The sequence below is a fragment of the Streptomyces sp. NBC_00490 genome (assembly GCF_036013645.1).
GTDB lineage: Bacteria > Actinomycetota > Actinomycetes > Streptomycetales > Streptomycetaceae > Streptomyces > Streptomyces canus_F.
Genome location: NZ_CP107869.1, coordinates 9280253 through 9392697 on the forward strand (window position 1 = coordinate 9280253; position 112445 = coordinate 9392697).

Here is a 112445-nt window from a genome sequence, read left to right on the forward strand (position 1 = left end):
CCGCAGGCGCTCACGGCGATCATCGACACGGTGGCAAGAGCGCCGAGAAGTGCGGCTCTGCGAGTTCTCATGGCTCATCTCTTTCGCTCGGGCTGGTCCGGCGCCATGATTGTGCGGATTCTCGAACAGCCCGTCTGCCTTGTGTGACCATTGAAGGTTGAGTTCATAGTGGTCGTGAGATCGCGCCGCCCCACGCTCGCCGGTGAGCTGCTGGTGCTTCAGCTCGCCATCGTGGTGGTCGTGCTGGTCGCGGTGGCGGCCGTCTCGCTCGCACAGTCCGAGGCCACGTTCGACCGGGTCGAGGGCCGCCGGGTGACCGCCCTCGCCGAGGAGATGGCCGGCAACCCCCTGCTGCGCACCCAGCTCGTGCTGCCCGCGCCCGGTGAGGTCCTGGCACCCCTGCTGCAGACCACGCGGACCCGGTCGAACGTCACCTCGGTCACCGTCGCCGACGCGGACGGCGAGATCGTGGCCGCCACCAACCCCACCCTGGTCGGCACCCGGCTCCCGGTCGAAGGGGCGAACGTGGCGCGGGCCCGCGGCTGGTCGGGAGAGCTCGCGGTGGCCGGGGGCCGGGAACTGGTCGCCCAGGCGCCGGTGCTCGCCGAGCACGTCGACCACGTCGGCGAGCACATCGGCACGGTCATGATCGGACGGGCCTCACCGTCGGTCTGGCAGCGCCTGAGCGGGGCGTCCTCCTATCTGCTCGCTTACCTCGGCACCGCGAGCGTGCTCGGCGTGGCCGGATCCTGGCTGCTGGCCCGCCGCATCAAACGGCAGACCCTCGGCCTGGAACCCCGCGAGATCGCCGGTCTCGCTGAGCACCGTGAGGCCATGCTGTTCGGGCTCGCCGAAGGAGTGGTCGCCCTCGACCCGCGGCTGCGGCTCACGCTGGTCAACGAGGTCGGCCGGGCCCTGCTGGACCTGCCCGAGAGCTGTGTCGGGATGAGCCTGGCCGACCTGGGGATCGAGGGCAGGCTGTACGACGTCCTGGCCGGGACCGGTGGTGACCGCGGCGCCGGGCAGCGCGACGAGGTGGTCGTGCGCCGGGGCAGGGTGCTGGTGATGAACCGTATGGAGGTCACCAAGGACGGCCGACGTCTCGGCTCGGTGACGACGCTCCGCGACCGCACCGAACTGGCCCGAATGGAGCGGGAGTTGGGGTCCTTCCGCAGCAGCACCGAGCTGTTGCGCGCCCAGGCGCACGAGTTCTCCAACCAGCTGCACACCATCTCCGGGCTGATCCAGATCGGCGAGCACGACGAGGTCGTACGGTATGTCCGCGCCCTGCGCAAGCACCGTGAGTCGCTCGACCTGACCCTCACCAGCCGGGTCCGCGACCGGGCCGTCGCCGCGCTGCTGATGGCCAAGTCCGCGCTGGCGGCGGAGCGCCGGGTGCAGCTGCGGATCTCCGAACGCACGGCCCTGGACCGGCTGGAGCCGATGGACTCCGCGGACGTGGCCACTGTGCTCGGCAACCTCGTCGACAACGCCCTCGACGCGGCGGCGGCCTCGGAACGTGCCGACGGCGCCTGGGTGGAGGTCGAGCTGAGCCAGGACGCCTCCTGCGTGGAGATCGTGGTCCGCGACTCGGGCCCGGGGGTGGCTCCCGAGCTCGCCCAGGAGGTCTTCTCCCACGGCTTCACCACGAAGGCCGCGCAGGGCGGTGTCCGCGGGATCGGCCTGGCCCTGACCCGGCTGGTCTGTACGCGCAGGGGCGGCGAGGTGTCGGTGACCAACACGGAGACGGGCGCGGTGTTCACGGCCCGGATGTCCGTGGGCCGGCCGGCCGAGCGGGAGACGGAGGAGGTCCGGTGATCGACGTACTCGTGGTCGAGGACGACTTCATGGTGGCGCGCATCCACCGTGGATTCGTCGACAGCGTCGATGGCTTCCGGGTCGTCGGCACGGCGAACTGCGGGGAACAGGCCCTCACCGCCGTCGCCGACCTGGAGCCCGACCTGGTGCTGCTCGACCTCTATCTGCCCGACATCTTCGGCCTGGACGTCGTCCCCCGGCTGCGGACCGCCGGTCACGACTGCGACGTGATGGTGATCAGCGCCGCCCGCGAGGCGGAGGCGGTGCGCCGGGCCGTACGCCAGGGTGTCGTGGACTATCTGCTGAAACCCTTTGACGCCGAGGAGCTCAAGGACCGGCTGGAGCGCTACAGCGCCCGGCGCGGCGACCTGTGCGCCGGGACGGTGAGCGGCCAGGCCGACGTCGACCGGGCGCTCGGTCGGGTCGCCGCGCCGACGGTGGCGCCCACGCTGCCGAAGGGCATGAGCGTGGAGACCTCGGAGCTGGTCGAACGTGCGCTGCGCGCGGTCGACGGAACCCTGTCCGCCGCGGAGTGCGCGGAACGGGTCGGTATCTCCCGGGTCAGCGCCCGCCGCTACCTCGAACACCTCACCGTCACAGGCCGAGCAGCGGTAACCCTGCGCTACGGCCACGCGGGCCGCCCCGAACGCCGGTACCACTGGCACGGCGGGTGAGCGAACGGGCGGACGGGCGACGGTGGTTGACGACGGGCGGGCGACGGTGGTTGGCGATGGGCGGGCGGTGCCGGTGGGGGCGACGCCGGTTGGGTGACGGCCAGTGGTGATGGCGGGTGGGTGTCGACCGGTGTGTGGGGCCGGGGGTGTGCCGGGGGTCGGTGATGCCGGTCTGGTGGCGGCTGGTGGGGAGGGCCTTGTGGTGACGACGTGTGGGTGACGGCCGGTCGCCACGGCGGGTTGGCGATGGCGGACCGTGCAGAGGGTCGGTGGCGGCGGTCAGGTGACGGGTGGTGGTGATGGCGGTCTGGTGACGGGTGGTGGTGGCACTGGGCCGTGCCAGGGGTCGGTGCTGCCGGGCTGGTGCCGATGGCGGGGGGCAAGCTCGCCGGTTGTGACGGCCGGTGTGTGGGGCCGGGGGTGTGCCGGGGGTCGGTGATGCCGGTCTGGTGGCGGCTGGTGGGGAGGGCCTTGTGGTGACGACGTGTGGGTGACGGCCGGTGGTCACGGCGGGTTGGCGATGGCGGACCGTGCAGAGGGTCGGTGGCGGCGGTCAGGTGGCGGCTGGTGGTGATGGCGGGTGGCAAGCTCGCCGGTTGTGACGGCCGGTGTGTGGGGCCGGGGGTCGGTGATGCCGGTCGGGTGTCGCTGGGTGGAGGCAGGCCGGAGGTGGCGCCGGGCCGTGCCAGGGGTCGGTGACGGCGGTTGGGTGACGCCGGGCGGGGGCGGCTCGGACGCCTTCGGACTGCGCCCGCGCCTCAAGGGCATGGCGGAGCGGCTGGCCTCGGCGGGCTACACCGTCCTCGTCCCCAACGTCTTCCACCGCTCCGGCCGGGGGCACCCCTGGTGGAGTTGCCCGACTTCATCGACCCGGCGGAACGCCCGGAGATCATCGCGAGCCTCCGCCCGGCCGACCTGTCTCGACTGGCTCGCCCGGTCCCCGCCGGCCACCGACGGCAAGGTGGGCGTGACCGGCTACTGCGTGGGCGCGGGGCTCGCCCTGCGCACCGCCGGCACCCACCCCGACCCCGTCGCCGCGGCGGCCGGCTTCCACGGCGCGTTCCTCGCCACCGACGCCCCCGGACAGCCCCCACCTCCTCGCCGACCGCATCACCGCCGAGCTCCACTTCGGCCACGCCGACCAGGACTCCACCGACCCGGCCGACCAGATAGCCCGCCTCGACCAGGCCCTCACCACGGCGGGCGTCCGCCACCGCGCCGAGGCGACGGACTGCTGGAGCTGCTGGGCCGCACGCTCTGACCCGGACAGCTACCGGAAGGGCGTGTCGCGCTCGCGGAATATATCGGGAGCCGATATATTCAGTTACATGGCATCGAGGAACATGACACAGGCGGCGTTCTTCGTCCTCACCGCCCTGGCGGACGAACCGCGGCACGGTTACGGCATCCTGCGCGAGGTCGAGGAACTCTCCGCCGGAGCGGTGCAGATGCGGGTCGGCACGCTGTACGGCGTGCTGGACCGGCTCACCGCGGACGCTCTGATCGTGCTGGACCGCGAGGAGGTCCACGACGGCCGCCTCCGGCGCTACTACCGCCTCACCGACGAGGGCATGCGAGCCCTCGACGCCGAGGCGGAGCGGATGGCCGCGGGCGCCAGCGCCGCCAAGCAGCGGATCGCCGACGGCCGCAAGGCCACCGGCACCCCACCCGTCACCGGACCGGGACTCGCGGGAGGCCTCGCATGACGACCCTGCTCGAAGCGCGCTACCGCACCGTGCTGCGCCTGCTCCCCGCCTACTACCGCAGGGACCGGGAGGAGGAAATGGTCGAGGTCTATCTGTGGGACGTCGACCGCGACACCCAGGACCAGAGCAGGCCCACGCTCGGGGAGGTGGCCAGCATCGCCGCCCTCGCCGTGCGCAGCAGGCTGGCCACCGTCGGCGCGCCTCGCCGCTACGCCCTGCTCGGCTCCGCCGTCCGGCGTTTCGCGCTGTACGCCGTACTGCTCCAGGCGGCCGCCGTCGTCTCCGACGAGATCCTGCGGGTGACCTGGTCGGCCTCCCGCGGCGCGCGTGAATGGGACATGTTCCTGACGGGCTTCGCCGGTGGCGGCCCGACGGAGACCGTCGTCACCGTCGCCGGCTGGGTGCTGCCGTTGCTGTGGACGGTCGGGTTCTTCGCTCTCGTCCACGACCGCCGGCGCCTCGCCCGGGCCGCCGTTCTGCTGGCCGCGCTGCCCTCACTGTGGCCGCTGATCGCGCCGCTGGTGAGCGACTGGTCGGCGTCCGACCCGTGGTTCGCCACCGCCAACGCACTGTTCGCCTGGCTGCCGGCCCTCGCCGTGTGCGCCGCGTACCACCGTGACGCGCCGCAGGCCACGCTGCCCGGCGATGCCCCCGGCCTCGCCTTCCTGGCCTGCTGCGTCGTCACGGGCGCCTCCGTCGCCGTCCTGCCCGCCATGGCGGACATCGCCTGGGCGCCCGCGACCTGCTTCGTGCTCGCCGTCCTGGGCTGGCTGCTGCTGGGTGCCCGCCGCGCGGAACCGGGCGCCGGGAGCAGTGCCCTGGCCCTGGCCGTACTGGGCCTGCTGATCCTCGCGGTGCGGGTGGCGGCCCTGTTCCCGTGGCTCGGCTTCCCGCTGCCCGCCGTGTTCCTCGTCGGGGCGGTCGCCCAGGCGGCCGCCCTCGCTCTGCTGGTCGTGGTGCTGGGAGTGCTGGCCAGGCGCGACCTCAGCTGTGGAACTTGATGTAACCGTTCCCGTCCGGGTCGGAGCCGCTCTTGGTGTACGAGTGCACGTCGGCCCGGCTGCCGGAGGGCTTGTAGAGGTAGATCGTGTCCTTGTCGTTGTTCCATATGAAGTTGCAGTTGTCGCGGTAGACGACGTTCTTGGCGTCGGAGTCGGAGCCGTTGCCGCCCCGGAGCTTCACGTAGTCACCGGGCTGGAGGTAGTGGTTCGCCGGGAACTCGAAGTAGTTGCCGACCGCGTCCTCGACGACGTAGCCCTTCAGGTTCACGGTCTTGCTCGACGAGTAGTTCTTGACGGTCAGATACTCGTCCTTGGTGTTCCCCGTGGAGCAGCTGTTGGAGTCGCTGCCGGGCGCGTCGTACTGGACGCCGCGGAGCTTCAGCGCGGACGTGTACTCGGCGGCCTGGGCCGGTACGGCCGTGAGCGCGAGCAGTGTGCCCGCGGCGGCGGCGGTCGTGGCGGCAAGGCGTATACGCATGACAAGGCCCCCCTTGTGAAGGTTCAGTGAAGAAGAACCTGGAGCGTATACAGCCTTGCCGTGCGATCACGGCGGATTCCCCGAAACGTGACCTTCAGTGCGGGTACGCGCGTGGTGGCCGCTGCCGTGGCAGTTCGTCACGGAAGTCCGCGATGACGGAACTGATCTGGCGCATCAGCGCGGTGTCCTCGAGCCGGTCCAGGTAGAGGTTGCGACGGGCGAGGGCCGGGGCGTCGACGCAGAAGTACAGGGCCATGAGCGGATTGATGAACAGCTCGCTGTCGCGGGTGCGTTCGGTGAAGCGGACGTCCCCGAAGTCGCCGCGCACGGCCGCGGCGATGGAGCCGTTGACGATGCTCGGGTGCTCCGGGGTGCACTCCTGGGCATGGGCCACCGCGTCGAGGTAGAGGGCGCCTTCGCGGCTTTCGCGCGGCAGGGAGAACGCGCCCAGATAGCCGCCCTCGCGGTCCAGCGCGGCCAGGTTCTCCAGGACCAGGGAGTGGTTGACGCCGTGGTAGGCGTCCACCCCGAACCCGAGGCACGCCACGAGTCGTTCGGGTATGTCCGCCAGCCCCGCCACCGCGGCCAGGCTCGCCATGTCCTCCTCCGGGGTGCCGAGTCCGTGCTCGTCGCCCCGCAGCAGGATGTCGGTCCCGCCGTCCACCAGCACGATCGCGTCCACCGGGCCGAGGTGGTCGAGGAGCGTGCGGTAGGCGGCCCGCAGCGGCTGTACGCCGGTGCGCGGGAAGGCGTAGACCGTCGCGGGCAGACCCTGGTGGTCCAGCCACTGGGCCAGGGAGCGCTCGGGGAAGTAGTCACCGCGGGCGGCGGTGTCGGGGCGCACGGCCGCGACGTCCATGTCCAGCCACACGTCCGTGTCGAGGCCGTACAGATCCGAGAACGACAGGTTGGCCAGATGTACTTCCTTTCCGGCCGCCCTCAGCGCGAGGGCCAGCGGAAGACCGGCGTAGATGTCGAAACCGCCGCCCGCGCCGGCGACGAGTACCCGTCGCGCGGTACGAAGGCGAGTGAAGAGGGCAGGCTCATGGAGGGAGAACACCGCAGGACGCTAACAGGTGATCTTCCGTCCATGGGGTTGTGGGAGCGCTCCCAAGTATGCAGGATGCTGCGATGACTTCGTCAGCCGTGATCCGCTCGTACCGTCCCGAGGACCGAGCCGCCCTCGAGGACATCTGCATCCGCACCGCACACAACGGCCTGGACAGCCGCCCCGTGTACGCGGACCCCGGAATCCTTCCGGTGATCTTCGCGACTCCCTACGCCGAACTGGAACCGGACCTCGTGTTCGTGCTGGACGACGGGCAAGGGCAGGCGGTCGGCTACGTCCTCGGCACCGCCGACACGGCCCGCTTCGCCGACGACTTCCGCGAGAAGTGGCTCCCGCTGGTCGCCGACCGTTACCCGGAACGCAGCGGCCCGCCCGCCACCCCCGACGAGGCGATGATCCCGCTGCTGCATCACCCCGAGCGCATGGTCGTCCCCGAACTCGCCGCCTACCCCGCCCACTTGCACATCGACCTGCTCCCCGAGTGGCAGGGCCGCGGTCACGGCCGGGAGTTGATGCGGACCTTCCTGCGGGCCCTGCGGGATCGCGGGGTGCCGGCCGTGCATCTGGTGATGGCGACGGCCAACGTCCCGGCCCGCGCCTTCTACGACCGCCTCGGCTTCCATGAGATCGACGTTCCGGACCTGGGCGGCCCGGTCGCCTGCCTGGGGCGTACGACGGGAGAACTCGACCGTCTCTAGGGGCTATTGAAGTACGGTGACTGTCGAACTACGGTAGTCATCGAACTTCAGGCTTCAGGGGGATGCGTCATGACCACAACCGTGCGGTTCCATGAACTCGGCGGGCCCGAGGTGCTGCGGCTGGAGAACGTGCCGGTCGGCGAACCCGGCGCCGGCGAGCTGCTGATCCGCGTGGACGCCATCGGTCTCAACCGGGCCGAAGTGCTGTTCCGCAGCGGCCAGTACATCGAACCCGCACGGCTCCCCGCCCGGCTCGGCATCGAGGCCGCGGGCATCGTCGAGGCGGTCGGCGCGGACGTGACGGGGTTCGCGACCGGCCAACAGGTCAGCGTGGTACCGGCGTTCTCCATGAACGACTACGGGGTCTACGCCGAGCGCGCCCTCGTCCCCGCCAGGGCGGTACTGCGCCGCCCCGACGGGCTAGACGCCATCGCCGGGGCCGCGGTGTGGATGCCGTACATGACGGCCTACGGCGCGCTGGTCGAGGTCGGCGGGATGCGGGCCGGGGACACCGTCGTCCTGACGGCCGCGTCCAGCAGCGTGGGCCTGGCCGCCATCCAGGTCGCCCGCAGCGTCGGCGCGGTCCCCGTCGCCACCACCCGCACCCGCGCCAAGAGGGAGGCGCTGCTGAAGGCGGGCGCGGCCGAGGTGATCGTGACCGCGGAGGACGACGTCGTCGGCCGGGTGCTGGAGCTGACGGCGGGGCGCGGCGCCGAGTTCGTCTTCGACGCCGTCGCCGGTCCAGGGGTGGTGGACCTGGCCCGGGTGGTCGCCCCCGGCGGCACACTGTTCCTGTACGGCGCGTTGAGCGGGGAGCCGACCCCGTACCCCGGGTTCGACCTCGGCATGCCCGCGCTGAACATGCGTACCTACACCCTCCCCGAGACGACACGGGACCCCGAACGGCTGCGCCGCGCCGAGGCGTTCGTCACCGCCGGTCTGAGCACAGGTGTGTTCGCACCTGTCGTGGACCGCGTCTTCGCCCTGGAGGAGATCGCCGAGGCGCACCGGTACATGGAGGCGGGCTCGCAGGTCGGGAAGATCGTCGTCACCGTGGAGCACTGAGACGCGTGACGGGGCCGGGGGCGCACCCCCGGCCCCGTCACGTCGTACGGAACAACTCGCTTACGCGCCGCTCGCCTTGAGCATGTCCTCACGCTCGACGAGCTTCACGCGCTCGCGGCCCTGCGGCTCGCCCAGCGCCTTCTCGGCGGCGTCCAGCTTGTACCAGCCCTCCCAGGTGGTGACGCGGAGCTCGCGCTCGGCGAGGAACGCCTGCACGGCCTCCGGCTCGGGAGAGGCCGGCGTCTGCAGACGGTCGTTCGCGAAGTCGTCCAGCAGGTTCGCCACGGTCTCGTTGGCGTCGCCCTTGGTGTGGCCGATGAGGCCCACCGGACCGCGCCGGATCCAGCCGGTGACGTACACGGACGCAAGGTGCGCGCCGCTCTCCTGGATGACGCGGCCGCCCTCGTCCGGGACGGTGCCCGAGCCGATGTCCCAGGGCAGCTTGGGGAGCTTGTCGGAGAGGTAACCGACCGCGCGGTAGACCGCGTTGACGTCCCAGTCGGTGAACTGCCCGGTGCCCTTGACGTTGCCGGTGCCGTCCAGCTCGGTGCGCTCGGTGCGCAGACCGACGACCTTGCCGTCCTCGCCGAGTATCTCCGTCGGAGACTCGAAGAAGTGCAGGTAGAGCTTGTGCGGACGGTCGCCGATGTCGCGGATGGCCCAGTTCTCCAGGGTCTTGGCGACCATGTCGACCTGCTTGTTACCCCGCCGCTCGGCGATCGAGCCCTCGTCGTAGTCGATGTCCTCGGGGTTGACGATGACCTCGATGTTGGGGGAGTGGTCCAGCTCGCGCAGCTCCATCGGGCTGAACTTCGCCTGCGCCGGGCCACGGCGGCCGAAGACGTGGATCTCGACGGCCTTGTTCGCCTTGAGGCCCTCGTAGACGTTCGGCGGGATCTCGGTCGGCAGCAGCTCGTCGGCCGTCTTTGCGAGGATGCGGGAGATGTCGAGCGCCACGTTGCCCACGCCCAGGACGGCGACCTTCTCGGCCTCCAGCGGCCAGGTGCGCGGCACGTCCGGGTGGCCGTCGTACCAGGAGGCGAAGTCGGCGGCGCCGTAGGAGCCGTCGAGCTCGACACCGGGGATCTTCAGCTCGCGGTCCGCCATGGCACCGGTCGAGAAGATCACGCCGTCGTAGAACGCGCGCAGGTCGTCCAGGTGGATGTCGGTGCCGTAGTCCACGTTGCCGAAGAGACGGACCTGCGGCTTGTCGAGGACCTGGTGCAGGGCCTTGATGATGCCCTTGATGCGGGGATGGTCAGGAGCGACGCCGTACCGGATCAGCCCGAACGGGGCGGGCATCCGCTCGAAGATGTCGATGGACACACCGGGCTCGGTGGCCACGTCGGACTTGAGCAGAGCGTCGGCGGCGTAGATGCCGGCCGGGCCGGCGCCGACGATGGCTACCCGCAGGGGGCGGGGCATGATCAGGTTCCCTTCGAGTGGCGACAAAGCGATCTCGTCGGGAAGCCTAAACTAAGGCAAGCCTAAGCTGGTACGCGGGTCCGATCTATGAGCTCATAAGGCTACTTTATGACCTCGACGGGCTGTGCGGGCACTCTCCCATGCCGGACGGGAACTCGATCGCGGGCATCGGCCAACAGCAGTCGACCATGCCCATGACTTGAGGGAACCGCATGCAATCGACAGGCGATCCGAGCGTCGCAGACCTTCCCGACGTCGTCCCACGCGACGGCGTCGAGTCCGACGCCTCGGTCGTCGAGCGTTCGCGGGAGGAGCCCGATGCCTTCGAGATCCTCTTCCACCGCTACGCCGACGACATCCACCGCTACGCGGCCCGACGGCTCGGCGCCGAGGCGGCCGACGACCTGATGGCCGAGACCTTCGTCATCGCGTTCCAGCAGCGCCACCGCTACGACCTGTCCCGGCCACACGCCCGCCCGTGGCTCTACGGGATCGTCACCAACCTCGTCGGCCAGCACCGGCGCGCCGAGGCGCGACGGTTGAGGGCGTTCTCGCGCGTCGCCTCGACGGGGGCCGGTGACGGCGGCGAGGCGCTGGCCGACCGGGTCGTGGCGAAGGTCGGCGCCGAGCACTCCCGCGCCCAACTGGCAGGTGCGCTCGCCAAGTTGCCCGCACGCTACCGGGACGTGCTGCTGGTGATCGCCTGGGGCGATCTCGACTACGCCGAGGCCGCGGAGGCCCTCGGCATCCCCGTGGGCACCGTGCGCTCACGGCTCAACCGGGCGCGGACCAGGCTGCGCGACGCACTGGGCGGGGCGGACCCCACAGCCCTTCACGAGGAGAACGAGGAGACCGACCGTGGATGACCTCACTGTGGTGCGCGAGTTCGAGGCCGACGTGGCCCCGCTCACCGACGACGCCCGTTTCGCCGCCCGCGCCCGGCTGCGGCGTGAAATCGTCCGGGACGGCCGCTCGGGCGCGCTGTCCCGGCGGCTGATGCTCAGGGTCGCGGTGGTGGGGACCGCCACGGCGGCCGTCGCCGGTGGCGTGGTCGTGGCCGCCCGGCACGACGGAGACGGGGGCGCGGACACCTCGCGGATGGCGACGATGAGCGCGGCCGAGCTGCTGCACAAGGCCGCGGCGCGATCCCGTGCCGACAGCGCCGGGACGCCGGTCCCGCGCGACGACCAGTACGTCTACACCAAGATGTTCATCACCCGGACCTTTGTGAAGGGCGGGAAGCACCGGACCTGGACGGACGAGAGCTGGATGTCCGTGGACGGCTCCAAGCCCTCCCGGCGCCAGGAGTACGGCAAGGTCCACCGCGATCCGCCGCTCGGCAGGAACGAGGTGATGTGGCCGCCGACCCAGTACGCCAAGCTGGCGGAGTGGCCGACGGACCCGGACAAGCTCCTGGACAGGCTGCGGATGGGCTTGAGCACCGACGACAAGCGGGTGAATGCGTCGGTGGGATCGGACAAGGCCCGGGAGGCGCCGATGAGCCAGGCCGACATCGACGCCATGGCGTTCGCCAACGCCGTCCAGTTCTTCGTGGTTCCGCGGATCATGCCGCCCGGGCTGGAGGCGGCCACGTTCGAGGCGGTCGCCCGGATCCCCGGCATCCGGATCGACCGCGAGGCGGTGGACGGCCTCGGCCGCAAGGGAGTGGCCGTCTCCTACCCGAAGTTCGACTTCGCGTTCATCTTCGACGCGACGGACTACGCGTACCTGGGGCTGCGTCTGAAGGGGAGCACCGCGGTCGTCGTCGACGGGAAGTTCCAGCATCGCGACCGGTACCACGAGATGCGTGCCCGGGAGGAGTTGGGCGTCGTGGACCGCATCGGTCAGCGTCCGTAGCCGGGACCGCGGTGCTCCGGGACGGTCAGCCGATGTGGTAACTGTCCCCGTACACCTTCCAGTCCAGCGGCGGGTTCAGGTCGAGGTTGCCCGCGCGCAGGAAGACCCGCTGGGCGGTGTCGACGCGGCTGGTGTCGCTGTGGGCCTCCTCCTGCTTCATGGCCCACACCCGCGCGTCCAGGAAGGCATGCAGGTAGGTGACCTCGTCGCCGCCCTGGGCCGGGGGCCTGGCCTGGTTCAGGGCGCGCTTTCGGATGTTGCGGAAGCTGGTCGGGTCGCTGCCGTCGCCGTGCATCACGATGGCGTCGTAGTAGGCGAACTGGCCCAGCACGCGCAGCCCGTCGGCCTTGCCCTGGCGCACGGCCGGGGTGAAGTACACGCGGTCGCGCTCGTCGTTCTGCGCCTGCCGGAACGCCTGGTCCTGGGCGGCCCGGCGCCAGTCCCGGGGGAAGTCCGGGTCGAGTCCGGCGTGCGAGTCGGTGCCGTCGACCCGGCGGAGCGCCGGCAGGTAGCGGGCGAGGACATTGCCGGGGCGGCGGTCGGCGTACAGCTCGACGAGGTCGAGCATGTCGCCGGTGCCGGAGCAGAAGCCGATGATGCCGGCGGTGTAGCCGCGGCCGTCGCCGATGTCCTCGATGTACCGGTACTGCGCCTTCCAGTCGAGCGAGGAGTTCTCCGCGCTCGACACCAGCTGCATGGCGATCTCCTTCTTCGCCGGGTCGTCGAGTCCCGTCGCGGTCGTGCGGGCCGCGGCGGCTGGGGAGGTGAGCAGGGGTGCTGTGGCGAGGGACGCGCCGATCAGGGTGAGGACGGTGCGGCGCGAGGCGTGCGTGGGGTGTTTCACGGCGGCTCCAAAGGGAGGTGGGGGGTGGGGAGTTGGCCGTACGTGAACTGATAGGAAGGTTTACTATCAGAGCCACGACACAATGAGAACCCGTCGCGTCAAAGGTTCGTACCTATGAACAAGGTGTGCCGGTTACGGCAGCGGCTGCTCCGCCCAGATGACCTTGCCCTCGGGTGTGTACCGCGTGCCCCAGCGCTCGGCGAGCTGCGCGACGAGGAACAGGCCGCGGCCGCCCTCGTCCGTCATCGCCGCGTACCGCAGATGGGGCGAGGTGCTGCTGCTGTCGAAGACCTCGCAGATCAGGCTGCGGTCGCGCAGCACCCGCACGCGGATGGGCTCGCCGCCGTACCGGATCGCGTTGGTCACCAGCTCGCTCAGGATCAGCTCGGTGGCGAACTCCAGCTCCTCCAGCCCCCATCGGGACAGCTGCCGGGTGACGTCGGCGCGCACCTGTGCGACGGCCGCCGGGTCGGACGGCACGTCCCACTCGGCGACCTGGTCCGCGCCGAGCGCCCGGGTGCGGGCCACGATCAGGGCGATGTCGTCGACGGCCCGGGAGGTGAGCCGGGAGTCGAGCACGGTCCGGCAGGTGTCCTCCGGCGACTCACCGGCCCGCTCCAGGGCGGTCCGCAGGAGTTCCAGACCTACGTCGATGTCCCGCTCCCGGTCCTCGACCAGCCCGTCCGTGTAGAGCACGAGACGGCTGCCCTCGGCCAGTTCGAGGTCGGCCGTCTCGAACGGCAGCCCGCCGAGACCCAGCGGGGGACCCGCGGGCACGTCCGGGAACTCCACGCTGCCGTCCGGGTGGATCAGGGCGGGCGGCGGGTGTCCGGCGCGGGCGACGGTGCAGATCCGGGAGACCGGGTCGTAGACGGCGTACAGACAGGTCGCTCCGGTGACCGGGGCGCTGTCGCCGTCCTGGGTCTCGTCCTGGTCGATGCGGCTGACCAGTTCGTCCAGCAGGACCAGCAGTTCGTCGGGCGGCAGGTCGAGGGCGGAGAAGTTGTGGACCGCGGTACGCAGCCGGCCCATCGTCGCCGCCGCGTACAGTCCGTGGCCGACGACGTCCCCGACGATCAGCGCCACGCGCGCGCCGGACAGCGGCAGGACGTCGAACCAGTCGCCGCCCACCCCCGCCTGCGCGGGCAGGTAGCGATAGGCGATGTCGAGGGCGTTCTGCTCGGGCAGGTTGCGCGGCAGCAGACTGCGTTGCAGCGTCACCGCCATGGTGTGCTCGCGGGTGTAGCGGCGGGCGTTGTCGATGGAGACCGCGGCCCGGGCCACCAGCTCCTCCGCCAGGGCGAGTTCGTCGGTGTCGAAGGGCTCGGGCTTCTCCGAGCGCCAGAAGTTGACCACACCCAGGACCAGGGCGCCCGCGCGCAGCGGCACCGCGATCAGCGAGTGGATGCCGAACTCCAGGACCTGCGCGGTCCGTTCGAGGTCCTGGGCCCGCCAGCCGGGGGACTCGGCCAGACGCGCTTCGAGGACAGCCTGCCCGGAGTGCAGCGCGCGGATCTGCGGCGAGGACGCGACCAGCCGCATCCGGTCGCCCACCGAGTGGAGCGGCGCGTCCTTGCGGATCCCGCTGAACGCCGTGCGGCGCAGATCGGTGCCCGAGTCCGGCTGCCCGCCGCTCAGTACGGCGTCGAACAGGTCCACGGTGACGAAGTCCGCGAACCGGGGCACGGCCAGCTCGGCCAGTTCCTCGGCGGTCCGGGTCACGTCCAGGCTGGTGCCGATGCCCACCCCGGCGTCGTACAGCATGTTCAGGCGCTCCCGTGCCGTCTCGGCCCGGCCGGACAGGGCCCGCAGTTCCGTCGAGTCGCGCAGCGTCGCCACGCTGCCGGCCGGGCCGCCCTCCAGGTCCGTGAGCCGCTGGTTGACGGCCAGCAGCCGGTCGCCGACCAGGTGCACCTCGTCCGTGGCGACCCGCCCCGAGGCCAGCAGGTCGGCGGTGTCCGCCGGAAGGCCGAGTTCGAGGACGTGGCGGCCCTCGGCGTCGGCGGGCAGATGGAGCAGCCGCTCGGCCTCGTCGTTGGCGAGCAACAGCACCCCCTCGCCGCTCACGATGAGCACGCCCTCGCGCACGGCGTGCAGCACCGCGTCGTGATGCTCGTACATCTTGGTCATCTCGTGCGGTCCCAGACCGTGCGTCTGGCGCCGCAGCCGCCTGCTGACCAGGGCCGTGCCCGCCGTGGCCAGGGCGAGGCCGCCCGCCGCGGCGCCCAGCAGGAGCGGCATCTGCTCGTCCGCGGTGCCGCCCACGTGCTCGGTGGTGATGCCGGCCGACACCATCCCCACGACCTTCCCGTCGGGCGCCTTGATCGGTACGACGGCCTGCACCAGCCGGCCGATGGTCCCGTCGACCTCCTCGGTCACGACCTTCCCCGCCAGTGCGGGCGCCAGGGTGCCGACGAACTTCTTCCCGATGCGGTCCGGCTTGGGATGCGTGTAGCGGATCCCGTCGGTGTTCAGGACCACGATGAAGTCCACGCCGGTGGCCTTGCGCGCCGCTTCGGCCCGCGGCTGCAGGACCGCCGTGGGATCGGGGGCGTCGAGGGCTTCGCGGGTGCCCGGCGCGTTGGCGAACGCCTCGGCGACCGCGACCGAACGGTTGCGGGCCTCGATCGTGCTGTCGTGCCGCACCTGCAGCACCAGCGCCACCACCGCGGCCACGACCAGCAGCAGCACGATCGCGACCTGCGATACGAACACCTGTCCGGCTACGCTGCGTCCACCCAGCGCCGACCGGGCTTCGGCGACTCGCCCGCGCCGCGACCGGCCTGCGTCACGCTGCGAGAGTCGGGCCATGTGCCATGTCTACACTGCACGGCCCCATGAGGCGAGAGGCGTCACACACCGTCACAGAACAGCCACCGTTCCTCACCGCTGCCGCCTGCGGGTGGCGAGCAACAGCGCGATGTCGTCGGGTCGCTCGACGGCCTGCCGGGCCGCCGCGGTGAGCCAGTCCGCCACACCCGCCAGACGTGCCGTGGGAGCCCCGGCCCGGGCCAGGGCCACGCGCAGCGCGCTGATGCCGTCGTCGATGTCGATGCCCGGCCGCTCGACCAGACCGTCGGTGTAGAGCGCCAGGACGGCACCCGGCTCGATCCGCAACTCCGTGACCGGGTAACGGGCGCCCGGGTCCACACCGAGCACGACGCCGCCGGGCAGGTCCAGGACGCGGGTGCTGCCGTCGGCGTTGCGCAGGAGGGGCGGCGGGTGTCCGGCGCGGGCCACCCGGGCGAGCCCGGTGACCGGGTCGAGGCGGATGTAGCAGCAACTGGCGAACTGGCCGGGGTCGAGGTCGATGAGGAGATGGTTCGTACCGCTCATCACCTCGTCGGGCGGCCGGTCGCCGAGCGCGAACGCCCTTACCGCGCTGCGCAGTTGGCCCATCGTCGCGGCGGCCTGCACACCGTGTCCCTGGACGTCCCCGATGACCAGGGCCAGACCGTCGCCCGCCTCCACGACGTCGTACCAGTCCCCGCCCACCTCCATGCCCTGGGTGCCCGGCAGATAGCGGCCCGCCGTCTCCACCAGCGGATGGTCCGTCAGACGGCGGGGGAGCAGGGCCTGTTGGAGACCACGGGCGAGCGCGGCCTCGCTCTCGTAGCGCTGTGCCTTGTCCATGGCGTGGGCGATCAGCCCGGCGAGCGCGGTGAGGACCGAGCGTTCCTCGCCGGTGAAGGTGCGGGGGCGGTCGAAGCCCAGGATGCAGGAGCCGACCGGACGCCCCGAGGCGATCAGCGGCAGGAAGGCACGGGCGCCCTCCGTCGCGTCCAGCGGGATGCCGGGGTAGGCGTCGGTGAGTTGCTGCATCGAGTCGAAGAACAGCGGCTTGCCGCTGGTGAGCGTCTCGACGCCGGGCAGATGCTCGTCGAGCCCCACGCCGTCGAACGGGGCGAGGAACCCCGGCGGGAATCCGGACTCCCACGCCAGGTACAGATGCCGGTCCTGGAGGAGGTAGATCGCCAGCCGGCGGCCCCCGAACACGGGCAGCAGCTCCTTCATGACCACGGCCGACACCTGACGGGCGGTGACCGCCTCGGTCAGCGCGATGGCCAGCACGATCGGGCGGTACAGCGGCGCCAGCGACGACGTACCGGTCTGGGCGGCCTCCGAGGAGTCGGCGGCCTCCGGCATCCGGCTCGTCGGCTGAACCGTGCAGGTCAGCACGTCCGGGCCGGGGTAGACGGACAGCGCGAGCCGGTCGCCCTCGTAGGCGGTGTCCGCGTCGGGCGGCCGCCGCACATGCAGATGCACCGGCTCGGGCGACAGCAGGGCGCCGCGCAGATGGTCCTCGAAGTCGGGCTGGGCCAGCCAGGGCACGCCGTCCCACAGCGGGCGGCCCAGGAGTACGTCCCGCGGCCGGTGCAGGAGCTGTGCGGCGCGGGGATTGGCGTAGGTGACCAGCCCCAGCCGGTCCAGGCAGAAGACGCCCTCCGGCAGCAGATCGGCGGCGTCGGCCGTGGAACCGGGCCCGGGATCGAGGACGAAACCCCGGACGGGCCGTGCGCCGGACGCGGCGGTGGAGGCGTCGGGGGTCCAGAACTCGATGAGCCGCAGCCCGCCGTCCGCGGCCCGCAGATACAGCGGCAGCGACGGTGTGCTCGCGGCGGCCTCCCGCAGTGCCGCGAGGACACGCCGGGTGTCGTCGGGGGCCACGGCCCGGGCCAGCGCCTCGATCGTGCCGCCGAACTCCGTGGGGGCCACCCCCAGCAGGGCATGCAGATGCGCGTCCGCGGTGACCACGCCGGTCTCCGGATCCCAGGCGAACCGTCCGAGCCGTCCCGCCGACACCTGCGCGGTCGGCGGCCGCACGCACAGGGGTTCACCGTCCCAGGCGACCGGCTCGGTGTCCCCCAGCTCCTCGAGGCGGCGGGCCAGATCCTCCGCCACCCGCGCCACCCGTTCCCGCTCGGCCGGCACCTCGGTGGCGTCCGCGACGGAAGGACGCAGCACGGTCAGCACGCCGTAGGTCGCGGACCTCCCCACAACCGGTACGTACAACGACCCGAACTGGAACGGCAGACCGGCCGCGAACTGCGGGTAGCGGCGCATGGTCTCCGTGGCGTTCGGCAGCACGACCTGCACCCCGAGCCGGTAGGCGTCGGCGACGGGGAACGGACGGTCGGCGTGCAGCCGCCACCACGGCCGGAACAATGGTCCCGGGAGCCCGGCGAGCACCGCCAGACGCAGCGTTCCGGGGGTGCTCGAACGCAGGTAGACGCCGCCGGCGTGACCACCGCCCGCGCCGATCGCCTCCGTCGAGGCGTCGATCAGCAGCGCGGCCAGCCGTCCCGGCGCCCGGTGCGCGTCCTCGCCGCTCCCAGTCATCGGCCTGCCTTGTCCTTGCACCGTCCCACGGGCGACACACAGCAAGAATGCGCCACGAGGGGCCTGCGGCGCATCCGCGTGGCACAGATGCGAGGGAAGTCGGGCGGGGCGTCCGGTGCCCCGCGGCCCGAAGCCCCGGGTGCGGGGCGCGGGGCGCGGGCCCCTCCGGCGGGGCGGCCTCCACGACAGGGGCCCGCGCGCAGGACACTTGCCGGCCCCCGGTGCCCGGCCTCGTACCCGTGCGCGCTTCCGCGCTGCCCCTCCCACCCCCAGGCTCAGCCCGCGAGCCCCTGCAGTCCCTCGTAGGCCGCCATGACCAGTTCCAGGCCGCGCTGGTCCGACCCCGGCTGGCGCATCTGGTTCGTCACGTATGCCACCGTCAGCCGGGCGTCCGGGTCGATCATGACGAGTGAGCCGCCCCAGCCGCCCCAGCCGTATGTGGTGCCGAAGCGGCCGTAGCCGAGGCCCCAGCTCATCGGCATGCCCAGGATGCGGTCCTCGCCGGTGTACTGCTCCTCCCAGGCCCGTGCGCAGCCGGCCGGGGACAGCAGCCGGACCTCGCCCACCGTGCCCGCGCAGGCCATCGCCGACTGGACGAGGGCGACCGAGCGGGCGTTGCCGAAGCCGCTCGCCGCGGGGATCTGGGCCCGGCGCCAGGCCACGCTGTTGCCGTCCCGGAGCCGGATCCCGGTGGCCGTGGAGGGGGTCGGGTCCTGGCCCGCGGCCCCGGCGACGTAGTCCTCGTCCTGGCCGGTCGGCGGAACGGCGAGCGCGACGCGGTGGTCGTGCTCGGCGGACAGCCCCATCCGGAAGTCGGCGCCGAGCGGCCCGGCCACCTCCTCGGCGAAGTACGCGCCCGGCGTCCGGCCCGTGATCCGGCGGAGGACCTCGCCGACGAGGAACCCCTGCGTCAGCGAGTGGTACCCGGCCGCGGTCCCGGGCTCCCACTGCGGCGCCAGCGCGGCCAGCCGGGCGGTGACCGCCGCCCAGTCGTACAGCTCCGCCACCGGCCCGTCGTAGTCCGGCAGCCCGGCGGTGTGCGAGAGGAGATGCCGTACCAGCACCTTCTCCTTGCCCGCCGCGGCGAACTCCGGCCAGTACCGGGCGACCGGCGCGTCCACGTCGAGATCACCCCGGTCCGCCAGCACCAGCGCGGACAGTGCCGTCATCGTCTTGGTGACCGACCAGACGTTGGTGACGGTGTCCCGCTCCCACGGCACCGTGCGGCCGGCGTCCGCGAAGCCGCCCCAGACGTCCACCACGGGCTCACCGTCCACGAAGACCGCGGCCGAGCCGCCGACGTCCCCGGCGTCGAGGAAACCGGCCAGCGCGTTCGGCACGGCGGTGAACAGATCGTCGTACGAGCCCCGAATGTCTGCCATGCGCGGAATCTAGCCCGTGGGGACAGGGCCGGGGCAACCGAATTACGGGCGCCCGTGATCTGCGAGAAGCGCCCGCGGGACACCGTCGACTCATATCGTGGGAAGTGATGCAATATCGGCAGTGAGGCGGCAGTGCCATGGTGGACACGGGGATCGACTACGCAGCGGTGTTCCAGGCCCTGCCCGGCATGGTGGCGGTCCTGACCCCCGGTCTGGTGTACGTGGACGCCAACGAGGAGTTCGTCCGTATGTCCGGCCGCAGCCGGGAGCAGCTGGTCGGTCACTACCTCTTCGACGTCTTCCCGGACAACCCGGAGGACCCGGGCGCCTCCGGCATGCGCAATCTGGCCGCCTCCTTGCAGCGGGTCCTGACCACCGGCGAGCGCGACACCATGGCCGTGCAGCGCTACGACGTCCGGTCCCTGGAGCTGCCGGGGCGCTGGGAGGAGCACTACTGGAGCCCGGTCAACGCCCCCGTGCTGGGCCCCGACGGCGAGGTCGCGCTGCTGGTGCACCGGGTGGAGGAGGTCACCGAGTTCATCCGCGACCGCGGCGGGCCCGTCGGCACCCGAGCCCGGGCGCTGGAGGCCGAACTGTACATCCGTGCCCGGGAGTTGCAGGAGGTCAACGAGCGCCTGAGAAAGGCCCACGCCCGTGAGCGGGAGGTCGCGCTGGCGCTCCAGGAGGCCATGCTGCCGACACCCCGGCTGAAGGGGGACCACCGGGTGGCCGTCCGCTACCGGCCCGCGGTCGGCGCGCTGAACGTGTGCGGCGACTGGTACGACCTCGTGGATCTGGTCGGCGGCGACCGTATCGGTGTCGCGGTCGGCGACGTCGTCGGCCACGGGCTGGCGGCGGCCTGCGCGATGGGTCAGCTGCGCAGCGCGCTGAGCGCCGCCTCGCGGGTGGCCGAGGGTCCCGCGCAGGCCCTGGACGTCCTGGGGCGCTACGCGCACGTGGTGGCCGGTGCGGAGTCCGCCACGGTGGTCATCACGTTCATCGACTTCGACGCCCGCACCGTCACCTACAGCAGTGCGGGGCATCCTCCGCCGGCCCTGGTCCACGCCGACGGCAAGGTCGAGTTCCTCGAAGCGGCCACGGACCCGCCGCTGGATGCCAGCCCCGACCCGGTCCCGCGCCCGCAGGCGACGACCTCCTTCACCGCCGGCGCCACCCTGGTGCTCTACACCGACGGCCTGGTGGAACGCCGCCGTGAGGACATCGAGATCGGTCTGGGGCGCCTTGCGGACTCCCTGACCCGCCACCGGGACGCCGATCCGGAGACGCTGGCGGACGCGGTCCTGGAGGAACTCCTCCCGCCGGAGGGCGCCACGGACGACACGGCCCTGATCGTCGTACGGCTGTGAGGAGCAGGCCCCGGGGAAGGGCCGGGGTAGCGCCCGCGCTCCGGAGGTGATCCGCTGCCGCTTCAGGCCGACGGCAGCGCGCGCCTGCCGAGCAGGAGCGGCGTGGCCAGGAGGAGGACTCCGGCCACGGCGATGGCGGTGCGGGTGGTGGTGAGGACGGCCAGCAGGCCCCACAGCGCGGTCAGGGCGGCGATGGTCAGTTTGGCGCTGATGGACCAGGCGGAGAGTGTGCGGGCGACACGGTCGGGCGGGGTGTGTTCGAGCCGGTAGGTGGCCAGGACCGGGTTGAAGACGCCGATGCAGGTGATGAGCCCGAGTTCGACGACCATGACCAGCAGGAGCCCGGGTACACCGGGACCGACGAAGGCCAGCCCCAGTGGCCAGCACACCCGCAGGGTTCCGGCGGTGACGAGGACCTCGCGCCGGCCGAACCGTGCGACGAGCCGCCGGGAGATCCGTGCGCCGATCAGTCCGCCGACGCACGGCACCGCGAAGGCGAGGCTGTACTGCCAGGGCGCGAAATGGAGGCCGCCGAGCATGAGGACGGAGAGCAGCGGGGCGGCCACCATGATCAGCCCGTTGACGAGGACGGCGTTGAGGAACAGCGGGCGCAGCACCGGATCGGTGAGGATGAAGCGCCAGCCGTCGAGCAGGTCACGGCCCCTGAGCCGGTTTCCCGTCTCGGGCCGTATCGGGCGGACCTCCTTCTTCCCGCCCATGGCGCGGATCCCGACCGCCGAGAGCAGATAGCTGACGGCGTCGGCGACGACGGTCACCACGGGGCCGAGCAGCCCGATCGCCGCGCCGCCGAGGGGCGGCCCGATCATGGTGGTGGTCCACATCGTGGCCTCGAACCGTCCGTTGGCGGTCAGTAGATCCTCCGGCGGCACCAACGCTTTGAGGCAGGCGCCGGAAGCGGCCGTGAAGGTGATGTCGGCCGCGGCGACGAGCACCGACACAACCAGAAGTTGTGCGAAGCTGAGGCGATCGAAGGCGTACGCCACGGGGACGCTCAGCAGCAGCGCGCACCGGGCCAGATCCATGGCCATCATCACCGGCCGCTTACGGCGGAACTCCACCCACGGCCCGAGCGGCACCGCCACCACCGCCCCGACCGCGAGCCCCGCCGCTGCCAGCGCCGACACCTGGGCCGGACCTGCGTGCAACACGAGGATCGCGATCAGCGGAAAGGCATGGAGGGCCAGCGCGGTGCCGAGCGCACTGACGCCGTACGCCGCCCACAACCACCCGAACGCCCGCCCCATGCCGCCGCCTCTCTCCCTGGTCCACGGACATCCAAGCGGTCGACGGATCCGGAGATCAAACAACCCCCGAGCGGCTCGGACACAACCAGAAGTTGTGCCTCTACGATGGCGGCCATGGACCTCGAAGCCGTGCGGACGTTCGTGACAGCCGCGGAGACGGGACGCCTCCAGGACGCCGCCACGACCCTGTCGGTCACCCAGCAGGCGGTCTCCAAGCGTGTCGCCGCGCTCGAGAAGGAGCTCGCCGTACGCCTGTTCACGCGCACCCCGCGCGGAGTGCGGCTCACCATCGACGGTCAGGCGTTCCTGCCGCACGCCCGGGCGCTGCTCGACACCGCGGAGCGGGCCATGGCCTCCGTACGGCCCGGCTCCCGTGCTCTGCGCGTGGACGTGATCGGTCGCCGGCTGGGCCCGGCCGCACTGCTGCGCGGCTTCCACCGCGCGTGCCCCGAGGTCGAACTCGACGTGGTGACCCTCTTCGACGCCAAGGAGGCACTGGCCGCCATCCGGTCCGGCACGATCGACGCCTCCTTCCGTGCCGTCACCGTCCCCGCTCGCCGCCTCCCCGACGGCATCGACGCGGCGCGGGTCCACGACGAGCCCGTCCAGTTGCTGACCGGGCCGCGGCACGCCCTGGCCACGGCCCGCGCGGTCACCCCGGCCCAGCTCGCCGGGCACCGGATCTGGATGCCGGGCCTGGTCGCCGGTACCGAATGGGCGTCGTACTACGACGAGTTCGCCACGGAGTTCGGTCTCACCATCGAGGCGACCGGACCCGACTTCGGCACCGATCCGCTCCTGGACACGATCGCCGACACCCCGCTGCTGGCCACCCTGGTCGGCGAACAGACCCGCATGGTCTGGCCCACCGACCAGGACCTGCGCCGCATCACGCTGCGCGACCCGGTGCCGGTCTACCCGCACTCACTGATCTGGCGGTCCGACAACCCCCACCCCGCCCTCGCGAGGCTCCGTACCTACCTCGACAGCGCGGACCCAGGTCTCCGTGTCGACGCGGAGACCTGGGTGCCGCACTGGGCGCGCTGAACCGGCGCTGGTGGCGCCGACCTTCGTGCGCGGGCGGTGCGTCGGGCAGTCACCCGAAGGTGCGCAACATCTGCCCCATCGCGGCGACCACGGACGGCTCGACCCGGTAGTACACCCAGGTGCCGCGCCGCTCGGAGGTGAGCAGGCCGGCCTCCTTGAGCTTCTTCAGGTGGTGGGAGACGGTCGGCTGGGAGACGCCGACGTCGGAGATGTCGCACACACACGCCTCGCCGCCCGCGTGCGAGGCGATCAGCGAGAACAGCCGCAGCCGCACCGGGTCGCCGAGGGCCTTGAACATCGTGGCGGTCCGCTCGGCCTCCTCCGCGGTCAGGGGCCGCTCGGTCAGGGGCGGGCAGCACGGTGCCACGGTGGCGGAGGTCTCGGGCTCGAGCAGAGGCAGCGCCTCGGTGTTCGACATGCGTCTATGTTGACACTTGTCGAATCAGGGGCCAAGCTGACTTCTATATCGATGAACATCGATGCAGAGAAGTGAAGGGGATCGCTCGTGAACGCCACCACCATCGACCGTCTGCCCGTCGTGGTCATCGGCGCCGGACCGATCGGTCTGGCCGCCGCCGCCCACCTGGTCGAGCGCGGCCTCGACCCCCTGGTCCTGGAGGCCGGCCCCACCGCGGGCAGCGCTGTCCGGGAGTGGTCGCACGTCCGCCTGTTCTCCACGTGGGCCGAGCTCGTCGACCCGGCCGCGGAGAAGCTGCTGGCCCCGACCGGCTGGGTCCGCCCCGACGCCGCCGCCTACCCGACCGGCGGCGACTGGGCCGAGCGGTACCTCCAGCCGCTCGCCGACGTCCTCGGCGACACGGTCCGCTACGGCGCCCGGGTGACCGGCGTGGCCCGCGCCGGCCGTGACCGCATCGTCGACGCGGGCCGGGACGAGCAGCCCTTCACCGTGCACATCGAGACCGCGGACGGCCGCGAGGAACGCCTCACCGCCCGCGCCGTCATCGACGCGTCCGGTACCTGGTCGACGCCGAGCCCGATGGGCGCGGACGGCCTGGCCGCGCTCGGCGAGAAGGCGGCCGCCGACCGCGTCTCCTACCGCGTCCCCGACTTCGACGACCCGGCCGTACGCGCCCGTTACGCGGGTCGGCGCACCGCCGTGATCGGCTCCGGAGCCTCCGCGTTCACCGCCCTCGCCCTCCTCGCCGACCTGGCCGCCGAAGCCCCCGGCACGCACGCGGTGTGGGTCCTGCGCCGGGGCATCGGCGCGACCACGTACGGCGGCGGCGAGGCCGACCAACTCCCGGCGCGCGGAGCCCTGGGGCTGCGCGCCAAGGCGGCCGTCGAGGCCGGTCACGCGAGCGCGATCACCGGATTCCGCACGCGGGCCGTCTCCTACGACGGCGACCGACTGGTTCTCGAGTCCGACGACGGCCGCCGCACGGACCCCATCGACGAGGTCATCGCCCTCACCGGATTCCGTCCCGACCTCTCCTTCCTCTCCGAGCTCCGCCTCGGCCTCGACGAACGCCTCCAGGCCCCGACGGCCCTGGCCCCGTTGATCGACCCCAACGTCCACTCCTGCGGCACGGTCTACCCGCACGGCGTCAACGAGCTCTCCCACCCCGAGAAGGACGTCTACCTGGTCGGCATGAAGTCCTACGGCCGCGCCCCCACCTTCCTCGCCATGACCGGCTACGAGCAGGTCCGCTCCGTCACCGCCGCGATCGCCGGGGACCAGGAGGCCGCCGAACGCGTCGAGTTGACCCTCCCGGAGACCGGAGTCTGCGGCGGCGCGGGCCTGTTCGACGAGCCGCAGAGCGCCGAACAGTCCGGCGGCGGATGCTGCGCCACCCCCACCACACTCCAGATCGGCACCGCCGCACCCGCCGCCACGTCCGGCTGCTGAACCCCGCACCCACTCCAGGAGGTTCGCCATGACATCCCGCGTACAACTCGCCCTGCGCGTCCCGGATCTCGACGCGTCCATCGCCTTCTACAGCAAGCTCTTCGGCACCGAACCCGCCAAACTCCGCGACGGCTACGCCAACTTCGCCATCGCCGAGCCACCGCTCAAGCTCGTCCTCATCGAAGGCACCACAGACGAGGCGACCCGCATGGACCACCTCGGCGTCGAGGTCGACAGCACCGAGGCGGTCCACGCGGCCACCGCGCGGCTGAGCGGAGAAGGCCTGGCCACCGACGTCGAGATCGACACCACCTGCTGCTACGCCCTCCAGGACAAGGTCTGGGTGCACGGCCCCGGCCAGGAGCCCTGGGAGGTGTACGTCGTCAAGGCCGACGCCGACTCCCTGGCCAAGCAGCAGGGCAGCACCTGTTGCGCCGATCCGGCCGAGACGGCCACCGCGACGCCGCGGTAATCGGGTGTCGCCGGGCCCGGCCCCCTGCGATCGTGGTTCGCGACCCCCGTGCACCCGGATCAGCAAGGAATCGCCACCATGCCCGTACCCGCCGACCCCACGGTCCTTCATCCGATGCCCGAGCAGCCGCGCGTGGTGCTGCTCAAGCCGTTGGTGAAGTCGCCGCTCATCGAGGTGGGGGAGTTCTCGTACTACGACGACCCGGAGGACCCGACCGCCTTCGAGACGCGGAACGTGCTCTACCACTACGGGCCGGAGAGGCTGGTGATCGGCAGGTTCTGTGCGCTGGGCACGGGGGTGCGGTTCATCATGAACGGTGCCAACCACCGTATGGACGGCCCCTCGACGTTCCCCTTCCCGACCATGGGCGGCTCCTGGTCCGAGCACTTCGACCTGCTCACCGGACTGCCGAACAGGGGTGACACGGTCGTGGGCAACGACGTCTGGTTCGGCCACGGCACGACGGTGATGCCCGGCGTACGGATCGGTCACGGCGCCGTCATCGGTACCGGCGCCGTGGTCACCTCCGACGTCCCCGACTACGGGATCGTCGGCGGCAACCCGGCCCGTCTCATCCGCACCCGCTACAGCGACGAGGACATCGCCCGGTTGCTGGCGGTGGCCTGGTGGGACTGGCCGCTGGAGCACATCACCGAACACGTCCGGACGATCATGTCGGGCACCGTCGCCGACCTGGAGGCGGCGGCCCCCTAGACCCGGCCCCTCCATGGGCTGCGATCATCCTCGGATGCGGGAGATCGACGAACTCACACAGGTGGACGACCCGGCCTGGCCGGAACTCCAGGAGGCGTTCACGGCCGGTGCCGTCCCGGTGCGGGTGCTCGCCGCCGACCCGGCCGAGGGGCGGCGCAGCGTGCTGCAGATGCAGGTCACCGCGCGCTCCACGCTCGGCGCCCTGGCCTGGAACTGCGGGGGACTGGTCCTCGACGACGGCTGGGTACGGGTCTTCGGCGGCGGCTCCGGGGCGAGCGGCGGCCTGCCGAGCCTGGCCCAGGTCAACCGCTTCCCCGACGTGTTCGACCCGGACTGGTTTCCCGAGGCCGGACTCGTCGTGGGCCAGGACGCGCTGGGCGGCGTGTTCGCCCTGAACGGCCATGACCCCGCCGCGTCCGGACGCCCTGGTTCCCCGGGGCGGATGACCTATTTCGCGCCCGACACCCTGGCCTGGGAGGCGATGGACATGGGCCACTCCTCATGGGTGCACTGGCTGTTGTCCGGCCGCCTGGAGACGTTCTACGACGGGCTGCGCCGGCCGGGCTGGCGCGAGGAGGCCGCCGCGCTGGACCTCTCGCAGGGCATCAGCGTGTTCCCGTTCCTGTGGACCGAGGAGGCCCACGCCGATCTCGCCGCGAACAGCTGGCGGGCCGTGCCGATGCGCGAAGTCCTCGGAGTGGCCGCCGACTTCGCGCGGCAGCTGGGCCCGGCCGACCCGGGGTTCCTCGGCGACGTATGAGCAGGACCGCGCGTATGAGTGAGACCGCTCAGTCCCCGACGAACACGAGGTAGCTGCCGGGAGTCGTGGCGCAGGCCTCCAGGAACGCGGCGAGGTCCCGGACCGCCGCGGTCCGTGCGTCGTCCGTGCAGCGGCTCAGCAGATCAGGGATCTCCCGGAGGGCGGCCTCGGCCACCTGCTCGTTGAAGAGAGTGTCGTCGTACGGGTCGACCATCCAGAGCTTGCCGGAGGTGTTGGCGGGCAGCTCGGAGATCAGCCCGGCCAGTGCCTCGCCATGCTCGGAGGACCGACGGATCAGCGTCGGCTTCTGCCGGTGCGGCCGCCCGTTGTGCAACTCCAGATCGATCCCCATGGCGCGTCTCCGTTCAGTCCTCGCCCACCACGGTCAGGTCGTCCCCCGGGGTTGGGGTGCTCATCCTTCGTCGTCCTCGACGCCACCTCTCAGGCCCCACTCGTCGAGGCCGGAGTAGATCAACGCCGCACGGCTTTGGGGAGCCGAGAGGCAGTCGGCCTCACCGTTGTAGATCGCCACCAGCGAGTCGGCGCCCCGCCACCAGGTGTCCGCCAGCCCTCTGACCTCGCGCACCGGCTGGTAGCCGTCCAGCGCGATGGCCTCGACCTCGTCGCCGGTCACCTTGGTGATGCACTTGGCCCACAAGGCCGCGTGATGAGCCAGGGCGAGGGACTCCATCCACCCCTCGATCGTCTCGTGCAGCGGGGTCCAGCGGTGCGAGTGGAGGCCGAACTCCCCGCCGGGTCCGATCATGAACGAGAAGGGCACCGAGCACCGTTGGTCCCCCGCCGCGAACCACCAGCCTTCGTCCTCGTCCCCGGAGCGCACCGGGACATCGGGATTCAGATAACTGGGCCCACCCTCGTAGCGCGGATACGGTGGCAGTACGAGGCCGCCCCATCGGCGCTGAAACGCCACGACGCGGTCTATCTCCTCCGCGGGGATGCCGAACTCGAGCCACGCCTGCCGGCGTTGCTCCCTCGGTCGGACCTCGACCTTGACGCAGTGGGTGCCGATGAAATCGCGGGCCCGCAGGGTCAGTCCTTTGGGTACCTTGCCGGAGAGGTTCAGATTCATCTGGCGGACACTAGCGGGCGCTGTCAGTGATCCTGCTTACGCCCCCGCACTGCCCACGCGCGGGCCCTCAGCGCGATCGTGCCGTCGGCCCCCGCCGGCACCCGGTCGCGGAGCGTCTGCCGCAGCCGTTCCCGGGTGGCCGGTGAGAGGGTGGCGACGTAACCGGGGGCGGGGCCCTGGCCGGAGAGGAACGGGGACCACAGGTCGTCGAAGTGGGGGAAGTGGGTGGTGATGTCGATCGGTGCGACCGTCACCCCGGTCAGCCCGGCCTCGTCCCACAGGTCGCGCAGTGCGGTCGGATCGCAGAGCGGGAAGCGGCGGCTCTCGTCGTGGGCGGACGCCGATGGGTCCACGGTCGTCGCGGCGGCCCAGAAGTGGCGCAGGAACTCCATGCCCTCGGCGTAGTCCCACACATAGGCGGCGACCAGGCCGCCGGGCCGCACCGCGCGCACCGCCTCGGCGACCGCGACGCCGGGCGTGGGGAGGAAGTTGAGGACCAGTCCGCTGACGGCCACGTCGAAGTCCGCGTCCCGCACCGGCAGGGCCCGGGCGTCCGCCACCGCGAAGCGGGCCGGTGCGGGGGTCGAGGCGCGGGCCGTGGTGAGGAACCCGGCGGACCCGTCAAGGCCGAGCAGCGTCCGGGGCCGGCAGCGGGCGGCCACCGTGGAGGTCAGGGCGCCCGAGCCGCATCCGATGTCCAGCCACCGTGCGCCGGGCGGGCAGGGGAGCCACGCCACGAACTCGTCGGCCACGAGCCGGCTCCAGCGGCCCATGTACCGCTCGTACGCGTCCCCGGCCGCCCATACGTCGAAGCGTCGTTCGGTCACCCCTCCACCTTGCACCGGTCTCACCGGCGATCGCAGGCGGAGGGCTCAGGTGCGGGAGGCGTGAGGGCTCGCGGACGGGAGTCCCGTGGAGCCGGGCGCGCGGGCCTGCCGAGGACCACGCCGATCAGCACGAGCGCCAGCCCGCACAGTTGCCGGCCCGTCATCGCCTCGCCCGCGACGGCCGTGCCGAGCAGCACACCGGTCACCGGGTTGAGCAGCCCGATCAGACCCACGGTCGCCGCGGGCAGATGGCGCAGTCCGGCGAACCAGACGGTGAAGGCCAGCGCGGTGGCGACCAGGGAGACATAGCCGAAGGCGAGGAGCGCCGACCAGGAGAGCGCGGGTGGCGGGCCCTCCACGGCCGCGGCGACCGGCAGCAGGAACACCGCTCCGGCGGTCAGCTGCCAGGCGGTGGAGGCGAGCACGTCCGTACCGGCGTTCCACCGCTTGGTCAGGATGTGACCGAAGGCCGAGACCAGCATCGCCCCCGCCGAGGCGAGGACGCCCGGCACGTTCACCCCGCCGTCCCCGGTGAGCAGCATCAGGCACACCCCGCCCAGCCCGACCGCCGCGCCGGTCAGGTGCGCGAGGCCGGGCCGTTCGGCGACCAGGGGCCAGGCGATGAGCATCATCGTCAGCGGGGACATCGCCATGACGGTCGAGGCGATGCTCGTCGGAAGCAGCTGGGAAGCGACGTAGACGAGCACGAAGAACACGCTCACATTGAGCAGCCCCAGCACCGCCGACCGCCACCACCACGCGCCGCGCGGCAGCTTCCGGCACAGCGCGAGCAGGACGAGCCCGGCGGGCAGCGCCCGCAGGGCGGCCCCGTACAGCGGACTGTCGGCGGGGAGGTACTCGTGCGTGACGAAGTAGTTGGTGCCCCAGGCCACCGGCGCGACCGCGGTCAGGGCCACCCAGCGTGCATTAGCTTCCATGGAAGCCAATATAGCTTCCCGGGAAGGTATTGTGACCCCATGGAAGAACTCGACCGCGTGGCCCGCATCCAGGCCGACTGGCGTCGTGAACGACCCGACGTCGACGTCACCCCGCAGGGAGTGATCGGCCGACTGCACCGCCTGGCCGACCGGCTCACCGAGGAGCTCTGCCTCGTCTACGGCGACTACGGCCTGAGCGAGGGGGAGTTCGACGTCCTGTGCGCCCTGCGCCGCGCGGGCGAGCCCTATGAACGGGCGCCCGGCGAGCTCGCCGCCCACACCATGGTCACCACCGGCGCGATGACGAAGCGGATCGACCGCCTGGAGCGTGCCGGACTGGTCACCCGTCGACGCGCCGCCGACGACCAGAGGGGCCGGATCGTCGCCCTCACCAGGCCCGGCCGCGAACTGATCGACCGGGCCTTCACCGACCACATGCGCAACGAACGCCGACTCCTGGACCTGCTGACACCCGGCGAGGCCGAGACCCTCGAAACGCTTCTCACGACCTGGCTCGCCCGGGTGGATTCCCCCGGCGGCCAGCAGGACGCGCGCACCGACTGATGCCCCAGCGGCCGCACGCCGCCTCAGACCGTGACGACCAGCTTGCCCCGCGGATGCCCCTTCTCCAGGTGGCGTACGGCGTCGGCCGCCTCGGCCAGGGGATAGGCGCGGTCGATGACCGGGGTGATCGCGCCCGACTCGACGAGGGCCTTGAGCGTGAGGAGGTCCTGCTGCCGGGTGACCGCGAACACCGGTCGCAGACGCTGGCCCACGAACGCGGAGACGACCAGTCCGCGGACCCACCGGTCCAGGCCGCCGAGCACGGGGCCCGCGTCCTCGCCGCCGACGAGGACGGCGGTGCCGCGCGGGGCGAGGACACGGCGCAGCCGGGTCAGGGAGCGGTTGCCGGCGGCGTCGACGATCAGGTCGTAGCGGACGGGCCGGTCGGTGATGTCCTCGTGGGTGTAGTCGATGACGTCGGTGGCGCCGAGCGAACGGACCAGGTCGCCCGCGGTGGGGCCGCAGACGCCGGTGACCTGGGCGCCGTAGTGCGTCGCGAGCTGGACGGCGTACGTTCCCACCCCGCCCGACGCGCCGATGACGAGGGCCTTCTGCCCCGGCCGGGGCAGCGCCAGGGCGAGGGCCTGGAGGGCGGTGACGCCGGAGACGGGCAGGGCGGCGGCCTGCTCGAAGGAGAGGCTCGCGGGCTTGGCGGCGAGCTGTCCGGCCTTGCCGCGCGCGTACTCGGCGAAGGAGCCGTCGCACTGGCCGAAGACCTCGTCGCCGGGCTTGAACCCGGTCACCTCGGCGCCCACGGCCTCGACACGTCCGGCGGCGTCCCAGCCGCGCACGGTGTGGGCGGGGCGGCGCAGCCCGAGCTGTGGACTGAGCCGGGCGATGTAGGGCCGTCCGGTCATCAGGTGCCAGACGCTCGGGTCGACGCCGGCGGCCCGCACCTCGACGAGCACCTCGTCGGCGCGGGGGACGGGACGGTCGATGTCCCGTAGGCACAGTGTGTCGGTGGAGCCGTAGGCGTTCTGGACGATGGCCTTCACAAGGGCTCTCCTTGACCGCCGATTGGTCGGGATTCCCTCGGATCGTCGCGGTGAACCGTGCCGTCGGCCAGTGCCCGGGGTAGGACTGCGTCAGGAGTCGAGGAGAGGGCGGACGCGATGCGCAGGATTCCTGTCCGGGCCGTCCAGGTGGTCGGAGTGCTCGCGGTGGTGGTGGTCGCGTTGTGGCTGGCGACCTTGCTCGTCAAGAACTTCTGATGCCGGGCCCCCGCACCGCGAACCGCCGTGGGTGCGAGGGCCCTTGGAGCGTGCTGCCGGACTACTGCTGAGCGCCGCCGCGGCGCCGTACGACGAGAACGACCGCCCCGGCCACGAGCAGGACCGCCGCCGCGATACCGATCCACGCGCCCGTGGACAGACCGCTGTCCTCGTCCTGCTCGGTGTCGGCGGCCTGCGGGGTGGGGGAGACGCCGGTCTGCGTGGTGGTGGGCGTCGGCGTCGGGGTCGGCGACGCGCTGGGGGTGGGGCTCACCGTGGTCGCGCCCGGCGCGGCCGCCTTCAGTTCGAGGACCGGGGCCTCGTTGCCGTGACCGTGACCGTGCCCGTCGTCGGACTCACCCAGTTCGATCCAGCGGTCGACCTTGCCGTCGCTGTAGGTCTGGAGCGTCTTGAACACCAGCTCCTTCGCGTCGGGCAACTGCCGTACGACGACCGAGTGCTCGGCGTCGCCACCGACCTTCACGGCCGGGCCCTTGACGGTGTAACCGTCGTCCGTGGTGGCGAACTTCCAGCCCTCGGGGCCGTCCTTGTACGTCACGTCGGACGGGGCGATGCCCTTGGGCAGGATCACCCGGAGCTGGGTGATGCCGGCGGACGCCGACTCCGACTCGGCGGTGAAGGTGAGTTCGACGTCCTGGGCGAGGGCCTGGGCGCCGTCGGCCTCGACCTCCACATGGGCGGCGGCCGGAACGGCGCTGAGCAGGACGGCGGTTGCCGCGGCCGCGGCGGCGACGGCGAGGCGGCGAGTGGTGCGGGACATGGGTGTCTCCAGGCAGGGGGGTGCGCCGGGGCGGCGTGAACAGGCCTCCCGGCTGGGTCAGTTGGCTTCGGCCGACCCGGACGCGGGAGGACCGCGCCGTACCACCGCATACGCGAGCACCGGACCGGTGGCCGCGGACCATCCGGTCTCCATCGGCACGAGCACCGGCGGCCAAAGCCGCACCGCCGTCCGGGGCCGTGTGAACAACGCGCGCGCCGCGGCGACATGGGCACGCGCCGCGTCGAACACCGCGGCCACGCCACGCGCGACGGTCCAGCACGCCGCGTCCGCGCGGTGCAGCAGCACCGCGACGAGCACGGCGGCCACGGCGTGGGCCGCCGCCATCGCCACGGAGTCGTACGAGGCCGAGTGGGCGTCCCGCATGTGGTGACCGTGCTGGTGAGCGGGCGGCTGCGCGTGCGCGCCGAGGGTCAGCCACAGGTGCAGCCCGGACTGGCCTACGACACTGCAGGCCACGACCGTTCCCATGCGCCGGGGACGCCGTATGCCGACCAGCCCCAGACCGAAGAGCGCGGCGGCCACGGCCGAGCCCTGCGCCCACGGCACGGCGCCCTCGGCGGCCAGATGATGCGCGCTGACCCCCAGCACCGTGCCGACGACGGCGAACACCGCGGCCCGCAGAACGGGCAGGGGCGCTGGACGGTGTGTGGCGGGTTGGGGCATGACCTGCTCATCTTGGGCCATGGGTCGCCCGGCGCGCAGGCCGGTCGGTAAATGAGACGGACGCCTCGGCCCGGTCAGCGCGTCACAGCTTGAAGACCACGCCGCGCCACGTCCATCCCGCGCCGAGGACCGCCGCGCGCAGTGGGTCCTTGAGTTCCGCGGGGTCGAAGCGGAACACCTCCGTCCTGTGCCTCCGGCCGTCCTCCCCGCGCTCGTACGTCCATTGCCGGCTGACCGCGGAGACCTGCCCGCGCGAGTACTCGCGCGAGATGGCCAGCCGGGGCGTCTCCCCGACCCAGGTGACCTGCCACTGCTCGTCGACCGCCCGCACCTCCTGGTCGTCCGGGACCAGGCGCATCCGCGTCCGGAGCGTCGACGTGAGCTGGGTGCGGGCGAAGAAGGTGTGCCAGGCGGGTTCCTCGATCCGCCACTCCGCGACCAGGTCGGCGCGCTCGTCGGGCCGGGCGTTGCGCACGACGCACGGCGCGTCGGGCCTGTTGACGGCGAGCAGCGCGGCCCGGACCTCCTCGGCGGAACGCGAGGCGATGCCGCGGTCGGGGTGGCGAGTGCCGGTCAGCTTGTCGAAAAGGCCCATCGGGTCAAAGTACGGAACCAGAACGTACGGCGCCGCCTTGATTTCGCTACAAGTTCCGAAATTATTCGCGACGGCTCCGTGCATATGGCCGAAATGCATGCCTCGTAGCTTCGTCATCGGGTCCGCCGGACCGAAAACGCTACTTCCCCCTGAAATTCCAGGAGCCCAAGGTGCCCAACCTCTCCAGACGCGGTGCCCTGAAGCTGACCGCCGGCATGGCCGTCCTCGGCACCCTCGGCCTCACCGGCTGCGGACGCGAGGACGGCGCCGCCGCCGCGAAGTCCTCCGCCTCGCCCGTCGGGGACTCGCCGGCCACCGGAACCGTCACGGTGTGGGCCGCGCAGGGCGACGCCGATGTGCTCGACAAGGTCATCAAGCCGTTCAAGAGCGCCAACCCCGACGTCACCGTGAAGTTCACGCTGATCCCGAACGCCGACTACTACACCAAGCTGCAGTCGGCGGTCGCGGCGGGCAAGGGGCCCGACATCGCCCAGTTCTTCCCCGAGTCGCAGGCCCAGTTCCTCGACCCGTCGATCCTCCAGCCGGTGCCGGACGGCCTCGTCGACCCGAACAGCTTCTTCAAGAGCCTCTGGGACGCGGGCGTCGTCGACGACGTGGCCTACACGGTGCCCTGGTACGCCTACACGTACGCCCTCGTGTACCGCTCCGATCTGGCCAAGAAGGCGGGCGTCGAGGCGCCGGCCACATGGGACGAGATGGTGCCGTTCTTCAGGGCCCTCCAGAGCGCCGGCGCCAGGCACGGTCTCGCGGCCGACATCGGGTGGGACATCTTCAACGGCCAGGACGTCGCGATGTACGCATGGCAGGCGGGCGGCTCGCTGCTCTCCTCCGGCGGGAAGTGGACCCTCGACACCCCGGCGATGATCGACGCGCTCAAGTACAACGCGTCGTTCTTCACCTCGGGCGTCGCCGACACCGCCACGCCCACCTTCCTCGACGCGCAGCCGTACTTCGTCAGCGGGAAGACCGCCACGATGATCACCGGCCCATGGGTGGTCGGCCAGCTCGACACCGCCGCGAAGAAGGACGGCTGGACCGCGTCCCACGTCGCCACCGCACCCCTGCCGGCAGGCTCCTCGGGCAGCGTCTCCTTCTCCGCCGGCGGCAGCTGGGGCGTCCTCGCGGACAGCGGCAACGCCGACGCCTCGTGGAAGCTCGTCCGGCACATAGCGCAGCCGAGCACCCAGGTCGCGCAGTACAAGGCGTACAGCTCGCTGCCCGCGGTGGTCTCCGCCTGGGACGACCCCGCGATCAAGGGGCAGCCGCTCCTCGGCGCCTTCCTCACGCAGCTCAAGAACACCCGGACGTTCCCGCAGGTCAGCACCTGGCAGCAGGTCGCGACCCGGATCGGCAAGGAGATGGAGGCCGTCGCCAGGGGTACGTCGACCGCGGAGAAGGCCGCCGCGGGCATCCAGTCGTACGCCGACAGCCTCGGCACGGGCGCGAAGTGAGCCGCCCATGACCACCACCTCTGTCGCCCGGCCCCGGCGGCGCGCCCGTCGTACCGCCGTCGCCTGGCTGTTCCTCGCGCCGTTCGCCGTGGTGTTCCTGGTCTACACGGCCATCCCCACCGTCGCCGCGCTCGGCTTCAGCCTCACCGATCTGCGGGGCACCGACCTCAAGCATCCGTTCGCGGTCGACTTCACCGGCCTGGACAACTTCGTCCGGCTGTTCCAGGACGACAGCTTCCTGCGCGACATCCTGAACACCGCCCTGTTCGTGGCCGTCGGCGTGCCGCTGACCATGGCCATCGGCTTCGCCCTGGCCGTGGCGCTGAACTCCGGCATCCGCCGACTGCGCGGCACCTTCCGCACGCTGTTCTTCGCGCCGGTCGTCACCAACGTCGTGGCGGTCGCCCTGATCTGGCAGTACGCCTTCTACGCCGACGGCACCGTCAACAGAGGGCTCGACGCGGTCGGGCTCGCCGGACCGAACTGGCTGGACGACCCGAACCTCGCCATGCCCGTGGTCATCCTGCTCGGCGTCTGGCGCAACTTCGGCACCGCGATGGTGCTGTTCCTCGCCGGTCTGCAGGCCATACCGGACGACGTGTACGAGGCCGCCTCCCTCGACGGGGCGGGAAAGTGGCGGCAGCTGAGGCACATCACCCTGCCGCTGCTGCTGCCCACCACTCTGATGGTGTCGGTGCTGCTGACCGTCTTCTACCTCCAGGTCTTCGACGAGCCCTATCTGCTCACGGACGGCGGCCCGCTCGGCTCCACCGAGTCCGTGGCGCTGTACACCTACCACCAGTTCGGGGCAGGCGAGTTCGGGATGTCCTCGGCCGCGTCCTTCGTGATGCTCGTCCTGGTGGCCCTGGTGAGTCTTGTCCAGTTCCGACTGCTGAGGCCCCGCACATGACCGCTCTCGCCGCGTTGCGGAACACGTCCACCACCACCGACCTCCTCGCGCCACGCCGCCGGCCCGTGGCCCGGCCACTGCTGTACGGCGCCCTGGTGCTGTGCGCGCTCCTCACGACGCTGCCCTTCTTCTGGGTGCTCAGCGGCTCGCTGCGCAGCCTCGACGAGATCCGCTCCGACCCCGGCGCCTGGCTCCCGCACCACGTCACCTTCGACAACTTCCTGCGGCTGTTCCGCACCGAGGGTTTCGGCCAGTTCATGGTCAACAGCGTGGTGGTCGCGGCCATCGTCGTGGCCGGCAACATCGTCGCGGCGTCGGCCGCCGGATACGCCCTCGCCAAGCTCGACTTCGCGGGCAAGAGGCTCGCGTTCGGCGCGGTCATGGCGGCGATGATGGTGCCGTTCACCGCGGTGTTCGTCACCCAGTTCGTGATCACCGTCGACCTCGGTCTCGCGGACACCCTCACCGGGATCGCGCTGCCCGGCGTGGCGATGCCGCTGTCCGTCTTCATCATGCGGCAGTACGCGATGTCGATCCCCGACGAACTCCTCGAAGCGGCCCGGATCGACGGCGCGGGCGAGTTCCGGATCTTCTTCAGGATCTTCCTGCCGCTGTCCGGCCCCGCTGTCGCGACGATCACGATCATGTCGTTCCTCGCCTCGTGGAACAACTTCATCTGGCCGCTCATCGTCGCCCAGAGCATGGACACCTACACCCTGCCGGTGGGCCTCGCCGCCACCAGTCAGGCGGCCGCCAACGTCAAGGACTACGGTCTGCTCCTCGCCGGTGCGATCGTCGTGATGCTGCCGGTGCTCCTGCTCTTCCTGTTCCTCCAGCGCTACTTCGTGCAGGGCATCTCGGGAACGGGAATGCGGTGAGCGTGATGAACTCCCTTGCCGCGCCGGGCGAGCCGGTCACCGTGCACGCTCCCGCCGGCAGGATCACCGGTCGCCGCCACCGTCAGGTACGCCGCTTCCTCGGCATCCCCTACGCCCAACCACCCACGGGCGCACGCCGGTTCGCCGCGCCCGTCCCACGCGGCCGGTTCCCGGAGCCGTACGACGCCTCCCGGCACGGCCCGACCGCCCAGCGCGTGCCGCTGTTCGCCACGACCACCGTGCCCGAGCCGTCGGTGCCGGGGGACGACGTGCTGAACCTCGGCGTCGTCGCCCCGGCCGCGGACGACGACCGCGGGCCCTTCCCGGTCATGGTGTGGATCCACGGAGGCGGGTTCCTCGCGGGGAGTCCGGCCAGCCCCTGGTACGACGGCCGGGCCTTCGCCCGCGACGGCGTCGTCTGCGTCACCGTCGGCTACCGGCTCGGTGTCGACGGATTCGCCGTCCTGGACGACGTCCCCACCAACCTGGGGCTGCGGGACCTGCTGCTCGCCCTCGACTGGGTGCGGGAGAACATCGCCGCCTTCGGGGGCGATCCGGACCGGGTGACCGTCGCCGGGCAGTCGGCCGGGGGCGCGGCGGTGCTCGCGCTGCTCTCGTCGCCGGCCGGCCGCGGCCGCTTCCAGCGGGCGGTCAGTATGTCCGGCGGGTTCTTCGAACCACGCGCGGTACGCGCGTTCCTGGGGCGGCTGGGGGAGCGGCTCGGTGTGCCCGCGACGCGAGCCGGATTCGGCACCCGCGGCGTGGCGGACCTCCAGCGGGCCGTCCTCGACCTGCGGGACGAGGGAGACGACGACGGGCCCGTGCTGGGCCCGTTCGTCGGCGACGACATCCTGCCGGTACCGGTCGCCCAGGGGCTCGGCGTGCACGGGCACGACGTGCCCTTGCTGCTCGGCGCGACGGGGGACGAGTTCGACAGCGGCCCGGGTCCCGTGCGCGGAGCCCGCGCGGCAGGCACCCGCCGCACCGACACCCTGTTCCGCGCCGCATGCCCGCGCGCCGCGGCAGCCCGTCGCGCCGCCCGCGCCGGCACCTGGTTGTACTCCTTCGAATGGCCCTCGCCCGTGCTCGGCGGTGCCGCGCACTGCGTCGACATCCCGTACTTCTTCGACGTACTCGACGCGGGCGGGACCGCCGAGGCCCTCGGCACCGAACCGCCCCGGGAGCTGGCCACTTCGATGCACGCCGACCTGGTCGCGTTCCTCCACGGCGAGGAACCGGACTGGGGGCGTGCGACCGGGGTGCCCGGCGACCCGGCGCGCGAGTACGGCCGTAGCGGTGCACCGCTGGTGGCCGACACCACGGGCGTGTTCGATCCCGTCGTACGGCCGCTGCCCGAGGCGGCGGGGACGTGCTGATGTCGGGGATGAACCAGAGCGCCGTCCGGCGCGTCAACACCTCGGTCGTCCTGCGTGCGCTGGCGGTGTCGGCCGGGCCGACGACGCTGACCGCGCTGGCCGGTCAGGCCGGGCTGTCCCGCCGTACCATCGAACTCATCCTGGACTCGCTCGTCGAGGCCGGCTGGGTGGCGGAGTTGGACCGGCTGCCGATCAGCGGCTCCGCGGGGCGCCCCGCCCGGCGGTACGAACTACGCGCCGAACACGCCTTGTTGGCGGCCGTCTGCATCACCACCTCGGGCGCGTCCGCGGTCGTCGCCGATGTGCGCGGACGCATTCTCGGCCGGGCCGAGGGGCCACTGCGCGCCTACCAGGACCCGCAGGTCACCCTCGACGACGCGGCGGCGTTGGTCCTTCGGGCACTCGACGACGCGGGCGGGTCGGTGGACCGGCTGCGTGCCGGAGCGGTCGCGGGCGGTGGTGCCATCGACGACGAGGGAGTCGTACGGCGGCTGGTGCACACGAAGCTCTGGGAAGGCGTGCGCCTGCCCGAGGAGCTCCAACGGCGCATCCCGATGCCGTGGTTCGCGGACAACGACACCAACCTCGGTGCGCTCGCGGAGCGTTGGCGGGGTGTGGCCGGAGACCACGACAACGTCGTCTGGGCGATCCTCGGCAATCGCACCGGTCTCGGCATCCTGATACGGGGCGCCGTGCACCGCGGTCTCGACGGTGCGGCGGGTGAGATCGTCGAGGCGCGGTCGATACCGACGGCCTCGGTCGAGAACCACCCGGTGGCCTGGCTGAGTTCACCCGAACCGGCACAGCGGGCGGTCGCCCTGGCCCGCTGCGAGGCCGCCAGGGCGGGTGATGCGTCCGCGCTCGCGGAGGTCGACGAGTTCGTGGAGAACATGGCGTCGATCCTCACCATCCTGTCGTGGACGGTCGCCCCCTCGCTCATCGTGCTCGGCGGCGGTCTGGAGGACGCGGCCGACGTGCTGCTGCCCCGGGTGCGGGAGGCGATGCGCGACGCCCGCGCCCCCGAGATCGAACTGCGCGCCACCGTCCTGGGCCGTGACGCGGCCCTGGTCGGCGCCGTGAAACTGGCCCTCGACCGCATGGACACCGAACTGTTCGGCCCGCTCGTCCCGCGCGCCTGACCCGCCCCCCCCCACAGCTCGCCCCCCACCCGCACCCGTGGCACAACACATGGAGTCTCACCTTGACCGACACCCCCCGCACCGACGTCCTCGTCGTGGGCAGCGGCATCATGGGATCCGTCGTGGCCCGACAGCTGCGCGACAGCGATCCGGCGCTGCGCATCACCATGGTGGACGGCGGCAGCACGATCGGCGCGGCTCCCGGCCTGCACCTGCACGACCTCGACGACCCGGACCTGTGGGCCCGCTACAACGAACGCGTCGCCACCGGCATCCAGGGCATGTACACCGGCGCCGAGGTGGTGCGCGAGATCGCGGGCAGCCTCGCCGGTCTGACGCCCGGCATGTTCCACGCCCTGGCCTTCGGCGAGGACGCCGAGGCGATGCCCCAGGCGGCGCTCGCCTGGAACGCGGGCGGCATGGGCGTCCACTGGACCGCCGCGACCCCCTGGCCCGCCGGGGACGAGGTGTTCGACTACGGTGACCCGGCCTGCTGGGCGACGGACCTGGACACCGCGCGCCGGCTCCTCGCCGTCACGCCCGCCGCGATCGGCCCGACCCAGGTCGGCAGCAGGGTCCTCGACATCCTGCGCCGACGCTTCGACGGCGTGGGACCGCACGACCGGCGACCGCAGCCCATGCCCATGGCCGTCACCCCGACCGCGTCGGGCCCCATGCCCCGCACGGCTCCGGGGACGATCTTCCCCGCCCTCGCGACCGGCGGCGACCGCGCCTTCACCCTGCTGACCGGCACGCTCGCGACCTCCCTCCTCATCACGGACGGCCGGGTCACCGGCGCCCGGCTGCGCCGCGTCGCCGACGGCGCCGAGTCCGAACTCCACGCCGACACCGTGGTGGTGTGCGCCGATGCCCTGCGCACCCCGCAACTGCTGTTCGCCTCGGGCATCCGGCCCCCCGCGCTCGGCCGCCGCCTCAACGAGCACGCGTTCATCACCGCCCGCGTCCTGCTCGACCTCGACCGGTTCGGCATCGACCTCGACACCCTGCCCCTGCCGCGTCCCGGCGAGTTCAGCACCGACTCGCTCTGGCTGCCGCACAACGGCTCGGCCCAGCCGTTCCACGGCCAGATCATGAACCGCACCTACGTCGACGACGGCGGCCGCCCCCTCGCCCACTCCGTGGGCCTGTCCCTGTACGCCCCCGTCGAGTCCCGCCCCGAGAACCGGCTCGTGTTCTCCGACACCGAGACCGACCTCGCCGGAATGCCCCGGATCACCGTCGAGTTCGGCTACTCCGACACCGACCGCACCCTGATCGACCGGGCCCTGGCCGAAGTCCGTTCGCTGGCCGGGGAGTTCGGCGCCTTCGACCCGGCGACCGAGAGCTCGCTGCTCCCGCCCGGCTCGTCCCTGCACCAGACCGGCACCGTCCGCTCCGGCACGGCCGACGACGGCACCAGCGTGTGCGACCCGGACGGCAGGGTGTGGGGCTACGACAACCTGTACCTCGCCGGAAACGGCGTCATCCCCACCGCGATGGCCGCCAACGTCACCCTGACCGGCGCGGTGACCGCCATCCGGGCCGCCCGCGCCGTGACCGTACGCAACTCCGCACTCGCCGCCCACTGACAGGAAGCCCCACCGTGATCGACATCGCCAAGCAGTTCCACCTGGCCCTGCCGGCCTGGATCGACGACGAACTGGCCGACGTGCCCGCCGTCGTCCCCGGCCGCGACGAGCGGATGCGCCTCGTCCACCGGCTGGCCGACCGCAACTGGCGCGAGGGCAACGGCGGCCCGTTCGCCGCCCTGGTCGCCGAACGGGACACCGGCCGGATCGTCTCCGTCGGTGTGAACGTCGTCCTCGCCTCCGGCGTCTCCAGCGCCCACGCCGAGGTCCTCGCGCTCGGCCTCGCCCAGACGGCGACCGGCGGCTGGGACCTCGGCGGCGACGGGCTCCCCGCCCATGAGCTGGTCGTCAACTGGCGTCCCTGCATCCAGTGTTACGGCGCCACCATGTGGTCCGGCGTGCGCGGACTCGTCGTCGCCGGCGAGGGCCCGGAACTGGAGGTGATCACCACCTTCGACGAGGGCCCGCTCGGCGCGGACTGGGCGCAGCAGTTCGCGGCACGCGGCATCGAGGTCGTGGGCGATGTGCTCCGGGACGAGGCTCTCGCCGTGTTCCGCGCCTATCGCAAGGCCGTCGACGAGGGCGACGGCGTCGTCTACAACGCCCGCGGAGGTGCCGAATGACGGCGCCGCGTTTCGCGACCGACATCATCACCTTCTACCACCCCGACTTCTGGGGTCTCGCCTCGGCGGACGCCGTACGCGAATGGGCCCTGGCACACCCGGGGCTCTTCTGGGCCCGGGTCATGGACGCCCTGGCCGACGCCGGTGTCACCGGCATCGAGCTGACCTTCGCCCCCGGCGACATCGACTCCGCCCTGCGCGCCTTCGGCAGTGCCCCCGCGTTCCGCGGCGAGCTCGCGGCCCGGGGCCTGTCCGTCGTGAGCGCGTTCATCGCGGGCAGCGACGCGCCCGACTGGCGGCACGGCGACAACCTGCCCGCGATCGTCGCCGACGCCGAACGCCGGGCGGCCTTCCTCGCCGAGACCGGCGGTGAACTCCTCGTCGCCGGGCTGCCGATGCGGACGACGTACGGGACCCGGCCGCCGTTCTTCGTCGACGCCGTCTACATGACCCGCATGGCCGACATCGCGCATGCCGTCGGCGAGGCCGTAGCCCGGCACGGCGTGAAGCTCGCCTTCCACACCGAGTCCCACAGCACGCTCTGGTACGAGCGGGACATCGACCTGTTCATGGCTCTGACCGACCCGCGCTACGTGTGGCTGTGCCCCGACTCCTGCCACATCGCCCTCGGCGGCGGCGACCCGGTGGCCGTCGCCCACCGCCACGCCCCGCGGATCGCGCTGGCCCACTGGAAGGACGCGGTACGCCCGATCGACGTCCACCTCACCGTCGACGACACCATCTACGCGCAACAGCAGCCGTACATGACCGAACTCGGCGACGGCATCGTGGACTGGCCGGGCTGGGCCGCGGCGATGTCCCGCACGCCGGGCGCCGGCACCGTACTGATCGAGTTGGACGAGGCGGCCGATCCCGTGGCCGCGCTCCGGGCGGGAACGGCTGTGGCGAGGGCCGCGTGGAGCGCGAACGCCTAACATGGGCGGATGTCCCTCGACCTCTTCGCAGGCATTGCGGTCAGCGACTACACAGCGGCCCTGGCCTGGTACGAACAACTCCTCGGCACCCCACCGGCGTTCTTCCCGAACGACACGGAGGCCGTCTGGGAGCTGGCGGAACACCGCTACATCTACATCGAGCACCTCCCCGCCCGCGCCGGCAACGCCCTGAACACCCTCTTCGTCGACGACCTCGACACCCGCGTCGCCGCCATCGCCGACCGGGGCCTGGAACCCACGAAGCGCGAGACGTACTCCAACGGCGTCCGCAAGATCACCTACCACGACCCGGACGGCAACGAGATCGGGCTCGGGGGCGGCCCCGCACCGACGTAGTGCGCGGGGAAGCCCCGAGTAAGAGCTCTACGTGAACCCCCAGCAGGCCCTGCCGCCCCTCTGGATCTTGTGTGTAGCGTCCAGCCTTGTGTCGAGCGGCGGTCGCGCAACCGCCGTTCTACGCGCGCAGATTCGGCGCCCGCACCGCCTCCCGCTCCCCCCACCCCGGAGGTTCACCGCATGCTCGGCCTCGGCAACTCCCCCCGCAGATTCACCACCGCCGTCACCGTGTTCGGACTGCTCGCCACCGGCGCCGCGGTCCAGGCTTCCACCGCCGGTCCGGCGGCAGCCGCCACCACGCACCGCGTCCTGTTCGACAACGCGCACGCCGAGACGGCCGGCAACGCCGACTGGATCGTCTCCACCAGCCAGCCCGACCCGACCGGCGAGGACTCCTCGCCCTCCGGCGAGACGGACTGGACGGGCGCGCTGTCTTCTTGGGGCGTGGCACTCCAGAAGACCGGCGACTACGCGCTCGACACCCTGCCGTCGGGCGCCGCCCTCACCTACGGCGGCTCCTCGGCGACCGACCTGTCGAACTTCGACACCCTCGTCCTGCCGGAGCCCAACACGCTGTTCACGACCGCCGAGAAGACGGCGATCATGAACTTCGTGAAGAACGGCGGCGGCCTGTTCATGATCTCCGACCACACCGGCGCCGACCGCAACAACGACGGCGAGGACGCGGTCGAGATCCTCAACGACCTGATGACGAACAACAGCGTCGACTCCACCGACCCGTTCGGCCTGTCCATCGACTCGCTCAGCATCAGCTCCGGCTACCCCGCGGCGATCAGCGACAGCACCGACCCGGTGCTGCACGGCTCCTTCGGCACCGTCACCAAGAGCCTGATCGCCAGCGGTACGACGGCCACCCTCAAGCCCGCCGACAACTCGGCCGTCAAGGGGCTGCTCTACCGCAGCGGTTACTCCGGCACCACCGGAGCCTTCTTCGCGACCAGCACCTTCGGCAGTGGAAAGATCGCCTTCTGGGGCGACAGCTCCCCGATCGACGACGGCACCGGCCAGTCCGGCAACACGCTCTACGACGGCTGGAACGACACCGGCGCCACCAACGCGGCGCTGGCGCTGAACGCCACCGCGTGGCTGTCCTCGTGACACCGGCCCGCTGAGCTCGCACAGCTGAGCTCGCACAAGCGGGATGGCGGGTGCGGTCCCGGAAGCCTTCCCGGGACCGCACCCGCCATCGGCTCACTCGGTTCAGGAGAGGCGGTGCACGAGCTGGGTGGTCAGCTCGTAACGGGCCCCTACGACGGCCAGTTCACCGGCGGCCACCTTCGCGGCCAGGTCGGGCTCCGCGGCGATGCGGGAGCGGACGGCTCGGACGTTGGCGTCGATGGTCGCGTCGACGCGGGCCGCCCCGTCCTTGGTGCGGTCTATGTTCGGTCGTATCTGGTCGGCCAAGTACTGGATGTGGGCGGGCAGTTGCGCGCCGGAGACGTCGGTCTCGACGGCGGCCTTCACGGCGCCGCAGGACTGGTGCCCCAGGACCAGCACCAGCGGGATGCCGAGTTCGAGCACGCCGTAGGCGACACTGCCGAGCACGGCCTCGTCCAGCACCTCACCACCGCTGCGCACCGTCATCAGATCGCCGAGGCCCTGGTCGAAGACGAGCTCCGGGGGGACGCGGGAGTCGATGCACCCGAGGACGAGGGCGAAGGGGTGCTGCGCCGTCGCCAGGGCCTGACGGACGGCGGGTGATTCGTCGGGGTGCCGCTCGCGGTAGGTGCGCCAGCGCAGATTGCCCGCCGCCAGTTCCCGCAGCGCCTCGTCGGGGGTGCCGGGCCGAGGACGGGTGCCGGCGGGGGTCGCCGAGGCGGGGGTCGCGCCGAGCGTGAGGCCGGCGCCGAGAGCCGCGGCACCGGTGAGCCCGGCACGCAGAAGTGCGCGGCGCCCGGCTCTGTGGGGAGTGTCTTGAGAGTTCACGGCGACGAACGTATGTCCGAGTCCGGGGCTGGTCCGTCGCGTTGCCAAACCATGGTGAAGCGCGGGGAAAGCGTGACGTGATCTTGGGTGGATCTTGGTCTTCCCTGGTGCCGTCCTTGGTTCGGCGGTCTCGGCAACTGCCTTGCTGTGCACTGCATTTGAGACAACCTGGCTCGAGAGAAGGTGCAGACCTGATCCCAGGAGAGCCCTTTCCGCAGGCTGTGCGGGAGTCGTCGCGGACACCGGAGCGTGGAATGAGTCAGGGCGGGAACCGCCCTTGTTCGGCCCGTTGATAGTTCAACGTGCCCGCTGCGAGAATCCCCGTCCCGACCCCGTAGTGACCATTCGCGTCACGCGAATTTCCGGTGCACGAATTCCCCACGAAGTCCGCACAGAGCGTGGCTCTGGCCTGCCTCCGCGCAAAGCAGCGAAGAAGGTGCATTGTGTCACGGCACTCCCTGCCGTTCGGCGTGCCGCCGCCGAACTCCGAAACTCCCCGTGAATCCACGGGGCGATCGACGGTGGCGCACGATCCCGCCTATCGGACACTCCGCCACACCCACCGCCGGTTCGGAGTGCGGGCCACGGCCGTCGCCGTCGGCGGATTCCTGGCGTACGTCCTGCTGTCCAGCTTCGTTCCCGCTCTGATGAACCGCACCCTCGGCGGCCACCTCACCGTGGGACTGGCCCTGGGGCTCGGGCAGTTCGTGCTGATGGGCGTCATCGTGCGGCGCTACCTCGTGCACCACCGCACCCACATCACCCCCGTCGTCCGAGGTCTGCGCAGGCTCGCCCGCCACCAGGAGGCCGCGGGGCGGGCGCGAGTGAGCGCCGCTCCCCGGGAGGGGGACCACCGCCGATGGTGACGACCGGCGCCGCGGTCGCGGACCGCTTCAGCCTGCAACTGACGCTCGTGCTCTTCCTGTCCGTGGTCGTGGTCACGCTCTTCACCGCGTTGCTGACCGCACCGCAGGGCGACGAGATCAGCGAGTTCTACCTCGGCAACCGCATGATGTCGCCGCTGCGCAATGGGCTGGCCATGTGCGGCGACTACCTGTCGGCCGCGACCCTCCTGGGCAGCACCGGCCTGGTCGCCCTGACCGGCTACGACGGACTGCTGTATCTGTGCGGCACCGCCGTCGCCTGGATGATGGTCCTGCTGCTCATCGCCGAACCCCTGCGCAACGCCGGCAGGTTCACCCTGGGCGACACCCTGGCCTACCGCCTGCCCCGCATGCAGCGACCGGTACGCCTGGCTCTCGCCCTGTGCACCCTCGCCGTCGCCACCCTCTATCTGGTCGCCCAACTTGTCGGCAGCGTGGCGCTGTTGACGCAGTTCACCGGCGAGCCCAGCGCCACCACCCGCACCCTGTGCGTGGTCGTCATCGGCACCATCGTCATCGTGTACGCCGCCATCGGCGGCATGCCGGGCGCCACCTTCATCCAGGTCGTCAAGGCCGTGATGCTGATCTGCGGGGTCACCGTGACCGCCGTGATGGTGCTGCACCGCTTCGACTGGAACATCGACGCCCTGCTGGCCGCCGCCGCGGACAACAGCGGCCGGGGCCAGCGGTTCCTCGAACCCGGGCTGCGCTACGGCGGCAGCACCACCAGCAAACTGGACTTCTTCAGCCTCCAGTTGGCCATCGTGCTCGGCCTCGCCGCGCTTCCGCACGTGATGATGCGGCTCCTCGCCCCGAAGCAGGTCAGTGTGCTGCGTTCCTCGGTGGTGTGGGCCATGGGCCTGGTCAGCCTCGTCTGTCTGGCCGCGGGCATCCTCGGCCTGGGCGCCACCGCCATCGTGGGCCGCGACACCATCGCGCGGACCGACCGCAAGGGCGACGCCGCCGTCCTGCTGCTGGCCCAGGACCTCGGCGGGGGCATCCTGACCGCCCTGCTGTCCTGTCTGGCTTTCGTCACCCTCCTCGCCGTCGCCGCCGGCCTCACCCTGGCCGCGGCCTCCTCCCTCGCCCACGACCTCTACGGCGAGGTGATCCGCAAGGGCCGGGCGAAGCAGACCGAGGAACTGGCCGTGGCCCGACTCGCGGCGGCCGTCATCGGTGTCCTGGGCATGCTGCTCGCGCTGATCTCCTGGGGCGCGAACACGGCGACCCTGGCATTCCTCGCCTTCGCGATCGCCGCCTCCGCCCTCTTGCCGACACTCGTCTACACCCTGTTCTGGCGGCGGTTCACGGCTCAGGGCGCCCTCCTCAGTCTCTGCGGCGGCCTGTTGACCTCCGTCCTGCTCGTCGTCTTCTCGCCAGTGGTCTCCTCCACTCCCTCCTCGCTCTACCCGTCCGCCGATTTCGCCCTGTTTCCCCTGCAGAATCCCGGCATTGTCTCCATTCCGGCCGGATTCCTCCTCGGCTGGCTGGGCTCGGTGCTGAGCAGACCGCAATCGCCCGAAAGCTACGAGGAGTTCGAGGTCCGCACCCTCGTCGGAGCCGACCAGGAGTGAACTGGACGATGACATGGGGAATTTGTGGAGCTTTTGTTCATCGATGGTCAGGGCTTGCGGCGACAACTCCCGTGCAGTAACTAGGTGAATCATGAAATTGTTCAGCCGTGACACCCCGTTCCGCCGCACGGAGCACACCGTCACACCCCAGCCCCCCACCATGTCACCGGCTGCCGGCACCGCGCTTCTCCCGGACCCGGCGCTGGCGCCCCTGACCGGCGAATGGGTCATCGACCCCGCCCACAGCAGGATCGGCTTCTCCGTACGGCACGCGATGGTGACCACGGTCCGCGGATCCTTCGCGGAGTACCAGAGCCGCCTGTACTTCGACGGCCGCGATCCGTCCCGCTCGCAGGCGGAGATCGTGCTGTCGACCGCCAGCGTCGACACCGGCGTCGAACAGCGCGACGCCCACCTCGTGGGCCGTGACTTCCTCGACGCCCGCAACTACCCGCGCATGCGTTTCGCGAGCACCGCCGTGGAGATGGTCGGCCACGATGTCTACCGCATGACCGGCGACCTCACCATCAAGGCCCGCACCCGCCCCGTGGTCCTGGAGCTCACCTACATAGGCCATGTCACCGACCCCTTCGGCTACCAGCGGGCCGGTTTCGACGGCACCACCACCATCAACCGCACCGAATGGGGCCTGAACTACGACTCCAAACTGGCCGAGGGCGGCGCCATGGTGAGCGAGAAGGTCCGTCTCCAGTTCGACATCGCGGCCATCCGCACCGCGCCGGTCGGCTGACCCGTCCCGGCACGGGGACACGAGCGAGCACCGCGGACCTCCGCGGCCCGTCACCGTCGTAGAGGCAACTCGGCCCGAGGCCACGACGGCGAAGTCTGCCGTCGTTCCAGGCGGACGATCACGCTTTTCGACGTGGGCGTGTTGCTGATGTCCGCGACGCTGTCGAGCGGCACCAGCACATTGGTCTCCGGGTAGTACGCGGCGGCCGAACCCGGGGGAGTGGGGTAGGCGACGACACGGAAGGCGTCCGCGCGGCGCTCCGAACCGTCGGACCAGACGCCGACCAGATCGACGAGGCCGCCGTCCGGGATGTCGAGGTCGGCGAGGTCGGCTGCGTTCACGAGGACGACGCGGCGGCCGCCCTTGATGCCCCGGTAGCGGTCGTCCATCGCGTAGGGGACGGTGTTCCACTGGTCGTGCGAGCGCAGGGTCTGCAGGATCAGATGACCCTTCGGCGCCCGGAGCATCGTGAAGTCGTTGACGCTGAAGACGGCCTTCCCGCTGGGTGTCCGGAACACCTTGTCGTTGACCGGGTTGGGCAGCCGGAAACCGCCGGGGCGCCGTACCCGCTCGTCGAAGTCCTCGAAGCCTTCGACGACCCGGGAGATGCGGTCGCGGACAAGACCGTAGTCGGCCTCGAAGTCCTCCCAGGGGATCTCGGGTGCGGAGCCCAGGACCTTGCGCGCGAGGCGGCTGATGATGGAGACCTCGCTCAGCAGCCGCGCGGACGCGGGGGCGAGCCGGCCGCGGGTGGCGTGGACCTCGCTCATGGAGTCCTCGACCGTCATGAACTGCTCCCCGCCCGCCTGGACGTCCCGGTCGCTGCGACCGAGCGTGGGCAGGATCAGCGCCGTACGCCCGCACACCGTGTGGGAACGGTTGAGCTTCGTCGAGATGTGCGCGGTCAGACGGCAGTTGCGCATGGCGCGCTCGGTGACGTCGCTGTCGGGCGTGGCCCGCACGAAGTTGCCCGCGACCCCGAGGAAGACCTTGGCCCGTCCGTCGAGCATGGCCCGGATGGAGTCGACGGAGTCCAGACCGTGCGCCGTCGGCGCGGTGAAGCGGAACTCGTCGCCGAGACGGTCCAGGAACGACTGGGGCATGCGCTCCCAGATGCCCATCGTGCGGTCGCCCTGCACGTTGCTGTGCCCGCGGACGGGGCACACCCCCGCGCCCGGGCGGCCGATGTTGCCGCGCAGCAGAAGGAAGTTGACGACCTCCCTGATGGTGGGCACACCGTGCTTGTGCTGCGTCAGACCCATGGCCCAGCAGACGATGACGCCACGGCTCTCCAGGACCCGGGCGTGCACCTGCTCGATCTCGTCCTGGCTCAGCCCCGTGGCCTCCAGGACCTCGTCCCACGACGTCGTGGCGCGCAGATGCTCGGCGAAGGCCTCGTAGCCGGTGGTGTGCGCGTCGATGAACTCCCGGTCCAGGACGGTGCCCGGCTCCTTGTCCTCGGCCTCGATCAGCATCAAATTCAGCGCCTGGAAGAGGGCCAGGTCACCACCGGGACGGATCTGCAGGAACTGGTCGGCGATGGCGGTGCCCCGGCCGACGACGCCACGCGCCTTCTGCGGGTTCTTGAAGCGCATCAGCCCGGCCTCGGGCAGCGGATTGACGGCCACGACACTGCCACCGCGGCGCTTGGTCTCCTCCAGCGCGGACAGCATCCGCGGATGGTTGGTGCCGGGGTTCTGTCCCACGACGAAGACGAGGTCGGCGTTGTACAGGTCGTCGAGCGTGACGCTGCCCTTGCCGATGCCCAGGGTCTCGGTCAGCGCCGATCCGCTGGACTCGTGGCACATGTTGGAGCAGTCCGGCAGATTGTTGGTGCCGAAGGCCCGGGCGAACAACTGGAGCAGGAACGCCGGCTCGTTGGCCAGCCGCCCCGAGGTGTAGAACAGCGCCTCGTCCGGGTGGTCCAGGGCGCGCAGTTCGTCGGCGAGGAGCCGTAGTGCCTCGCCCCAGCCGATGGGCTCGTAGTGGTCCGCGCCCTCGCGCAGCACCATCGGCTCGGTCAGCCGGCCCTGCTGGTTGAGCCAGTAGTCCGACTGACGGCTCAGCTCGTCGACGGAGTACCGCTGGAAGAACTCGGCGGTCACCCGCCGGGACGTGGCCTCGTCGCTGATGTGCTTGGCGCCGTTCTCGCAGTACTCGTTGAGGTGCCGCTTGCCCGGCGCGGGCTCCGGCCAGGCACAGCCCGGGCAGTCGATGCCCTTCGTCTGGTTGAGGGTGAGCAGGGTGAGCGCGGTGCGTTTCGGCGAGGTCTGGCCCAGCGCGTACTGCAGGGCGTGCACGACGCCTGGAGTGCCCGCGGCCCAGGTCTTGGGAGCCGTCACCGACAGCTCGCTCTCATCCGGTTCGCCGATGTCCCGCATCGAGCACCACGCCCTCTCCCAGCCGGTCTCCTCCTCACTCTTCGCCTGTGCATCGGTCCAGGTCAAAGCGGTAGTTGTTATCGCGTGATAGGCCGCACCGATGACACCCGCACAGTCGTCGGCCCAGGCCCCCCGCGCGGTGGATCATTGAGGGGTGCTGCTCCGTCAACTCGAGTACCTCGTCGCCCTCGCCCGGGTCCGCCACTTCGCCAAGGCGGCGCAGGCCTGCTATGTCTCCCAGCCTGCTCTGTCCGAGGGCATCCGGAAGCTGGAGGAGGAACTCGGCATCCCCCTGGTCCAGCGAGGACGCCGGTTCGACGGGCTCACCCCGGAGGGCGAGCGGGTCGTCCTGTGGGCCCAGCGGATCCTCGCCGACCGGGACGCCATGGAGAGCGAGATCCAGGCGCTGCGGGCCGGACTCAGCGGCCGCCTGCGGATCGGGACCGTGCCCACGGCCTCCACGGCGGTGGGGCTGCTGACCCAGCCGTTCTGCGCCGCCAACCCGCTGGCGACCGTCCAGGTCTTCGCCGACCTGCGGGCCGAGGACATCGTGAACCGGTTGCGCGCCTACGAACTCGACGCCGCCGTGACCTACCAGAGCTCGGTCGCGGACCACGACTTCAAGTTCGTCCCGCTGTACCGGGAACGCCACGTCCTTCTGACCCAGCGGACCGCCCCGGACACCGGCTCCGTGGACATCTCCTGGGAGGAGGCGGCCCAGTACCCCCTGTGCCTGCTCGACCCGAGGATGCAGGGCCGCCAGATCCTCGACGCGGTGTTCGCGACCGTCGGCGTCTCCGTCACCCCGCGCGTGGAGACCGACTCGATCGCCTCCCTGTTCGCCCAGGTCAGGGCCGGGCAGTGGGCGAGCATCGTCCCGTACGCCTGGCTCCATGTCTTCGGCGTCCCCGCGGGCATGCGCGCCGTCCCGCTGGTCCGGCCCGTCCGCTCCGAGCAGATCGGCCTGGTGCTCCCGGCCCGCGAGCCCGTCTCCGTGATCGGACAGGCGCTGATGGATGTGGTGGAGCGGTCCGGGATCTCGGCGGCGCTGGAGCGGCTGCCCGAGTAGCGGTCGGGGTGATGCCGTCCCGGGTGGCCCATGTGCTGGGCGGGGACGACGACTTCACCGGACGCCTCGACCACTACGCCTCCCGCATCCGGGCCGGCGAGCCGATCGCGGTGCCCTTCTCGAGCCAGCCCGCCACCTACATCCACTGCTTCGGTCGGTTGGCGGAGGGAGGCCCGGCGCCGGACGAGACGGTGTCCGACCCTGTCCGCCGGATCTGCACCGGAGGTCGTTGACGCCCTACTTCGCCGGCCGCGGTCCGCGATCCGTTGCAGGAGGAGCCGGACGGCGTTTTTGCCCAGTTCGTGGCCGGCCTGGTCGACGCTGGTGAGGGAGATCGGGCCGAACGCGGCGGAACGTGGTGCTGTCGTAGCCGGCCACCGAGAGGTCGCCCGGCACGGACGGTCCGGCCTCGGCGACCGCCTCCAACGCACCCATGGCCACGATGTCGAGTCCCCGTACGGCGAGATCAGAAGCGAGTGGAGCGTCGACGACGGGGGACGGACGCCGTTGGCGCGCGTGGCGGGCGTGCGGTTCCTCGGCCACGCGGGCGGGGTGGCCTCGTACCGACTGCCGTCAGGGCACTACCGGTTGACCTGCCGGCCGCACTGACCCGCGGGCCCGGTCCGTGCGGGGCGGTCGTACCTCGCCCGGTGTGCGGCCGTAGCGGTCGCGGAAGACCCGGGTGAAGTGGGCCTGGCTGGCGAAGCATCAACGGTGGGCGACTTCGGCGACCGTGAGATGACGGGAGTCCGGGTCGGCGAGCTGCTCGTGTGCCTTCGCCAGCCGTCGGTCGAGGAGGTGACGGGCGGGACTGACGCCGGTCGGCCGGAACAGGCGGCTGAGGTGCCTGGGGGACACCCCGATCGCCGCCGCGACCGCTTCCGCGCTCAGCCGGGGGTCGGACAGGTGCCGGTCGATGTGGTCCAGGGCCATGGCCAGCCGGGACGACGACGCGGGCAGGGCGGGAGCGTCGCCCAGCCGGGGAGCCGCCAGCGTGCGTACGAGGTCCAGCACGGCGGCCTCGGCGTGTGTGGGATCGGTGTCCCCGCCTCCCGTGGTCCAGTCGGCCAGCACCGACTCCAGTGCGGACACCGGGGCGAGACCTTGCCGGAAGAGCAGGGGTGCCGGTACGTCGCCCGGGGCGCAGCGCTCGGCGAAGACCTCGCGGGGGATGTCCACCAGCAACTGGCGCATGGCGGTGGGGAAACCGAACAGGTACGAGCGGCGGGTGTCGTAGAGGACCAGGTCCCCGGCCCGGACGGTGAGACAGCCGCCCTCGTGGAAGAACACCGCCTGGCCGTCGGTCAGCAGACTGACGAAGACCGAGTCCTTCGGAAGGTCCCGGCAGGTCCGCGGGGTGCGTTCGATGACGTGCTCGTTCCCGGTGATCTCGGCCAGCCGCAGGCCGCCCAGCCGGAAGTTCGTCTGGGTGGCCAGCAGGCCGTCCTGGGAGTAGGAAGAGCAGGTCAGGCCCACCAGCGCCTGTCGGTTGTACTCCTCCCAGAAGCCGATCCGGTCGGCCGGGTCCACGGACCGCGTCGACACCCGGGAGACGGAGGACAGGGGGGAAAGGCGGGACAGGGACACCTGGGTCTCCTTTCCGGCCCGGGCGTCCGCCGGGTCACCGGAAGAGCGAGTTCACGTAGTCGGCTCCGATGCCGACCGCATCGTAGTGTGCGCGGCACAGCGCGATGTAGTCATGGACGTCGAAGTGGCCGACGCTCTCACCGTTCTCGTCGAGCCAGATCAACGGCCCCTTGACGATGAAGAACGCCTTCATCGGCTCGTCGCTCTCGTAGGCCACCAGGGTGTGCCCCTCACCCGGTGCCTCGTAGACGAAGTCACCGGCGCTCGCGGTCCAAGGCCGTTCCAGATAGCCCCACTTGCCGGAGATCGTGTAGGCGAACACCTCGTGCGGGTGGTAGTGCCGGTTGACGAGTCCCGCCTCCTTGGCCCGCAGGATGTCGGCCCAGGAGTTGTCCTTGACGTTGATCCACAGCGGGCGCGAGCCGACGGTCTCGGTGAACGGCACGTAGTACCGGTCGTCGTCGGTGGCCACCTGGGAGAGGTAGACCTCGGGCAGGGCGTCCGGCTTGACGGAGTCGCGGATCGGCTGGAGGTTCTTCCAGAACTCGGTCCCGGTGGCTTCGGCCATGATCGGCTCCCTTGCGTCGAGGCGGGTGGCCGACAGTGAAGACCACCGCCCGGGAGCGGGTCTTCCCCGGGGCGGACATCGCCCTTTGCCTGTTCGGGACGGCGGAGGCGAAGGCGCCCGAACGACGGAGCCTCAGACGACTCACATGCAGGAGCATGGCGTGTTCTTCCGTGACTTCTCGTGCGGGCACGCGTCGTGGCGGGTCGACGGCCCGCGTCCTCCGCACGCAGCAGTCGGCGCTCGTCCTTGAGGAGGAGACGGGCGCCCCGCCTCGTGCAGCGCCACCAACGGGGAGTGCCAGCACCGGCACGATGCCCCGGTGGCCCCTGTCGGGCCAGGCTGGTGATCTACCCGAACCCAGACCTGGAGATCCGTTTCTCGTGGCTACCTTCCTGTATCGGATGGGCCGGGCCGCCTTCCGGCGGCGCCTGCTCGTGGCGCTGTTGTGGGCCGTGGTCCTCGGCGCCGTCGGCCTGGGCGCCGCCAAGGCGCCCGCCGCCTCCGACGACGGCACGTCCTTCATGCCGGGCATCGAGGCGCAGAAGGCCTTCGACCTGATCGGGGAGCGTTTCCCCGGTGGGGACGCCAATGGGGCCGATGCGCGGATCGTCTTCACCGCGCCCGACGGCGAGAAGGTGACGGCGGCCGGCCATCGCGCCGCCATCGAGTCGCTCGTCGCCGAGGCCGCCGACGAGCCCCAGGTGGCCGGTGCCACCAGCCCGTTCACGGCGGGCGCGGTGAGCAAGGACGGCTCCACCGCCTACGCCACGGTGGAGTACAAGGTGAAGGCCGCCGACCTCACCGACGCCGACAAGGCCGCGCTGGAGAAGGCCATCGACGAGGCCCGCGACTCCGGTCTCACGGTCGAGGCCGGAGGCACCGCACTGGCCACGCAGCCCGCGGCGGGCGGCGCCTCCGAGGCCATCGGCATCGCCCTCGCCGCGGTCGTCCTGCTGATCACCTTCGGCTCCCTCGCGGCGGCCGGCCTTCCGCTGCTCACCGCCATCGTCGGCGTGGGCGTCAGCATGGCCGCCATCATGGCCCTGGGCAGCGTCTTCGGTCTCTCCATGACCACCGGCACGCTCGCCACGATGCTCGGCCTGGCGGTCGGTATCGACTACGCCCTCTTCGTGGTCTCCCGCTACCGGGAGGAGCGCGCCAACGGACACGACCCGCGGGAGGCGACCGGCCTCGCCGTCGGCACGGCCGGCTCCGCCGTGGTGTTCGCCGGTCTCACGGTCGTCATCGCCCTGGCCGGCCTGACCGTCATCGGCGTCCCGATGCTGGCCAAGATGGGGCTGTGCGCCGCGGGTGCGGTGGTCGTCGCCGTGCTGATCGCGCTCACGCTGGTCCCGGCGCTGCTGGGCATGTGGCCCGAAGCCGTACTGCCCCGCCGTATCCGCAAGAACGGCGCCGCGGCTCCGTCGACGGAGGGCAACGGCGGATCCCGCTGGGCGCGGTTCGTGCTGCGCCGCCCCGTGGCCGTGCTGGTGACGTGCGTCGCCGGTCTGGGCGTGCTGGCGCTGCCCGCCGCACAGCTGGAACTGGGCATGCCGGGGGACGAGTCCAAGCCGGTCTCCTCGACGGAACGGCGTGCCTACGACGCGCTCGCCGACGGTTTCGGCGCCGGCTTCAACGGGCCGCTGACGATCGTGGTGGACGTCAAGGGGGTCGCCGAACCCAAGGCTGCCGTGAGCGACATCGCCGAGAGGATCGGCGCGACCGGCGGGGTCGTGTCCGTCTCTCCCGCGCAGTTCAACCAGGCGGGGGACGCCGCTCTCCTGTCCGCGGTGCCGGCCACCGGCCCGAACGACGAGCGGACCAAGGACCTCGTCCAGTCGATCCGTTCCGAGCGCCCGGACCTGGAGCGGGAGACCGGGGCGACGTTCGAGGTCACCGGCAACACCGCGATGAACATCGACGTCGCCCAGGCCCTCCAGGACGCGCTCGTGCCCTATCTGGGCGTCATCATCGTGCTGGCGTTGATCCTGCTGCTGGTCGTCTTCCGTTCCGTGCTCGTGCCTCTCAAGGCCGCACTCGGGTTCCTGCTGTCGGTGCTGGCCGCCCTCGGCGCGGTCGTGGCGGTCTTCCAGTGGGGCTGGGGCGCGGAACTGCTCGGGGTGGAGCAGTCCGGTCCGATCATGAGCCTGATGCCGATCTTCCTGGTGGGCATCGTGTTCGGCCTGGCGATGGACTACGAGGTCTTCCTCGTCTCGCGGATGCGGGAGGCGTACGTCCACGGGGACCGGCCCGCCCAGGCGATCGTGACGGGCTTCCGGCACAGTGCCCGGGTGGTTGCCGCCGCGGCGGTCATCATGATCGCGGTGTTCTCCGGCTTCATCGGCGCCCAGGAGTCGATGATCAAGACCATGGGCTTCGGGCTCGCCGTCGCGGTGCTCTTCGACGCCTTCGTCGTCCGCATGGCGATCGTGCCCGCGGTGCTCGCCCTGCTCGGCGACAAGGCGTGGTGGCTGCCGGCCCGGCTCGACCGGCTGCTGCCCCGCGTCGATGTGGAGGGCGCCGGACTCGGCACGCCGAAGACGCACGAGGCCGGCGAGCCGGTGCCGCAGGAACCGGCCCGGATCTGAATCCCGTACGACGGACCGCGGTGCCCTTGTGCGGGACGGCACCGTGGTCCGTGGTGTGTGAGCATGACTGTCCTCGAACCTTTCTCGGAGCGCGATGAGCAACAGCTGGCAGCGGCGGGCGGCGACCCGTCCCCAAGCCGTCGAGGCCACCACAGTGGTCCTGCTGTTCGCGCTCACCGTCGCCGCTGTCCTCGTCACCCGGGCGGTGATGCCCGGGACACCCCACCTGTGGTCCGGCATCGCGCTCGCCGCGGTGGCCTGTGCCGCACTGCCCTGGCGCCGCGAGCGCCCCTTGGTGGTACTCGCCGCGACGACGCTGTGCACCATCGCCCTGGGTGCCGTGGGCTACCTCCTGACGGCCGGAGTGATGGTCCCGCTCCTGGTCGCGCAGTACTCCACCAGCGTGCGGACGCCGCGCCGCACCAGCTGGAACAGCGCGCTCGCGGCTGCCGCGGGCCTGGTCGTCACCGGTCTGCTCGTTCCGTCGTTCCGTGACTCGCCGATCCTCGGGACCGTCAACCCGGTGGCCATGGTGCTGCTGTCGGCGGCCCTCGGCGCCTATGTCCGGGTGCGCCGGCAGTACGCGGTGGCCCGCGCCGAACACGCCGCCCGCGAGCGCGAGGAGGAGGCACGGCACCGCGTGATCCAGGAACGCATGCGCATCGCACGGGAGTTGCACGATGTGGTCGCGCACCACCTGACCCTGGCCGACGCCCAGGCCGGCACCGCGGCGCACCTCGCGCGCACGCACCCGGAGCAGGCCTTCGACATCCTCGCGAAACTGCCGGAGACCACCGCCGCCGCGCTGCGCGAACTCAAGGCCGCCGTAGGGCTGTTGCGCCAGGACAACGACACCTCCGAACTGACTCCCGCGCCGGGACTGGACCGGCTGCCCGACCTGGTCGACACCTGCGCGATGGTCGGCCTGGAGGTGACGGTCACCGTCGAGGGACAGCGGCGACCGCTGCCGCCCGTACTCGACCTGACGGCCTACCGGATCGTCCAGGAAGCGCTCACCAACGTCACCAAGCACGCCGCCACCCGCACCGCTCAGGTCCGACTCGCCTACACCCCCCACTACTTGACGCTGACCGTCACCAACGACACCACCCCGGACCGCCCCGTGGCCGCCGCCACCACCGGGGGCGGCTTCGGCCTGCTCGGTATGCGCGAGCGTGCCGCGGCCGCGGGCGGCACCTTGCACGCCGGCCGGCGCCCGCACGGCGGCTTCGAGGTCGCCTGCACCCTGCCGCTGCACCACCACGGTGCCCCGCCGCCGGACCCCCGCGACGCCCCGCCGCCGCACCGCCACGACGAGAGCCCCGCCACATGACCATCCGTGTTCTGCTCGCCGACGACCAGGCCCTGCTCCGGGCCACCTTCCGGATCCTCATCGACTCGGTCGAGGACCTGACCGTGGTCGCGGAGGCCGCCGACGGTCAGGAAGCCGTCGACCTCACCGCCGAGCACCGGCCCGACGTGGTCATCATGGACATCCGTATGCCGCACCTCGACGGGGTGGCGGCCACGGCCGCCATCTGCTCCCGGCCCGAGCTGGCGGACACCCACATCCTCATCCTCACCACGTTCGAGAACGACGAGAACGTGGCCAAGGCCCTGCGCGCCGGCGCGAGCGGCTTCCTGGGCAAGGGGGTGCGCCCCGAGGAGCTGCTGTCGAGCATCCGCACCGTGGCGGCCGGTGACGCCCTTCTGTCGCCCGCCGCCACCCGGGCCCTCGTCACCCGCTTCCTGGCCACCCCCGACACCGACGGCTTCCGCGCCCTCCCCGACGCCGTCAAAGCCCTGACCGACCGCGAACGCGAGGTCACGGCCCTGGCCGCCTACGGCAGATCCAATGCCGAGATCGCCGAACGGCTCGTCCTGAGCCCGCTGACCGTACGCAGCCACATCCAGCGGGCCATGACCAAACTGAACGCCCGCGACCGCGCGCAACTCGTCGTCATCGCCTATCAGAGCGGTCTGGTGAAGCCGCACACGGCTTCGTAGGACGGGGTCAGCGCCAGCCGAAACGACGGTCCACCACGGCCGCGAACTCCTCCAGCGTCAGCACGGAGTCGCCGTTCTGGTCCGCGGCGTCGAAGAGGGCGGAGGAGGCGTCGGCGTCCCCCACGGCCCAGGGCGGCAGGGCCCCCGTCGCGGCGAGCGTCGGCCCCTTCGACCGCAGGGCGATGATGATCTCCTGCCGGGTCAGCGTCCCGTTCCGGTCGAGGTCGAGGGCTTCGAACAGGATCCGGGCCTTGTCACTCATGGGTCGTCCTCATTCGCTCCGGCGGAGAGTCAGGGCCCGCCCTCCACTCCCTCATCACAACGCTTCTGCCCGGCCTTCCGGTTCCACGAGACACCCTGGGCGGTGCGCGTCTCGAGCGCGTGCATCACGGCCACCATGTCCTGCCCGCCGTGGCCCTGGTCGACCGTCTCGCCGAAGAGGGTGTGGCAGACGTCGAGGAGCGGGGAGGCGATGTCGGCCTTGCGGGCGGCTTCAGCGATCAGCAGGTTGTTCTTGAGCACGTCCGCGGCGGCCGCCTGGGCGGCGAAGTCGCGGGCCAGCAGCTTGGGCGCCTTCATGCGGGAGACGGCGCTGGCCATCGGGCCCGCGTCCAGGACGTCCCGGAGCAGACGCTGGTCGAGTCCGTGCCGGTCCGCGAAGTGGAACGCCTCGGTCAGCCCGGTGACCAGGGTGATCAGGAACAGGTTCACCGAGAACTTCATCAGCAGCGCCCCCGGTACGGCACCGCACTCGAACGTCTCCCGGCACAGGGGTGCCAGCAGGGGACGTACGGCCGCCACGGCGGCGTCGTCACCGGCCAGCATCCCGACCAGCTCGCCCTGCTCGGCCGGGGCACGGGAACCGGACACGGGCGCCTCGACATAGCGGCCGCCCGCGGCTCGGACGTCGTCCTCCAGGCCGTGCGAGTACTCGGCCGAGGTGGTGCCCATGTGGACCACGGTGTGCCCGGCGACGCGCGCGGCGAAGTCCGGGGTGCCGCGTCCCAGGACCGCGTCCATGGCGGCCTCGTCGGCCAGCATCAGGATCACGGTCTCCGCCCGGTCGAAGACCTCGGCCGCGCTCGCCGCGACCTCCGCTCCCGCGGCGCGCAGGGGCGCGCAACGCCCGGGCGTGCGGTTCCAGACGACGAGCGGAGTCCCGGCGCGGACGAGGTTGAGCGCCATGGGCTGCCCCATGAGCCCGAGGCCGACGAAACCGACGTGCACGATGCGCCGCCTTTCCCGGCCCCACCGAAGCCGGGCCGCGCGGAATCCTGCTATGACAGCGGTCATAGTAGCGGTCGTTATGACAGCGGTCATAGAGTGGGCGTCGAAGCGCGCGACGAAGGGGAGACCGACGACGATGTCCGAACGAGGACCGCGCGAGCGGATGGTCTTCAGCGCGGCGCAGCTCATCCGGCGCGACGGGGTCGCCGCCACCGGTATGCGCGAGGTCGCCGCCCACGCCGGCGCGCCGCGCGGCTCGCTCCAGCACTACTTCCCCGGCGGCAAGGAACAGCTGGTCAACGAGGCGGTCGGCTGGGCCGGCCGGTACGCGGGCAGACGCGTCGCCCGTTTCCTCGCCGCCCTGGACGAGCCCGTGCCCAGCGCGCTGTTCGCCGAGATGGTGCGGCAGTGGACCGACGAGTACGAGACCGACGGCTTCGCGGGCGGCTGTCCCGTCGCCGCCGCCACGATCGACTGCGCGGAGTCCACCGCCTCCACGCGGGAGGCCGCGTCCGCCGCGTTCGCCACCTGGACCGGACCGGTGGCACAGGCGCTGTCCGACATGGGTGTCCCCGGACAGCGGGCCGGGGATCTCGCCACGCTCATGATCAGCAGCCTGGAAGGAGCCCTCCTCATCGCCCGGGTCGAACGGGACGTCAGCGCCCTGACGACCGTGGCCCGGGAACTCGGCCCCCTCCTCGACGCGGCGGTGACGACGGGCGCCTGACGAGCGGTCCCGCATAAGTCCCGTGGGGATCATGCGTTCCTGCGAGTCCGTCAGAGGGCACTGCCCAGGGCGTTAGCGTGCTCGCATGGACGATCCCGGTGGTGCTCATGGCTTCACGTCGGTGGACTCGCAGGCCCGGCCCGGCGACTGGGTGCGGGTCCTGGACCGGGTGGCCGCGGAGCCGTTCTACGCCACCTACAAACAGCGGTTGCAGGAGTTGCTGCGCCCGGCGGCTGGCGGAGTGTTCCTGGAGGTCGGAGCGGGTACGGGAGATGCCGCGCAGGCGCTGCGCTCGCGCTGGGGGGCCGAAGTCGTCGCGGTCGACAGCTCCTTGACGATGGCCGCGCAGGCCCGGGCGCGAGGGCTGGCGCATGCCTGCGTCGCGGACGGCCACCGGCTGCCGTTCGGAGCGGGGCGGTTCGACGGGGCCTGGGCCGACCGGGTCGTGCAGCATGTCGCCGATCCCGGCCGGGTGCTGGACGAGCTGCTGCGGGTGGTCCGCCCCGGGGGCCGGGTCGCGCTGGCGGACCCCGACTACGACACCCAGGTCCTCGACATCGACGACCAGGACGTCGCCCGGCGGGTGCTGCGCTTCCGCGCCGACGTACTGCTGCGCAACGGCACTCTCGCCCACCGGCACGGCGGCCTTCTCGCGGCGCGTGGCCTCGACGACATCACGGTGGAGGCCCGCACGCTGGTCGTCCGCGATCCGTCGGCGGTCGACCACGTCATGGGCCTGCGCACCTGGGCGCACACGGCCGCGGCCCGCGGCCACCTCGACGCGGCGGACGCGGACCGGTTCGTGGTCCGGTTCGACGAGGCCGCGCGCCTGGGCCGTTTCACCTACGCCGTCACGTTCTTCCTGACGGCGGGCACGGTGCCGGCCGGGCGGTTCAGGCCAGGGTGACCTCGACCGGCAGCTTCTTGCTGCCGTTGACGATTTCGGAGGCGTGCGGGGCTGCTCCACCGCGGTCCAGTGGCACCTGGCTTACCGGACGGAAGTCCCGCCCGTGCCGGCGCCGCCCGGTCTGACCAGCCCGGTCTCGTACGCCAGGACGACGGCCTGGGCGCGGTCGCGCAGGGTCAGCTTCGCGAAGATGCGGGCCACGTGGGACTTCACCGTGGCTTCGCTGAGGGTCAGTTCGGCGGCGAGCTCGGTGTTGGACAGCCCCCGGCCCAGCAGCGTCAGGACCTCCAGCTCTCGGGGTGTCAGGGCCGAGAGGTCGGCGGGTACGGCGGGGGAGTGTGCGGCGCCCGAGGCGAAGCGCTCGACCAGGCGCCGGGTGATGGACGGGGCCAGCAGGGCGTCCCCCGTGTCGACCAGCCGTACGGCCGCCGCCAGGTGCTCGGGAGTGACGTCCTTCAGCAGGAAGCCGCTGGCACCGAGCGACAGTGCCGTATAGACGTAGCGGTCCAGGTCGAAGGTGGTCAGGATCAGCACCCGGCACTCCGGGGCCTGCCGGAGGATCAGACGGGTGGCCTCCAGGCCGTCCATCACCGGCATGCGGATGTCCATCAGGACGACGTCGGGCTTCAGTTCGCGCGCCCTCGCGACCGCCTCCGCACCGTCGGCCGCCTCACCGACCACGTCGATGCCGCGCGCGGTCAGGATCAGCCGGAAGCCGGTCCGGATCAGTGTCTGGTCGTCCGCGACGAGCACCCGGGGAGCCCGCCCGTCCGGGGCCGCCGTCACGACGGGTCCAGAGGGATGCGCGCCCGGACCCGGTAGCCGCCCCCGAGCCGACGCCTGGCGTCCAGGTCGCCGCCGTACACCGCGACCCGCTCGCGCAGGCCGATCAGCCCGCGGCCGGTGCCTTCCCGGTGTCCGCGCGTCGCCCGTGCGGGCGGGACGCCGGTCAGCACGCTCGGGCCGGTGTTGAGCACCTCCACGCGCAGCGCGTGGTCGGCCCAGCGCACGGTCACCTCGGCCTTGCCGCCGTCACCGTGCCGGAGCGCGTTGGTCAGCGCCTCCTGGACGATGCGGTACGCGGTCACGTCGATGCCCTGCGGGAGCGGGCGCGGTTCCCCCGAGACGCGGACCTCGACGGGCAGCCCGGCGAAGGAGACACGGTCGACCAGGTGGCCCAGACGGTCGAGACCGGGCTGGGGGGACAGGTCCGCCACGGTGTCCGCCGGAGCGTCGTCGTCCGTGTCCTCGCCGCTCTGGGAAGGCGCCAACAGCCCCAGGAGGTGCCGTAGATCGGTCATCGCGCCCCGCCCCGCGTCCTCCACGGCCCGCAGAGCCGTCACGGCCTCGTCCGGCATCGTGGCCAGCACCTCGCGGGCCGCCCCGGCCTGGACCACCATGAGGCTGACGTTGTGACTCACGATGTCGTGCAACTCGCGGGCGATACGGTCGCGTTCGGCCGCGACGGCGGCCTGCGAGGCGCTCTCCCGCTCCCGCTCCAGCAACCAGCCGCGTTCCCCGACGGCCGCCTGCCACCGCCGCCGCATACGCACCAGCGCCACGGTCAGACACAGCACGGCCGCGCACGCCGCGCCCAACGCCGCTCCCAGCCCGTCCGTTTCCCATTCCCCCACGGAAGCCACCATGGCAGACGATCACCGGGCCCGCATCGGCCGGGGGATGCAGGAGCCTGCATCCCCAGGATGAAGTGGGCGCCGAGGTGCCATCCGGGGAGGGATGCCGCGGCCCCGGTCCGGCGCCTAGCGTCCTGTGCATGGTTACCGAGGTCAGCAGCACAGAGACCGTCGTACGACTCGACGGTGTGCGCAAGGAGTACGGCGGGACGACGGCACTGGACGGGCTGTCGCTGGAGATACGGGCGGGGGAGGCCGTCGCGGTGATGGGGCCCTCGGGGTGCGGCAAGTCCACCCTGCTCAACATGATCGCCGGTCTCGACCGGCCGACCGGCGGCACGGTCGTCGTCCACGGGGAGAACGTGGGGGAGTTGAGCGAGAAGGGGCTCGCCCTGTACCGGCGCCGCCGTATCGGCATGATCTTCCAGTTCTTCAACCTGATCGACGACCTGTCGGCCCTCGACAACGTCGCCCTGGCCGCCCAGCTGACCGGCACCCCGGCCCGGCAGGCCCGCCGCCGCGCGCTGGAACTCTTCGACGAACTCGGCATCGCCGACCGCCGCAACGCCTACCCGGCGGTCCTCAGCGGCGGCGAGCGCCAACGTGTGGCCGTGGCAAGGGCGTTGATGAACCGCCCCGCCCTGCTGCTCGCCGACGAGCCGACCGGCGCCCTGGACAGCCGCTCCGGGGAACAGGTGATGGACCTGCTGCTCGACCTCAACCAGATCGGCCAGACACTGATCCTGGTCACCCACGACGCCCACCTCGCCCGGCGCTGCGCCAGCAGGCTCGTGGAGGTGGCCGACGGCCGGCTCACCGGCGAGCACACCCTGGAGCCGTCCGCATGAGGGCCGTATGGTGCGCCGCCCGCGCGGCGGTACGGCGGCGCAGACTCCAGACCCTCGTCATCGCCCTGGTGACCCTCACCTCGACAGCGGCCATCGTGGTCGCGCTCGGTCTGGTCGAGGCTGCCTCCGCCCCGTTCGACAAGGCCTTCGACAAACAGCGCGGCCCACACGTCGTCGCCGCCTTCGACCCCGCCCGGGCGACGGACGCGCACCTCGCGCGAGCGGCCCACCGGCCGGGCGTGACGGCCGCCGCCGGACCGTTTGCCCAAGCCACGGTCGAGCTGCCGCGGGAGAGCATGAACTACGGGCTCGGCAGCGAGCTCACCGTCGTGGGCCGCGCCGACCCCGCAGGACCGGTGGACCGGCTGAACGTGTGGGCGGGCCGCTGGGCCACCGAGCCCGGCGAGATCGTCATCAACCGGGACCCGAACTGGTCGGCGGACGACCTGGGCAAGCAGCTGAAGGTGCCCGAGGGCCCCACCCTGACCATCGTCGGGATGGCATTCGATCTCAGCCGCACCGCGCACGCCTGGGTCGCACCCGAGCAGATCGGGGCGCTGCATCCCACGGCCACCCAGATGCTGTTCCGCTTCGCCGACGCCTCCTCGGAGAACCGGCTCCGCGAGCAGCTGGCCACCGCGACCGAGGGGCTCCCGGCGGACGCGCTGACCGCCTCGCGGTCCTCTCTCACCCTCAAGGACCGGATCGGAAGTTCGGCCCGCGCCTACGCCCCCTACCTGATGGCCTTCGGCATCCTGGGCATCGTGGTGGCCGTGCTCATCGTCGCCAACGTGGTCAGCGGCGCGGTGATCTCCGGGTTCCGGCACATCGGCGTGCTCAAGGCGATCGGCTTCACGCCGGGGCAGGTCGTCGCCGTCTACCTCACGATGATCTCCGTACCCGCCGTCCTCGGCTGCGCGCTGGGCACCCTCGCGGGCAACCTGGTGGCGCGGCCCTTCTTCCAGTTCGTCTTCTCCGGGCCCGACGCCGGTGTGTTCCACGACAGCGCCTCGATCGCGCCCTGGCTGAACGTCCTCGCCCTGCTGGGCATGCCCGCCGTCTGCGCACTCGCCGCGCTCGCCCCCGCCGTGCGGGCACACCGGCTGCCCGCGGCGCGGGCGATCAGCGCGGGCAGCGCGCCCCGCGCCGGCCGGGCCCTGCGCATCCAGCGCGGACTGGCGGGCAGCGCGCTGCCGCGCTCGGTGAGTCTGGGGCTGGGGCTGCCGTTCGCCCGGCCGGGGCGCAGCGCCCTCACGCTCGCCGCCGTCGTCCTCGGCGTGACCACCGTGACGTTCGCGACCGGCCTGGCCACCACGATGGACCGGTTCGGTCATGCGGGCCGGGACGCCTACCAGGTCACGGTCTACGTCGGCGCCTTCAAGGACGGCAAGGAGATCCGGCCCCGACACGACGATCCCGAGCTGCACTCGCTCCTGCGCGCACTGCCCGACGCCCGCGAGGTCACCGCCCGGGCGGATGTCGAGGTCCGAGCGGCGGGCTCCGGGGACACCGTGTGGCTCGAGGCCCGTCGGGGGGACCGGCCGCGCATGGACAGCGTGCTCACCGAGGGCCGGTGGACGCGGCACGCGGGCGAGATCGTCGCCGGCTCGGCCTTCCTACGAGAGAACGCTCTGCGCGTGGGCGACCGGCTGCGACTGGAGAAGGGCGGCCGGGGCGAAAGGGTGCTCGTCGTCGGGGAGTTCATGGAGAGCAACGCCCGGCTGGTCGTCGCCGACTGGGCGACCTTCACGGCCCTGGCCCCCGCGGAGAAGCCGATCGCGTACCACGTCAAGCTCCGCGAGGGCGCCGACCCGGCCGCCTACGCCCGCGCCGCGCGAGCCGCCGACGCCGGGGTCAACCCGACCGTGCGGGGCTCCAACACCGTCACCCAGACCATCATCGGCTCCGCGACGGCACTCACCCTGATGCTCGCCGTGGTCGCGTCCCTCGGCGTCTTCAACACCGTCGTCCTCAACACCCGCGACCGCCGCCGTGACCTGGGCATGCTCAAGTCCATCGGCATGACACCACGCCAGGTCACGGTGATGACGGTGACGTCGATGGCGGTGCTCGGCGCCCTCGGCTCCCTCCTCGGGATCCCGCTCGGCATCGTGGGCCACCACCTGGTGGTACCGCGCATGGCGGACGCGGTCGACATCACCCTGCCCTCCTACATGACGGACGTCTGGCACGCCCCGGCCCTGACCGGACTCGCCCTCGCGGGCCTCGCGATCGCGGTCCTGGGCGCGTTCGTCCCGGCACGCCGTGCGGCACGGCTGACGATCGCGCAGGTGCTGCACAACGAGTGAGCCGGTGGCCGGCCGGTCACCTCGGGCGCATCAGGTCCAGGTCCGCTCCCCAGGCGTCCAGCACCGCCCCGTGCCCGGCCTGCCGGGCCGCCGACTCGACACGGGTGAAGAGACGGCGTTGCAGGGCCGCGTCGCCGGTCCGCGCGACGCGGTCCACGGCGTCGAGGAGCGGGCCGGTGTCCCAGCCGGGCAGCGGTCGGCGGGCGAGCTCCCACTCCAGGTACTTGTTGTAGGGACGGGGGCGGCGGTCGAGGGCGAAGAGCAGTTCCAGCAGGAACCGCACGCTGTCGGCGGCGTCGAGCCGGGCGGCGAGCCCCTGGCCGTCGCGCGCGTTCTTGAGGGACCGGTAGAGGGAGTTGGCGTAGGCGTCGAGCCAACCGCGAGCGTCCCGGTACGCCTCGTCGGCGTCCAGGTGCGCCTTGGCGGCCAGGATCGCCGCGATGCCGCCGTCCAGCCGGTCGAGCACGACCTGGGCGCGGGCGAGGGCGTAGCGCTCGAAGCCGGGCATGCCGGCCGTGCGGAACTCGGCGAGCGGAGTGACGACGAGGTCGAGCCCGGCGGTGCGGTGGCCCTGGAACCGGGCGAGGTCCGTGGTCGCGCCGTCGGCGAGAACGACGTACAGGTCGTGGTCGGAGTGGTCGGTGACCATGCCCTCATGGGCACGGGAGCCCTTGAGGACCAGGCCGACGACGGCGGGGTCGGCGAGGGCGAGCTCGACGAAGGAGTCGTAGGTGAGGGGGCGCGGAGCAGACACGGGTGATCTCCATGAGGCCGGTGGCATGGCTGTGGGGGCGGCCCCGTGGTCGGGGCGCCCGTACCGTCCGCGGCGGCACTCGGCCGCCGCCCGGGAGATCAACGCACAGCGGGACGGTATGCCCTGACCGGCTCTTCGCGCAGCCGATTTCGCGGTCGTGAAACGGATCTGCGTGGCATCGACTCGAACGGGCACTCGTATGTCACCAACGAGTGAGGGGGCATACCGCTCATGGAGATTTCAGGTGTCATCAGCGCGATCGTGATCGGCATAGTGATCGGTGTGCTCGGCCGGCTCGTCATTCCTGGCCGTCAGCGCATCGGTGTGCTGTGGACGATCGCGATCGGCATCGTCGCCGCGTTCATCGGAACCGGCATCGCCTCGGGCCTGGACGTCGCCGACACCGACGGCGTCGACTGGGTCGAATGGCTCATCCAGATAGCGCTCGCGGCCCTCGGTGTCGCCGCGCTCAGCAAGGTGAAGCTGCGCCGTTGACGGAAGGCGTCGGAAGGGCTCCGTCGACCGTCCGCCGCGCATAGAGGGGCCGCACCCACCGTGGGTGCGGCCTTTCGCGACGCCGGGATGTGCACGCCGAGCGCGTCATTGGTGCGGGTCGACGTGGATCTTCGGACCCGGGCCTGCGCCCGCCGGACGCTCACCGGCGAGCACCGGGCCGACCTCGTCCAGCCCCACGGTGGCTGCGACCAGCGGTCTGGGGTCCACCGACCCCTCGGCGTAGGCCTTGATCGTGGCGTCGAGCCCCGGGGAGGCGGACAGCACGCCCACGGCCGTCACGTCCTTGAGGAGGAGCGTGCGATGGTCGAGGCGGGCCGGTTCGCCGGCCAGCCCGATGTAGACGACACGGCCCGCCGGCTCGACCAACTCCAGGGCACGGTTGGGGAGATGAGGGGCGGTCGAGGCGTCCACGACCGAGTCGAACGGCAGGTCCGGCAGGTTCCCTTCCGTCCATACGTGCGCGAAGCCCAGGTCGCGGGCGAAGGCGAGGGAGCTGTCGGTGACCCCCATCAGGTGCACCTCGGCACCGGCGGCCCGCAGGAACATCGCGACCAGCAGGCCGATCGTCCCCGGGCCCAGCACGAGGGCCCGGTCACCGGGACGCGGCGCGGCGGCCCGGGCGGCGCGCAGGGCGTTCCCGCCCGGCTCCACGAGCGCTCCGAGTACGGCGTCGACGGAGTCGGGCAGGGTGTGCAACGAGTTTGCGGGGACGGCGAGTTGTTCCGCCAGCGCCCCCGGCCGGGCCCCGCGGATACCCACCTCCTGGCGCTTCTCGCAGACATGCCCGCGGCCCAGCAGACAGCGACGGCAGGTGCCGCAGCCGAGCATCGTGTCGCCCATGACCCGGCGTCCGAGCCGGCCGGGGTCGACGCCGTCGCCGAGTGCCGTGACCCGGCCGGACCACTCGTGGCCCAGGCGCATCGGGTAGGCGGCGTGTCCCTGATGGAGATAGGCCATCTCGCCGGTGAAGAACTCCACGTCGGTGCCGCACACGCCGACCCGCTCGACGTCGACGACGACCTCACCGGGTCCGGCCACCGGCGCCGGGAGGTCCTGGACCTCGTAGGTGCCGGGGCCGGTCAGTACGAAAGCGCGCATCGAGAGCCGATCACCGGGGCCCGAGCACGTGCTGGCGCTGCGTGCCGAGCTGCGTGATGCCCAGCTCCATCACGTCACCCGGCTGGAGATACACGGGCGGGGTGAGGCCCATGCCGACGCCGGGCGGGGTGCCGGTGTTGATGAGGTCGCCGGGTTCCAGCACGAGGAACTGGCTGAGGTAGTGCACGATGAAGTACGGGTCGAAGATCATCGTCTTGGTGTTGCCGGTCTGCCGCCGTACGCCGTTGACGTCCAGCCACATGTCCAGTGCGAGGACGTCGTCGATCTCGTCGGCCGTGGCCAGCCAGGGTCCCGCCGGGTTGAAGGTCTCCGCGGACTTGCCCTTGGCCCACTGCCCGCCGCGCTCCAGCTGGAAGCCGCGTTCGCTGACGTCGTTGACGACCACGTACCCGGCGATGGCGTCGCGCGCCTCCGCCACCGAATCCAGGTAACTGGTGCGCCGGCCGATCACGATGCCCAGCTCCACCTCCCAGTCGGTCTTGGTGGAACCGCGCGGGATGCGCACGTCGTCGTGGGGGCCGATCAGCGTGTTGGGCGACTTGGTGAACAGGATCGGCTCGTCGGGCACGGCCATGCCGCTCTCGGCGGCGTGGTCACGGTAGTTGAGCCCGATGCACAGGATCTGGTGCGGACGTGCCAAGGGGGCGCCGACGCGTTCCCCGGCGAAGCGGGACACCTGGCCCGCCGCCGTCCGTTCGGCCACGACGGGACGGACGCGGTCCAGGCCGCCCGAACCGAAGAACGCCTCGTCGAAGTCGGTGACGACGTCGGAGAGGTCGACGTACGTCTCGTCGTCGACGCGGGCGACGGGCTTCTCGGCGCCGGGGGCACCGATGCGCATGAGGTACACGGGGCTGTCTCCAGGGGTGAGGGGGGTTTCAGCCGTTCGGCTCGTTCAGCAGGGCACGGATCTCGTCGAGCGCGTCGACGAGGGAGGCGAGCGGCGTCCGGTAGGCGAGCGCGCTGATGCTCACGGCTCCGGAGGGGGTCGTCGGGGAGGTGAGATAGACCGGCAGGGCAAGGCAGTTGACCCCGGTCTCGTTCTCCTGGTCGTCGACGCCGTACCCGCGTTCCCGCGTGGCCGCGAGTTCACGGTGCAGATCGGCCGCCGCGCACAGACTCCGTGGCGTACGCCGATCCAGGCCGCCCGAGTCGGCGACCCACGCCTCGACCTCTTCCAGGGACGTCAACTCCCGCGCGAGCAGCAGCTTTCCGACGGCGGTGGTGTGGGCGGGGTTGCGCCCGCCGATCGTCGACGTGAGCCGTACGGCACCGGTGGGCGGGTCGACCTTGGCGCGGTAGACGACCTCATGGCCGTCGAGCACCGCGTAGTGCGCCGTCTCACCGAACCGGTCGGCCAGCGCGTCGAGCACGGGCCGGACCCGGACATGATCGGGCCGTGCCTCGTGGTGGGCGAACGCCATCCGCAGGAACTCGTCCCCCAGCACATAACGGCCGCGCGCGTCCTGGTCGGCCAGCCCGGCCCGCCGCAGCGCCCCCAGCGCCCGGTGCACGGTCGGCTTGGGGCTCCCCATCACCCGGGTCAGCTCCTCCAGCCCCACACCGCCGGGATGGCGGGCGAGCTCCTTGAGGACCGCGAGCACCCGGTCCGAACCCACGAGCCGGCCGCCGTCGACGCCGGTCGCGCCGTCCGTGCCGGGGTCTGTCGGTCCGTCGTCCGTCTGCGTAGGCTTCATCGCGTTCCGAACAGTAGACCGACGTACCGACTATTGGAAGGGACTCCATGGTGAGGCTCCGCAGCGCACAGTGGTACGCGGGTCAGGACCGCAACGGCTACATCCACCGGGCGTGGATGCGCCGGGGCGTGCCCGCCGACGCGTTCACCGGGCGCCCCCAGATCGCCATCGCCAACACCGCCTCGGACCTGACCCCCTGCAACGCCCACCTCGACGAGGTCGCCGCGTCGGTGCGCAACGGTGTCTACGAGGCGGGCGGCATCCCGCTGGATCTGCCGGTCGTGTCGCTCGGCGAGACGAACGTGCGGCCGACCGCGATGCTCTGGCGCAACATGGCCGCGATGGCCACGGAGGAGATGCTGCGGGCCAACCCCCTGGACGGCGTCGTTCTGTTGGGCGGTTGCGACAAGACGATTCCGTCGCTGCTCATGGCCGCCGCCTCGGTGGACCTGCCCGCGGTCGTGGTCCCCGGCGGCCCGATGCTCAACGGCACCTTCCGCGGCGGTCTGCTGGGCTGCGGCACCGGGGTGTGGCAGCTGTCGGAGGAGGTCCGGGCGGGCACGCTCTCCCAGGAGAAGTTCGTCCGCTCCGAGTCCTCGATGATCCGCAGCCGCGGCCACTGCAACACCATGGGCACGGCGTCGACGATGGCGCTGGTCGCCGAGGCGCTGGGCACGGTACTGCCCGGCGTGGCCGGCACCCCGGCCCCCGACAGCCGGCTCCTGGAGGCCGCGCACCACACCGGACGGCTGGCCGTGGACATGGTCGCCGCCGACCGGCGGCCGGGCACCTTCCTGACCAAGGCCTCCTTCCACAACGCGATCGTGGCGCTGGCCGCGGTGGGCGGCTCGACCAACGCGGTCGTCCATCTCCTCGCGATCGCGGGCCGGTTGGGCATCGACCTGACCCTCGACGACTTCGACCGCATCGGCTCGCGCGTCCCTGTTCTGGTGGACCTCCAGCCCGCCGGCCGCTTCCTCATGGAGGACCTCCACCGCGCCGGGGGACTCCTCGCGGTCCTGCGCGAAGTCCGCGACCTGCTCGACCCCGACGCGCTGACCGTCACCGGCGAACCCCTGGTCGCCTTCCTCGACGACGCCACCGTCTGGGACGCCGACGTCATCCGCCCCCGCGCCGAACCACTTGTCGCCGAGGGCGGTATCGCCGTCCTGCGCGGCAATCTCGCTCCCGACGGTGCCCTCGTCAAACCGGCCGCCGCCTCCCCGCACCTGCTGCGCCATCGCGGCCGCGCGGTCGTCTTCGACTCCATCGAGGACTTCCACGCCCGTGTCGACGACCCCGACCTGGACGTCGACGCCGACTCCGTCCTCGTCCTGCGCGGCTGCGGACCCAAGGGCTACCCGGGCATGCCCGAGGTGTCCAACATGCCGCTGCCGAAGAAGCTCCTCGAACAGGGCGTCCGTGACATGGTCCGCGTCTGCGACGGCCGGATGAGCGGCACGGCGTACGGCACGGTCGTCCTGCACGTGGCCCCCGAAGCGGCGGCGGGCGGCCCGCTGGGGCTGGTGCGCACGGGTGACGTCATCACCCTCGATGTCGAGGCCCGCCGTATCGACGTCGACGTACCGGACGACGAACTCGCCCACCGCAAGCCCGACCAGGCCACCGTCGACGGCTTCGCCGCACCCCGACGCGGCTGGGAGCGGCTCTACGTCGACCACGTCCTGCAGGCCGACACCGGGGCCGACCTCGACTTCCTCGTGGGCTCCAGCGGGTCCGACGTCAGCCGTGAGTCACATTGAGCGTGCGCGGAAGGTGCGGCGATAGCTGTCCGGCGGCACGCCGACCGTGCGGTTGAAGTGGCGGCGCAGGGTCGTGGCGGTGCCCATGCCGGTGGCTGTCGCGATGGCGTCGACGCTGTCGTCGGTGGCCTCCAGCAACTCCTGGGCGCGGCGGATGCGTTGGGTCAGCAGCCACTGGAGCGGGGTGGTGCCGGTCGTCTCCCGGAACCGGCGGCCCAGGTGGCGTGAACTCATCCGGGCCTGACGCGCCAGGTCCTCCACGGTCAGCGGCCGGTCGAGCCGCTCGACGACCCAGGGGAGCAGCGCGCCGAGCGGATGGTTGTCGCGGGTCGGCACCGGCGCGGCGACGAACTGTGCCTGGCCGCCCGCCCGGTGCGGTGGCACCACCAGACGGCGGGCGACGGCGTTGGCGACGGCCGAGCCGTGGTCCTGCCGGACGAGGTGCAGACACAGGTCCATCGCGGCGGCCTTGCCCGCGGAGGTGAGCACGCTGCCGTTGTCGACGTAGAGCACGTCCGGATCCACGTCGACGCGCGGATGCCGGGCGGCCAGCACGTCGGTGTGCGCCCAGTGCGTGGTCGCCTGCTTCCCGTCCAGCAGACCGGCGGCGGCCAGCACGAACGCCCCGGTGCACAGGGACGCCACCCGGGCGCCCGCCTCGTGGGCCGCGCGCACCGCGTCGACCAGCTCGGCGGGCGGGTCCACGTCGAGGTCCGCCCAGCCCGGCACGATCACGGTGTCGGCGTGCCGGAGCCCGTCGAGCCCCTGGTCGGGCTCGAGGCGGAACCGGCCCACCCGCACGGCGGCGGAACCGCAGACGGTGACGTCGTACCAGGGGACGGTCACACCGACCGGGGCGGCTTCGAACACCTCGTAGGCCATGGACAGTTCGAAGTGCAGCATTCCGTCGGTGACGGCGAGCGCCAGAGAGGCCATGTCCGAAAGTGTACGGGGCACGTCGTTCCGGACACTCACGCGAGAGCGTACGGACTCGGCAGGATGGTCTCAGTCGATCAGCGCACACCGTTGATCAGTCGCACACAGGGGAGATCTCATGGGATCGGGACAGACGGTCACGGTGTACGGCGCGTACGGGCACACCGGACGCTTCGTGGTCGCACACCTGCTGGAGCGCGGTTTCGTCCCCGTGCTCTCCGGCCGTGACGCCGACAAGCTGCGGCAGCTGGCCGCCTCCTTCCCCGGCCTCGACGTCAGGCCCGCCTCCGTCGACGACACCGCCGCCCTCGACCGTGCCCTGGCCGGCGCGGACGCCGTGATCAACAGCGCGGGCCCCTTCGCGACCACCGCGGCCCCCGTGATCGAGGCGGCCCTGCGCGCCGGCATCCCCTATGTGGACGTGGCTGCCGAGATCGAGGCCAACGTCGACACCTTCACCGGCTTCGCGGACCGGGCCCGGGCGGCGGGAGCCGTGATCGTCCCCGCGATGGCGTTCTACGGCGGTCTCGGCGACCTCCTGGCCACCGCCGCGATGGGCGACTGGACGACGGCCGACGAGGCGCACATCGCCTACGGGCTGAGCAGCTGGCACCCCACCGCCGGGACCCGGGCCGCGGGCGAGGTCTCCCACGGCCGGCGCGGCGGGCAGCGCGTGCGCTACACCAAGGGGCGGCTGGCCTACCACGACGACCAGCCGACGGTTCTGAAGTGGCACTTCCCCGAGCCGATGGGCATCCGGGACGTCATGGGGGAGTTCACGATGGCCGACGTCGTCACCATCCCCAGCCATCTGTCCATCCCCGAGGTCAGCACCCACATGGCGACCGAGGCGGCCAGGGAACTCGCCGCCTCCGACACACCGGCGCCGACCGTGGCCGACGACGGGCGCTCCGACCAGACCTTCCTCGTCGACGCCGTCGTCCGCTCCGGCGGCACCGAACGGCGCGCCGTCGCCCGCGGCCGGGACATCTACGCCGTCACCGCACCGCTCGCGGTCGAGGCGGTCCACCGCATCCTCACCGGCCGGACCAGGACGGTCGGGGTCGCCTCCGCCGGCGAGATCTTCGACGCCCCCGACTTCCTGCGCGCCCTGTCGCCGCACATCACCGTCGAGCTGCGCCCGTAGCGGCACGGCGACCGGAACTGGGGCCACGGGCAAGGAAGTTGATGTGCGAAGCTGTCACCACCGTGAGCGGCGAGCGGGCCGTGGCGGGCGTCGGGAGGAGCGCAGGGTGACAGCGGACGGCGTGCGTGCCGAGGAGATCGACACCAGCAGACCGCACCCTGCCCGGATCTACGACTATCTGCTGGGCGGCAAGGACCACTACGACGTCGACCGGCGAGCCGGCGACGCACTCGCCGCCGCCGCACCCGAGGTAAGGATCGGCCTGCGCGCCAACCGGGGGTTTCTGCGGCGCGCGGTCCGTCACGTCGTCGCCGAGGGCGGCGTCCGCCAGCTCCTCGACATCGGCACCGGCCTCCCCACCTCGCCGAACGTCCATGAGATCGCCCACGAGGTCGCACCGGAGGTCCGTGTCGCCTACATCGACAACGACCCCATCGTCAAGGCACACGGCGACGCCCTGCTCAGCGGCGACGGCACGACCAGCATCGTGCTCGGCGACCTCCGGGACCCGCGAGCCGTCGTGGACCACCCCGACATCCGCCGGGTCATCGACTTCGACGAGCCGGTCGCCCTGCTCCTCGTCGCGATCGTCCACTTCCTGACCGACGCGGACAAGCCCGAGGAGATCATCGCCACCCTGCGCGACGCGCTCCCTTCCGGCAGCTACCTCGTCCTGTCCCACGCCACCGGCGACTTCGCCGACCGCACCGCGGCCCAGGCCGTCTACAACAAGGCCTCCGCCAGCCTGAACCTCCGCTCCCACGCCGAGGTCGAGCGCTACTTCGACGGTTTCGACCTCGTCGAACCCGGCCTCGCCCAGGCCCCGTTCTGGCGCCCGGACGCTCCGCCGCCGCCCGGGTCCGAACTGATCGGCTTCTACGGCGGCGTGGCGCGCAAGCGCGACTGAGCGCCGCACCAGGTTCAGCATCAGCCGGCGAAAGGGGGAGCGCGGTGGTGGATCAGTGGGGCACGCTGCTGGGTGTGCTGGTGGGCGCCGTGGCGTCGTACGCGGTCACGGCCCTGACCGAACGGGCCCGGTGGCGCCGTGCGCAGGCCGAGCGCTGGCAGGAGAAGAAGTTCGACGTGTACGCGCGCTACAGCAACGCGCTCAAGGAACAGATCGGCATCACACAGCGCATCGGCGCGGCCCTCGGCTACGCGCATGTCGTCGATCCGCTGGAGCCCGCCGAAGGACTGCCCCTGCTGGCCGAGGCAGAAGCGCGCCGGGCCACGCTGTGGGAGTCCGTCCTGCTGGTGGGCGACGCGGAGACGGTGACCGCCGCGCGGTCGTGGCACGAGGCCGTCTGGACCCTGGAGCTGCATGTGCGGGAGCAGCGCCAGGACGCGCAGGGGTGGACCCGGGACTCCCAGCGGCTGAGCCGCAAACGCGACGCGTTCTACACCTGCGCCCGGCGCGAGCTGGGGGTGGCCGGTCCGCCACCGCCCTCCGGCAACTGGCCCCGCGCCTGGCAGCCCGCCGAGGGGACCGCCGACTGACCGCCGCCGCAGGGTCTTCGGCACGCGACCGGCACCGGCCCGGCGGCACCCCGCTCCTCCGCCGGACGGCACGAAACCGAGTCGCACCATGCCCGATCCGGCCTACCACTCGCCTCGGAAGGTGATCACCGTGCCCGTGCCGAGCCTGCTCGCCGTCTTCGCCCACCCCGACGACGAGTCCCTGTCGGCGGGCGGCGTACTCGCCCGCCACGCGGCCGCCGGCGCACGCACCGCCGTCGTCACGGCGACCTGGGCGGAAGACACCCCGCGCGCCGCGGAGTTGGCCGAGGCGCTGCGCATCCTCGGTGCGGGCACCCCGCGGATGCTCGGCCACGCCGACGCGCGTGCTCCTCAGTCGGCCCCGGGCCGCCCACGGTTCTGCGATGCGCCACTCGACGACCTGGTGAGTCAACTGGTCGCTCACATACGGGAGTTCCGACCCGACATCGTCATCACCCACGATGCCTACGGCGGCCTGACGGGCCATCCGGACCATGTCCACACCCACCGGGTCACGGCACTCGCTCTCGAGGCGGCCGGCCTAGAACGCCTCTACCCCGACGCCGGCGAGCCCTGGCAACCGGGAGCCATGTACACGGCCACGCATCCGCACTCCGCCATGCGGGCGTGGGGCGACCACTGGGCCCCGACGGGCAAGGCCATGTACACCGTTCCCGACGAGCGTGTCACCGCGACGGTCGATGTCCGCCCTTGGCTGGAGCAGAAGATCGCCGCCGTCCTCGCCCACCGCACCGAGGTGACCCGAGGAGCCGCCCCGGGCCTGATCGCCGCCCTCCCGGCAGCCGACCGGGAACTGCTGCTGTCGACGGAGTGGTACATCCGCCACGACCCCGTCTCCACGGGAGCGGCACAGACGGAACTGACGTGCTGAGATCCTCGGCGGTGGACTCCTCTGTCAGGCCCGCTCTCCGTGCCGCGACCGCTGAGCCGCCAGCAGCGCGGCCACGCCCACCACCCCCAGTACGCCGGCGGAGCGGAAGGCGCGTGAGGAACGCCAGGACAGCACCGACCACTGCGACTGCGCGGACAGGCACGATCCCGTGCTCAGCCACGATCCGAACGAGACCAGCGACAGCGCCGACCCGATCGACCCCACGGACAGCGCGCTCCCGATCGATCCGACCGACAGGGCCGAGCCGACCGACCCGATGGACAGCACCGACCCCACGGAACCGATCGACAGCACCGAGTCCTGCGACCACAGGGACAACAAGGAGTTCGAGCCGGTGCGCTGTGCCGACGATCCGGATGTTTTGGTCATGACGCCATCTTGCCCGCCGCTCCCGAGAGTTCGCAGCCGATGCGTCCCGAGGGCGCTCACCGAACGGCACGTATTCTCCGGGGCGTGACAACCACCTACGTGCTGGACGGCTCGCAGATCACCACGCTGGAGGACTTCTGGCGCGTTGTCGGGGAGAGCCTCGGCGACGACGGATACTTCGGCCGCAACCTCGACGCCTTCGCCGACTGCCTCCGAGGCGGCTACGGCACGCCGGAGGACGGCGACTACGTGATCGAGTGGCGTGACCACGAGGCGTCCCGCCGTCACCTCGGCCACCCCGAGACCGCCCGGCAGCTCGACATCCGGCTCGCGCGGTGCCACCCGACGAACCGGCCCTCCGTGAGCGCGGAACTGGCTGAGGCCCGCGCCGGACGCGGGCCCACCGTCTTCGACTGGCTGGTCGAGATCATCGAGGACGAGCATCCGGGCGGACTACGCCTGCGCTGACCGGCCCCGGTCGCTCAGGGCAGAACCTTCACCTGCACCCCCGATATCCGCCCCACCGCGTCGAAGCCCACCTCGACCGCGTTGCCGGCGCCCAGGTCCGCGACGATCCGGTCGCCCTCGGAACTCCGGGGCACACCATGGTGATCGAAGTAGCCGCCGACGACCTCCCGGGCCGAGTACCCGATCAGCCCCGCCCCGGTGAGCAGCGTCCGGGGCAGCGTGACCGGGTCCAGGCCGGCACGGGGGACCCGGGCGTCGTCGGGCAGGAAGTAGACCTGAGTGGCCGGTCCCGCCGGAACGCCGATGTACCCGGGCGCCTCGGCCACCCCCATCCCCGTGAAGGCGAGCATCTCGGCGGCCCGCCGAGGATCGGCGAACCCGGACAACGGCACGATCTCCTCGGTCAGTTCGGCGATCTGGTGCACCCGCCCGTACCGCCGGACCGCGCCGGTCAACGCCACCACCTCGGTGCCCCGCAGACCAGGATTGGCCCAGCCCCACATCCAGGACCGCTGCTCCATGTCGTACGTGCCCAGCACCGCCACCCGCAGCTCCAGCTCCCCCTGCCGGTACAGGCAGGAGGGCAGATCGGCGGTCCACGGCCCCTCGGGCAGGAACGCGCCCAGCGCGTCGAGCTGGGCCGCGCCCCACGCGGCATGCCGTTCGGCCTCGAGCAGGAACGCCTCGCTGAATTCGCTCACCATGCCCCGACCCTATGAAACCGCCGGATCACACCTCGAACGGGGTCGGCCCGGCGAAGGAGAGGCCCGGGTCCGCCCGCTCGCCGGGTTCGGCCGGACGAGGCGCGTCACCGCAACGGCCTCTTGCTCCCCGGTGCGCGAGCTCGCAGGCTCGAAACGCTCTGCTCCCAGCGTCGAGGAGGATCTGTGCCCGCTGAAGCCGACATCCTGGCGCCGCCCCAACGGGTGATCGAACGGGTCGAACGCTGGGACGCGTTCCTCGACGCGGCCGTACCGGCGAAGGACGACGGGACCAACCTGCTGATCGCGACCTGGAACCTGCGCGCCTTCTCCGACCTCACCAAGGCCTGGACCACCCCGGAGGGTGCCTCGCCGAAGCGGAACTTCACCGACATCCACCTGATCGCCTCAGTCGTCCGCCGGTTCGACGTCGTGGCGGTGCAGGAGGTGCGCGGCAACCTGCGTTCCCTGCGCTATCTGCTGCAGGTCCTCGGCGACGACTGGGCGTTCATCCTCACCGATGTGACACGGGGCAGCGCGGGCAACAGCGAGCGGCTGGCGTTCCTGTTCGACACCCGCAGGGTGAAGCCGTCAGGTCTGGCCTGTGAGCTGGTGGTGCCCATCGAGGAGGACGCGGGCGTCCCCGCGACCGATCTGGAGAAACAGTTCGCCCGTACGCCGTACGCGGTCAGCTTCCTCTCCCAGGGCCAGACGTTCACCCTGGTCACCCTGCACGTCCTGTACGGCGACAAGGCCGCCGACCGGGCACCGGAACTGCGGGCCATCGCGCGGTGGCTGGCCTCCTGGGCGGAGCAGGAGTTCGGCTGGGACCACAACCTCATCGCGCTGGGAGACTTCAACATCGACCGCGCCGGCGATCCCCTGTTCCAGGCCTTCACCTCCACCGGTCTGGTCCCCGCCCCCTCCTTGGACGGCCTGCCGCGCACGATCTTCGACGACCCGGGCGCCGAACACTTCTACGACCAGATCGCGTGGTTCACCAAGGGGCAGAAGCGCCGGCCGGTGCTGACGTTGGAAGCCCTGGCCGGGGGGCATCTCGACTTCGTGCCCGAGCTGCGCGGCGACCGGACGCTGGGCGAGCTGTCCTGGCACATCTCGGACCACGTCCCGCTGTGGGTGGAGTTCGGGATCCCGGCACCCTGACCTATTTGCGGAGCCAGAAGCCGGAGCGCTCCAGCCACAGGGACAGCAGGTCGCCGTCCCCGAACACCTCGACCGACGGGTCGGCCGGGGTGCGGCGGCCGTAGAGGAGCAGAACGAGGTCGGTGAGCGGGGCGCGTACCGCCACCGCGGCCTTCGCGTGGGTGTGGCTCCAGGTGATCGGCACGCCCGTGAGGTCCACCAGCCATTCGGCGTGGGGCGCGTCGGTGGCGTGCAGGTGCAGGGTGCGGCCGGGTCCGGTGAGCGGCGGGGCGTCGGGCCCGGCGGCCTCCAGCACCCGGGGCAGCGCGCCGAACCCCATCCACTCGTCCAGGGCGTCCCGCGCCAGCTCCTCCCGTACGGCGAAGGGGGCGCCCGTGACGAAGGCGGCGTCGGCGGCGTGCAAGGTCGTCTCATGGGCCATCCGCCGGGCCCAGAAACCCGCGACACCACTCGGCGCGACGGTCCACACCGGAGCCTCGGGACCGGCCTCGCGCAAGGCACCCGTCAGCTCCGCCGCCCCCTCGGCGATCCAGGCGTCCAGGTCGGCGGCGGACTCGGGCCCCGGTGAGAAGACGTCGTCCACGATGTCGTGGGCGACAGGACCGGTGGCCCGGTCACGGACGATCCGCGCTGCCCACCGATGCGTTCCCCCGACATGCCGGGCGAGCTGCGTGAGACTCCACCCGGGACAACTGGGGACCGGCGTCGCGGCCGGCCCCGCCTCGGCGGACCGCACCGCCGCGCGCAACTCGTCGGCCCGGGAGCCGATTTCGGTGCAGTAGACGTCGTGCTCCACATCACTCACCGAGCCACCGTAAGACGGACCGGGCTCCCGCTCAACGCGGATTCGCGACTGGTTCCGCACACCGACCATGCAGTTGAATTGCCGGATGGAAGCCACGGAGCCGATGGACATGTCCGCCCGCGAGATCCGCATTCCTCTCGACGAGGCCGTCGCAGTCCTCCAGGACCTCAACGAGTTCGTGGTCTCCCTCGACCGCCTCGGCTCCCGCGAGGCATCCGGAACCGCCGACGACTCCACAGTGGGCAGATTCGTCGCCGACTGGGATGTCGCCCGCCGCCTGGCCCACGCCCGACGCGTCATCAGCGTCGCCCTGGACGAGCAGCTGAGCGAGCAGGACAACGCCGCGATCGACGCCCTGTGCGACCAAGGACGCTTCTACGGCGCCTAGCGCCCTCTAGTGCCAGTCGCTGATCCGGACATCGGCGGGTGCCGGGCTGCCGTGGCCCGTCTCGGCGTACTCCTTGAGGCTCATCAGGAAGAGTGCCCACTTCGTACTGCAGTGGTGCATGAACTCGACCGGCTCGCGCCAGCCCTCGTGCTTGAACAGGACGATCGTGTAGTCGTCGGTCCGGCTGAGGGCCCAGTCGATCTCGGTGCCGATCCATTCCGCGGGGCCGTCCGTGACGCGCCACCGGACATGGCCGGCGGGGTCGAGTTCCAGGATCTCCATGTCGAAGCCGCCGACGTCGCCGAAGCGGAACGCCAGTCGGCCGCCGACCTCGCTCTTGCCCGTGGTGTCGGTCGTCCACCAGCCGGCGAGGCCCTCGGGTGTCGCGAGCGCCCGGTAGACGTCGTCCAGCGGCGCGACGGCGCCGATGCGGTGCAGGATGTCGACCATGGTCATGTTCCTTCCGTAGTGGTACGGCTTCGTTCGATCGTTTCGGCGATGTGCTTGATACGGCGGAGCCGGGCGTCCCAGGTGGCGCCGACCGCGGCCAGTTGAGCGACCGCGCGGGCGAGTTGGGCCTCGTCGACGCGGTAGCGCCGCTCCCGTCCGGCCGGCTCGGCGTGGACCAGCCCGACCCGGTCGAGGACGGCGAGGTGCTTCGACACGGCCTGCCGGGTGACGGGAAGGCTCGCGCTGAGCGAGGTGGCGGTCCCCGGTCCGGACGCGAGGAGCAGGTCGATCATGGTGCGCCGGGTCGGGTCGCCGATCGCGGACCACAGGTCGTCGTCGACCGGCGTGCTCATCGGGTCGACGCCAGCCGCGCGGCGTAGGCGCCCAGCCGGGAAATGTAGTGGTCCCAGCCGCTCACGTGATCGCGGTACGTCTCCTCGAGTACGGCGATCTCCCAGCCCATCTCGCGGAACCCGGTCTCGGTCATCCGCACCAGCGTCCCCGTCTGCGTCGGCACGAGATCGAAGGTGACCAGCAGGGAGTCCCCGCCGCGTTCGGCACCGGTGTGGCACCACCGGAACGAGAACCGTCTGGGCGGGTCGACCTCGACCACCGTGAACGCGACGGTCTTGGTCTCGCCCGTCGCCTTGTCACGCCAGATGAGCTCTCCGGGCGCCCCTTCGGCGGGCTCGAACCGGGCGTCGTCCGGCCACCACTCCCGCATGTGTTCCGGTCGGCTGACGACCTCGAAGACCACGTCGGGCGACGCGTCGACGTGAAGGTCGCGCTCGATGCTTCCGTACTCCATACCCGGCTCCCTTTTGCAACCATCGGTTGCGTATCAGAGTACGACCGAAGGAGTCCTAGCGCAACCATCGGTTGCGATTTTGGGAGGGGGTGGTCAGTTCCGGTTCAGGGTCCGGGTGATGCCGGCGAGTACCGCCGTCGTGAGGATCCAGCCCGCCGCGATCAAGGCGTACGACAGCCAGGCGGCCGTTCCGCCCTCCCAGTACCAGGACGTGCGCTGGCCGAGACCCCCGATGGGGATCAGCAGGTCGAGCGTGTAGACCAAGGGGGTGAACGGGGGTACCTGGCCGGGCTCGGTCGCGGTGGGTGTGTGGGTGGCGAAGACCGTCGTGCCGAGCACGATCAGCGCCGCGAGCCATCCGCCCGCGCGCCACGGGCGGTAGCCGTAGCCGACGGTGGCCTCCAGGAGGTGGCCCCAGAGCCGGGCGGGCAGCGACAGGGTTCTTCTGCGATGGCGCTGCTTGGCCAGCAGTACGCGCCGGGCGTCGTCGTCATGGCCGATCTGCCGGTACCAGGACGCCAGTTGCTCGTACGGCTGGGCCGCGTACCCCGGATGCCGTCGCACCCACGCCACACGGCGCTCCACGGACGACGCCTGGAACTCGCCGCTCTCGTGCAGGGAGCCATAGGTGAAGCCCTGCAGCCGTACGCGCTCCGGCCAGACACCCTCCCGGTCGTGAAGAGCGACGGCCCGGGCGTCCTCGAGATCCACCATGCCGGACGGCGCCCGGGCCGGGGTGAAGACGACGGTTCCCGCCTGCATACGGGCACAGTCGAGGGCCGTGCCGTCGGCCCGCAGCACGGCGGCGTCGAAGGTCACCTGGTCGGTGATCTGCGTGCCTCGCAGACTGACCGTCCCCTCGGCCGTGAACCCCTCGGACAGAGCCATGCTGCTCACCACCGCGTGGTCGGCGAGGAGCGCCACACCCCCGGGATTGTGCAGCCGCGTCCGCTCCATGTGCAGGCCGCCGAGCAGCTGGGCGCCCACGAGTCGCACGCCGCCGTGCACGGTGGCGGTACGGCAGAACAGCCCGCCTTCCATGACGAGCCCGCCGGCGTACAGGGCCCAGCCGTCCGGATCCGAGAGGACCGCGTGGCTGAGTACCAGCTCACCGGTCACGCGCGCGTTCAGCAGCTTCACGGCGCCGCCGACCACCGTGTGCCGCAGAGCGACCCTGCCCTCCACCCTGGCCATGCTGAGGTCGAGCCCCGGCAGTCTGCTGCCCTTGATCTGGATCGTCCGGGTGGTCGCGCCGTACAGTCCGGCGCCCTGTTCGAACCAGCACCCCTCGAACCGCATGGCGTGCCCGATCTCGGCCCCGCCGAGCTCCAGCGCCCCGCTGATCCGCGCGCCCGCGAGCCGCAGTGCGGGCACCCCTCCCGGCCGGGCCGGGTTCGCGCCGAGGAGCAGGGCGGCCACGACACCGGCCCGCACGGTCCGCTCGTCGCCCCAGTCGCCCCCGTTGTCGGGGTCGTCCTCCGCCTCACCCGTACGGAAGTCCACCAAACGGCCCGTGGGATACGCGTCCCACAACTGCCGCTCCGCCGACGTGAGTTCCTCGTACGCATACACGCCGGAAGAGTAACGGGCAGGAGCCGCCGATGATCGAGACTGGCTCCGAACCGTACATACACCGGAAGGAAGAACACATCGTGCCGCATGTCCTGAACCTCTGGCGTCAACAGCTGGGCGAGGTACCCGAGTCGGTGTGGGACCGGACCGAGCTCCAGGTGCTGATCCTCGCGGACAACGGGCTCATGGAGCTCTCGGCCGCGATCGGGCGGCTGCACCGACTGACCACACTGGACCTCGGCCACAACCTCCTGTCGGCCGTGCCCGGGACGCTCGGAGACCTGACCGCCCTCGACGGCTGCCTCTATCTGCACGACAACGAGCTGACCGAACTCCCGCGGTCCCTGGGCAACCTGACCCGACTGCGCTACCTCAACGTCGGGGAGAACAAGCTGACCGCGCTGCCGGAGACCATCGGCCGGATGGCGGGGCTGATCGAACTGCGGGCCCAGCACAACCAGTTGACCGCCCTGCCCGACAGCCTCGGCGACCTGCGCGGCCTGCGCGAACTCTGGCTCCGGGGCAACGCGCTCGAAAGCCTGCCGCCGACCGTGGCCGACCTCCACGAACTGCGCCACCTGGACCTGCGCGAGAACGCCTTCGCCGAACTCCCGGAGCCCCTCACCGCACTGCCCCGCCTCCGCCACCTCGACCTGCGCGCCAACCGACTGGTCCAACTGCCGCACCGGGTGCTGGAGATGCCCGCCCTGGAGAAGCTGGACCTGCGCTGGAACGCGTGCGAACCTCCCGCGTCGCTCCTCGCCGAGCTGGAACGACGAGGGTGTGTCGTTCTCCTGTAGACGCGGAAAGCGGCCGGACACGCACCGGCCGCGAGGACCGCCCCTCAGACGACGGGCTCACCGATACCCAGCAGGTTCCCCTCGCTGTCCCGGAACCAGGCGGCGCGCTCACCCCGGGCACCCTTGCCGGGATAGTTGCCCTCGATGTCCGCGATGGAGTCCTTCGTGCGCAGACCGGGCACATCGACCTCCTCGAACACCACGCCGCGCCGCTTGAGCTCCGTCACGACGGCCTCGATGTCGTCGACCTCCCAGCCCATCTGTGTGAAGGTGCCGGCCGAGGATCCCGTGGAGGCGAAGAGGGCGAAGTCCGTGCCCGAGCACCGGTACAGCAGCCCGCCGGGCCGTTCGTCGACGGGCTCCAGCCCGAGCTTCTCGGCATAGAAGCGCCGGGCCCGCTCCAAATCCCGGGCGGGCAGCCGGGTCGCCACGCGTCCCCGGGCGAGCACGTTCCTGTCGTCCGCGTGCATGGGTCCACTGTGCCGTCGGCCGCCGCGGAGCGCAGGGAAGCAGGTGCGACCGCTCAGGTCAGGTTGAGTCCGCCGTCCAGGACGATGACCTCGCCGGTGAGGTAGGTGCTGGCGATGACCGAGGCCACGAGGTCGGCCACGTCGGAGGGCTGGGCGGGGCGGCCCATGGGGGCGCGGTCGCGCCACAGCTCGTGGGCCTGCGTCCAGTCCTTGGTCATGGGGGTGTCGACCAGGCCCGGGGCGATGGCGTTCACGCGTACATCGGGCGCGAGGGCGGCCGCGAGGAGCCGGGTGACGTGGTTGAGCGCGGCCTTGCTCGCCGCGTACGGCACCGACGAACCCTTGGGGCGCACCCCGGCGTGGCTGGTGATGTTGACGACCGAGCCGCCGGTGGGGGACCGGCGCAGCGCGGGAAGGGCGGCCGTGCAGAGCACCCACGGGGCGATCAGGTTGACCTCCAGCAGTTGCCGCCAGTCCGCCGGTGTCGCCGCCGCGAGGTCGTGGTGGGGGATGGGCCAGCTGATGCCGGCGTTGTTGACCAGGACGTCCAGCCGGCCGTAGTGGCCCAGCGTCTCCTCCACCAGGGCGCGCGCCTCGTCCTCGACCGCCAGGTCGGCCCGCACGTACGCGCCGTCGAGCTCCGCCGCCAGCGCCCGGCCCGCTTCCACGCTGCGCCGCGAGTGCACGACGACCCGCGTCCCGTCCGCCGCCAGTCTGCGCGCGACGGCCTCCCCGATGCCCGAGGTGGAGCCGGTGACCAGGGCGACGGGGCGATCCGCTTGTTCGATGCTGCTCATGCTTGTGGATCTTGCCATGCCTCCCGGCGTGCCTCGGTGAGAGCCCGCTGCCTGAGATTGCCGCCGAACAACTGCATCGTGGTGGCGGCCAGGATGTCTTCCCTGCCGATGGTCCGACTGTCCCCCTTGCGGGTGGACAGGGCCCGGAGGGGGTCCTTGTAGAACGGGGGAGGGGCCGGTTCGCCCGATATCTCCAGGGTGACCGTGCCGAAACGTTGGACCCCGCCCTCGCGGACGACCCTGACCGCGTCCAGGGCGAGGTCCGTCAGGAACACGCTCGCGATTCCGTCCAGGTCGCGGACCATCGCCGGGACGGCCGTCGCCCGCCGGCTCCGCAGCAGCTTCCTGACCCCGGCCTCGAACCTGTGGGCGCCGACCACAGCACTCGGTTTGCGCCACCCGCTGCGCTTGCGAGAGGGCACCACGACACCCTCGGCGTCGTACAGGACACCGGTCAGGCCTCGAAACGTCGGGCTGTGGTCGTACCACTTGGCCCCCACCTCCAGCTCGACGTTCCGGTCGATCGCCGAGAGAAGGTCCCCGGGGACCAGCTTCTTCCGGGCCTCCTCCGCCGCGGCTCTCCTCGCGCCGTCGATGATCTCCGCCAGCACCGTCCGCGTCACCGCCGCGGCGGCCCACGCGGCCGCACGCGAGACGTGCATCGGCGTCACGTCCCTGAACACCGCTTTGACGAGAGAAGCCTTGAACGGCGAGACATCCACCACCGAAGCGGTCTCGGGACCGCTGCGCTCAGACCGTGCGGGCTGTGTGGTCATCGGAAGGAACGCTCCCTGCTGTCGGAGTTGTCGGAGGCCCACACTTCACCACGCGGACCCGCTCCCTTCCCGCATCCTCCAAGAGGCCCACGCGCAGCCTCGTAGCGCGTAGCCGGTCCGGGAATCAGGGGGGCCGCTCGTCGCGTTGCCCCCACGAGCGCTCACCCGTCCCAGCTTCGTCCAGGAGACCTCCCCATGGCAGAGCCGGAGATCGACGCCATCGTGTTCGACGTGCTCGGCACCCTCGTCGAAGAACCCGCCGGACTGCGCGCCGGTATCGGTGAGTTCGCCCCGAAGCTCGACGACCCCGGGGTCGAGGAGCTCCTGTCGCTGTGGCAGCGGCACATCGAGACCGAGCAGCGCCGCATCCTCGAGGGTGTTCGGGCTTATGTCCCCACCGACGTACTGGACCTGGAAGCCGCTCGCGTGGTCGCCGACGCCGCCGGAGTCGACGACCCAGAGGCGGTGGCGGCGCTGTCCCTGTCGGGTCGCCGGCTCCCGCCCTGGCCCGACACCGTCGCGGGGCTCGCCCGGCTCGCCGAACGGTTCCCGCTGATCGGACTCTCCAACGCGAGCCGGACGGCGCTCCTGGGCATCAACGCCCATGCCGGACTGCGCTGGCACCAGGCACTGTCCGCCGAGGACGCCCGGACCTACAAGCCGGACCCGGCCGTCTACCGACTGGCTGTCACCGTCTCCGGGCTACCGCCGGAGCGGCTGCTGATGGTCGCCGCCCATGCCTGGGACCTGCGCGGAGCGCAGAGCCTCGGCCTGCGCACCGCCTATGTGGCCCGCCCGGTCGGCGACCCGCCCACCGCCTCGGACCGATTCGACGTGCACGCCACCGACTTGAGCGACCTCGCCGACCGGCTCGGCCAGAAATAAGGGAATGCCTGGGGGGTTCGACACCCCAGGCATTCCCGGTCGTGGGTTACAGCCCGTCACGCACCATGGCGGCGACGATCTGCACATGGCGGTCGGCCGCCGTACCCGACATCTCGTTCTCGTAGTTCAGGCCGTAGGGCCAGAAGTGGCCACCACCCGTCGACAGTTTGGCGCTTGAACCGTCGAACTGCCGGACCAGCGCCGTGGCTTGCGCGCCGGTCCAGGTGCCGCTGCCGCCGCCGTGAGCGGACCAGCCAGAGCTCGTTCCGACCCCGATGGTGTGGGCGATCTCGTGCAGGGCCGTCCTCTCGGTCATGTAGCTGCGGTTGCCGAAGCGGATGGTGCCGTTGATGTTGCCGTCGGCGGTCGGCACGCCCGGGTCGTAGCGCACGGTGATGCTCTTCCCCAGGTCGCTGAGGTTGTTGTAGCGCGCCACGGCCGCGTTCATGGCCGCCGTGATGAGGTTGTACGCCGTCTGCTGGTCCGCCGTGGGATTGCTCGCGCGTTCCAGGGTCCAGGTGATGGTGGCCGCCGCCACCTGCTCCTGCGGGACGGGCGCCGCCGTCGGCGCGGCCTGCGCGACGCCGGGCCCCGCGAGCAGGGCCGCGGCGAGCGCGGTGACGGCCAGTGCGGTGCGCCAGGGTATGGCCGTTCGAGGACTGTGCTCCTTGTTCTGACGGGGGCTCATACGGGGTCCTCCTGTGGGGGGTTGGCCGTCGAGTGCGGGGGGACGGCGTGACCGGTACGCCCGGCCGGGGTGTTCACTCCCGGCGGTCGCCGATGGTGATCAATCCGGTGATCTTCGAGCCGGTGACGTTGTCGTAGACGACGTCACCACCGGACTTCTTCCAGATCCTGACGTGGAGGCTGTCCGGGGTATCGGTGGCGGTGACGCGGAAGGCGTAGCCGTCGGTGCCGTTGACCGTGCCGGTGCCCTGGTAGACGGCCTGGGAGCCGGTGACCACGAGCCAGTCGGAGCCGGTGGAACGGAACTTCAGCTTGGCCGGGCCGAAGTCGAGGGACATCTGCCCGAGGGGGACGGAGGTCGGATTCGTGTAGAAGGCGGTGAAGAAGAAGGCGGCCTTGCCGGTCAGTGTCGGCTTGGCGGGGTAGGCCCCGGCCGGCGAGGTGAAGAGGCCGGTGCCGAACGCGGGTCCGGCGGCGCGGTCGTAGACGATCAGCTCGGGGAGCGTCCTGTGGTCCGAGGCGCCGTCGTCGTCGGTGACGGTGATCACCGGCTTGCGGATACCGGCCTTGCGGTAGGTGTGTTCCGCCCGGCAGCCGGACGCGGTGACCGTGCCGGCCGTCGGCGTGGTGCCGTCCTTCCAGTCGACCGTGCAGGTGTGGGTGTCACGGGCGCCCGGGTCGGTGAACCCGGCCGTGACGACCGCCTGCTTGCCCACCGACACCGGGGACTTCGGCCCGGTGGCGGAGGTGAGGGCCGGTGCCGCGTTGGCGACCTCGACGGTCGCCGTGTCGCTGCTGCGGCCGCCGGTCAGCGTCACCTTGAACGTGCCGTTGTCGGTGCAGGTGAGCGTCGTACGGGCGGCACCGGCGTCGGCGAAGGTGCAGGGCGCCCCCGCCTCGGCGGTCCACTTGGCGGTGCCCGCGCCGGACACCGTGCCGTTGAGCTGGATCTTGTCGCCTTCCTTGCCGGAGGCGTCCGCGCCGGCCCGGGCGATGGTGACCGGGTCGATGCTCTCCAGGGTGGGGACGACCTTCTTGATCAGGCCGTCGGCGTCGAACTCCATCTTGTCGATGGAGGTTTCACGGTGCATGCCGTCACCGCCGGGGATGGCGAAGCGGTGGTAGACGATGTACCAGTCGTCGGTGTTGGGGACGTGGACCACCGAGTGGTGGCCGGGGCCCTTGATGCCGAGCGAGAGGTCCTTCTCCAGGATCACGCCCTGCTTGGTCCAGGGGCCGGTGGGCGAGGGGCCGGTGGCGTAGGCGACCTGGTAGTTCTCGTCACGTGTGTCGTTCTCCGACCACATGAAGTAGTAGGTGCCCTTGCGCTTGATGACGAAGGAGCCCTCGTTGTAGTTGCTCGGCGTGATGTTGGTGACCTTCGAGGCGTCGAAGGAGACCATGTCGTCGTTGAGCGGGACGACATAGGCGCGGCCGTTGCCCCAGTACAGGTACGACGTGCCGTCGTCGTCGGTGAAGACGGCCGGGTCGATCATCTGGCCCGTGTAGGCACCGGCCTTCAGCAGCGGCTTGCCGAGCGCGTCCTTGAACGGGCCGGTGGGCGAGTCGGAGACCGCGACACCGATGTTCGCGTCGGCGCAGAAGTAGAAGTAGTACTTGCCGTTCCGCTCCTCCATGGCCGGCGCCCAGGCCCTGCTGTCCGCCCAGGAGACGTCCGGACCCAGGTCCAGGATGACGCCGTGGTCGGTCCAGTGGACCAGGTCCTTGGAGGAGTACGCCTTGAACTGCGTACCGCTCCAGCCGTCGAAGCCGTCGGTGGTCGGGTAGATGTAGAAGGTGTCGCCGAAGCGGACCACGTTCGGGTCGGCGTTGAGACCGGGCAGGACCGGGCTCTTCATGATCGCCGCCGAGACCGTCCAGGTGCGCTTCTTGCCGTCCGAGCCGGTCACCTCGTACGTCACCGGCTTCGTGAAGTCGCGCAGGGTTCCGGAGGCGGGGCTGATGGTCGCGCCGTGGGCGAGGGTGAACTGCGGTGCCAGAGCGGTGACATCACTGCCCGGGGTGAGCGGCAGGACGATCTTGCTGTCCTTGTCGGTGATGATCGCGTCGGTCTTGAGTGCCGGGTGGGTCGCCGCGGCGATCCCGGTGGTGTTGCCGCTGAGCTCCAGGATCTCGGCGGGCGTCAGGGCCCGGTTGTAGATCCGGAAGTCGTCGACCTCGCCGCCGAAGTACGGGTCGGGGGAGTAGAGGGACTTGCCGATGTAGCCGGAGTAGTCCTTCGCCGAGTCGTACAGCTCGGACGGCTTGACGGTGACCCCGTTGACCCGGGCCGCCTCGGCGCCGTCCACGTAGAGGATCGCCGTCCCGGTCGCGCCGTCCAGGGTGACCGTGAGGTGCTGCCACTCGCCGGCCGTGAGCCGGGAGCCGCCGATCATCTGCTTCTCGCCGGACCAGGTGGCCTTGGTGATCGCGGAGAACAGTTTGCCGCCGCCGTTGGACGGGGTCGCGAACAGGTACTTGTTGCTGTCCGGGCCGAGTCCGAACAGCCACTGGAAGTTGTCGCCGCCCTTCCACTTGACGTACGTGGAGACGGTGACGCTGGTCGTGTCCTTCAGCACGCCGCCCGGGATCTTGACGTACGGCGAGCTGGAGCCGCTGTCGCCGCCGGACATCTTGAACGAGCCGCCCTCGACGCCGGTCCCGAAGTCCGGCGTACGGACGTAGGTGCCGTGGTATCCGTGGCCGCTGGAGTCGCGGGCGATGCTGCCGCCGCTCTCGTCGAAGTCGTAGTGCAGGAGCAGGTCGGCCGGGACGTCCGTGCTCTCGGCGGAGACCGTGACCTCGGCGCTGACGCCGATCGCGGAGTCGCCCGCCAGGTCACCCTTCACCGTGAAGGTGCCGGCCTGCGCGTACTGCGACGGGGCCACGTCCTCCCAGGTGACGGCGACGGGACGCTTCACGCCGCCCGCGGACTCGGCGATGACGGTGGCGGGCAGGACCGGGGCGTCGCCGATGCGTGTCCCGACCTTGACGTCCTCGACGCCCGTGATGATCTGGTCCGGCTGGTACGTCTTGAGGAGCCGGTCGTACTCGGCCTGGGTGACCGGCAGCACCGTGCCGTGCCGGGGCTTGGAGGGCAGGTCGTAGCCGGTGGACGGGGTCCAGACACCGGAGGCCAGGTCGGTCGTCTCGAAGGGGATGTAGCCGCGTCCGCCGAACTCGTCGAGGAACGCGTACCACTTGTCCTCGGTGTTCGACTTGAACACCAACGGACCCTCGGCCGCGCTCATCTCGCCCTTGCCGATGCCCTCGGCGACGGCCGTCCAGGAGAGGTTGCGGAGCGTGTCGCTCTTCTCCTCGAAGATGAACTTGCTGTTGGGCGTGGAGGAGGTGTTGTTCCGCTCGTCCTTGGAGAGGCGGAAGTACGTGCCGTCGTGCTGGATGACCGTGGAGTCGATGACCGAGTAGCCGCGGTCGACCCAGACCTTGGGCTCGCTGAAGGTGTAGAAGTCACGGGTCGTCGCGTACATCATGCGGTTGTACGTGTCGCCGGAGTGGGCCTCGTTGTCGTACAGCTTGGAGGCCCAGAAGACGACGTACTCGCCGAGCTTCTCGTCGTAGTACGCCTCGGGGGCCCAGGTGTTGCCGGCCGCGTCGGGGGAGACCTTCACCAGGCGCTGGTTGGTCCAGTTCACCAGGTCGGTGGACTCCCAGACCATGATGGACTTGCTGCCGGTGCGCTGGGAGGCGTCCCAGTCGCCGTTGCCGTAGATCCGCAGGTCGGTGGCGATCTGGTAGAACTTGTCGCCCTCGGGAGAGCGGATGATGAACGGGTCGCGCAGGCCCTTCTCGCCGAGCGTGGAGGTCAGGACCGGCTTGCCGTCGTTCAACTCCCGCCACTTCAGCGGGTCGTTGCCCTTGCTGAGCGCGGCGTAGAGCTGCTCGCCGTCCGAGGTGCCCTCGCCGGTGAAGTAGCTGAACATGTAGCCCTTGAGGGCTTCCTTCTCGGGCAGTTCCGGCACCTTCGCGGTGAAGGCGCGGGTCGCCTTCGCGTCGCCCTTGGTGACGGTGGCGGTCAGCTCGACGGTCGTGGTGCCGTCGCCGTGCGCGGGCCGGTGGACCACGCCCTCGGCGGAGACGACGTCCGTGTTCGCGGAGGACCAGGAGACCTTGGTGCCGAGGTCGCCCTCGGCCGGGAGGGTGAGGTTGCCGCGGACGTCGTCGAGGTTGTGCACGGTCAGTGCCTCGGCGGCCTGCTGGACGGCGGTCGTGTCGTCGACGGCGGGCAGGACCGTGACCTCGAAGGTCCTGGTGGCGCTGAAGGTGCCCTTCTTCAGGGTCGCGGTCAGTGTGGCGTGGCCGTCCGGCTGACCGGAGGCGGGGCGGGTCACCGCGCCGGAGTCGGAGACGACGTCGGTGTTGTCGCTCTCCCAGGTGATGGAGGAGCCGCCGGCGGTGCCGGTTTTGGGCAGGGTCAGATCGGCGGTCACCGCGCTGGTGTCGCCCAGGGTGAGGGCCGCCTTGTCGGCGGCGACGCCCTGTTCGGCGATGGGGAGGGAGAGTTGCTCGACCTCGGAGCCGGCGAGTGCGCGGTCGTAGACCCGGAAGTCACGGATCTTGCCCTGGAAGAGCTTGTCGCTGGTGTAGACCGACTTGCCTATGTAGTTGGCGGTAGTGGTGCCCGAGCCGATGGAGCCCGGGGTGGTGGTGACCGAGGTGTTGCGGCCGACCTCCACGCCGTCCTCGTACAGCACGGCCGTGGTGCCGGTCTGGGTGTAGGTGAGCTGCTTCCACACCGAGCGGGTCAGGTTGTGCGAGTCGGTGGGGCGGGTGTTCTGCTCCGTCGACCAGTTGCCGGACGCGATGGCGGTGCGCAGCGAGTTGCCGGTGGCGAAGAGGTAGCCGTTGCCTGAGCCGCTGGTGGTGTTGCCGAAGCCGTAGATGAAGTACGGGGTGCTCTGTGACTCGTCCATCAGCACGTCCATGGAGACGCTGATCGAGTCCATGCCCTTCATGACGTCGTTCGGTACCTTGATGTAGGTGTCCGAGCCGTTGAAGGCGAGGCCCTGGCCGGTGCCCGTCCAGCCTGCGGTGCCGTTGACCGTGCCGTCCCGGCCGTTGCCGGAGGCGTCGGTGACGGTGGTGCCGGAGGAGGCGTCGAGCTTGTACCAGAGCGCCAGTCCGTCGGTGACGTCCGCGGTGTCGGCCGCCTGCGCGGGGAGGAGGGGCGCGGTGAGGCCGAGGAACAGCGATGCGACGGTCAGGCCGGCGAATCGGCCCGTCCGGCGTCTCGCGCGGGTGCGCGGACGTGCGAAGTACGTCATGTGGGGTTTCCCTGCTGAGGCATGGCTGACGGGGGAGGGAAAAGGCGTGGCGGAGCAGGCCGTCGACGGGGGTGGCCTCGGCGGTGGACACCCTGGCGTTTCGGCTGTGTGACGTCGTGTTGCGAGAGTGTCAAACGGGGTGTGGTGCAGCGTCAAGAGGTTTCGAACAATGTCCGGCAGGTCGAACAGCGTGGTGACGGGTCCATCGCCCGGGGTGCGGCGCCCCGTTGGGCGGACGGCGTCGCACCCCGGGGGCTCGTCGGCTGCCTACCGGGGAACGTCCTCGTGCTCGTCATGTCCCGTCAGGCGGCGCCGCTCCTCGCGGTAGAGGTAGCGGCTCATCGCGTCCGTGCCCGACTGGTCCCGAGCCGCGTGGGCCCCCTGACCGCCCTGGGAGAACGAGTCCACGATGCTCCCGTCGGGACCCGCGAAGTGCGGTGCGTTCTCCAGGGGATAGGGGGAGCCCGCGGCCGGGTCGACGGGAACCTCGTGCGCCGCCGCGTACGTGATCGTGTGCGGCAGCATGATCAGCGACGTCGTGCCCGACTGCTGTCGCGACGGCCGCAACTGGACACGGATGCCGTGCCGGTCGGCGAGCCGGCCGACCACGAACAGACCCATCTGCCGGGAGATGTTGGCGTCGACGGTCGGCGGATGGGCGAGCTTGTGGTTGATGGCGGCGAAGTCCTCGGCGGTCAGACCGATGCCGCTGTCATGGATCTCCACCATGACCCGCCCGTCGGGAAGCCGGCCCGCGGTGACGTACACCTTCATCTGCGGTGTGGAGAACGCGGTGGCGTTCTCCAGGAGTTCGGCCAGCAGATGCACGAGGTCGCTCACGGCACGTCCGTGGATCTCGGCCTCCGGGACGCCCGAGAGCTCGATCCGCTCGTACTGCTCCACCTCCGAGGCGGCCGCCCGCAGCACGTCGATCAGCGCGAGCTGCGGCATGCCGTGATGGTTGGACTCCTCGCCGGCGAGGACCAGGAGGTTCTCGCCGTTGCGGCGCATACGGGTGGCCAGATGGTCCAGGCGGAAGAGGTTGTCCAGCTGGTCCGGGTCGGCCTCGTTGTTCTCCAGGTCGGTGATCAGGGCCAGTTGGCCCTCGACGAGCGACTGGCTGCGGCGCGACAGGTTGGTGAAGATCGCGTTGATGTTGCCCCGCAGCGCCGCCTGCTCGGCGGCCAGCCGCACCGCCTCACGGTGCACCTGGTCGAAGGCCCGGGCGACCTCGCCGATCTCGTCGGTCGAGGTGATCGGGATCGGCGCCACCCGGGTGTCGACCCGGCCGGGAGTGGCACGGTTGAGCTGGGAGAGCAGGGCCGGCAGCCGCTGCTCGGCGATCTGGAACGCCGAGCCGCGCAGGACACTCATCCGGCGGCTCATCGAGCGGGCCACCCCGGCGGCGATCAGGAACGCGGCGAGCACGGCGCCGAGGACCACGGCCGACAGCACGATGGCGTCCCGGCGCGCACTGTCGGCGATGTCCTTCGCGTTGGCGAGCGCGGTGTCGCTGAGATAGACCTCGACCTGGCGGTACGCGTCGAAGGAGAGCGTGGAGGCGGCGAAGAAGGAGTCGGCGGTGATGCCCTGCTCCGCGAGATCCCCGGCCGACTTCCCCGACGCGATCTCACTGATCATCGTCGTCATGGCCGGCGGGACGACGTAGTCCTCGCCGGCCGCGTCGGCACGCGCCGCGGCCTGGGTGACCTGCTGCTCGCCCTTGGTCTTCGCGGCCGCCAGCGCCTTCTGCAGCCGGGCCGTGTCCTGGCTCGTGGCGGCGCCGTCGAACTCCACCAGCGCGACCCGCTGGAGATAGGCGTAGGAGCGGAACGAGGCCAGCTGGGTGGCGAGTTCACCCTTCTTGAGCTTGCTGCGGTCCTCGGCCAGGATGTGCGTGCCGATGGCCCGGGTCAGGGACTCGGCCGCCTGTGTGAGCGAGATGGCGTACAGGGCCCGGCCGAAGCTGGCCTGGTTGCTGCTGCCGAAGCCGAGCTCGTTGGAGAGCTCCATCAGCGGGTGCTGGATCAGGTGGTACTTCTCCTCGGTCTGCACCCCGGGCAGCGCGGACGTGAACGCCGCGTCCCGGATGCCGGCGAGTTGCTTGCCGCCGCTCTGGACGACCTCGACCCTTCTCAGCAGACGCTCGGTTCGGGGCATCCGCTCCACCGCCTTGTCGAACGCGGCCCTGTCCTGATCGGTGACCTTGCGCACCTTGGCGACGACACTCGAGTCGGTGTCGCCCCGCAGCAGCGGCACGACCGACAGATCACGCTCGTTGATCGCGTCACTGGCGTACTTGTTCGCCGCCTGCACCAACTCCGCGACCCGGACCGCGTCGTCGGCGCTCTGCCAGGTGTCCACGGCGCGCGTCACCCTGAATCCGCCGAGCACGAGCGTGACCACGACCGGGATCAGCAGGATGGCCCGCAGCCGCCGCGCCACCCGCCAGTTGTGGGTGAAGGAGATGCCCTTTTTGCGCCCGGTCGCTTTCGGCTGCTCAGGCTGCTCACGCTGCTCAGGCCGTTGAGGCGGTGGAGCCGGCTGAGCCGCGGGAGCTCCCGCAGCTGCCTTGCGGGGCGCTGCTCGCCTTGCTTTGCTCACGCGACTACCGACCTCTCGACGACGGGTGGCCCGCGACCGTGCCCGGCTGGACGTGACGGGCGGTTTCCCGGCTGTATGTGTGCGGGGCCCGATCACTGCTCCTTTGAACCGTTACGGATATGAAGCGCTCCGTGTTCAGACCATGACAGCGCCGATCTTCTTCGCGTCTGGGACGAACGCTTCCCGTGCGCTGCATCAGCGCCGGATCTCCCCACCCTCGGGCGCCTTGACCCAGCTGATGCAGGGGAACCGGCGCCGGGCGATCGTCACCGGTTTCGTCGAGTACGGACCCCTCACCGCGGGCACCTCGCCGTCGCCGCTCGCCGAGGAGGGCGATGTGGCCGTCGTCAGCGCCTACTTCTCGCTGGACACCGGCAGGGTGGACGTCCCGAGGCTGAAGGACGTGAAGGCGACGAACGACCGGCAGCGCGCCGATTATGTTGAGGGCATGACGAACCTTCACCACCCGCGCCTGTCCGGGCTGGGCCGGAACCCGGCAGCCTCCGAGGGCGTCCTGGTGCGGCTCGCGGCTCACAAGGCCGGCCGGCACGGGATGTCGAGGCGGCGGGGGCCGGTGACGGATGCGGTGGTCGAGGCGCTGTTGGAGCACGACGACGGCGACGTCATGACCACCCTCCGCGCGGAGCAGATCTCCCCGGCCATGCGTCGCAGGATCGCCACGCATCCGAATCCCGCTATCCGCGACGCCCGCGCGGACTTCGTCCACCATCTCGTGGAGTTCGGGACGACGGTCGTTCTCAGAGACCTGGAGGAGGTCTACGGTCAACCCCTGGCCTCACTGGCCGCGGCGCCCGATCCCAAGCTGCGCGCCGCGGTAGCAGGCTCCTGGTACGACCGGCCGGCCCCGGTACAGGCGGCATTCCTCGCGGACCCGGATCCACGGGTGCGGGCGGCGGCCACGTACCACAAGCAACCGGGCGTGCCGCCCGAGTGGCGGGACCGCTGCCTCGCCGACCCAGCCGTACGGAAAAACGTGGCGCGCTACATCCCGCTCACCTGGGACCAGTTCATCGAGCTCATGCGCACCGGCGACGAGGACATCCAGCGGGCCGTGGCCGCCAACCCCCATCTCACCGCCGACATGGCGGCCCAACTCCTGGAGGTCGACGACCCGTTGGTGCGCATCGCGGCGGCACAGAGCCGACATGTCGACGACGCCACGCGCGAGCGGCTGTACGCCCTGCTGGAAGCCCGGCGCGTGGACGGCGACATCGACGCGGAGGTGGCATTGAGCTGGAACTTCACCGAACCGGACTGGATGCGTGAAGCGCCCCTCGACGAGCGTCTGAGCTATCTCGACAGCCCGCACACGGTGTTCCGGCGCGTACTCGCCGGCAGCCGCGACCTGCCCGAGGAGGCGTGGCGCCGGCTGGACAACGACCCGGAGTTGTCGGTCCGCCGCACCGCAGCCCGCCGACGGAACGCTCCACCGGACGTCCTGGAACGGCTGGTACGCGCACACGGCGACGTCTTCCACCACCGCCCCCTGCTCGTCGAGCACCCCAACTTCCCCCGCCACACGCTGCGTACGCTCGTCGACGAACCGACCCCGAACGTGCGTTACGTCGCCCTCCAGGACCCCGAACTGCCCGTGCCGGCGCTCCAGGAACTCGCCGCGGCCGAGGAGCCCTTCCTGCGCCGCGGCGTCGCCCGTCACCCCAACATCACGGACGCACTGCTGGACCGACTGCTGTCGGACCCCGACCCGAACGTGGCCGACGACGCCGCGGCCAACCAGGCACTGCGTCCCGCCCGTATGCACCGCATCCTCACGGAGGCCGACCTGTGACCCCGGCCCCCACGAGCCACTCCGCGACCGAACCGGCGGTGCAGTGCTCCATGTTCCAGGCCACGACCGGCCCGCTGGTCTCCATGGCCCTGCTCTCCCTGGACCTCGACGAGGTGGCGCGTCGACTGAGCCTGACCATCGAGGAGTCCTGGGACGGAAACGGAGCCGTGCGCGCCGCGTTCTTCACGCTCGCCGGTACGGACTTCGTCGTCACCGATCACGAAGGTGATCCGCCGGGAACGTACGTCTGGATCAGGAAGTCCGGACCCGTCGACCCGGCCGCCCGAACGGCCGTTCTCCTGACGGCACTCGGCGTCGGCACGGAGGTGGTGTCGTACTCCACGTGGGGCATCGGCACCGACCTCTCCCGCATCCCGGCCGCCTGGCATGGGTTCAGACACCGACCGGTCGACTCGCACCAGAGGTTCTGGGAGAGCTTCAGGGACCGGACGGGGATGTACCTCGGTCGCATCACCTACGAGGGGGCGGCGGCGTATCTCAACGGCTACGACCAGGGCTGCGGTGGAGCGTTGCTGCACGGTCTTCGGGAGTGGCTCGCGGACACGTACGGGGTGGGCGGGAACCTCGTCTGGTGGGCGCAGGTCGTGCTGATCGTCTTTCCCGAGGGCCGGCCGGACGCGCCGTGGTCGGAGGACCAGCACACCCGTGCCGTCGAAGGCCTCTTCGCCCTGCTGGAGGAGTTCTTCCAGCACCTCCAGGACCCCGCAGGCGTCCCACCACGGACCGGCTGACCCGCGGACCTGGCATCGCAACTTCTACCGCTACGGCATGGAGACGCCGTTCGCGTTCCGCAGCCCCGACGAGATGAGCCGCGGTCACCGTGCGGCCTCGTCCGACAGCCGGTCGATCTCGGCGAGCACGCGGTCCAGGTGCGGACGCACCTGCGCCCGCAACGCAACGCTCCAACGCTCCTCGGAATAGGTGCAGTTGAGGTAGAGCTGTCTGGCGTGTTCGAGGACGGCGCGATGCTCGGGCGGGAGCCGGGCGAGGGCCCAGTCGGCGGCGGCGTCCTTCGACGTGATCCGGCCGGTGGCGAGCGTGGTCCAGATGCGGGCGAAGGTCAGCACAACGTTGCGGGTGTCGCTGTCCAGGTCGTCGAGCAGGCCGGGGATTCCCGCCGCGCTCGCCCGGACCAGGTCCGTCCGCGGAACCGGATCGAGGATCTTCGCCGGGCTCGGACCGGTGAGAGGGCGGTCGCCGGTGAGCACCATGGTGATCAGCAGGGCCAGATCGGGCATCGGCTCCGGCTGGGGCACCTCCCCGGCCTCGTACTCCGCCCGCAGCCACTCGCCGTAGAGGAAGTCGACGGTCGGCGGATACCGCCACGGCCGCACCTCGGACTGGACGGGCACGGTGAGCTCGATGGGGCGGGCCTCGGCGCCGGAGCCGGAGATCCGCAGCAGCCCGTCGAGGAGGGCCCGTCGATCCCGCGCACCCATGCGCCGTCGGGAGACGACCAGCACGTCCACGTCGCTGGCCGGCCTGAGCCCGCCGAGCACGGAGGACCCGTGGAGGTAGACGCCGATGGCCTCGGCCCCCAGCACACCGCCGACCAGCCCCACGATCTCCTGAACCTGAGTCACCACGTCAGCGTCTCCCGCCACCCTGCGGATCGCACGGCAATATCTGACGGACCCGGCGGAATACATGTGACGGCTCCGCCCTTGACCGTGCCGTGGAGAGGAGCAGAACTCGTGAGTGACTGGGAGTTGGCCGAGACGTTCCGCAGCACGTCGGGGGAGGTGCGCTGGGGCAGCCTCGGCCCACCCGGCCGGGACCCGGTGGTGCTGCTGCACGGCACGCCGTTCTCGTCGTACGTCTGGCGCTCCGTGGCCCGCGCGCTGGCCCGCGACCACCAGGTGTTCGTGTGGGACATGCCCGGCTACGGCGCCTCGGAGAAGTCCACAGGCCAGGACGTCTCCCTGGCCGCACAGGGCAGGGTCTTCACCGAACTCCTCGCACACTGGGGCCTCGACGAACCCCTCGTGGTCGCCCATGACTTCGGCGGTGCCGTCAGTCTGCGAGCGCATCTGCTGCACGGAGCCCGCTACCGGGCGCTCGCCCTGGTCGACCCGGTCGCACTCGCCCCATGGGGCTCACCGTTCTTCCGGCTCGTCGGCGAACACCCGGCAGTCTTCGAACAGTTGCCGCCCGCCCTGCACCGGGCCCTGGTACGCGAATACGTCAGCTCGGCCAGCAGCCCCGGCCTGCACCCGGCCGTGCTCGACCGACTGGTCCGGCCCTGGCTCGGCGACTTCGGTCAGCCGGCCTTCTACCGGCAGATCGCCCAGGCGACCCAGCGCCACACCGACGAGATCCAGGACCGGTACGCCGACATCACGATCCCCACGTTGATCTGCTGGGGCGAGGACGACACCTGGATCCCCCCGGAGAAGGGACGCGAGCTCGCCGCCCGTATCCCCGGCGCACGTCTGGAACCGTTGGCCGGCGCGGGCCACCTGGTCCAGGAAGACGCGCCCGCCGAACTCACGGCTGCTCTCGCGGCCTTCCTCCGGGAACACGGTGAAGCACGCTAGGCGGCGGGCATCGGGAAGAGCATGCAGCTGCTCGTGGCGTGGGCCAGCAGGCGCTCCTCGGCGTCGATCAGCCTGGCCTCGGCGAGCGCGGTCTGCCGGCCTCGGCTGACGACCGTGCCGATGGCCCGGACCCGGCCCGTGTCGGCGGTGATCCGCTTGAGGAACTTCACGGTCAGGTCGAGCGAGGTGTACCCCATGCCGACCGGGAGGGTGGACTGCACGGCGCACCCTGCCGCCGAGTCGAGCAGGGTGGCGAAGACGCCGCCGTGCACGCTGCCGATGGGGTTGTAGTGCTCCTCGCCCGGGGTGAACGAGAACTCGGCCCTGCCCTCTTCCACCTCGTCGAGGGTGAAGTCGAGGGTCGCCGCGACGGGAGCCGCGGGCAGCCGGCCGGCCCGCACCTCACGCAGGAACTCCAGGCCTGAGGCGCGCCCCACGGCGGCGGCGGTGATCGCGGGGTCGTCCCACTCGTAGGTGCGTATGCGTCCCATGGCCCGGCGTCCTCCCTGCTGACTTCGTCGATCGAAGTTAGCCCGGCCCTCCTGGACTGTCAAAGGCCGGAGAGAGGAGGGCGGACCCTATCCGTGTTCGCGCAGGTACGCATCCAGCTCGGCGGCCCCGCTCAGCATCGCCCGCCCGCGGGCGGACAGCCGGTCCTGCCAGTCGCGCAGGGTGGCCTCCAGTGGCTCCGGCCCGCCGGCCGCCCGTACCTGGGCGATCAGCGGGGCGATCTGCTCCAGCAGGTAGCCGCCGCGCCGGAGTTGATGGGCGAGCCGGGCGTCCCGTACGTCGGTCTCGTCGTAGACGCGATACCCGGTCCGTGGATCGCGGCGCGGGCGCACCAGCCCGGCGCGCTCCCATTTGCGCAGCGTCGCGGGCCGGATACCGAGTTGGCTCGCCAGTACCCCGATGAACCCACCGGCGGACCGGTCCGCTTCGTCGGGCTCGGGCAGGGGCTCCAGGTCGCGCAGGGCACGCTCCACGGCCCGGAGGGTGCGCCGGTCGTCGAGGAGCTGGGCGTGGCTCTCGTCGATGAGGCGCATCGCCTCCTCGGTCGCGTCCTCGTTCACGGCCCGCATGATCGCCGTCGCCGTCCGGTGGCCGTGCCCGGGCACCAGGGCGAGGAACGCCTTCAGAGCCCGCGCGTGCAGCGGGTTGTAGGTGCGGTAGCCGTGCGCAGTGCGACCGGCGGGCGGAAGGATGCCCGCCTCCTCGTAGTTCCTGACCGCCTGTGTGGACAGACCGTGCCCGCGGGCCAGGTCGACCGGCCTGAGCGACTCACCGCTTTGAAGGTTTCGTCCCATGATCCTGGTGATATCGAGAAAAAGTTTCAACCGAAGGTTCAACGATAGCGTTGAAGGCATGGCTACTGATTTCAAGGACACCGTCCATGCGGTCGAGGCCGCCGCCGTCATGGGGCTGCTCCCGGGCAGGCCGCGGCTGCTCGCCCTGGGGGAGCCGACCCACGGCGAGGACGTTCTGCTCGACCTGCGCAACGACGTCTTCCAGCAACTCATCGAAGAGGAGGGCTACCGGACGATAGCGATCGAGAGCGACTGCCTGAGAGGGCTGATCGTGGACGAGTACGTCACCACGGGCAGGGGCACCCTCGACGAGGTCATGGAGCACGGGTTCAGCCACGGCTTCGGCGCCTCCGCGGCCAACCGTGAACTCGTGCGCTGGATGCGCGCCCACAACGACGGCCGGCCCGCGTCCGAGCGGCTGCGCTTCGCCGGCTTCGACGGCCCGCTGGAGATCACCGGCGCCGAAAGTCCCCGGCAGGCCCTCACCGCACTGCACGGCTACCTGTCGGCCCAGGTCGACCCGGACCAGCTCCCGTGCACCGCGGACACACTCGACCGCCTGCTCGGCGCCGACGGTCCATGGACCGACCCCGCCGCGATGACGGACCCGGCCCGGTCCGTGGGGCAGTCGGCCGAGGCCGGTCGACTGCGGCTGCTCGCCGACGACCTCGTGGCACTGCTCGACGCACACACCCCGCACCTGATCCAGGCGACCTCGAGGGACGACTGGGACCGGGCGCGACTGTACGGGCGTACCGCCACCGGCCTGCTGCGCTACCACTTCTGGATGGCCGACACCTCACCGGGCCGTATGACCCGGCTGCTGGGCCTGCGGGACTCGATGATGGCCGACAACCTGCTCGCCCTCGCCGAGCGCACCCCGGTGCTGGTCTTCGCCCACAACGCCCATCTCCAGCGGGAGAAGAGCTCGATGCGCATGTGGGACCACCCCCTGCTGGAGTGGTGGAGTGCCGGCGCGATCGTGAGCGCCCGCCTGGGTGAGGAGTACGCCTTCCTGGCCACGGTCCTCGGCACGATCCGGCACCAGGGCGTGGACACCCCGCCGCCGGACACCGTCGAAGGGCTCCTCTACGCACTCCCCGAGGACCGCTGCGTCATCGACCCAGCCCGCCTGGCCACCACCCTCGCCGACACCCGGCCCGCTCCCCGGGTGTCCCCGTACTACGGCTACGCCTCGTTCGACCCGGCGCACCTGGCCTCGACGGACGGCATCGTGTTCATCAAGGACGTCCCCCGGACCTGACTCGGTCCGTACGCGCGCGAAGGCGTCGCAGCATGCGGGGGTCCGTGAAGCCGACCGAGCGGGCGGCCGCGTCGACGGTGGCGCCGTGGCTGATGAGGTGCTGGGCGCGTTCGAGGCGGAGGGTCTGCTGGTAGCGGAGGGGGGTGAGGCCGGTGGCGCGGGTGAAGAGGCGGGTGAGGGTGCGTTCGCTGACGCCGACGGCCGTGGCCAGGGCGGGCAGGGGCAGTGGCTCGTCGAAGCGGGTGTCGATGACGTCCTGGGCGTGGTGCACGGTGTCGTCGAGGTGGGAGCGGTGCCGGAACATCGCGCTGGACTGCGGCTCATGGCCGTTGCGGCGGGCGTAGACGACCATGTCCCGGGCGACCCGCGCGGCGACGGCGGGGCCGTGCCGGCCGGCGACCAGATGCAGGGCCAGGTCGATGCCGCTGGCGATGCCGGCCGAGGTGATCACGCGGTCGTCGGAGGTGAACAGGACGTCGCGGACGACGAGCGCGCCGGGGTGGCGTACGGCCAGTTCGTCCTGCACGTCGTGATGGGTGGTGCAGCGCCGCCCCTTGAGCAGCCCGGCCCGCCCGAGCGCCTCCGCCCCCGCGCAGACGCTGGCCACCGTCCCGCCCATGGCGTGATGGTCCCGCAGGACCTGGAGGGAGGCCTCGCCGATGGCGGGCGAGTCGGCCAGGGTGACGGCACGCCAGCCGGGCACCACGATCAGGTCCTGGGGTCCGAGGTCGGGCCAGTCGGGGCCGGCCACCAGCGGCAGCCCCTGGGCGCTGGGGACCTGGGGCTGCTCGGCGACGTAGGTGAGGGTGTAAGGGTGCCCGAAATCGGCGGCTGTGGAGAAGACCTGCGCGGGGCCGGCCAGGTCCAGCAGATGGACTCCGGGCACCAGGAAGAAGACGACGTGGCTCACGATTCGGTCATCATGCCGGAAGGCCGGCCGCGGCTTCCAGTTCGTCGACCGTGGCGATGGTGGCGAACCGTCCGGCGAGGGCGTATTCGGTACGGCGGATGACCTCCTCGGCGGGCAGCGTGCGGGGGTCGGCGAGCAGTGCGGCGACGCTCTGGTCCTCGGGGGCGTCGCGGTGCGGGACGGGGTTGGTGGCGGTCGCGTCGACGACGAAGGTGACCTGGTATCCGAGGTCGCTCGCGAGGCGGGCGGTGGTCTCCACGCACTGTTCGGTGCGGATGCCGCACAGGGTGAGCTCGTGGATGCCGCGCTCGGTGAGGAGTTGCTGCAGGTTGGTGGTGGTGAAGGCGTTGTGCGAGGTCTTGTGGATCAGGGGTTCGTCGTCCGTGGGCGGCTCGACTTCCTCCAGCAGCCGCACATGGCCCAGGGCCGGGTCGAAGACGCCGCCGGTGCCGGGCTCGGAGTGCAGCACCCACACCACCTGGTCCCCGGCCCGGCGGGCGAGCCGGACCAGGCGGCTCACCTTGTCGGCGATCTTCGGGTCGGAGATGGTCTCCCACAGCGGCCGGGCGCGGAAGGACTCCTGGACGTCGATGACGATCAATGCTCGGGTCATGCGCCAAGCCTGATCCGCGCGGGCATGTCGACGACAGGCCGCATCGGGTCCGGCAGCGGACCGATCCGGTCATCAGCGCCGCTTTCGGGACTCCGGTAAGACAGGAGCGGTCGCGCCCGCTTCTCGGATGTCCTCGGTGAGTTTCGCGATCCTCGTTCTCTTCGTGGTGATGGCCCGGGTGAGCAGACGCAGATGGGTGGAGGACTCGGGCACGGTGTCCTCGAGTTCCACCAGCCGCCGCTGTTCCACGGCCAGTCGGGTTCTCAGGCGGGAGGCGGGGTCGGCGGGTGGGGGAGGGGCGGGCGCGTTGAAGACGACGTTGTACTGAGGGTGCTCGGCGCGGACGGCCTGGCGCTCGGCTGCCTCCGGGTCGTCGGGATAGTCGATCCGGATGGCGATGACGAGTGATCTCCAGGGCTGTTCGCGCAGATGGGTGCGTATCCGGGTGAGCGGGCAGATCGTGATCCCGACGTAGAGCAGGCCCTCGGGCCCGTACAGCCGATACAGGGCGGTGCGCCCCGCGGTGTGCAGGCTGCCTTCCTCGTCGAACAGGCCGCGCAGGAACCGCGCGTCGACATCGGCCATGACGGGGCCCTCCCTTCCCCTCGTCCTGTCTCCACGGTGGCACGAGGGTCTGACAACGGGCGTAGGCGCCGATACATCGGATGAGTTGGTGGCGTATCGGGGCAGCTCAGGTGCACCTTGAAGCGCACCCTCCCCTCGCTGCTTCAGTATTGGCCAAATTCCGTCACTGTAAAGGTTCTTGACAGTTGCATGGCGCATGCCTACGTTCCCCGATACACCCGATGTATCGATGATCCCTTCAGACCCGGAGGACGACGATGACCTCGCAGTCGGGGAAGACCTCACCCATGCCCCGCAGAGCCGTACTCGGCACGGCCCTGGGCGGCGCGGCAGCCGCGGCCCTGCCCGGGACGGCCCACGCCGAACAGCCCCAACGGCCCTTACCGGCAGAGCAGTCGGGCGATGACGGCCTGGCCGCCGAGCAGGAACGCCGCCCATGGAAACTCCGCGACACCATGACCACCGACCGCGCCTGGGAAGGCTTCCTGCGCGGTCAGGACCTGCTCTGGAGCAAGCTGCCCACCCTCTGGTACGAGGGCCCCTTCCTCGGCGACGGCCTGCTCGGCACCATGGTCTACCAGGAGCCGAACACCCAGCACATCCGCTTCACCGTCCAGCACGGCCGCGTCCAGGACCACCGGCCCGAGTTCGGCAGCGGCTGGGGCACCGCCCGCCTGCCGGTCGGCCGGCTCACCCTCGAACCGGTCGGCACCATCACCGCCGTCGACTGGCGACTGAGCCTGTGGAACGCCGAACTCACCGGCACGATCACCACCACCGCAGGCACCCTCACCCTCTCCGCCCTCATCCACGACGAGGTCCTCGCCGTCCGTGTGACGGCAGACGGCGACGAAGAGCCCTCCTGGACCTTCCACCCCGAGGAGGCCATCAGCCCCCGGAAGATCCAGGAGGCCCCGCCCGCCGGCTACACCCCCAACCCGCCCTGGGCCACCCGGACCACCACCGACGGCACCGAACAGACACTCCAGCCCCTCACCGGCGGCGGCCAGACCGCGACCTCCTACCGCCGCACCGGGGACGACCTGCTGCTCAGCGTCGGCCACAGCTTCCCCTCCGACACCGCCGCCGAGGCCGACTCGCTGCGCAACCTCCGGCGCGCCCCGTCCTACGACGTCCTCCGACGACGGCACATCCGCTGGTGGCACGCGTTCTACCGGAAGAGCTTCGTCTCGTTCCCCGATCAGCGGTTGCAGAGCTTCCACTGGATCCAGCTGTACAAAGTCGCCTCGGCCAGCCGCGCGGGCGGCCCCGTCATGGCCACCTCCGGTCCATGGCTGGAGCCGACACCGTGGCCCGCGGTCTGGTGGAACCTCAACGTCCAACTGGAGTACTGGCTCATCCACGGCTCCAACCACCTGGAACTCGACGCGCTCGCCACCACCCTGCGCCAGAGCCAGGAACAGCTCATCGCCAACGTGCCCGCCGCCTACCGCTCCGACAGCTCCGGCGTCGGCCGCAGCTCCGACATGTTCGCCAACCGCGGTGTGGGCATGCCCGGCACCGGGGCCGAGACCGGCGATCTGACCTGGGCGCTGCACAACGTCTGGCTGTCGTACCGGCACACCATGGACACCTCGCTGCTGCGCGACACCATCTACCCGGTACTGCGCCGGGCCATCACCTACTACCTGCACTTCCTCACCCCGGGCAGCGACGGCAAGCTCCACCTGCCGAGCACCCTCTCGCCCGAATACCCCGTGGTGCCGCCACAGGACACCAACTACGACCTGGCGCTCATCCGCTGGGGCTGCCAGACGCTCCTCGACTCCGCCGAACTGCTCGGCCTCGACGACGAGTTGATGCCGCGCTGGCAGGAGGTGCTGGCCCGGCTCACGCCGTACCCGGTCGACGGCAACGGCTTCATGATCGGTGCCGACACCCCGTACGCCCAGTCCCACCGCCACTACTCGCACCTGCTGATGGTGTACCCGCTGTACCTCGTCAACTGGGACCGGCCCGAACACCGGGACCTCATCACAAAGTCGGTGGTCCACTGGCACGCGCTGGCCGGAGCCCACCGCGGCTACAGCTACACCGGCGCCGCGTCGATCTACGCGATGACCGGTGACGGCGACACCGCGATCGCCTACCTGCGCAAGTTCTTCGACGCCGGCACCCGCTACCCCTGCCGCCCCAACACGCACTACACCGAGGCCGGTCCGGTGATCGAGACGCCGCTGTCCGCCTCGCAGTCCCTGCACGACATGTTCTGCCAGAGCTGGGGCGGCGTCATCCGCGTCTTCCCCGCCGTCCCGTCCACCTGGCGGGACCTCACCCTGCACGACTTCCGCACCCAGGGCGCCTTTCTGGTCAGCGCGGTCCGCAAGGCCGGCACCACTCGGTTCATCCGGATCAAGAGCCTGGCGGGCGAGCCGCTCAAGCTCCGCCACGGCCTCGCCGGAACCCTCACCGTGCTCCTCGACGACGGCACCCCGGCCCACACCGAGGACCTGGGCGACGGCACCCTCGCCATCGACCTGCCCAAGGGCCGCGAGGTGCTCGTCCACGCCGGCCGCCGCCCGGACCTCGTCATCGCGCCCGTCGCCATCAGCGAACCGGGCCCGGCCTGGGGACTGCCGTAGTCGCACCCGCCCACCTCACCCCGGCCTACCCCACCTCACCTCGTCAACAGGGAGGATTCTCATGGCGGTTCCGATCAGGACCGCGGCTGCCGCGCTGTGCGCCGGCCTGATGGCCACCCTTCTCACGGCCGTTCCCGCGCGGGCCGCACAACACGAGCACACCTGGACCGTGTCCGGCCCCGGGCCGGCCGCGACGCACGCACCCCACGCGCGGATATCCCTGGACGACACGACCGGCACGGTCAGCCTCTCCGTGACCCGCGACCGTCGTACCGTCATCGAGCCGTCGCCCGTCGGCATCGTTACCGAACAGGCCGACTTCTCCAAGGGCTTGACCTTCCTGCATCGCAAGGACCGCCTCGTGGACGAGCGGTACCGGACCAGGTCCGGCAAGCGGCTGGAGCGCCGGGCCCTCATGAACGAAACGCGCCTGTCGTTCGCCACACCCACGGGCGCCCGGCTCGACCTCGTCGTCCGCGCCTCCGCCGACGGCGTCGCCTATCGCTACGTCCTGCCCGTCGGCCTCGGTGACATCCTCGCCGAGACCTCCGCGTTCCGCCTTCCGCAGGACGCGACCGCGTGGCTCAGCACCTACCGGGTCGACAACGAAGGCCAGTTCGCCCAGTACACCGCGGCGACGGCCCCCACCGGCGACTACTCGCCCCAGGCCCTGTTCGCCACGGACGGCGGCTACACGCTCCTCGCCGAGTCCGACCTCACCGGCACCTACTCGGGCGCCCGCCTCGCCCACGAAGAAGGCACCGGAACCTACCGGATCAAGCTCGCCGACGACCGGGTCCGGACCACCGGCCCCCTCGCCACCCCCTGGCGTGCCATGGTCACCGGCGACCTCGCCACCGTCACCCGCTCCACCTTCACCGACGACCTGGCACCTGCCTCCAAGGTCACCGACCCCCGCTGGATCCGCCCCGGCACCGTCCTGTGGACCTGGCTCGCAGGCGGCCGCGCGGCCGGACAGAGCCTCACCGCACAGAAGGCCTACGTCGACTATGCCGCCGAACGCGGCTGGCCCTACGAAGCCGTCGACGCGGGCTGGTACTTCAAGTCCGACGAGTGGGACACCACCGACCCGAACTGGCAGACCAACAGCTGGATGCCCGAACTCGTCGACCACGCACGGGAGAAGGGCGTCGGCATCATCGTCTGGATCCACCAACGCGACCTCGACACCCCCGAGGAACGCGCCCAGTGGCTGCCCACGCTGGAGCGCTGGGGCGTCAAGGGAGTCAAGATCGACTTCATGAACTCCGAGGCCCAGTCCATGCTCCAGTGGTACGACGCCATCCTCGTGGAGACCGCCGCCCACCATCTCATGGTCGACTTCCACGGCTCCACGATCCCCAAGGGCATGCAACGCACCTGGCCCCAGGTCATGACCCTGGAAGGCGTAGCGGGCGAGGAGAAGCGCACCAACACCGCCGCCCACCTCACCACCCTGCCCTTCACCCGTAACGTCATCGGCTCCACGGACTTCACCCCCGGCGCCTTCCAACGCGTCGGTCTGCGCCCCAACTCCGACGCGGCCGAGACCGGACTCGCCGTCGTCTACGAGTCGGGCCTGCAGATGTACGCCGGCACACCCCAGTCGTACGACGAACGACCCCTCGCCCGCGACTTCTACGACCAGCTTCCCGCCGCCTGGGACGACATCCGACTCCTCGCCGGGCACCCCGGCCAGGAGGCCGTTCTCGCCCGCCGCGACGGCGACCGCTGGTTCCTGGGCGGGGTGTACGCCGGTACCGCCCGCACCGCCGAAGTACCGCTCACGATCGGCGCCGGACGATGGCTCGTCGAGACGATCCGCGACGGCACCGACGGACTCGTCCAGGACCGGCAGATCCTGCGCGGCGGCGACACGCTCGCCATCGACGTCACCGCCAACGGCGGCTTCGCCGGTATCGCCTGCCGGTGGACCCCGGGCATCTCCACATGTCACCGCTAGCCGTCCCAACTCCCCGCTGGAGGAACAGAGATGAGCGTTTCCCGGCGTACCGTGCTGACGACGGCGGCCGGTGCCGCAACGCCGTGCGCCGCCTCGACACCACCCGTGGCCGCGACCGAAAGCCGGTTACCGGCACCGACCCCGCACACACTGCGCTCGGCGGCGGACTACGGGCCGACTGGCGGCTCTGGCACCGGTGAGCAACGGCGGGTGACTGACGCCCGGTACCGGAGCGGTCGGGGTGCCGAGAGGCTGTCGATATTCTCGCGGGCGTGATCTACGAGGGAACGGCGGGCATGGCCGAGGGTGCCCCGACTACGGCTCGGCTGGCGGAGGTGCTGAACCGTGCCGGGCACGTCGTGATCGTCGAGGGGCCGCGGGACGCGGTCGACCGCGCCGATGTGGCACGGACCGTGGTCAGCGGTGCCGAGATCGGCGACCTGGCCCGGCTGTTGGCGATTGTGGACGGCGGCACGGGTGACCGGTGCCGGTGCATGGGCTGGCCGACGGTCATGGTGCACGACGTGCACGGCGAGCTGATCGCCTGTTGGGTGCTGCACCACCAGTCCGGTCTCCGCGGGCTCGGCGACTGCGACGCCGACCTGCGGGACGGACCGGCCCTCACCGAGTGGCTCGCGGAGCGAGGTCTGACCCGCTCGCGGGAGGTCCAGTCGGAGCTGGCCGCACAGGAGAGCGAAGCCGACCGGCGCCGGACGCGCTGGATCCGGGCCGCGCCCGCCGGGCTGTCCGACGCGGCCGCGGACGTGGCACACCCGCCGGGGCGCGACCACATGGCCTGGTCACGCCGGCTGCAAGACGCCAAGGCCCGGCTCGCCGCTCTCAGCCGAGAGTGCTACCCCGACGGGATCGAGCGGGCCCGTGCCCTCCTGGCCTGGGCCGGAGTTCCCTCCAGGGAGTCCACCGGCGGTCTTCAGTGGTACGACATGGCCGTACAGGAGCAGCTCCTGGGCGAGGATCCCGCCCTCGTCCTCGCCGCGGCGGCCACGCGGCCTTCGAGCCCGGACCGGCTCGACGGGGCGGCCGAACTCTTCGGCTCCATCAAGTGGACCGAGGCACACGGGAGGGGACTGCCCAAACCGCTGAGGTCGATGCTGATCGAGCACATCCGGGCAGACGGCACCGACGCCATGAGGTTCCGGATGAGTCACGGCTCTTACGGGGCCAGACGAACCGTGTGACTTGACGACATGGCGTGCGAGCCCCCCAGCCCCCGCCCGTGGCGCTGTCAGCCCGTCAGCCGCGCTTTCCAGATCTCTTCGCTGGGCCATTGCCGGGCCCAGTCGGCGGTAACTTCCATGTAGTCCCGCGCATGCTGGGGTGCCTGAACCTCAATCAGGTCTTCGACGACGAAACCGGAGGCCCGCAGCAGACGGAACATGTCACCGTGCGGCAGGACGAACTCCACGTGATTCCCCCAGTCCAGCCGCGTCAGGCCGAATTGACTGCGGGACAGGGTGGTGGAGGCCGGTCCCTCGGGGGGTACGCACAGCGCGAACAGCGGTGAGTAGCGCGAGAACACCAGCCGGCCTCCGGGAACGAGAAGCCGGGCCGCCTCCGGGATCCAGCGATAGGGGTCGCACCACAGCGAGGCGCCGTACTCGCTGATCGCCAGGTCGAACGAGTCGTCCTCGTAAGGCACCTCCTCGGCATTGCCGAGGACAAGGGGAAAGTCGATGCCGAACTCCGCCTGCATGGCCCGAGCAGTGCTGAGCTGTTGCTCCGAGAGGTCGATCCCGACCGGATGGGCACCTGCTCCGGCCAGCCAGGCGGACACGTAGGCGGTACCGCAGCCCAACTCGATGGTGCGCATCCCGGCGATGTCGGAGGGAAGCACGGAGACCTGCGACTCCGGGGTCCCCCATAATCCCCAGCGTGGTTCCACCTGCGCCCAGTGATCACGGGCGAGCGGACCGTGCCAGGCGGCCGCCTGGTCATCCCAGTACCGCCGGTTCTGCTCCAGATGGTCCGTGGGGCCGTCGTGAGTCATGGAGGTATTGGACCGAAGACGGCCGGTGCCCGGCAACGGAATTGTGACCTCGTCAGACGGCCTCTGAACGGTCTGACGGACCACCTCAGATCAGCCGTGAATGTGTGGGCGGCAACCGGGTCCCATAACCTCGTACATACGTAGTACAGGACGTCGGACGCCCTGTGTGTCGATAGTGGGGAGGCCGTGGTGTTCGGTAGGCGCGCGGGGTTGTTCGCGGGCGCGGTGATCGTCGCGTGCATGGCGCTCGTCGGCTCCGGTGCACTGGGCGGTGCTCTCTCCGGCAGGGCGGAGCCCACCGGCGCGGTCAAGGAGGTCGTGCCCAACCGGGTCATGACGTGGAACCTGTGCAACCCGTGCGAGGAGAGCAACGTCGACCGGGCGGCGGAGATCGCCGAGTACGCGCCGCAGGTCATCGCCGTGCAGGAGGCGTGCGCGCCTGACGTGAAGAAGATCCGCGACTATCTGGAGAGCCTTTTCGGGCTGGTCTACCACGTCGAGTACGGGTCGGTTCTGAAGAACTGGGGCCGTTGCGGGGGAGCGCCCTGGAATCCGGGCGGCTACGGTCAGGCGCTGCTGTCGGCGGCACCGATGACCGACCGCGTCAATGTGGAGTATCCCGACGGTGGGTCCGAGGACCGCGGCTACATGGCCGTCACGACCAAGGTGGGCGGCCAGTCCATCCGGGTCTTCAACACGCACTTCGCCGAACGTCGGCAGGAAGAGGTCCGGGCGGCGCAGGCCCGCGTACTCGCCAAGGAAATCGCCCGCCATGACCGCGCCATCGTCCTCGGCGACTTCAACGCCGTGCCGGACGCTCCCGAGTTGTCCCCGATATGGGCGCTGGCCACGGACACCGACCCGCAGTGCCGTCCCGGCTCGGTCGGCGTCTGCAAGCCGACCACCGAGTGGCAGAGCAAGTTCGACTACGTCTTCCTGCGAGGCATCACCCCGCTCAGGCACAGTGTGGAACCCAGCTCGTACTCCGACCATTACGTCCTGCACTCCGACCTGAACCTGACGTAACGCGTCCGGGCCGCCAGGTGGCAGGGACGGCCCGGACGGGGGCGGTCGGCTCAACCGGTGTACGGGGCGGTGACGTCCAGGACCCAGGTGACGCCGAAGCGGTCGGTGAGCATGCCGTACAGCGGTGCCCACTGTGCCGGCTCCAGCGGGCGGACGACGGTGGAGCCCTCGGCGAGCCTGTCCCACAGGGCGCCGATCTCGTCGTTGTCGTCACCGCGTACGGAGACGAAGAACGGGTTCTCGCCCTGGTTCCAGGGCAGCTGCGAGGGCACGTCGTAGGCCATGACGTGGAAACCGTCGGCGTCGGCCACCTCGCCCCACATCACCCAGTCCGCCTCGCTCTCGTTCCGCACGGCGCCCGCGTCCTTGTAGGTCACCGCGACGGTGCGTCCGCCGAAGACGGACCGGTAGAAGTCCAGCGCCTCTCGCGCGGTGCCCCGGAAGTTCAGGTGCGTAGTGGTCGTGACGGACATGATCTGCTCCTTGCCTCAAGGCGATGAAGACGCCGCCCACGGTCCAAGGCGCGGGTGGCGGCTGCCGTGTTCAGGAGCGTTGTCTCCTGAACGGCTCGGAGGCCACCCTGGTGGAGGTAGCGGACAGGATG

At 71.2% G+C, this 112445-nt stretch carries 109 protein-coding genes and 1 pseudogene (1 of these 110 cut by a window edge); 57 read left to right on the top strand and 53 right to left on the bottom strand.

Annotated elements, in window-relative coordinates; genetic code table 11:
• Window positions 1-71: the 5' end (the start) of a Bug family tripartite tricarboxylate transporter substrate binding protein gene (locus OG381_RS42365; protein ID WP_327721277.1), read on the bottom strand. It extends 934 nt beyond the left edge of the window; only the first 71 of its 1005 coding nucleotides appear in the window; it begins with the start codon at window positions 69-71; the stop codon falls past the left edge of the window.
• A 97-nt stretch (window positions 72-168) separates the two neighbouring features.
• Here OG381_RS42365 and OG381_RS42370 point away from each other — a divergent pair, with 97 nt between their 5' ends.
• From OG381_RS42370 to OG381_RS42390, 5 genes are all read left to right on the top strand, one after another.
• Window positions 169-1818, top strand: coding sequence for a sensor histidine kinase (locus OG381_RS42370; RefSeq protein ID WP_327721279.1), 1650 nt, complete (start codon window positions 169-171; stop codon window positions 1816-1818).
• The gene (locus OG381_RS42375; RefSeq protein ID WP_327721280.1) at window positions 1815-2492 is read left to right on the top strand and encodes a response regulator; all 678 of its coding nucleotides are present in this window, start codon (window positions 1815-1817) and stop codon (window positions 2490-2492) included. The genes OG381_RS42370 and OG381_RS42375 overlap by 4 nt, the downstream gene beginning before the upstream one ends.
• A 682-nt stretch (window positions 2493-3174) precedes the next feature.
• Entirely contained in the window at window positions 3175-3753 is a 579-nt protein-coding gene (locus tag OG381_RS42380) for a dienelactone hydrolase family protein (RefSeq protein WP_327721281.1), read from the top strand.
• Window positions 3754-3835: 82 nt separating this feature from the next.
• Window positions 3836-4198: a PadR family transcriptional regulator gene (locus tag OG381_RS42385; protein WP_307037009.1), complete on the top strand. Its 363-nt coding sequence runs from the start codon at window positions 3836-3838 to the stop codon at window positions 4196-4198.
• The gene (locus OG381_RS42390; protein ID WP_327721282.1) at window positions 4195-5199 is read left to right on the top strand and encodes a hypothetical protein; all 1005 of its coding nucleotides are present in this window, start codon (window positions 4195-4197) and stop codon (window positions 5197-5199) included. The genes OG381_RS42385 and OG381_RS42390 overlap by 4 nt, the downstream gene beginning before the upstream one ends.
• On the opposite strand, the gene OG381_RS42395 is transcribed toward OG381_RS42390, so the two are convergent.
• Both OG381_RS42395 and OG381_RS42400 read right to left on the bottom strand, forming a co-directional pair.
• Entirely contained in the window at window positions 5183-5677 is a 495-nt protein-coding gene (locus OG381_RS42395; protein ID WP_327721283.1) for a lamin tail domain-containing protein, read from the bottom strand. The genes OG381_RS42390 and OG381_RS42395 overlap by 17 nt on opposite strands.
• A gap of 94 nt (window positions 5678-5771) precedes the next feature.
• Complete coding sequence (locus tag OG381_RS42400; RefSeq protein WP_327721284.1) at window positions 5772-6737, bottom strand: DUF1152 domain-containing protein; 966 nt, start codon at window positions 6735-6737, stop codon at window positions 5772-5774.
• Window positions 6738-6808: 71 nt separating this feature from the next.
• Here OG381_RS42400 and OG381_RS42405 point away from each other — a divergent pair, with 71 nt between their 5' ends.
• A complete protein-coding gene (locus OG381_RS42405) occupies window positions 6809-7444 on the top strand; it encodes a GNAT family N-acetyltransferase (RefSeq protein WP_327721285.1) in 636 nt (211 codons plus the stop codon).
• A 69-nt stretch (window positions 7445-7513) separates the two neighbouring features.
• Complete coding sequence (locus OG381_RS42410; protein ID WP_327721286.1) at window positions 7514-8509, top strand: zinc-dependent alcohol dehydrogenase family protein; 996 nt, start codon at window positions 7514-7516, stop codon at window positions 8507-8509.
• A gap of 60 nt (window positions 8510-8569) precedes the next feature.
• On the opposite strand, the gene OG381_RS42415 is transcribed toward OG381_RS42410, so the two are convergent.
• Window positions 8570-9934 (bottom strand): FAD-dependent oxidoreductase, encoded by a 1365-nt coding sequence (locus tag OG381_RS42415; protein ID WP_327721287.1) that lies wholly within the window; start codon window positions 9932-9934, stop codon window positions 8570-8572.
• Window positions 9935-10146: 212 nt separating this feature from the next.
• On the opposite strand from OG381_RS42415, the gene OG381_RS42420 reads away from it, so the two are divergent.
• Both OG381_RS42420 and OG381_RS42425 read left to right on the top strand, forming a co-directional pair.
• Complete coding sequence (locus OG381_RS42420; RefSeq protein WP_327721288.1) at window positions 10147-10800, top strand: RNA polymerase sigma factor; 654 nt, start codon at window positions 10147-10149, stop codon at window positions 10798-10800.
• Window positions 10793-11791 carry a CU044_5270 family protein gene (locus OG381_RS42425; protein WP_327721289.1) on the top strand — a complete coding sequence of 333 codons (999 nt, stop codon included), beginning with the start codon at window positions 10793-10795 and terminating at the stop codon, window positions 11789-11791. The genes OG381_RS42420 and OG381_RS42425 overlap by 8 nt, the downstream gene beginning before the upstream one ends.
• Before the next feature lie 25 nt (window positions 11792-11816).
• Here OG381_RS42425 and OG381_RS42430 read toward each other — a convergent pair whose 3' ends face one another.
• The 4 genes from OG381_RS42430 to OG381_RS42445 form a co-directional block, all read right to left on the bottom strand.
• A complete protein-coding gene (locus tag OG381_RS42430; RefSeq protein WP_327721290.1) occupies window positions 11817-12635 on the bottom strand; it encodes a chitosanase in 819 nt (272 codons plus the stop codon).
• Between the two features lie 132 nt (window positions 12636-12767).
• The gene (locus OG381_RS42435) at window positions 12768-15446 is read right to left on the bottom strand and encodes a SpoIIE family protein phosphatase (protein ID WP_327721291.1); all 2679 of its coding nucleotides are present in this window, start codon (window positions 15444-15446) and stop codon (window positions 12768-12770) included.
• A gap of 72 nt (window positions 15447-15518) precedes the next feature.
• Entirely contained in the window at window positions 15519-17975 is a 2457-nt protein-coding gene (locus OG381_RS42440) for a SpoIIE family protein phosphatase (protein WP_327721292.1), read from the bottom strand.
• 275 nt (window positions 17976-18250) lie between these two features.
• A complete protein-coding gene (locus OG381_RS42445) occupies window positions 18251-19357 on the bottom strand; it encodes a serine hydrolase domain-containing protein (protein WP_327721293.1) in 1107 nt (368 codons plus the stop codon).
• Between the two features lie 137 nt (window positions 19358-19494).
• On the opposite strand from OG381_RS42445, the gene OG381_RS42450 reads away from it, so the two are divergent.
• Complete coding sequence (locus tag OG381_RS42450) at window positions 19495-20724, top strand: PP2C family protein-serine/threonine phosphatase (RefSeq protein ID WP_327721294.1); 1230 nt, start codon at window positions 19495-19497, stop codon at window positions 20722-20724.
• Between the two features lie 62 nt (window positions 20725-20786).
• Here OG381_RS42450 and OG381_RS42455 read toward each other — a convergent pair whose 3' ends face one another.
• On the bottom strand, window positions 20787-21989 hold the full coding sequence (locus OG381_RS42455; RefSeq protein ID WP_327721295.1) for an MFS transporter: 1203 nt from the start codon (window positions 21987-21989) through the stop codon (window positions 20787-20789).
• A 114-nt stretch (window positions 21990-22103) separates the two neighbouring features.
• Here OG381_RS42455 and OG381_RS42460 point away from each other — a divergent pair, with 114 nt between their 5' ends.
• Entirely contained in the window at window positions 22104-23036 is a 933-nt protein-coding gene (locus tag OG381_RS42460) for a LysR family transcriptional regulator (RefSeq protein ID WP_327721296.1), read from the top strand.
• Window positions 23037-23085: 49 nt separating this feature from the next.
• Here the strand turns inward: OG381_RS42460 and OG381_RS42465 are convergent, their stop codons facing one another.
• A complete protein-coding gene (locus tag OG381_RS42465) occupies window positions 23086-23454 on the bottom strand; it encodes an ArsR/SmtB family transcription factor (RefSeq protein WP_327721297.1) in 369 nt (122 codons plus the stop codon).
• An 87-nt stretch (window positions 23455-23541) separates the two neighbouring features.
• On the opposite strand from OG381_RS42465, the gene OG381_RS42470 reads away from it, so the two are divergent.
• From OG381_RS42470 to OG381_RS42485, 4 genes are all read left to right on the top strand, one after another.
• Window positions 23542-24903 carry an FAD-dependent oxidoreductase gene (locus OG381_RS42470; protein WP_327721298.1) on the top strand — a complete coding sequence of 454 codons (1362 nt, stop codon included), beginning with the start codon at window positions 23542-23544 and terminating at the stop codon, window positions 24901-24903.
• A 28-nt stretch (window positions 24904-24931) separates the two neighbouring features.
• Window positions 24932-25375 carry an ArsI/CadI family heavy metal resistance metalloenzyme gene (locus tag OG381_RS42475; protein WP_327721299.1) on the top strand — a complete coding sequence of 148 codons (444 nt, stop codon included), beginning with the start codon at window positions 24932-24934 and terminating at the stop codon, window positions 25373-25375.
• A gap of 78 nt (window positions 25376-25453) precedes the next feature.
• Window positions 25454-26089 (top strand): CatB-related O-acetyltransferase, encoded by a 636-nt coding sequence (locus tag OG381_RS42480; RefSeq protein ID WP_327721300.1) that lies wholly within the window; start codon window positions 25454-25456, stop codon window positions 26087-26089.
• Window positions 26090-26123: 34 nt separating this feature from the next.
• Window positions 26124-26849 (top strand): DUF2625 family protein, encoded by a 726-nt coding sequence (locus OG381_RS42485; RefSeq protein WP_327721301.1) that lies wholly within the window; start codon window positions 26124-26126, stop codon window positions 26847-26849.
• 28 nt (window positions 26850-26877) lie between these two features.
• On the opposite strand, the gene OG381_RS42490 is transcribed toward OG381_RS42485, so the two are convergent.
• From OG381_RS42490 to OG381_RS42505, 4 genes are read right to left on the bottom strand one after another with little or no spacing between them, the layout of a single operon-like run.
• Window positions 26878-27201 (bottom strand): hypothetical protein, encoded by a 324-nt coding sequence (locus OG381_RS42490; protein ID WP_327721302.1) that lies wholly within the window; start codon window positions 27199-27201, stop codon window positions 26878-26880.
• Between the two features lie 60 nt (window positions 27202-27261).
• Window positions 27262-27939, bottom strand: a complete 678-nt coding sequence (locus OG381_RS42495) for a hypothetical protein (protein WP_327721303.1) — start codon at window positions 27937-27939, stop codon at window positions 27262-27264.
• A 23-nt stretch (window positions 27940-27962) separates the two neighbouring features.
• Window positions 27963-28766 carry a class I SAM-dependent methyltransferase gene (locus OG381_RS42500; RefSeq protein ID WP_327721304.1) on the bottom strand — a complete coding sequence of 268 codons (804 nt, stop codon included), beginning with the start codon at window positions 28764-28766 and terminating at the stop codon, window positions 27963-27965.
• A gap of 20 nt (window positions 28767-28786) precedes the next feature.
• The gene (locus tag OG381_RS42505; RefSeq protein WP_327721305.1) at window positions 28787-29704 is read right to left on the bottom strand and encodes a DMT family transporter; all 918 of its coding nucleotides are present in this window, start codon (window positions 29702-29704) and stop codon (window positions 28787-28789) included.
• Between the two features lie 39 nt (window positions 29705-29743).
• On the opposite strand from OG381_RS42505, the gene OG381_RS42510 reads away from it, so the two are divergent.
• Window positions 29744-30268: a MarR family winged helix-turn-helix transcriptional regulator gene (locus tag OG381_RS42510; RefSeq protein ID WP_327721306.1), complete on the top strand. Its 525-nt coding sequence runs from the start codon at window positions 29744-29746 to the stop codon at window positions 30266-30268.
• Window positions 30269-30291: 23 nt separating this feature from the next.
• Here the strand turns inward: OG381_RS42510 and OG381_RS42515 are convergent, their stop codons facing one another.
• The 4 genes from OG381_RS42515 to OG381_RS42530 all read right to left on the bottom strand — a co-directional run bounded on the left by OG381_RS42515 (window position 30292) and on the right by OG381_RS42530 (window position 33539).
• Entirely contained in the window at window positions 30292-31263 is a 972-nt protein-coding gene (locus OG381_RS42515) for an NAD(P)-dependent alcohol dehydrogenase (RefSeq protein ID WP_327721307.1), read from the bottom strand.
• A gap of 277 nt (window positions 31264-31540) precedes the next feature.
• A complete protein-coding gene (locus OG381_RS42520; protein WP_327721308.1) occupies window positions 31541-32260 on the bottom strand; it encodes a DUF1775 domain-containing protein in 720 nt (239 codons plus the stop codon).
• 57 nt (window positions 32261-32317) lie between these two features.
• Window positions 32318-32944 (bottom strand): hypothetical protein, encoded by a 627-nt coding sequence (locus OG381_RS42525; protein WP_327721309.1) that lies wholly within the window; start codon window positions 32942-32944, stop codon window positions 32318-32320.
• An 82-nt stretch (window positions 32945-33026) separates the two neighbouring features.
• Window positions 33027-33539 carry a hypothetical protein gene (locus tag OG381_RS42530; RefSeq protein ID WP_327721310.1) on the bottom strand — a complete coding sequence of 171 codons (513 nt, stop codon included), beginning with the start codon at window positions 33537-33539 and terminating at the stop codon, window positions 33027-33029.
• 170 nt (window positions 33540-33709) lie between these two features.
• Between OG381_RS42530 and OG381_RS42535 the strand changes: the two genes are divergently transcribed.
• The 10 genes from OG381_RS42535 (at window position 33710) to OG381_RS42580 (ending at window position 43937) form a co-directional block, all read left to right on the top strand.
• A complete protein-coding gene (locus OG381_RS42535; RefSeq protein ID WP_327721311.1) occupies window positions 33710-35011 on the top strand; it encodes an extracellular solute-binding protein in 1302 nt (433 codons plus the stop codon).
• 7 nt (window positions 35012-35018) lie between these two features.
• Entirely contained in the window at window positions 35019-35921 is a 903-nt protein-coding gene (locus OG381_RS42540) for a carbohydrate ABC transporter permease (protein ID WP_327721312.1), read from the top strand.
• Window positions 35918-36799: a carbohydrate ABC transporter permease gene (locus OG381_RS42545; protein WP_327721313.1), complete on the top strand. Its 882-nt coding sequence runs from the start codon at window positions 35918-35920 to the stop codon at window positions 36797-36799. Before OG381_RS42540 ends, OG381_RS42545 begins: the two co-directional genes overlap by 4 nt.
• A 5-nt stretch (window positions 36800-36804) precedes the next feature.
• Window positions 36805-38175, top strand: a complete 1371-nt coding sequence (locus OG381_RS42550; protein WP_327721314.1) for a carboxylesterase family protein — start codon at window positions 36805-36807, stop codon at window positions 38173-38175.
• 8 nt (window positions 38176-38183) lie between these two features.
• On the top strand, window positions 38184-39314 hold the full coding sequence (locus tag OG381_RS42555; RefSeq protein ID WP_327722703.1) for an ROK family transcriptional regulator: 1131 nt from the start codon (window positions 38184-38186) through the stop codon (window positions 39312-39314).
• A gap of 62 nt (window positions 39315-39376) precedes the next feature.
• Window positions 39377-40903, top strand: a complete 1527-nt coding sequence (locus OG381_RS42560) for a GMC oxidoreductase (protein ID WP_327721315.1) — start codon at window positions 39377-39379, stop codon at window positions 40901-40903.
• 14 nt (window positions 40904-40917) lie between these two features.
• On the top strand, window positions 40918-41526 hold the full coding sequence (locus OG381_RS42565; RefSeq protein WP_327721316.1) for a nucleoside deaminase: 609 nt from the start codon (window positions 40918-40920) through the stop codon (window positions 41524-41526).
• Complete coding sequence (locus tag OG381_RS42570; protein ID WP_327721317.1) at window positions 41523-42461, top strand: sugar phosphate isomerase/epimerase family protein; 939 nt, start codon at window positions 41523-41525, stop codon at window positions 42459-42461. The genes OG381_RS42565 and OG381_RS42570 overlap by 4 nt, the downstream gene beginning before the upstream one ends.
• A gap of 9 nt (window positions 42462-42470) precedes the next feature.
• A complete protein-coding gene (locus OG381_RS42575) occupies window positions 42471-42818 on the top strand; it encodes a VOC family protein (RefSeq protein WP_327721318.1) in 348 nt (115 codons plus the stop codon).
• A gap of 180 nt (window positions 42819-42998) precedes the next feature.
• Window positions 42999-43937 carry a hydrolase gene (locus OG381_RS42580; RefSeq protein ID WP_327721319.1) on the top strand — a complete coding sequence of 313 codons (939 nt, stop codon included), beginning with the start codon at window positions 42999-43001 and terminating at the stop codon, window positions 43935-43937.
• A gap of 102 nt (window positions 43938-44039) precedes the next feature.
• Here the strand turns inward: OG381_RS42580 and OG381_RS42585 are convergent, their stop codons facing one another.
• The gene (locus tag OG381_RS42585) at window positions 44040-44765 is read right to left on the bottom strand and encodes a carbonic anhydrase (protein ID WP_327721320.1); all 726 of its coding nucleotides are present in this window, start codon (window positions 44763-44765) and stop codon (window positions 44040-44042) included.
• A gap of 521 nt (window positions 44766-45286) precedes the next feature.
• Here OG381_RS42585 and OG381_RS42590 point away from each other — a divergent pair.
• From OG381_RS42590 to OG381_RS42600, 3 genes are all read left to right on the top strand, one after another.
• Window positions 45287-45631 carry a DUF485 domain-containing protein gene (locus tag OG381_RS42590; RefSeq protein WP_327721321.1) on the top strand — a complete coding sequence of 115 codons (345 nt, stop codon included), beginning with the start codon at window positions 45287-45289 and terminating at the stop codon, window positions 45629-45631.
• On the top strand, window positions 45625-47223 hold the full coding sequence (locus OG381_RS42595) for a sodium/solute symporter (protein ID WP_327721322.1): 1599 nt from the start codon (window positions 45625-45627) through the stop codon (window positions 47221-47223). Before OG381_RS42590 ends, OG381_RS42595 begins: the two co-directional genes overlap by 7 nt.
• Before the next feature lie 91 nt (window positions 47224-47314).
• The gene (locus tag OG381_RS42600; protein WP_327721323.1) at window positions 47315-47974 is read left to right on the top strand and encodes a YceI family protein; all 660 of its coding nucleotides are present in this window, start codon (window positions 47315-47317) and stop codon (window positions 47972-47974) included.
• Between the two features lie 50 nt (window positions 47975-48024).
• On the opposite strand, the gene OG381_RS42605 is transcribed toward OG381_RS42600, so the two are convergent.
• The gene (locus tag OG381_RS42605; RefSeq protein ID WP_327722704.1) at window positions 48025-50355 is read right to left on the bottom strand and encodes an FdhF/YdeP family oxidoreductase; all 2331 of its coding nucleotides are present in this window, start codon (window positions 50353-50355) and stop codon (window positions 48025-48027) included.
• A 154-nt stretch (window positions 50356-50509) separates the two neighbouring features.
• On the opposite strand from OG381_RS42605, the gene OG381_RS42610 reads away from it, so the two are divergent.
• Both OG381_RS42610 and OG381_RS42615 read left to right on the top strand, forming a co-directional pair.
• Window positions 50510-51424 (top strand): LysR family transcriptional regulator, encoded by a 915-nt coding sequence (locus tag OG381_RS42610; RefSeq protein ID WP_327721324.1) that lies wholly within the window; start codon window positions 50510-50512, stop codon window positions 51422-51424.
• Between the two features lie 20 nt (window positions 51425-51444).
• Window positions 51445-51570 (top strand): annotated as a pseudogene (locus OG381_RS42615) (reductase); the annotation flags it as partial.
• A 91-nt stretch (window positions 51571-51661) separates the two neighbouring features.
• Here the strand turns inward: OG381_RS42615 and OG381_RS42620 are convergent.
• From OG381_RS42620 to OG381_RS42630, 3 genes are all read right to left on the bottom strand, one after another.
• Window positions 51662-51859, bottom strand: a complete 198-nt coding sequence (locus OG381_RS42620) for a hypothetical protein (RefSeq protein ID WP_327722705.1) — start codon at window positions 51857-51859, stop codon at window positions 51662-51664.
• 273 nt (window positions 51860-52132) lie between these two features.
• Window positions 52133-53011, bottom strand: a complete 879-nt coding sequence (locus tag OG381_RS42625; RefSeq protein WP_327721325.1) for a helix-turn-helix domain-containing protein — start codon at window positions 53009-53011, stop codon at window positions 52133-52135.
• 34 nt (window positions 53012-53045) lie between these two features.
• Window positions 53046-53579 (bottom strand): 2,4'-dihydroxyacetophenone dioxygenase family protein, encoded by a 534-nt coding sequence (locus OG381_RS42630; RefSeq protein ID WP_327721326.1) that lies wholly within the window; start codon window positions 53577-53579, stop codon window positions 53046-53048.
• Window positions 53580-53959: 380 nt separating this feature from the next.
• Here OG381_RS42630 and OG381_RS42635 point away from each other — a divergent pair, with 380 nt between their 5' ends.
• The 3 genes from OG381_RS42635 to OG381_RS42645 all read left to right on the top strand — a co-directional run bounded on the left by OG381_RS42635 (window position 53960) and on the right by OG381_RS42645 (window position 58174).
• On the top strand, window positions 53960-56167 hold the full coding sequence (locus OG381_RS42635; RefSeq protein WP_327721327.1) for an MMPL family transporter: 2208 nt from the start codon (window positions 53960-53962) through the stop codon (window positions 56165-56167).
• A 94-nt stretch (window positions 56168-56261) separates the two neighbouring features.
• Complete coding sequence (locus OG381_RS42640; protein WP_327721328.1) at window positions 56262-57500, top strand: sensor histidine kinase; 1239 nt, start codon at window positions 56262-56264, stop codon at window positions 57498-57500.
• On the top strand, window positions 57497-58174 hold the full coding sequence (locus OG381_RS42645) for a response regulator transcription factor (RefSeq protein ID WP_327721329.1): 678 nt from the start codon (window positions 57497-57499) through the stop codon (window positions 58172-58174). Before OG381_RS42640 ends, OG381_RS42645 begins: the two co-directional genes overlap by 4 nt.
• 7 nt (window positions 58175-58181) lie before the next feature.
• Here the strand turns inward: OG381_RS42645 and OG381_RS42650 are convergent, their stop codons facing one another.
• Both OG381_RS42650 and OG381_RS42655 read right to left on the bottom strand, forming a co-directional pair.
• Window positions 58182-58436 (bottom strand): EF-hand domain-containing protein, encoded by a 255-nt coding sequence (locus OG381_RS42650; RefSeq protein ID WP_327721330.1) that lies wholly within the window; start codon window positions 58434-58436, stop codon window positions 58182-58184.
• A gap of 29 nt (window positions 58437-58465) precedes the next feature.
• A complete protein-coding gene (locus tag OG381_RS42655; RefSeq protein WP_327721331.1) occupies window positions 58466-59401 on the bottom strand; it encodes an NAD(P)-dependent oxidoreductase in 936 nt (311 codons plus the stop codon).
• A gap of 136 nt (window positions 59402-59537) precedes the next feature.
• On the opposite strand from OG381_RS42655, the gene OG381_RS42660 reads away from it, so the two are divergent.
• Together OG381_RS42660 and OG381_RS42665 are read left to right on the top strand one after the other, a co-directional pair.
• Window positions 59538-60128, top strand: a complete 591-nt coding sequence (locus tag OG381_RS42660) for a TetR/AcrR family transcriptional regulator (RefSeq protein WP_327721332.1) — start codon at window positions 59538-59540, stop codon at window positions 60126-60128.
• An 85-nt stretch (window positions 60129-60213) separates the two neighbouring features.
• A complete protein-coding gene (locus tag OG381_RS42665) occupies window positions 60214-61035 on the top strand; it encodes a methyltransferase domain-containing protein (RefSeq protein WP_327721333.1) in 822 nt (273 codons plus the stop codon).
• Window positions 61036-61116: 81 nt separating this feature from the next.
• Here the strand turns inward: OG381_RS42665 and OG381_RS42670 are convergent, their stop codons facing one another.
• The gene (locus tag OG381_RS42670; RefSeq protein WP_327721334.1) at window positions 61117-61821 is read right to left on the bottom strand and encodes a response regulator transcription factor; all 705 of its coding nucleotides are present in this window, start codon (window positions 61819-61821) and stop codon (window positions 61117-61119) included.
• The gene (locus tag OG381_RS42675; protein ID WP_327721335.1) at window positions 61818-62669 is read right to left on the bottom strand and encodes a sensor histidine kinase; all 852 of its coding nucleotides are present in this window, start codon (window positions 62667-62669) and stop codon (window positions 61818-61820) included. Before OG381_RS42675 ends, OG381_RS42670 begins: the two co-directional genes overlap by 4 nt.
• A gap of 140 nt (window positions 62670-62809) precedes the next feature.
• Between OG381_RS42675 and OG381_RS42680 the strand changes: the two genes are divergently transcribed.
• Window positions 62810-63517: an ABC transporter ATP-binding protein gene (locus tag OG381_RS42680; protein WP_327721336.1), complete on the top strand. Its 708-nt coding sequence runs from the start codon at window positions 62810-62812 to the stop codon at window positions 63515-63517.
• The gene (locus OG381_RS42685; protein WP_327721337.1) at window positions 63514-65826 is read left to right on the top strand and encodes an ABC transporter permease; all 2313 of its coding nucleotides are present in this window, start codon (window positions 63514-63516) and stop codon (window positions 65824-65826) included. Before OG381_RS42680 ends, OG381_RS42685 begins: the two co-directional genes overlap by 4 nt.
• 16 nt (window positions 65827-65842) lie before the next feature.
• Here OG381_RS42685 and OG381_RS42690 read toward each other — a convergent pair whose 3' ends face one another.
• Complete coding sequence (locus OG381_RS42690; protein ID WP_327721338.1) at window positions 65843-66580, bottom strand: hypothetical protein; 738 nt, start codon at window positions 66578-66580, stop codon at window positions 65843-65845.
• A gap of 231 nt (window positions 66581-66811) precedes the next feature.
• Here OG381_RS42690 and OG381_RS42695 point away from each other — a divergent pair, with 231 nt between their 5' ends.
• Complete coding sequence (locus OG381_RS42695; protein ID WP_307022435.1) at window positions 66812-67075, top strand: GlsB/YeaQ/YmgE family stress response membrane protein; 264 nt, start codon at window positions 66812-66814, stop codon at window positions 67073-67075.
• A gap of 105 nt (window positions 67076-67180) precedes the next feature.
• Here the strand turns inward: OG381_RS42695 and OG381_RS42700 are convergent, their stop codons facing one another.
• The 3 genes from OG381_RS42700 to OG381_RS42710 are packed head-to-tail and all read right to left on the bottom strand — an operon-like array spanning window position 67181 to window position 69912.
• A complete protein-coding gene (locus OG381_RS42700; protein WP_327721339.1) occupies window positions 67181-68194 on the bottom strand; it encodes a zinc-dependent alcohol dehydrogenase in 1014 nt (337 codons plus the stop codon).
• Window positions 68195-68204: 10 nt separating this feature from the next.
• Complete coding sequence (locus OG381_RS42705; protein ID WP_327721340.1) at window positions 68205-69065, bottom strand: fumarylacetoacetate hydrolase family protein; 861 nt, start codon at window positions 69063-69065, stop codon at window positions 68205-68207.
• 28 nt (window positions 69066-69093) lie between these two features.
• Window positions 69094-69912 carry an IclR family transcriptional regulator gene (locus tag OG381_RS42710; protein WP_327721341.1) on the bottom strand — a complete coding sequence of 273 codons (819 nt, stop codon included), beginning with the start codon at window positions 69910-69912 and terminating at the stop codon, window positions 69094-69096.
• A 47-nt stretch (window positions 69913-69959) separates the two neighbouring features.
• Here OG381_RS42710 and OG381_RS42715 point away from each other — a divergent pair, with 47 nt between their 5' ends.
• Window positions 69960-71675, top strand: a complete 1716-nt coding sequence (locus OG381_RS42715) for an IlvD/Edd family dehydratase (protein WP_327721342.1) — start codon at window positions 69960-69962, stop codon at window positions 71673-71675.
• Here OG381_RS42715 and OG381_RS42720 read toward each other — a convergent pair.
• Entirely contained in the window at window positions 71667-72611 is a 945-nt protein-coding gene (locus OG381_RS42720) for a helix-turn-helix domain-containing protein (RefSeq protein ID WP_327721343.1), read from the bottom strand. The two genes, OG381_RS42715 and OG381_RS42720, sit on opposite strands and share 9 nt — an antisense overlap.
• Before the next feature lie 118 nt (window positions 72612-72729).
• Here OG381_RS42720 and OG381_RS42725 point away from each other — a divergent pair, with 118 nt between their 5' ends.
• The 4 genes from OG381_RS42725 (at window position 72730) to OG381_RS42740 (ending at window position 76147) form a co-directional block, all read left to right on the top strand.
• Window positions 72730-73758 carry a saccharopine dehydrogenase family protein gene (locus OG381_RS42725; protein ID WP_327721345.1) on the top strand — a complete coding sequence of 343 codons (1029 nt, stop codon included), beginning with the start codon at window positions 72730-72732 and terminating at the stop codon, window positions 73756-73758.
• Window positions 73759-73864: 106 nt separating this feature from the next.
• The gene (locus OG381_RS42730; RefSeq protein ID WP_327721346.1) at window positions 73865-74665 is read left to right on the top strand and encodes an SAM-dependent methyltransferase; all 801 of its coding nucleotides are present in this window, start codon (window positions 73865-73867) and stop codon (window positions 74663-74665) included.
• Between the two features lie 44 nt (window positions 74666-74709).
• The gene (locus tag OG381_RS42735; RefSeq protein WP_327721347.1) at window positions 74710-75255 is read left to right on the top strand and encodes a hypothetical protein; all 546 of its coding nucleotides are present in this window, start codon (window positions 74710-74712) and stop codon (window positions 75253-75255) included.
• A 130-nt stretch (window positions 75256-75385) separates the two neighbouring features.
• On the top strand, window positions 75386-76147 hold the full coding sequence (locus tag OG381_RS42740) for a PIG-L family deacetylase (protein ID WP_327721348.1): 762 nt from the start codon (window positions 75386-75388) through the stop codon (window positions 76145-76147).
• A gap of 24 nt (window positions 76148-76171) precedes the next feature.
• Here OG381_RS42740 and OG381_RS42745 read toward each other — a convergent pair whose 3' ends face one another.
• On the bottom strand, window positions 76172-76537 hold the full coding sequence (locus tag OG381_RS42745) for a hypothetical protein (RefSeq protein ID WP_327721349.1): 366 nt from the start codon (window positions 76535-76537) through the stop codon (window positions 76172-76174).
• 84 nt (window positions 76538-76621) lie between these two features.
• Here OG381_RS42745 and OG381_RS42750 point away from each other — a divergent pair, with 84 nt between their 5' ends.
• Window positions 76622-77005, top strand: coding sequence for a barstar family protein (locus tag OG381_RS42750; RefSeq protein ID WP_327721350.1), 384 nt, complete (start codon window positions 76622-76624; stop codon window positions 77003-77005).
• Window positions 77006-77019: 14 nt separating this feature from the next.
• On the opposite strand, the gene OG381_RS42755 is transcribed toward OG381_RS42750, so the two are convergent.
• Window positions 77020-77709 carry a DUF6882 domain-containing protein gene (locus tag OG381_RS42755; protein ID WP_327721351.1) on the bottom strand — a complete coding sequence of 230 codons (690 nt, stop codon included), beginning with the start codon at window positions 77707-77709 and terminating at the stop codon, window positions 77020-77022.
• A 183-nt stretch (window positions 77710-77892) separates the two neighbouring features.
• Here OG381_RS42755 and OG381_RS42760 point away from each other — a divergent pair, with 183 nt between their 5' ends.
• A complete protein-coding gene (locus OG381_RS42760; protein WP_327721352.1) occupies window positions 77893-78870 on the top strand; it encodes an endonuclease/exonuclease/phosphatase family protein in 978 nt (325 codons plus the stop codon).
• Between the two features lies 1 nt (window position 78871).
• Here OG381_RS42760 and OG381_RS42765 read toward each other — a convergent pair whose 3' ends face one another.
• Window positions 78872-79675, bottom strand: coding sequence for a maleylpyruvate isomerase family mycothiol-dependent enzyme (locus OG381_RS42765; protein WP_327721353.1), 804 nt, complete (start codon window positions 79673-79675; stop codon window positions 78872-78874).
• Between the two features lie 85 nt (window positions 79676-79760).
• Between OG381_RS42765 and OG381_RS42770 the strand changes: the two genes are divergently transcribed.
• Window positions 79761-80063 carry a hypothetical protein gene (locus OG381_RS42770; RefSeq protein WP_327721354.1) on the top strand — a complete coding sequence of 101 codons (303 nt, stop codon included), beginning with the start codon at window positions 79761-79763 and terminating at the stop codon, window positions 80061-80063.
• Between the two features lie 6 nt (window positions 80064-80069).
• Here the strand turns inward: OG381_RS42770 and OG381_RS42775 are convergent, their stop codons facing one another.
• The 4 genes from OG381_RS42775 to OG381_RS42790 form a co-directional block, all read right to left on the bottom strand.
• Window positions 80070-80519 (bottom strand): SRPBCC family protein, encoded by a 450-nt coding sequence (locus tag OG381_RS42775; protein ID WP_327721355.1) that lies wholly within the window; start codon window positions 80517-80519, stop codon window positions 80070-80072.
• On the bottom strand, window positions 80516-80866 hold the full coding sequence (locus OG381_RS42780) for an ArsR/SmtB family transcription factor (protein WP_327721356.1): 351 nt from the start codon (window positions 80864-80866) through the stop codon (window positions 80516-80518). Before OG381_RS42780 ends, OG381_RS42775 begins: the two co-directional genes overlap by 4 nt.
• Window positions 80863-81321, bottom strand: a complete 459-nt coding sequence (locus tag OG381_RS42785) for an SRPBCC family protein (RefSeq protein ID WP_327721357.1) — start codon at window positions 81319-81321, stop codon at window positions 80863-80865. Before OG381_RS42785 ends, OG381_RS42780 begins: the two co-directional genes overlap by 4 nt.
• A gap of 93 nt (window positions 81322-81414) precedes the next feature.
• A complete protein-coding gene (locus tag OG381_RS42790; RefSeq protein ID WP_327721358.1) occupies window positions 81415-82893 on the bottom strand; it encodes an oxidoreductase in 1479 nt (492 codons plus the stop codon).
• 80 nt (window positions 82894-82973) lie between these two features.
• Here OG381_RS42790 and OG381_RS42795 point away from each other — a divergent pair, with 80 nt between their 5' ends.
• Window positions 82974-83693: a leucine-rich repeat domain-containing protein gene (locus OG381_RS42795; protein ID WP_327721359.1), complete on the top strand. Its 720-nt coding sequence runs from the start codon at window positions 82974-82976 to the stop codon at window positions 83691-83693.
• A gap of 44 nt (window positions 83694-83737) precedes the next feature.
• On the opposite strand, the gene OG381_RS42800 is transcribed toward OG381_RS42795, so the two are convergent.
• Genes OG381_RS42800 through OG381_RS42810 form a run of 3 tightly spaced genes read right to left on the bottom strand, consistent with a single transcriptional unit; the run spans window position 83738 to window position 85736 of the window.
• Complete coding sequence (locus tag OG381_RS42800; RefSeq protein WP_327721360.1) at window positions 83738-84163, bottom strand: VOC family protein; 426 nt, start codon at window positions 84161-84163, stop codon at window positions 83738-83740.
• A gap of 53 nt (window positions 84164-84216) precedes the next feature.
• Window positions 84217-84960: an SDR family NAD(P)-dependent oxidoreductase gene (locus tag OG381_RS42805; RefSeq protein WP_327721361.1), complete on the bottom strand. Its 744-nt coding sequence runs from the start codon at window positions 84958-84960 to the stop codon at window positions 84217-84219.
• Window positions 84957-85736, bottom strand: coding sequence for a hypothetical protein (locus OG381_RS42810; protein ID WP_327721362.1), 780 nt, complete (start codon window positions 85734-85736; stop codon window positions 84957-84959). Before OG381_RS42810 ends, OG381_RS42805 begins: the two co-directional genes overlap by 4 nt.
• A gap of 195 nt (window positions 85737-85931) precedes the next feature.
• On the opposite strand from OG381_RS42810, the gene OG381_RS42815 reads away from it, so the two are divergent.
• The gene (locus OG381_RS42815) at window positions 85932-86621 is read left to right on the top strand and encodes a haloacid dehalogenase type II (protein ID WP_327721363.1); all 690 of its coding nucleotides are present in this window, start codon (window positions 85932-85934) and stop codon (window positions 86619-86621) included.
• A 46-nt stretch (window positions 86622-86667) separates the two neighbouring features.
• On the opposite strand, the gene OG381_RS42820 is transcribed toward OG381_RS42815, so the two are convergent.
• The 3 genes from OG381_RS42820 to OG381_RS42830 all read right to left on the bottom strand — a co-directional run bounded on the left by OG381_RS42820 (window position 86668) and on the right by OG381_RS42830 (window position 95038).
• Window positions 86668-87309 (bottom strand): hypothetical protein, encoded by a 642-nt coding sequence (locus tag OG381_RS42820; RefSeq protein WP_327721364.1) that lies wholly within the window; start codon window positions 87307-87309, stop codon window positions 86668-86670.
• A gap of 73 nt (window positions 87310-87382) precedes the next feature.
• On the bottom strand, window positions 87383-92593 hold the full coding sequence (locus OG381_RS42825; RefSeq protein ID WP_327721366.1) for a family 43 glycosylhydrolase: 5211 nt from the start codon (window positions 92591-92593) through the stop codon (window positions 87383-87385).
• A 267-nt stretch (window positions 92594-92860) separates the two neighbouring features.
• Complete coding sequence (locus tag OG381_RS42830; protein WP_327721367.1) at window positions 92861-95038, bottom strand: sensor histidine kinase; 2178 nt, start codon at window positions 95036-95038, stop codon at window positions 92861-92863.
• 385 nt (window positions 95039-95423) lie between these two features.
• Here OG381_RS42830 and OG381_RS42835 point away from each other — a divergent pair, with 385 nt between their 5' ends.
• Window positions 95424-97007 carry a hypothetical protein gene (locus tag OG381_RS42835; RefSeq protein ID WP_327721368.1) on the top strand — a complete coding sequence of 528 codons (1584 nt, stop codon included), beginning with the start codon at window positions 95424-95426 and terminating at the stop codon, window positions 97005-97007.
• Window positions 97004-97759, top strand: coding sequence for a hypothetical protein (locus tag OG381_RS42840; protein WP_327721369.1), 756 nt, complete (start codon window positions 97004-97006; stop codon window positions 97757-97759). Before OG381_RS42835 ends, OG381_RS42840 begins: the two co-directional genes overlap by 4 nt.
• An 84-nt stretch (window positions 97760-97843) precedes the next feature.
• On the opposite strand, the gene OG381_RS42845 is transcribed toward OG381_RS42840, so the two are convergent.
• Window positions 97844-98611, bottom strand: a complete 768-nt coding sequence (locus OG381_RS42845) for an aminoglycoside adenylyltransferase family protein (RefSeq protein WP_327721370.1) — start codon at window positions 98609-98611, stop codon at window positions 97844-97846.
• A 111-nt stretch (window positions 98612-98722) separates the two neighbouring features.
• Between OG381_RS42845 and OG381_RS42850 the strand changes: the two genes are divergently transcribed.
• On the top strand, window positions 98723-99565 hold the full coding sequence (locus tag OG381_RS42850) for an alpha/beta fold hydrolase (RefSeq protein ID WP_327721371.1): 843 nt from the start codon (window positions 98723-98725) through the stop codon (window positions 99563-99565).
• On the opposite strand, the gene OG381_RS42855 is transcribed toward OG381_RS42850, so the two are convergent.
• Window positions 99562-100056, bottom strand: a complete 495-nt coding sequence (locus OG381_RS42855) for a PaaI family thioesterase (protein WP_327721373.1) — start codon at window positions 100054-100056, stop codon at window positions 99562-99564. The two genes, OG381_RS42850 and OG381_RS42855, sit on opposite strands and share 4 nt — an antisense overlap.
• Before the next feature lie 87 nt (window positions 100057-100143).
• The gene (locus OG381_RS42860; protein WP_327721374.1) at window positions 100144-100869 is read right to left on the bottom strand and encodes a TioE family transcriptional regulator; all 726 of its coding nucleotides are present in this window, start codon (window positions 100867-100869) and stop codon (window positions 100144-100146) included.
• 58 nt (window positions 100870-100927) lie between these two features.
• Here OG381_RS42860 and OG381_RS42865 point away from each other — a divergent pair, with 58 nt between their 5' ends.
• On the top strand, window positions 100928-102133 hold the full coding sequence (locus OG381_RS42865; RefSeq protein ID WP_327721375.1) for an erythromycin esterase family protein: 1206 nt from the start codon (window positions 100928-100930) through the stop codon (window positions 102131-102133).
• On the opposite strand, the gene OG381_RS42870 is transcribed toward OG381_RS42865, so the two are convergent.
• From OG381_RS42870 to OG381_RS42880, 3 genes are all read right to left on the bottom strand, one after another.
• A complete protein-coding gene (locus OG381_RS42870; RefSeq protein WP_327721376.1) occupies window positions 102111-103043 on the bottom strand; it encodes a GlxA family transcriptional regulator in 933 nt (310 codons plus the stop codon). The genes OG381_RS42865 and OG381_RS42870 overlap by 23 nt on opposite strands.
• A 10-nt stretch (window positions 103044-103053) precedes the next feature.
• A complete protein-coding gene (locus OG381_RS42875) occupies window positions 103054-103656 on the bottom strand; it encodes an isochorismatase family protein (protein WP_327721377.1) in 603 nt (200 codons plus the stop codon).
• Window positions 103657-103728: 72 nt separating this feature from the next.
• A complete protein-coding gene (locus OG381_RS42880) occupies window positions 103729-104241 on the bottom strand; it encodes a GIY-YIG nuclease family protein (protein WP_327721378.1) in 513 nt (170 codons plus the stop codon).
• 287 nt (window positions 104242-104528) lie between these two features.
• On the opposite strand from OG381_RS42880, the gene OG381_RS42885 reads away from it, so the two are divergent.
• The 3 genes from OG381_RS42885 to OG381_RS42895 all read left to right on the top strand — a co-directional run bounded on the left by OG381_RS42885 (window position 104529) and on the right by OG381_RS42895 (window position 110006).
• Window positions 104529-106844 carry a glycosyl hydrolase family 95 catalytic domain-containing protein gene (locus OG381_RS42885; protein WP_443061983.1) on the top strand — a complete coding sequence of 772 codons (2316 nt, stop codon included), beginning with the start codon at window positions 104529-104531 and terminating at the stop codon, window positions 106842-106844.
• 61 nt (window positions 106845-106905) lie between these two features.
• On the top strand, window positions 106906-108807 hold the full coding sequence (locus OG381_RS42890) for a glycoside hydrolase family 97 protein (RefSeq protein WP_327721380.1): 1902 nt from the start codon (window positions 106906-106908) through the stop codon (window positions 108805-108807).
• A gap of 272 nt (window positions 108808-109079) precedes the next feature.
• The gene (locus tag OG381_RS42895; protein WP_327721381.1) at window positions 109080-110006 is read left to right on the top strand and encodes a hypothetical protein; all 927 of its coding nucleotides are present in this window, start codon (window positions 109080-109082) and stop codon (window positions 110004-110006) included.
• Window positions 110007-110053: 47 nt separating this feature from the next.
• Here OG381_RS42895 and OG381_RS42900 read toward each other — a convergent pair whose 3' ends face one another.
• Window positions 110054-110815: a class I SAM-dependent methyltransferase gene (locus OG381_RS42900; RefSeq protein WP_327721382.1), complete on the bottom strand. Its 762-nt coding sequence runs from the start codon at window positions 110813-110815 to the stop codon at window positions 110054-110056.
• A gap of 189 nt (window positions 110816-111004) precedes the next feature.
• Here OG381_RS42900 and OG381_RS42905 point away from each other — a divergent pair, with 189 nt between their 5' ends.
• On the top strand, window positions 111005-111841 hold the full coding sequence (locus tag OG381_RS42905) for an endonuclease/exonuclease/phosphatase family protein (protein WP_443061984.1): 837 nt from the start codon (window positions 111005-111007) through the stop codon (window positions 111839-111841).
• A gap of 50 nt (window positions 111842-111891) precedes the next feature.
• Here OG381_RS42905 and OG381_RS42910 read toward each other — a convergent pair whose 3' ends face one another.
• Window positions 111892-112314, bottom strand: coding sequence for a VOC family protein (locus tag OG381_RS42910; RefSeq protein WP_327721384.1), 423 nt, complete (start codon window positions 112312-112314; stop codon window positions 111892-111894).
• Between the last annotated feature and the right edge of the window lie 131 nt (window positions 112315-112445).

What these genes read in the sequence shown, in the direction of transcription:
- OG381_RS42385 (WP_307037009.1), top strand. Translation starts at nt 3,836, where the DNA reads ATGACACAGGCGGCGTTCTTCGTCCTCACCGCCCTGGCGGACGAACCG.
- OG381_RS42390 (WP_327721282.1), top strand. Translation starts at nt 4,195, where the DNA reads ATGACGACCCTGCTCGAAGCGCGCTACCGCACCGTGCTGCGCCTGCTC.
- OG381_RS42395 (WP_327721283.1), bottom strand. Translation starts at nt 5,677, where the DNA reads ATGCGTATACGCCTTGCCGCCACGACCGCCGCCGCCGCGGGCACACTG.
- OG381_RS42405 (WP_327721285.1), top strand. Translation starts at nt 6,809, where the DNA reads ATGACTTCGTCAGCCGTGATCCGCTCGTACCGTCCCGAGGACCGAGCC.
- OG381_RS42410 (WP_327721286.1), top strand. Translation starts at nt 7,514, where the DNA reads ATGACCACAACCGTGCGGTTCCATGAACTCGGCGGGCCCGAGGTGCTG.
- OG381_RS42415 (WP_327721287.1), bottom strand. Translation starts at nt 9,934, where the DNA reads ATGCCCCGCCCCCTGCGGGTAGCCATCGTCGGCGCCGGCCCGGCCGGC.
- OG381_RS42420 (WP_327721288.1), top strand. Translation starts at nt 10,147, where the DNA reads ATGCAATCGACAGGCGATCCGAGCGTCGCAGACCTTCCCGACGTCGTC.
- OG381_RS42435 (WP_327721291.1), bottom strand. Translation starts at nt 15,446, where the DNA reads ATGGCCCGACTCTCGCAGCGTGACGCAGGCCGGTCGCGGCGCGGGCGA.
- OG381_RS42440 (WP_327721292.1), bottom strand. Translation starts at nt 17,975, where the DNA reads ATGACTGGGAGCGGCGAGGACGCGCACCGGGCGCCGGGACGGCTGGCC.
- OG381_RS42445 (WP_327721293.1), bottom strand. Translation starts at nt 19,357, where the DNA reads ATGGCAGACATTCGGGGCTCGTACGACGATCTGTTCACCGCCGTGCCG.
- OG381_RS42450 (WP_327721294.1), top strand. Translation starts at nt 19,495, where the DNA reads ATGGTGGACACGGGGATCGACTACGCAGCGGTGTTCCAGGCCCTGCCC.
- OG381_RS42455 (WP_327721295.1), bottom strand. Translation starts at nt 21,989, where the DNA reads ATGGGGCGGGCGTTCGGGTGGTTGTGGGCGGCGTACGGCGTCAGTGCG.
- OG381_RS42460 (WP_327721296.1), top strand. Translation starts at nt 22,104, where the DNA reads ATGGACCTCGAAGCCGTGCGGACGTTCGTGACAGCCGCGGAGACGGGA.
- OG381_RS42465 (WP_327721297.1), bottom strand. Translation starts at nt 23,454, where the DNA reads ATGTCGAACACCGAGGCGCTGCCTCTGCTCGAGCCCGAGACCTCCGCC.
- OG381_RS42475 (WP_327721299.1), top strand. Translation starts at nt 24,932, where the DNA reads ATGACATCCCGCGTACAACTCGCCCTGCGCGTCCCGGATCTCGACGCG.
- OG381_RS42480 (WP_327721300.1), top strand. Translation starts at nt 25,454, where the DNA reads ATGCCCGTACCCGCCGACCCCACGGTCCTTCATCCGATGCCCGAGCAG.
- OG381_RS42485 (WP_327721301.1), top strand. Translation starts at nt 26,124, where the DNA reads ATGCGGGAGATCGACGAACTCACACAGGTGGACGACCCGGCCTGGCCG.
- OG381_RS42490 (WP_327721302.1), bottom strand. Translation starts at nt 27,201, where the DNA reads ATGGGGATCGATCTGGAGTTGCACAACGGGCGGCCGCACCGGCAGAAG.
- OG381_RS42495 (WP_327721303.1), bottom strand. Translation starts at nt 27,939, where the DNA reads ATGAATCTGAACCTCTCCGGCAAGGTACCCAAAGGACTGACCCTGCGG.
- OG381_RS42505 (WP_327721305.1), bottom strand. Translation starts at nt 29,704, where the DNA reads ATGGAAGCTAATGCACGCTGGGTGGCCCTGACCGCGGTCGCGCCGGTG.
- OG381_RS42510 (WP_327721306.1), top strand. Translation starts at nt 29,744, where the DNA reads ATGGAAGAACTCGACCGCGTGGCCCGCATCCAGGCCGACTGGCGTCGT.
- OG381_RS42520 (WP_327721308.1), bottom strand. Translation starts at nt 32,260, where the DNA reads ATGTCCCGCACCACTCGCCGCCTCGCCGTCGCCGCCGCGGCCGCGGCA.
- OG381_RS42525 (WP_327721309.1), bottom strand. Translation starts at nt 32,944, where the DNA reads ATGCCCCAACCCGCCACACACCGTCCAGCGCCCCTGCCCGTTCTGCGG.
- OG381_RS42530 (WP_327721310.1), bottom strand. Translation starts at nt 33,539, where the DNA reads ATGGGCCTTTTCGACAAGCTGACCGGCACTCGCCACCCCGACCGCGGC.
- OG381_RS42540 (WP_327721312.1), top strand. Translation starts at nt 35,019, where the DNA reads ATGACCACCACCTCTGTCGCCCGGCCCCGGCGGCGCGCCCGTCGTACC.
- OG381_RS42545 (WP_327721313.1), top strand. Translation starts at nt 35,918, where the DNA reads ATGACCGCTCTCGCCGCGTTGCGGAACACGTCCACCACCACCGACCTC.
- OG381_RS42550 (WP_327721314.1), top strand. Translation starts at nt 36,805, where the DNA reads ATGAACTCCCTTGCCGCGCCGGGCGAGCCGGTCACCGTGCACGCTCCC.
- OG381_RS42555 (WP_327722703.1), top strand. Translation starts at nt 38,184, where the DNA reads ATGAACCAGAGCGCCGTCCGGCGCGTCAACACCTCGGTCGTCCTGCGT.
- OG381_RS42570 (WP_327721317.1), top strand. Translation starts at nt 41,523, where the DNA reads ATGACGGCGCCGCGTTTCGCGACCGACATCATCACCTTCTACCACCCC.
- OG381_RS42575 (WP_327721318.1), top strand. Translation starts at nt 42,471, where the DNA reads ATGTCCCTCGACCTCTTCGCAGGCATTGCGGTCAGCGACTACACAGCG.
- OG381_RS42580 (WP_327721319.1), top strand. Translation starts at nt 42,999, where the DNA reads ATGCTCGGCCTCGGCAACTCCCCCCGCAGATTCACCACCGCCGTCACC.
- OG381_RS42595 (WP_327721322.1), top strand. Translation starts at nt 45,625, where the DNA reads ATGGTGACGACCGGCGCCGCGGTCGCGGACCGCTTCAGCCTGCAACTG.
- OG381_RS42600 (WP_327721323.1), top strand. Translation starts at nt 47,315, where the DNA reads ATGAAATTGTTCAGCCGTGACACCCCGTTCCGCCGCACGGAGCACACC.
- OG381_RS42605 (WP_327722704.1), bottom strand. Translation starts at nt 50,355, where the DNA reads ATGCGGGACATCGGCGAACCGGATGAGAGCGAGCTGTCGGTGACGGCT.
- OG381_RS42620 (WP_327722705.1), bottom strand. Translation starts at nt 51,859, where the DNA reads ATGGGTGCGTTGGAGGCGGTCGCCGAGGCCGGACCGTCCGTGCCGGGC.
- OG381_RS42630 (WP_327721326.1), bottom strand. Translation starts at nt 53,579, where the DNA reads ATGGCCGAAGCCACCGGGACCGAGTTCTGGAAGAACCTCCAGCCGATC.
- OG381_RS42640 (WP_327721328.1), top strand. Translation starts at nt 56,262, where the DNA reads ATGAGCAACAGCTGGCAGCGGCGGGCGGCGACCCGTCCCCAAGCCGTC.
- OG381_RS42645 (WP_327721329.1), top strand. Translation starts at nt 57,497, where the DNA reads ATGACCATCCGTGTTCTGCTCGCCGACGACCAGGCCCTGCTCCGGGCC.
- OG381_RS42650 (WP_327721330.1), bottom strand. Translation starts at nt 58,436, where the DNA reads ATGAGTGACAAGGCCCGGATCCTGTTCGAAGCCCTCGACCTCGACCGG.
- OG381_RS42660 (WP_327721332.1), top strand. Translation starts at nt 59,538, where the DNA reads ATGTCCGAACGAGGACCGCGCGAGCGGATGGTCTTCAGCGCGGCGCAG.
- OG381_RS42665 (WP_327721333.1), top strand. Translation starts at nt 60,214, where the DNA reads ATGGACGATCCCGGTGGTGCTCATGGCTTCACGTCGGTGGACTCGCAG.
- OG381_RS42680 (WP_327721336.1), top strand. Translation starts at nt 62,810, where the DNA reads ATGGTTACCGAGGTCAGCAGCACAGAGACCGTCGTACGACTCGACGGT.
- OG381_RS42685 (WP_327721337.1), top strand. Translation starts at nt 63,514, where the DNA reads ATGAGGGCCGTATGGTGCGCCGCCCGCGCGGCGGTACGGCGGCGCAGA.
- OG381_RS42695 (WP_307022435.1), top strand. Translation starts at nt 66,812, where the DNA reads ATGGAGATTTCAGGTGTCATCAGCGCGATCGTGATCGGCATAGTGATC.
- OG381_RS42700 (WP_327721339.1), bottom strand. Translation starts at nt 68,194, where the DNA reads ATGCGCGCTTTCGTACTGACCGGCCCCGGCACCTACGAGGTCCAGGAC.
- OG381_RS42710 (WP_327721341.1), bottom strand. Translation starts at nt 69,912, where the DNA reads ATGAAGCCTACGCAGACGGACGACGGACCGACAGACCCCGGCACGGAC.
- OG381_RS42715 (WP_327721342.1), top strand. Translation starts at nt 69,960, where the DNA reads ATGGTGAGGCTCCGCAGCGCACAGTGGTACGCGGGTCAGGACCGCAAC.
- OG381_RS42720 (WP_327721343.1), bottom strand. Translation starts at nt 72,611, where the DNA reads ATGGCCTCTCTGGCGCTCGCCGTCACCGACGGAATGCTGCACTTCGAA.
- OG381_RS42725 (WP_327721345.1), top strand. Translation starts at nt 72,730, where the DNA reads ATGGGATCGGGACAGACGGTCACGGTGTACGGCGCGTACGGGCACACC.
- OG381_RS42745 (WP_327721349.1), bottom strand. Translation starts at nt 76,537, where the DNA reads ATGACCAAAACATCCGGATCGTCGGCACAGCGCACCGGCTCGAACTCC.
- OG381_RS42755 (WP_327721351.1), bottom strand. Translation starts at nt 77,709, where the DNA reads ATGGTGAGCGAATTCAGCGAGGCGTTCCTGCTCGAGGCCGAACGGCAT.
- OG381_RS42770 (WP_327721354.1), top strand. Translation starts at nt 79,761, where the DNA reads ATGGAAGCCACGGAGCCGATGGACATGTCCGCCCGCGAGATCCGCATT.
- OG381_RS42775 (WP_327721355.1), bottom strand. Translation starts at nt 80,519, where the DNA reads ATGACCATGGTCGACATCCTGCACCGCATCGGCGCCGTCGCGCCGCTG.
- OG381_RS42780 (WP_327721356.1), bottom strand. Translation starts at nt 80,866, where the DNA reads ATGAGCACGCCGGTCGACGACGACCTGTGGTCCGCGATCGGCGACCCG.
- OG381_RS42785 (WP_327721357.1), bottom strand. Translation starts at nt 81,321, where the DNA reads ATGGAGTACGGAAGCATCGAGCGCGACCTTCACGTCGACGCGTCGCCC.
- OG381_RS42800 (WP_327721360.1), bottom strand. Translation starts at nt 84,163, where the DNA reads ATGCACGCGGACGACAGGAACGTGCTCGCCCGGGGACGCGTGGCGACC.
- OG381_RS42805 (WP_327721361.1), bottom strand. Translation starts at nt 84,960, where the DNA reads ATGAGCAGCATCGAACAAGCGGATCGCCCCGTCGCCCTGGTCACCGGC.
- OG381_RS42810 (WP_327721362.1), bottom strand. Translation starts at nt 85,736, where the DNA reads ATGACCACACAGCCCGCACGGTCTGAGCGCAGCGGTCCCGAGACCGCT.
- OG381_RS42815 (WP_327721363.1), top strand. Translation starts at nt 85,932, where the DNA reads ATGGCAGAGCCGGAGATCGACGCCATCGTGTTCGACGTGCTCGGCACC.
- OG381_RS42820 (WP_327721364.1), bottom strand. Translation starts at nt 87,309, where the DNA reads ATGAGCCCCCGTCAGAACAAGGAGCACAGTCCTCGAACGGCCATACCC.
- OG381_RS42825 (WP_327721366.1), bottom strand. Translation starts at nt 92,593, where the DNA reads ATGACGTACTTCGCACGTCCGCGCACCCGCGCGAGACGCCGGACGGGC.
- OG381_RS42855 (WP_327721373.1), bottom strand. Translation starts at nt 100,056, where the DNA reads ATGGGACGCATACGCACCTACGAGTGGGACGACCCCGCGATCACCGCC.
- OG381_RS42860 (WP_327721374.1), bottom strand. Translation starts at nt 100,869, where the DNA reads ATGGGACGAAACCTTCAAAGCGGTGAGTCGCTCAGGCCGGTCGACCTG.
- OG381_RS42865 (WP_327721375.1), top strand. Translation starts at nt 100,928, where the DNA reads ATGGCTACTGATTTCAAGGACACCGTCCATGCGGTCGAGGCCGCCGCC.
- OG381_RS42875 (WP_327721377.1), bottom strand. Translation starts at nt 103,656, where the DNA reads ATGACCCGAGCATTGATCGTCATCGACGTCCAGGAGTCCTTCCGCGCC.
- OG381_RS42880 (WP_327721378.1), bottom strand. Translation starts at nt 104,241, where the DNA reads ATGGCCGATGTCGACGCGCGGTTCCTGCGCGGCCTGTTCGACGAGGAA.
- OG381_RS42885 (WP_443061983.1), top strand. Translation starts at nt 104,529, where the DNA reads ATGCCCCGCAGAGCCGTACTCGGCACGGCCCTGGGCGGCGCGGCAGCC.
- OG381_RS42890 (WP_327721380.1), top strand. Translation starts at nt 106,906, where the DNA reads ATGGCGGTTCCGATCAGGACCGCGGCTGCCGCGCTGTGCGCCGGCCTG.
- OG381_RS42900 (WP_327721382.1), bottom strand. Translation starts at nt 110,815, where the DNA reads ATGACTCACGACGGCCCCACGGACCATCTGGAGCAGAACCGGCGGTAC.
- OG381_RS42910 (WP_327721384.1), bottom strand. Translation starts at nt 112,314, where the DNA reads ATGTCCGTCACGACCACTACGCACCTGAACTTCCGGGGCACCGCGCGA.